This is a genomic window from Actinomadura sp. 9N407 (assembly GCF_044326315.1).
GTDB lineage: Bacteria > Actinomycetota > Actinomycetes > Streptosporangiales > Streptosporangiaceae > Spirillospora.
In genome coordinates, this window is the sequence record NZ_JBIRAW010000001.1 from 398,209 (window position 1) to 508,774 (window position 110,566).

The 110,566-nt window shown below is 71.9% G+C and carries 111 protein-coding genes and 1 pseudogene (2 of these 112 running past the window's edge); 66 read left to right on the forward strand and 46 right to left on the reverse strand.

The window, feature by feature from the left end:
• The 4 genes from ACH34Q_RS01650 to ACH34Q_RS01665 all read left to right on the forward strand — a co-directional run.
• Window positions 1-109: the 3' portion of an SWIM zinc finger family protein gene (locus ACH34Q_RS01650; protein WP_395980869.1), read on the forward strand. The gene continues 1,262 nt to the left of window position 1, outside the view; the window shows 109 of its 1,371 coding nt (coding positions 1,263-1,371); its start codon lies off the left edge, out of view; the stop codon is at window positions 107-109.
• On the forward strand, window positions 106-2,739 hold the full coding sequence (locus ACH34Q_RS01655; RefSeq protein ID WP_395980870.1) for a DUF6493 family protein: 2,634 nt from the start codon (window positions 106-108) through the stop codon (window positions 2,737-2,739). Before ACH34Q_RS01650 ends, ACH34Q_RS01655 begins: the two co-directional genes overlap by 4 nt.
• 84 nt (window positions 2,740-2,823) lie before the next feature.
• Complete coding sequence (locus ACH34Q_RS01660; RefSeq protein WP_395980871.1) at window positions 2,824-4,107, forward strand: MFS transporter; 1,284 nt, start codon at window positions 2,824-2,826, stop codon at window positions 4,105-4,107.
• Complete coding sequence (locus ACH34Q_RS01665) at window positions 4,104-4,646, forward strand: methylated-DNA--[protein]-cysteine S-methyltransferase (RefSeq protein ID WP_395980872.1); 543 nt, start codon at window positions 4,104-4,106, stop codon at window positions 4,644-4,646. The genes ACH34Q_RS01660 and ACH34Q_RS01665 overlap by 4 nt, the downstream gene beginning before the upstream one ends.
• Before the next feature lie 183 nt (window positions 4,647-4,829).
• Here the strand turns inward: ACH34Q_RS01665 and ACH34Q_RS01670 are convergent, their stop codons facing one another.
• The 6 genes from ACH34Q_RS01670 to ACH34Q_RS01695 form a co-directional block, all read right to left on the reverse strand.
• Window positions 4,830-5,741 carry an oxidoreductase gene (locus tag ACH34Q_RS01670; RefSeq protein WP_395980873.1) on the reverse strand — a complete coding sequence of 304 codons (912 nt, stop codon included), beginning with the start codon at window positions 5,739-5,741 and terminating at the stop codon, window positions 4,830-4,832.
• 118 nt (window positions 5,742-5,859) lie between these two features.
• A complete protein-coding gene (locus tag ACH34Q_RS01675; protein WP_395980874.1) occupies window positions 5,860-6,351 on the reverse strand; it encodes a glutathione peroxidase in 492 nt (163 codons plus the stop codon).
• Window positions 6,352-6,422: 71 nt separating this feature from the next.
• On the reverse strand, window positions 6,423-6,581 hold the full coding sequence (locus ACH34Q_RS01680) for a hypothetical protein (RefSeq protein ID WP_375011704.1): 159 nt from the start codon (window positions 6,579-6,581) through the stop codon (window positions 6,423-6,425).
• Between the two features lie 203 nt (window positions 6,582-6,784).
• Window positions 6,785-6,940 (reverse strand): hypothetical protein, encoded by a 156-nt coding sequence (locus ACH34Q_RS01685; protein ID WP_395980875.1) that lies wholly within the window; start codon window positions 6,938-6,940, stop codon window positions 6,785-6,787.
• Between the two features lie 95 nt (window positions 6,941-7,035).
• On the reverse strand, window positions 7,036-7,332 hold the full coding sequence (locus ACH34Q_RS01690; RefSeq protein ID WP_395980876.1) for a hypothetical protein: 297 nt from the start codon (window positions 7,330-7,332) through the stop codon (window positions 7,036-7,038).
• A gap of 82 nt (window positions 7,333-7,414) precedes the next feature.
• Window positions 7,415-8,533: an LCP family protein gene (locus tag ACH34Q_RS01695; protein ID WP_395980877.1), complete on the reverse strand. Its 1,119-nt coding sequence runs from the start codon at window positions 8,531-8,533 to the stop codon at window positions 7,415-7,417.
• A gap of 247 nt (window positions 8,534-8,780) precedes the next feature.
• Here ACH34Q_RS01695 and ACH34Q_RS01700 point away from each other — a divergent pair, with 247 nt between their 5' ends.
• A complete protein-coding gene (locus ACH34Q_RS01700) occupies window positions 8,781-10,646 on the forward strand; it encodes an ABC transporter ATP-binding protein (protein ID WP_395980878.1) in 1,866 nt (621 codons plus the stop codon).
• 66 nt (window positions 10,647-10,712) lie between these two features.
• Here the strand turns inward: ACH34Q_RS01700 and ACH34Q_RS01705 are convergent, their stop codons facing one another.
• The gene (locus ACH34Q_RS01705) at window positions 10,713-14,324 is read right to left on the reverse strand and encodes an AAA family ATPase (RefSeq protein WP_395980879.1); all 3,612 of its coding nucleotides are present in this window, start codon (window positions 14,322-14,324) and stop codon (window positions 10,713-10,715) included.
• A 200-nt stretch (window positions 14,325-14,524) separates the two neighbouring features.
• Here ACH34Q_RS01705 and ACH34Q_RS01710 point away from each other — a divergent pair, with 200 nt between their 5' ends.
• Window positions 14,525-14,890, forward strand: coding sequence for an STAS domain-containing protein (locus ACH34Q_RS01710; protein ID WP_395980880.1), 366 nt, complete (start codon window positions 14,525-14,527; stop codon window positions 14,888-14,890).
• Between the two features lie 219 nt (window positions 14,891-15,109).
• Here ACH34Q_RS01710 and ACH34Q_RS01715 read toward each other — a convergent pair whose 3' ends face one another.
• From ACH34Q_RS01715 to ACH34Q_RS01730, 4 genes are read right to left on the reverse strand one after another with little or no spacing between them, the layout of a single operon-like run.
• The gene (locus ACH34Q_RS01715; protein ID WP_395981070.1) at window positions 15,110-15,745 is read right to left on the reverse strand and encodes a GTP-binding protein; all 636 of its coding nucleotides are present in this window, start codon (window positions 15,743-15,745) and stop codon (window positions 15,110-15,112) included.
• 40 nt (window positions 15,746-15,785) lie between these two features.
• The gene (locus ACH34Q_RS01720; protein WP_395980881.1) at window positions 15,786-16,217 is read right to left on the reverse strand and encodes a DUF742 domain-containing protein; all 432 of its coding nucleotides are present in this window, start codon (window positions 16,215-16,217) and stop codon (window positions 15,786-15,788) included.
• Between the two features lie 30 nt (window positions 16,218-16,247).
• The gene (locus ACH34Q_RS01725; protein WP_395980882.1) at window positions 16,248-16,697 is read right to left on the reverse strand and encodes a roadblock/LC7 domain-containing protein; all 450 of its coding nucleotides are present in this window, start codon (window positions 16,695-16,697) and stop codon (window positions 16,248-16,250) included.
• Window positions 16,694-20,209 carry a nitrate- and nitrite sensing domain-containing protein gene (locus ACH34Q_RS01730; protein ID WP_395981071.1) on the reverse strand — a complete coding sequence of 1,172 codons (3,516 nt, stop codon included), beginning with the start codon at window positions 20,207-20,209 and terminating at the stop codon, window positions 16,694-16,696. Before ACH34Q_RS01730 ends, ACH34Q_RS01725 begins: the two co-directional genes overlap by 4 nt.
• 347 nt (window positions 20,210-20,556) lie before the next feature.
• On the opposite strand from ACH34Q_RS01730, the gene ACH34Q_RS01735 reads away from it, so the two are divergent.
• From ACH34Q_RS01735 to ACH34Q_RS01755, 5 genes are all read left to right on the forward strand, one after another.
• Window positions 20,557-21,534: an ABC transporter substrate-binding protein gene (locus tag ACH34Q_RS01735; RefSeq protein ID WP_395980883.1), complete on the forward strand. Its 978-nt coding sequence runs from the start codon at window positions 20,557-20,559 to the stop codon at window positions 21,532-21,534.
• Complete coding sequence (locus ACH34Q_RS01740; RefSeq protein ID WP_395980884.1) at window positions 21,531-22,307, forward strand: ABC transporter permease; 777 nt, start codon at window positions 21,531-21,533, stop codon at window positions 22,305-22,307. The genes ACH34Q_RS01735 and ACH34Q_RS01740 overlap by 4 nt, the downstream gene beginning before the upstream one ends.
• Window positions 22,304-23,200 (forward strand): ABC transporter permease, encoded by an 897-nt coding sequence (locus ACH34Q_RS01745; protein WP_395980885.1) that lies wholly within the window; start codon window positions 22,304-22,306, stop codon window positions 23,198-23,200. Before ACH34Q_RS01740 ends, ACH34Q_RS01745 begins: the two co-directional genes overlap by 4 nt.
• Before the next feature lie 64 nt (window positions 23,201-23,264).
• Window positions 23,265-24,569, forward strand: a complete 1,305-nt coding sequence (locus ACH34Q_RS01750) for a flavin-dependent oxidoreductase (protein ID WP_395980886.1) — start codon at window positions 23,265-23,267, stop codon at window positions 24,567-24,569.
• 5 nt (window positions 24,570-24,574) lie between these two features.
• On the forward strand, window positions 24,575-25,417 hold the full coding sequence (locus tag ACH34Q_RS01755; protein ID WP_395980887.1) for an ABC transporter ATP-binding protein: 843 nt from the start codon (window positions 24,575-24,577) through the stop codon (window positions 25,415-25,417).
• Between the two features lie 13 nt (window positions 25,418-25,430).
• Here the strand turns inward: ACH34Q_RS01755 and ACH34Q_RS01760 are convergent, their stop codons facing one another.
• The 7 genes from ACH34Q_RS01760 to ACH34Q_RS01790 form a co-directional block, all read right to left on the reverse strand.
• Window positions 25,431-27,305, reverse strand: a complete 1,875-nt coding sequence (locus ACH34Q_RS01760; RefSeq protein WP_395980888.1) for a bifunctional 3'-5' exonuclease/DNA polymerase — start codon at window positions 27,303-27,305, stop codon at window positions 25,431-25,433.
• A 113-nt stretch (window positions 27,306-27,418) separates the two neighbouring features.
• A complete protein-coding gene (locus tag ACH34Q_RS01765; protein ID WP_395980889.1) occupies window positions 27,419-27,928 on the reverse strand; it encodes a DUF4234 domain-containing protein in 510 nt (169 codons plus the stop codon).
• A gap of 164 nt (window positions 27,929-28,092) precedes the next feature.
• On the reverse strand, window positions 28,093-29,700 hold the full coding sequence (locus ACH34Q_RS01770) for a metallophosphoesterase family protein (RefSeq protein WP_395980890.1): 1,608 nt from the start codon (window positions 29,698-29,700) through the stop codon (window positions 28,093-28,095).
• 93 nt (window positions 29,701-29,793) lie between these two features.
• Complete coding sequence (locus ACH34Q_RS01775; protein WP_395981072.1) at window positions 29,794-31,428, reverse strand: cation acetate symporter; 1,635 nt, start codon at window positions 31,426-31,428, stop codon at window positions 29,794-29,796.
• Window positions 31,429-31,469: 41 nt separating this feature from the next.
• Complete coding sequence (locus ACH34Q_RS01780) at window positions 31,470-31,934, reverse strand: DUF485 domain-containing protein (RefSeq protein ID WP_395980891.1); 465 nt, start codon at window positions 31,932-31,934, stop codon at window positions 31,470-31,472.
• Window positions 31,935-32,371: 437 nt separating this feature from the next.
• Window positions 32,372-33,262: a diacylglycerol/lipid kinase family protein gene (locus ACH34Q_RS01785; protein WP_395980892.1), complete on the reverse strand. Its 891-nt coding sequence runs from the start codon at window positions 33,260-33,262 to the stop codon at window positions 32,372-32,374.
• Window positions 33,263-33,264: 2 nt separating this feature from the next.
• Entirely contained in the window at window positions 33,265-34,878 is a 1,614-nt protein-coding gene (locus tag ACH34Q_RS01790) for an FAD-binding oxidoreductase (RefSeq protein WP_395980893.1), read from the reverse strand.
• A gap of 17 nt (window positions 34,879-34,895) precedes the next feature.
• On the opposite strand from ACH34Q_RS01790, the gene ACH34Q_RS01795 reads away from it, so the two are divergent.
• From ACH34Q_RS01795 to ACH34Q_RS01810, 4 genes are all read left to right on the forward strand, one after another.
• On the forward strand, window positions 34,896-35,492 hold the full coding sequence (locus tag ACH34Q_RS01795; RefSeq protein ID WP_395980894.1) for a TetR/AcrR family transcriptional regulator: 597 nt from the start codon (window positions 34,896-34,898) through the stop codon (window positions 35,490-35,492).
• Window positions 35,489-37,045: a glycerol-3-phosphate dehydrogenase/oxidase gene (locus tag ACH34Q_RS01800; protein ID WP_395980895.1), complete on the forward strand. Its 1,557-nt coding sequence runs from the start codon at window positions 35,489-35,491 to the stop codon at window positions 37,043-37,045. Before ACH34Q_RS01795 ends, ACH34Q_RS01800 begins: the two co-directional genes overlap by 4 nt.
• Window positions 37,046-37,183: 138 nt before the next feature.
• Window positions 37,184-38,101 (forward strand): sucrase ferredoxin, encoded by a 918-nt coding sequence (locus tag ACH34Q_RS01805; RefSeq protein ID WP_395980896.1) that lies wholly within the window; start codon window positions 37,184-37,186, stop codon window positions 38,099-38,101.
• Window positions 38,102-38,306: 205 nt separating this feature from the next.
• On the forward strand, window positions 38,307-38,603 hold the full coding sequence (locus tag ACH34Q_RS01810; RefSeq protein WP_081640018.1) for a WhiB family transcriptional regulator: 297 nt from the start codon (window positions 38,307-38,309) through the stop codon (window positions 38,601-38,603).
• Between the two features lie 293 nt (window positions 38,604-38,896).
• Here the strand turns inward: ACH34Q_RS01810 and ACH34Q_RS01815 are convergent, their stop codons facing one another.
• From ACH34Q_RS01815 to ACH34Q_RS01830, 4 genes are all read right to left on the reverse strand, one after another.
• Window positions 38,897-39,574, reverse strand: a complete 678-nt coding sequence (locus ACH34Q_RS01815) for a dienelactone hydrolase family protein (RefSeq protein ID WP_395980897.1) — start codon at window positions 39,572-39,574, stop codon at window positions 38,897-38,899.
• Entirely contained in the window at window positions 39,571-40,287 is a 717-nt protein-coding gene (locus ACH34Q_RS01820) for a phosphoribosyltransferase (RefSeq protein WP_395980898.1), read from the reverse strand. The genes ACH34Q_RS01815 and ACH34Q_RS01820 overlap by 4 nt, the downstream gene beginning before the upstream one ends.
• Window positions 40,288-40,413: 126 nt before the next feature.
• Window positions 40,414-41,373: a phosphotriesterase gene (locus ACH34Q_RS01825; protein ID WP_395980899.1), complete on the reverse strand. Its 960-nt coding sequence runs from the start codon at window positions 41,371-41,373 to the stop codon at window positions 40,414-40,416.
• Window positions 41,374-41,428: 55 nt separating this feature from the next.
• Window positions 41,429-42,472, reverse strand: a complete 1,044-nt coding sequence (locus tag ACH34Q_RS01830) for a YihY/virulence factor BrkB family protein (protein WP_395980900.1) — start codon at window positions 42,470-42,472, stop codon at window positions 41,429-41,431.
• 200 nt (window positions 42,473-42,672) lie between these two features.
• Between ACH34Q_RS01830 and ACH34Q_RS01835 the strand changes: the two genes are divergently transcribed.
• The 6 genes from ACH34Q_RS01835 to ACH34Q_RS01860 all read left to right on the forward strand — a co-directional run bounded on the left by ACH34Q_RS01835 (window position 42,673) and on the right by ACH34Q_RS01860 (window position 46,800).
• On the forward strand, window positions 42,673-42,885 hold the full coding sequence (locus ACH34Q_RS01835) for a hypothetical protein (protein ID WP_395980901.1): 213 nt from the start codon (window positions 42,673-42,675) through the stop codon (window positions 42,883-42,885).
• A gap of 274 nt (window positions 42,886-43,159) precedes the next feature.
• Complete coding sequence (locus ACH34Q_RS01840; RefSeq protein ID WP_395980902.1) at window positions 43,160-44,830, forward strand: nitrite/sulfite reductase; 1,671 nt, start codon at window positions 43,160-43,162, stop codon at window positions 44,828-44,830.
• Window positions 44,831-44,845: 15 nt separating this feature from the next.
• The gene (locus ACH34Q_RS01845; RefSeq protein ID WP_395980903.1) at window positions 44,846-45,040 is read left to right on the forward strand and encodes a hypothetical protein; all 195 of its coding nucleotides are present in this window, start codon (window positions 44,846-44,848) and stop codon (window positions 45,038-45,040) included.
• The gene (locus ACH34Q_RS01850) at window positions 45,037-45,747 is read left to right on the forward strand and encodes a phosphoadenylyl-sulfate reductase (protein ID WP_395980904.1); all 711 of its coding nucleotides are present in this window, start codon (window positions 45,037-45,039) and stop codon (window positions 45,745-45,747) included. Before ACH34Q_RS01845 ends, ACH34Q_RS01850 begins: the two co-directional genes overlap by 4 nt.
• A complete protein-coding gene (locus ACH34Q_RS01855; RefSeq protein WP_395980905.1) occupies window positions 45,729-46,499 on the forward strand; it encodes a sirohydrochlorin chelatase in 771 nt (256 codons plus the stop codon). Before ACH34Q_RS01850 ends, ACH34Q_RS01855 begins: the two co-directional genes overlap by 19 nt.
• A 61-nt stretch (window positions 46,500-46,560) precedes the next feature.
• Window positions 46,561-46,800, forward strand: coding sequence for a hypothetical protein (locus ACH34Q_RS01860; RefSeq protein ID WP_395980906.1), 240 nt, complete (start codon window positions 46,561-46,563; stop codon window positions 46,798-46,800).
• 5 nt (window positions 46,801-46,805) lie between these two features.
• Here ACH34Q_RS01860 and ACH34Q_RS01865 read toward each other — a convergent pair whose 3' ends face one another.
• A complete protein-coding gene (locus ACH34Q_RS01865) occupies window positions 46,806-47,489 on the reverse strand; it encodes a DUF1707 domain-containing protein (RefSeq protein WP_395980907.1) in 684 nt (227 codons plus the stop codon).
• Window positions 47,490-47,640: 151 nt separating this feature from the next.
• Here ACH34Q_RS01865 and ACH34Q_RS01870 point away from each other — a divergent pair, with 151 nt between their 5' ends.
• The 6 genes from ACH34Q_RS01870 (at window position 47,641) to ACH34Q_RS01895 (ending at window position 53,437) form a co-directional block, all read left to right on the forward strand.
• Entirely contained in the window at window positions 47,641-49,269 is a 1,629-nt protein-coding gene (locus tag ACH34Q_RS01870) for an acyl-CoA dehydrogenase family protein (protein ID WP_395980908.1), read from the forward strand.
• 316 nt (window positions 49,270-49,585) lie between these two features.
• On the forward strand, window positions 49,586-50,152 hold the full coding sequence (locus tag ACH34Q_RS01875; RefSeq protein WP_395980909.1) for a DUF2165 family protein: 567 nt from the start codon (window positions 49,586-49,588) through the stop codon (window positions 50,150-50,152).
• Between the two features lie 223 nt (window positions 50,153-50,375).
• Window positions 50,376-50,537 (forward strand): ATP-binding cassette domain-containing protein, encoded by a 162-nt coding sequence (locus ACH34Q_RS01880; RefSeq protein ID WP_395980910.1) that lies wholly within the window; start codon window positions 50,376-50,378, stop codon window positions 50,535-50,537.
• A gap of 500 nt (window positions 50,538-51,037) precedes the next feature.
• Window positions 51,038-51,409: a hypothetical protein gene (locus ACH34Q_RS01885; protein ID WP_395980911.1), complete on the forward strand. Its 372-nt coding sequence runs from the start codon at window positions 51,038-51,040 to the stop codon at window positions 51,407-51,409.
• Between the two features lie 570 nt (window positions 51,410-51,979).
• Window positions 51,980-52,776 (forward strand): IS5 family transposase gene (locus tag ACH34Q_RS01890; RefSeq protein WP_395981073.1). Its coding sequence is split into 2 segments (ribosomal slippage): window positions 51,980-52,322 and window positions 52,322-52,776, totalling 798 coding nucleotides; the frame shifts between segments, so codons are not numbered across the junction.
• A 1-nt stretch (window position 52,777) separates the two neighbouring features.
• Window positions 52,778-53,437, forward strand: coding sequence for an HAD hydrolase-like protein (locus ACH34Q_RS01895; RefSeq protein ID WP_395980912.1), 660 nt, complete (start codon window positions 52,778-52,780; stop codon window positions 53,435-53,437).
• On the opposite strand, the gene ACH34Q_RS01900 is transcribed toward ACH34Q_RS01895, so the two are convergent.
• Window positions 53,406-54,215: an XRE family transcriptional regulator gene (locus ACH34Q_RS01900; protein ID WP_395980913.1), complete on the reverse strand. Its 810-nt coding sequence runs from the start codon at window positions 54,213-54,215 to the stop codon at window positions 53,406-53,408. The two genes, ACH34Q_RS01895 and ACH34Q_RS01900, sit on opposite strands and share 32 nt — an antisense overlap.
• Window positions 54,216-54,411: 196 nt before the next feature.
• Here ACH34Q_RS01900 and ACH34Q_RS01905 point away from each other — a divergent pair, with 196 nt between their 5' ends.
• From ACH34Q_RS01905 to hemC, 4 genes are all read left to right on the forward strand, one after another.
• Entirely contained in the window at window positions 54,412-54,720 is a 309-nt protein-coding gene (locus ACH34Q_RS01905) for a hypothetical protein (protein ID WP_395980914.1), read from the forward strand.
• Window positions 54,720-55,523, forward strand: a complete 804-nt coding sequence (locus tag ACH34Q_RS01910; RefSeq protein WP_395980915.1) for an SAM-dependent methyltransferase — start codon at window positions 54,720-54,722, stop codon at window positions 55,521-55,523. The genes ACH34Q_RS01905 and ACH34Q_RS01910 overlap by 1 nt, the downstream gene beginning before the upstream one ends.
• Window positions 55,524-55,597: 74 nt before the next feature.
• Complete coding sequence (locus tag ACH34Q_RS01915) at window positions 55,598-55,942, forward strand: hypothetical protein (protein WP_395980916.1); 345 nt, start codon at window positions 55,598-55,600, stop codon at window positions 55,940-55,942.
• Window positions 55,935-56,966 carry a hydroxymethylbilane synthase gene (hemC, locus tag ACH34Q_RS01920; RefSeq protein ID WP_395980917.1) on the forward strand — a complete coding sequence of 344 codons (1,032 nt, stop codon included), beginning with the start codon at window positions 55,935-55,937 and terminating at the stop codon, window positions 56,964-56,966. Before ACH34Q_RS01915 ends, hemC begins: the two co-directional genes overlap by 8 nt.
• Window positions 56,967-57,210: 244 nt before the next feature.
• Here hemC and ACH34Q_RS01925 read toward each other — a convergent pair whose 3' ends face one another.
• Window positions 57,211-58,071, reverse strand: a complete 861-nt coding sequence (locus tag ACH34Q_RS01925) for a GntR family transcriptional regulator (protein WP_395980918.1) — start codon at window positions 58,069-58,071, stop codon at window positions 57,211-57,213.
• A gap of 162 nt (window positions 58,072-58,233) precedes the next feature.
• Here ACH34Q_RS01925 and ACH34Q_RS01930 point away from each other — a divergent pair, with 162 nt between their 5' ends.
• The 8 genes from ACH34Q_RS01930 (at window position 58,234) to ACH34Q_RS01965 (ending at window position 64,251) form a co-directional block, all read left to right on the forward strand.
• On the forward strand, window positions 58,234-58,605 hold the full coding sequence (locus tag ACH34Q_RS01930) for a hypothetical protein (protein WP_395980919.1): 372 nt from the start codon (window positions 58,234-58,236) through the stop codon (window positions 58,603-58,605).
• Window positions 58,605-59,342, forward strand: a complete 738-nt coding sequence (locus ACH34Q_RS01935; RefSeq protein ID WP_395980920.1) for a hypothetical protein — start codon at window positions 58,605-58,607, stop codon at window positions 59,340-59,342. Before ACH34Q_RS01930 ends, ACH34Q_RS01935 begins: the two co-directional genes overlap by 1 nt.
• 86 nt (window positions 59,343-59,428) lie before the next feature.
• Complete coding sequence (locus ACH34Q_RS01940) at window positions 59,429-60,766, forward strand: FtsK/SpoIIIE domain-containing protein (protein ID WP_395980921.1); 1,338 nt, start codon at window positions 59,429-59,431, stop codon at window positions 60,764-60,766.
• 107 nt (window positions 60,767-60,873) lie between these two features.
• Window positions 60,874-61,209, forward strand: coding sequence for a hypothetical protein (locus ACH34Q_RS01945; protein WP_395980922.1), 336 nt, complete (start codon window positions 60,874-60,876; stop codon window positions 61,207-61,209).
• A 50-nt stretch (window positions 61,210-61,259) separates the two neighbouring features.
• The gene (locus tag ACH34Q_RS01950) at window positions 61,260-62,759 is read left to right on the forward strand and encodes a replication initiator (RefSeq protein ID WP_395980923.1); all 1,500 of its coding nucleotides are present in this window, start codon (window positions 61,260-61,262) and stop codon (window positions 62,757-62,759) included.
• The gene (locus ACH34Q_RS01955; RefSeq protein ID WP_395980924.1) at window positions 62,752-62,970 is read left to right on the forward strand and encodes a hypothetical protein; all 219 of its coding nucleotides are present in this window, start codon (window positions 62,752-62,754) and stop codon (window positions 62,968-62,970) included. Before ACH34Q_RS01950 ends, ACH34Q_RS01955 begins: the two co-directional genes overlap by 8 nt.
• Window positions 62,967-63,335 (forward strand): DUF4282 domain-containing protein, encoded by a 369-nt coding sequence (locus tag ACH34Q_RS01960; RefSeq protein WP_395980925.1) that lies wholly within the window; start codon window positions 62,967-62,969, stop codon window positions 63,333-63,335. The genes ACH34Q_RS01955 and ACH34Q_RS01960 overlap by 4 nt, the downstream gene beginning before the upstream one ends.
• Entirely contained in the window at window positions 63,328-64,251 is a 924-nt protein-coding gene (locus ACH34Q_RS01965; protein ID WP_395980926.1) for a hypothetical protein, read from the forward strand. Before ACH34Q_RS01960 ends, ACH34Q_RS01965 begins: the two co-directional genes overlap by 8 nt.
• 425 nt (window positions 64,252-64,676) lie before the next feature.
• Here the strand turns inward: ACH34Q_RS01965 and ACH34Q_RS01970 are convergent, their stop codons facing one another.
• Window positions 64,677-66,383: a recombinase family protein gene (locus ACH34Q_RS01970; protein WP_395980927.1), complete on the reverse strand. Its 1,707-nt coding sequence runs from the start codon at window positions 66,381-66,383 to the stop codon at window positions 64,677-64,679.
• Window positions 66,384-66,452: 69 nt separating this feature from the next.
• Between ACH34Q_RS01970 and ACH34Q_RS01975 the strand changes: the two genes are divergently transcribed.
• The 5 genes from ACH34Q_RS01975 to ACH34Q_RS01995 all read left to right on the forward strand — a co-directional run bounded on the left by ACH34Q_RS01975 (window position 66,453) and on the right by ACH34Q_RS01995 (window position 70,463).
• Window positions 66,453-67,238 (forward strand): ATP-binding cassette domain-containing protein, encoded by a 786-nt coding sequence (locus ACH34Q_RS01975; protein WP_395981074.1) that lies wholly within the window; start codon window positions 66,453-66,455, stop codon window positions 67,236-67,238.
• Complete coding sequence (locus tag ACH34Q_RS01980) at window positions 67,235-68,254, forward strand: ABC transporter permease subunit (RefSeq protein ID WP_395980928.1); 1,020 nt, start codon at window positions 67,235-67,237, stop codon at window positions 68,252-68,254. The genes ACH34Q_RS01975 and ACH34Q_RS01980 overlap by 4 nt, the downstream gene beginning before the upstream one ends.
• Before the next feature lie 172 nt (window positions 68,255-68,426).
• Window positions 68,427-68,657 (forward strand): hypothetical protein, encoded by a 231-nt coding sequence (locus ACH34Q_RS01985; protein ID WP_395980929.1) that lies wholly within the window; start codon window positions 68,427-68,429, stop codon window positions 68,655-68,657.
• A 10-nt stretch (window positions 68,658-68,667) separates the two neighbouring features.
• The gene (locus tag ACH34Q_RS01990) at window positions 68,668-69,810 is read left to right on the forward strand and encodes a sensor histidine kinase (RefSeq protein WP_395980930.1); all 1,143 of its coding nucleotides are present in this window, start codon (window positions 68,668-68,670) and stop codon (window positions 69,808-69,810) included.
• Window positions 69,807-70,463, forward strand: coding sequence for a response regulator (locus tag ACH34Q_RS01995; RefSeq protein WP_395980931.1), 657 nt, complete (start codon window positions 69,807-69,809; stop codon window positions 70,461-70,463). The genes ACH34Q_RS01990 and ACH34Q_RS01995 overlap by 4 nt, the downstream gene beginning before the upstream one ends.
• A 6-nt stretch (window positions 70,464-70,469) precedes the next feature.
• On the opposite strand, the gene ACH34Q_RS02000 is transcribed toward ACH34Q_RS01995, so the two are convergent.
• A complete protein-coding gene (locus tag ACH34Q_RS02000; RefSeq protein ID WP_395980932.1) occupies window positions 70,470-70,922 on the reverse strand; it encodes a hypothetical protein in 453 nt (150 codons plus the stop codon).
• A 111-nt stretch (window positions 70,923-71,033) separates the two neighbouring features.
• Between ACH34Q_RS02000 and ACH34Q_RS02005 the strand changes: the two genes are divergently transcribed.
• Window positions 71,034-72,020, forward strand: a complete 987-nt coding sequence (locus tag ACH34Q_RS02005; protein WP_395980933.1) for a GlxA family transcriptional regulator — start codon at window positions 71,034-71,036, stop codon at window positions 72,018-72,020.
• A gap of 30 nt (window positions 72,021-72,050) precedes the next feature.
• On the opposite strand, the gene ACH34Q_RS02010 is transcribed toward ACH34Q_RS02005, so the two are convergent.
• Together ACH34Q_RS02010 and ACH34Q_RS02015 are read right to left on the reverse strand one after the other, a co-directional pair.
• Entirely contained in the window at window positions 72,051-72,545 is a 495-nt protein-coding gene (locus tag ACH34Q_RS02010; RefSeq protein ID WP_395980934.1) for a hypothetical protein, read from the reverse strand.
• Window positions 72,546-72,749: 204 nt separating this feature from the next.
• Window positions 72,750-73,081, reverse strand: a pseudogene (locus ACH34Q_RS02015) (zinc-binding dehydrogenase); the annotation flags it as partial.
• A 47-nt stretch (window positions 73,082-73,128) separates the two neighbouring features.
• On the opposite strand from ACH34Q_RS02015, the gene ACH34Q_RS02020 reads away from it, so the two are divergent.
• Window positions 73,129-73,383 carry a hypothetical protein gene (locus tag ACH34Q_RS02020; RefSeq protein ID WP_395980935.1) on the forward strand — a complete coding sequence of 85 codons (255 nt, stop codon included), beginning with the start codon at window positions 73,129-73,131 and terminating at the stop codon, window positions 73,381-73,383.
• Between the two features lie 48 nt (window positions 73,384-73,431).
• Here ACH34Q_RS02020 and ACH34Q_RS02025 read toward each other — a convergent pair whose 3' ends face one another.
• Both ACH34Q_RS02025 and ACH34Q_RS02030 read right to left on the reverse strand, forming a co-directional pair.
• A complete protein-coding gene (locus tag ACH34Q_RS02025) occupies window positions 73,432-74,229 on the reverse strand; it encodes an ABC transporter permease (protein ID WP_395980936.1) in 798 nt (265 codons plus the stop codon).
• On the reverse strand, window positions 74,222-75,259 hold the full coding sequence (locus tag ACH34Q_RS02030; protein ID WP_395980937.1) for an ABC transporter ATP-binding protein: 1,038 nt from the start codon (window positions 75,257-75,259) through the stop codon (window positions 74,222-74,224). Before ACH34Q_RS02030 ends, ACH34Q_RS02025 begins: the two co-directional genes overlap by 8 nt.
• A gap of 107 nt (window positions 75,260-75,366) precedes the next feature.
• On the opposite strand from ACH34Q_RS02030, the gene ACH34Q_RS02035 reads away from it, so the two are divergent.
• Complete coding sequence (locus ACH34Q_RS02035; RefSeq protein WP_395980938.1) at window positions 75,367-76,086, forward strand: TetR/AcrR family transcriptional regulator; 720 nt, start codon at window positions 75,367-75,369, stop codon at window positions 76,084-76,086.
• A 42-nt stretch (window positions 76,087-76,128) separates the two neighbouring features.
• On the opposite strand, the gene ACH34Q_RS02040 is transcribed toward ACH34Q_RS02035, so the two are convergent.
• From ACH34Q_RS02040 to ACH34Q_RS02050, 3 genes are all read right to left on the reverse strand, one after another.
• A complete protein-coding gene (locus ACH34Q_RS02040) occupies window positions 76,129-76,761 on the reverse strand; it encodes a LysE family translocator (protein ID WP_395980939.1) in 633 nt (210 codons plus the stop codon).
• Window positions 76,762-76,809: 48 nt separating this feature from the next.
• Window positions 76,810-77,151 (reverse strand): DUF6191 domain-containing protein, encoded by a 342-nt coding sequence (locus ACH34Q_RS02045; protein WP_395980940.1) that lies wholly within the window; start codon window positions 77,149-77,151, stop codon window positions 76,810-76,812.
• Between the two features lie 66 nt (window positions 77,152-77,217).
• Window positions 77,218-78,114, reverse strand: coding sequence for an MOSC domain-containing protein (locus tag ACH34Q_RS02050; RefSeq protein ID WP_395980941.1), 897 nt, complete (start codon window positions 78,112-78,114; stop codon window positions 77,218-77,220).
• 273 nt (window positions 78,115-78,387) lie between these two features.
• Between ACH34Q_RS02050 and ACH34Q_RS02055 the strand changes: the two genes are divergently transcribed.
• From ACH34Q_RS02055 to ACH34Q_RS02080, 6 genes are all read left to right on the forward strand, one after another.
• A complete protein-coding gene (locus tag ACH34Q_RS02055; protein ID WP_395980942.1) occupies window positions 78,388-79,545 on the forward strand; it encodes an ROK family transcriptional regulator in 1,158 nt (385 codons plus the stop codon).
• 73 nt (window positions 79,546-79,618) lie between these two features.
• On the forward strand, window positions 79,619-81,088 hold the full coding sequence (locus tag ACH34Q_RS02060) for a sulfatase-like hydrolase/transferase (RefSeq protein ID WP_395980943.1): 1,470 nt from the start codon (window positions 79,619-79,621) through the stop codon (window positions 81,086-81,088).
• Entirely contained in the window at window positions 81,088-81,900 is an 813-nt protein-coding gene (locus tag ACH34Q_RS02065) for an ABC transporter permease (RefSeq protein WP_395980944.1), read from the forward strand. The genes ACH34Q_RS02060 and ACH34Q_RS02065 overlap by 1 nt, the downstream gene beginning before the upstream one ends.
• Window positions 81,897-82,670, forward strand: a complete 774-nt coding sequence (locus tag ACH34Q_RS02070) for an ABC transporter ATP-binding protein (protein WP_395980945.1) — start codon at window positions 81,897-81,899, stop codon at window positions 82,668-82,670. Before ACH34Q_RS02065 ends, ACH34Q_RS02070 begins: the two co-directional genes overlap by 4 nt.
• Window positions 82,670-83,653, forward strand: a complete 984-nt coding sequence (locus ACH34Q_RS02075) for an aliphatic sulfonate ABC transporter substrate-binding protein (RefSeq protein ID WP_395980946.1) — start codon at window positions 82,670-82,672, stop codon at window positions 83,651-83,653. The genes ACH34Q_RS02070 and ACH34Q_RS02075 overlap by 1 nt, the downstream gene beginning before the upstream one ends.
• 62 nt (window positions 83,654-83,715) lie before the next feature.
• On the forward strand, window positions 83,716-86,106 hold the full coding sequence (locus tag ACH34Q_RS02080; RefSeq protein WP_395980947.1) for a family 20 glycosylhydrolase: 2,391 nt from the start codon (window positions 83,716-83,718) through the stop codon (window positions 86,104-86,106).
• A gap of 141 nt (window positions 86,107-86,247) precedes the next feature.
• Here ACH34Q_RS02080 and ACH34Q_RS02085 read toward each other — a convergent pair whose 3' ends face one another.
• Window positions 86,248-87,504 (reverse strand): acyl-CoA thioesterase/BAAT N-terminal domain-containing protein, encoded by a 1,257-nt coding sequence (locus tag ACH34Q_RS02085; RefSeq protein WP_395980948.1) that lies wholly within the window; start codon window positions 87,502-87,504, stop codon window positions 86,248-86,250.
• A gap of 104 nt (window positions 87,505-87,608) precedes the next feature.
• The gene (locus ACH34Q_RS02090; protein WP_395980949.1) at window positions 87,609-88,808 is read right to left on the reverse strand and encodes an erythromycin esterase family protein; all 1,200 of its coding nucleotides are present in this window, start codon (window positions 88,806-88,808) and stop codon (window positions 87,609-87,611) included.
• A 58-nt stretch (window positions 88,809-88,866) separates the two neighbouring features.
• Here ACH34Q_RS02090 and ACH34Q_RS02095 point away from each other — a divergent pair, with 58 nt between their 5' ends.
• Window positions 88,867-89,622 (forward strand): TioE family transcriptional regulator, encoded by a 756-nt coding sequence (locus tag ACH34Q_RS02095; protein WP_395980950.1) that lies wholly within the window; start codon window positions 88,867-88,869, stop codon window positions 89,620-89,622.
• A 99-nt stretch (window positions 89,623-89,721) separates the two neighbouring features.
• Here ACH34Q_RS02095 and ACH34Q_RS02100 read toward each other — a convergent pair whose 3' ends face one another.
• Window positions 89,722-90,606 carry a cytochrome c biogenesis CcdA family protein gene (locus ACH34Q_RS02100; RefSeq protein ID WP_395980951.1) on the reverse strand — a complete coding sequence of 295 codons (885 nt, stop codon included), beginning with the start codon at window positions 90,604-90,606 and terminating at the stop codon, window positions 89,722-89,724.
• A gap of 7 nt (window positions 90,607-90,613) precedes the next feature.
• On the reverse strand, window positions 90,614-91,174 hold the full coding sequence (locus tag ACH34Q_RS02105) for a TlpA family protein disulfide reductase (RefSeq protein ID WP_395980952.1): 561 nt from the start codon (window positions 91,172-91,174) through the stop codon (window positions 90,614-90,616).
• Between the two features lie 148 nt (window positions 91,175-91,322).
• On the opposite strand from ACH34Q_RS02105, the gene ACH34Q_RS02110 reads away from it, so the two are divergent.
• The 7 genes from ACH34Q_RS02110 (at window position 91,323) to glgX (ending at window position 97,736) form a co-directional block, all read left to right on the forward strand.
• Window positions 91,323-92,231 carry an SDR family NAD(P)-dependent oxidoreductase gene (locus ACH34Q_RS02110; RefSeq protein ID WP_395980953.1) on the forward strand — a complete coding sequence of 303 codons (909 nt, stop codon included), beginning with the start codon at window positions 91,323-91,325 and terminating at the stop codon, window positions 92,229-92,231.
• A gap of 1 nt (window position 92,232) precedes the next feature.
• Window positions 92,233-93,138, forward strand: coding sequence for an amidohydrolase family protein (locus ACH34Q_RS02115; RefSeq protein ID WP_395980954.1), 906 nt, complete (start codon window positions 92,233-92,235; stop codon window positions 93,136-93,138).
• Window positions 93,135-93,593 carry a MaoC family dehydratase gene (locus ACH34Q_RS02120; protein ID WP_395980955.1) on the forward strand — a complete coding sequence of 153 codons (459 nt, stop codon included), beginning with the start codon at window positions 93,135-93,137 and terminating at the stop codon, window positions 93,591-93,593. Before ACH34Q_RS02115 ends, ACH34Q_RS02120 begins: the two co-directional genes overlap by 4 nt.
• A gap of 260 nt (window positions 93,594-93,853) precedes the next feature.
• The gene (locus ACH34Q_RS02125) at window positions 93,854-94,417 is read left to right on the forward strand and encodes a DUF4262 domain-containing protein (RefSeq protein WP_395980956.1); all 564 of its coding nucleotides are present in this window, start codon (window positions 93,854-93,856) and stop codon (window positions 94,415-94,417) included.
• 55 nt (window positions 94,418-94,472) lie between these two features.
• The gene (locus ACH34Q_RS02130) at window positions 94,473-95,000 is read left to right on the forward strand and encodes a GNAT family N-acetyltransferase (protein WP_395980957.1); all 528 of its coding nucleotides are present in this window, start codon (window positions 94,473-94,475) and stop codon (window positions 94,998-95,000) included.
• A 118-nt stretch (window positions 95,001-95,118) separates the two neighbouring features.
• Window positions 95,119-95,589 (forward strand): ATP-binding protein, encoded by a 471-nt coding sequence (locus tag ACH34Q_RS02135; RefSeq protein ID WP_395980958.1) that lies wholly within the window; start codon window positions 95,119-95,121, stop codon window positions 95,587-95,589.
• A 44-nt stretch (window positions 95,590-95,633) separates the two neighbouring features.
• Window positions 95,634-97,736: a glycogen debranching protein GlgX gene (gene glgX, locus ACH34Q_RS02140; RefSeq protein WP_395980959.1), complete on the forward strand. Its 2,103-nt coding sequence runs from the start codon at window positions 95,634-95,636 to the stop codon at window positions 97,734-97,736.
• Between the two features lie 36 nt (window positions 97,737-97,772).
• Here the strand turns inward: glgX and ACH34Q_RS02145 are convergent, their stop codons facing one another.
• Window positions 97,773-98,180, reverse strand: a complete 408-nt coding sequence (locus ACH34Q_RS02145) for a hypothetical protein (RefSeq protein ID WP_395980960.1) — start codon at window positions 98,178-98,180, stop codon at window positions 97,773-97,775.
• A gap of 172 nt (window positions 98,181-98,352) precedes the next feature.
• Here ACH34Q_RS02145 and ACH34Q_RS02150 point away from each other — a divergent pair, with 172 nt between their 5' ends.
• On the forward strand, window positions 98,353-99,099 hold the full coding sequence (locus tag ACH34Q_RS02150; RefSeq protein ID WP_395980961.1) for a pyrimidine reductase family protein: 747 nt from the start codon (window positions 98,353-98,355) through the stop codon (window positions 99,097-99,099).
• Here the strand turns inward: ACH34Q_RS02150 and ACH34Q_RS02155 are convergent.
• A complete protein-coding gene (locus ACH34Q_RS02155; protein WP_395980962.1) occupies window positions 99,081-99,788 on the reverse strand; it encodes a dihydrofolate reductase family protein in 708 nt (235 codons plus the stop codon). The two genes, ACH34Q_RS02150 and ACH34Q_RS02155, sit on opposite strands and share 19 nt — an antisense overlap.
• 61 nt (window positions 99,789-99,849) lie before the next feature.
• On the opposite strand from ACH34Q_RS02155, the gene ACH34Q_RS02160 reads away from it, so the two are divergent.
• Window positions 99,850-100,920, forward strand: a complete 1,071-nt coding sequence (locus ACH34Q_RS02160) for an ATP-dependent DNA ligase (protein WP_395980963.1) — start codon at window positions 99,850-99,852, stop codon at window positions 100,918-100,920.
• Window positions 100,921-100,971: 51 nt separating this feature from the next.
• On the opposite strand, the gene ACH34Q_RS02165 is transcribed toward ACH34Q_RS02160, so the two are convergent.
• Window positions 100,972-102,663, reverse strand: a complete 1,692-nt coding sequence (locus ACH34Q_RS02165) for an alkaline phosphatase D family protein (protein WP_395980964.1) — start codon at window positions 102,661-102,663, stop codon at window positions 100,972-100,974.
• A gap of 273 nt (window positions 102,664-102,936) precedes the next feature.
• Between ACH34Q_RS02165 and ACH34Q_RS02170 the strand changes: the two genes are divergently transcribed.
• Window positions 102,937-105,348, forward strand: coding sequence for a HelD family protein (locus ACH34Q_RS02170; protein ID WP_395980965.1), 2,412 nt, complete (start codon window positions 102,937-102,939; stop codon window positions 105,346-105,348).
• Between the two features lie 45 nt (window positions 105,349-105,393).
• Here the strand turns inward: ACH34Q_RS02170 and ACH34Q_RS02175 are convergent, their stop codons facing one another.
• The 4 genes from ACH34Q_RS02175 to ACH34Q_RS02190 form a co-directional block, all read right to left on the reverse strand.
• Window positions 105,394-106,014 (reverse strand): DinB family protein, encoded by a 621-nt coding sequence (locus tag ACH34Q_RS02175; RefSeq protein ID WP_395980966.1) that lies wholly within the window; start codon window positions 106,012-106,014, stop codon window positions 105,394-105,396.
• Window positions 106,015-106,027: 13 nt separating this feature from the next.
• Complete coding sequence (locus ACH34Q_RS02180) at window positions 106,028-106,525, reverse strand: GNAT family N-acetyltransferase (protein WP_395980967.1); 498 nt, start codon at window positions 106,523-106,525, stop codon at window positions 106,028-106,030.
• A gap of 20 nt (window positions 106,526-106,545) precedes the next feature.
• A complete protein-coding gene (locus tag ACH34Q_RS02185; protein WP_395980968.1) occupies window positions 106,546-106,821 on the reverse strand; it encodes a hypothetical protein in 276 nt (91 codons plus the stop codon).
• A 103-nt stretch (window positions 106,822-106,924) separates the two neighbouring features.
• Window positions 106,925-107,116, reverse strand: coding sequence for a DUF4236 domain-containing protein (locus tag ACH34Q_RS02190; RefSeq protein WP_395980969.1), 192 nt, complete (start codon window positions 107,114-107,116; stop codon window positions 106,925-106,927).
• Window positions 107,117-107,321: 205 nt separating this feature from the next.
• On the opposite strand from ACH34Q_RS02190, the gene ACH34Q_RS02195 reads away from it, so the two are divergent.
• Entirely contained in the window at window positions 107,322-109,277 is a 1,956-nt protein-coding gene (locus ACH34Q_RS02195) for a Xaa-Pro dipeptidyl-peptidase (protein WP_395980970.1), read from the forward strand.
• Window positions 109,278-109,396: 119 nt separating this feature from the next.
• Here the strand turns inward: ACH34Q_RS02195 and ACH34Q_RS02200 are convergent, their stop codons facing one another.
• Window positions 109,397-110,452: a DNA polymerase domain-containing protein gene (locus tag ACH34Q_RS02200; RefSeq protein WP_395980971.1), complete on the reverse strand. Its 1,056-nt coding sequence runs from the start codon at window positions 110,450-110,452 to the stop codon at window positions 109,397-109,399.
• Window positions 110,453-110,517: 65 nt separating this feature from the next.
• Here ACH34Q_RS02200 and msrB point away from each other — a divergent pair, with 65 nt between their 5' ends.
• A protein-coding gene (gene msrB, locus ACH34Q_RS02205; protein ID WP_395980972.1) for a peptide-methionine (R)-S-oxide reductase MsrB crosses the window boundary here: on the forward strand, window positions 110,518-110,566 show its 5' end (the start). It continues 353 nt past the right edge of the window; 49 of the gene's 402 nt are visible here — the first part of the coding sequence; it begins with the start codon at window positions 110,518-110,520; its stop codon lies beyond the right edge, outside the window.

A 110,566-nucleotide genomic window follows, 5' to 3' on the forward strand; every position in this document is an offset into this window, starting at 1 on the left:
GTCCTGTACGTGCCCCTGGTGGACGGAGTACCGGGGCGGCCGAGGGCCCTGCAAGCACGTGATCGCGGCCCGGCTCGTCCGCGACGCCGCCGAGGAGACCGCCCGATGAACACGACGCGGACCGCGCTCGTCCGCAAGCAGATCGACGGCGGCAATCCCCGGATGGTGGCCGCCCTGATGCCGCGCCTCACCGACGAGGAGCGCCGCCACATCGCCAAGGAGCTGCCCGCCTGGCTGCAGAACCTGCGGAACGAGTATTCCGACTTCGCCTGGGGAGCGGCGCGGCCCAAGTGGGCTCTGATGGCGGCGGGAGCGGGCTGCATCGGCGGCGCCGCGGCGGCGACCAAGTGGCTGACTCAGCGCGACCTGCGCGTCCCGGCCGCCTCGGACGGGCATCGCAAGCATGCCGAGCTGATCGTCTCCGCCACGGCCGGGCGTCCGCTCGCCTGGCGGGCCGATGTGGCCCGGCGGCTGGCAGAACGGTTGACCGTGACCGACCAAGCAGACTGGGACGGGAACGAGACGGCTTGGTGGATCTGCTCGCTGCTCGGTCGCGACGCGGGTGAGGCACCTCCCGAGGACGACGCGTTCGCCGTCGGCTGGGCACGCTGGACGCACCCGATGACGGATCTGGCCGATGATCCGCTGCTGGACGCGATGCTGCCGCGGATCTTCGAGGTCGAGGCCATCGGCCAGGTGATCCAGGGCATATCGAACGGCGACCTGTGGATCGAGGCGCTGACCACGCTCACCGCCAACGGCCGGATCGAACGCACGACGCTGCTCGACGGCTGCCTGCGCCGTTTCCTGCGCGGCGGCATCCTCACCGAACTGCGCTGGTACGCGCGCTTGCACGAGGCGCTCGCCCCCACGCCCGTCGAGGCGGCGGAACGGGCCCGCGACTACCTCCGATTGCTGCCCGCCGCGCCAGGACGGGTCGCCGAGTTGGCGCTGAACGAGGTACGCCGGGCCGATGAGCAGGGCGGGCTGGACGAGGCCGCGTTCAGCGAGGCCGCCTGGGCGCTGCTGTTCCGTCCCGAGAAGAAGCTCGTCCGTGCGGCGCTGACCTGGCTCGATCGCAGTGCCCGCGAACGTTCACGGGTGGACGCGACGCTCTCCGCGCTGACCGTCGCGTTCGGTGGCGACGCCCATGCCCTCCAAGAGCGCGCCGTCGCGGTGGCCGTCAGGTACGCGGCCGAGGCGGGCGACGAGGTCCGCGCGGCCGTCCGGGAGGCGGCCACCGCACTGCCCCGCGATCTCCGCGACCGGATCGCCGCCGCGTTCGGTGAGGTCGAGGTACCGGTGGCAGAGGCGCCGGTCGCACTCGCACCGCCACCACCACCCGCTGCCTTGCCTGCTCCGATCGCCTCCCCCGCCGAACTGGCCGCAGAGTACGCCGCTCTGCAACGCGCCGATCCCACCTGGCAGGACACCGAGCGCGTCATGGCCGCGATGGTGGAGCTCGCCTACCGGGACGAGGAGGGCGTCAAGAAGGCGCTCAGCCCGTTCTTCGACGATCCGTTGGACGTCTGGAACATCTCGCACGAGACCGACTGGTTCTCGCGGATGCCCCAGGCCTGGCCGACCCTCGCCGCGCGGCGCATCGTGCGTCCGGGCGATCCCCTCCCAGAGTTCGGCCGGATCAAGGGGACGTACTACGAGCCGCTGCACCGCTTCCTCATCCAGCGGATGCGCGAGATCGCCGCGACGGCCGGGAGGACACCCCTCCTGCTGGCGACCCCGACTGCGGCCGACGGGCACCTGGATCCGGACGTGCTGCTGTCCCGGCTGGAACGGGTGGAGGCGACCGGGGCCGAGCCCGGGCCCTTCGACCTCGCCCAGGCCCTGCTCCGCCTCCCCCGCGACGTCGACGCCGGCATCGCCGCCCGCGCGGAACACCTCAGGTCCCCGGCGGGCCGTGCGCTCGCGGCCTGGCTGGCATCGGGTGGTGCGCCCGACCCGGCCGTCGAATGCGTGCTGCTCTGGCTGGCCCGGCCCGACGACGACTCCGGCAGCGGTCTCGTGGCGACCGTGACCCCGCGCGGCGACGTACCGGACGCGATCGCTCCGCTGTTCGCCTTCCCGACGGGGAGCTCGTGGAAGGACCATCCGCAGCGCCGGCTGCGGCCTGTCTCCGGCAGCCCCCTCCCCTGGTGGCCCGCGATGCTGCCCTCTCACACCGAGGTCGCCGCCGCCCATCTGCTGTCTCAGCTGGCACCGCTGGTCGAGCGAAGTGAGGAGCAGGGCGCGGTGCTGGTCGGGCTCGCCGAGGCGGACGGGCCGACCGGAGCGGCGACGGCGACCGCGCTCGCGTACGGGCTCACCACCAAGAGCGTGCGGCAGCGCGCCGGGGCCGTGGACGCGCTCCTGCTGATGGCGGCGCGCGGGCGGCTGCCGGCCGCCGAGCTGGGCACGGCCGTCGGGACGCTGACCGAGCACCGGATCGCCAAGCTCCCCCGGGTGGCCGAGGCGCTCTCCCAGTCCGCCGACGCCGGGGCGCGGGTCCAGGTGTGGACGGCCATCGAGGCCGCGCTGCCGGTGATCTTCGATGCCGTGGCGGCGAAGACGATCAAGCAGCCGGCCGGGCTGCCCGACCTGATCGCGCTCGGGACCCGTACGGCCGAGCTGACCGGGGCCCGTGCGAGCGTGCCCGGACTGGGGGAGGCGGCGGGTCGCGGGGGCGCCGGCCGCGTGGTCAAGGAGGCGGCCCGGCTGCAGGCGTTCCTGACCCGGCCATGAGGTTCCCCGAGATACCCCCGTCCCGTACAGTATTCGAGCAAGTCAGGATCATTCCCTCCATTAGCTACTGACGGGACCACGCCGATGACGCTCGCGGACAAGGCCACGGAACGGGCCGTACCGGCTGGGCGGCATCCGGCCCAGACGCGCATCCTCGCGGTGCTCACCGCCTCCCAGGTGCTCGGCGGGATCGGGGTGGGCACCGGGGTCGCGATCAGCACGCTCGCGGCGGCGACGATGTCGGGCTCGGAGGCGATCGGCGGGCTCGCGCAGACCAGCGCGGTCGCGGGCGCCGGGGTACTGGCCGTCCCGATGGCCCGTGCCGCCGCGCGGCGCGGGCGCCGTACCGGGCTGTCGCTGGCGTACGCGGCCGCCACCGCCGGCATGGTGATCGCGGCACTGTCCGCCGGGCTGCACTCGTGGCCGCTGCTGATGCTCGGCCTGTTCCTGGCGGGCGGCGGCAGCGCGGGCGGGCTGGCGGCCCGCTACTCCGCCACCGACCTGTCCCGTCCCGGGCACACCGCCCGGGACCTGTCGATCGTCGTCTGGGCGACCACCGTCGGCTCGATCGCGGGCCCCAACCTCGCCGATCCCGCGGACAGGATCGGCCGTGAGCTGGGACTGGCCGCCTGGGCCGGGCCGTACGCCATGGCGGCGCTCGCGTTCGGGCTGACCCTGATCGGCATCCTCGCCCTGTTGCGCCCGGACCCGCTGCACGCCGCCATCGAGTTGCGGGGCGACGCGCCGACCGGGCCCCCCACGGCGGGCAAGGCCAAGAAGACGGGCGGCTGGCAGACGCTGCGCGAGGCCCCGCGCGCCCGGCTCGCGGTGGCGGCGATCGTGGTCAGCCACGTGGTGATGGTCTCGGTCATGGTCATGACACCGGTCCATCTCAACCACGGGCACGCGAGCCTGACCGTCGTCGGGGTCGTCATCAGCCTGCACATCGCCGGGATGTACGCGCTGTCGCCGCTGCCCGGCTGGCTGGCCGACCGGTACGGGCACGTCCCCGTACTGCTGACCGGGATGGTGCTGCTGGCGTTCGCGGCGGCGCTGGCGGCGGTCTCCTCGCCGCAGCACGTGACCCGGCTGACCGTCGCGCTGTTCCTGCTCGGGCTGGGCTGGTCGTTCGGCCTGGTCGCGGGGTCGGCGCTGCTGACCGAGTCGGTCCCGGCCGAGCGGCGGCCCGCCGTCCAGGGCCTGTCGGACCTGCTGATGAACGGCGGCGCCGCGCTCGGCGGCCTGGCCGCCGGGGCGATCGTGACCGTGTTCTCGTACGGCGTGCTCGCAACCTGCGCGATGGCTCTGGTGTTGCCTATGACGGCGGCGCTCATCCTGAGCGGTCGAGAGCGGAAGGACCTGACATGAGCGAGACACTGGCGTTCGGCACCGTGGACACCGTGCTCGGCCGGCTGCTGGTCGGCGCCACCGAGTCCGGTGTCGCGTGGCTGGGCTTCAAGGACTCCCCCGGCGCGCGCGCCCGGACCACCACCCGGGTGGGGCTGCCGGTCGTCGAGGACCCGGAACGGCTCGGCCCTGCGGTGAAGGGGCTGGGCGACTACTTCACCGGGGCGGAGCGGACGTTCGACCTGCCGATCGACTGGCGGCTGACCTCACCGCTCCAGCGGCAGGTGCTCGCGGCGCTGTACGCGTCCGTCCCGTACGGGAAGGCCGTGACCTACGGCGAACTGGGCGAGCTCAGCGGCGCGGGCGTCCCGGCCCAGGCGATCGGGCAGGTGATGGGCTCCAACCCGATCCCGCTGATCGTGCCGTGCCACCGGGTCGTGGCGTCCAACGGCCTCGGCGGTTACAGCGGCGGCTCGGGCGTGGAGGTCAAGCGGTGGCTGCTCACGCTGGAGGGCTCCCTCCCGGCCACGCTGGACTGGGATCTCGCCACGGCCCCCTGAGCGGGCGTCTCGCGGCGTCCAGGCGCCTGCCTCAGCCACCGCGCGAGCGCGTTACCTGGCCGGTGAGGCAAAGCCGGAGGCGAGCCTCACCGGGCAGATCGCGAAGCGATGTCGCGCTCGCACAAGGCACGGTCAGGTGCGAGCCGCCAGGCGAGTGCCTGGGCCGGGGCTTTGAAACACTGCCTAGACGGACGTCTCGTACCGGACGTCGGTCAGCGCCTCGGAGGCCTCCCAGAGCCGGGTGCCCGCTTCCGGGCGCTTCGCCTGAGGGTGGGTGACGACCTTGGTGGGGGCGCCCCGGTACTGCGCGAGGCGGGGGCCGTAGCAGGCGCCCTGCTCGACGCCGGGCGCGGTCGCCGCGTACAGCGTCGGGAGCGCGCCGTCGGCGGCGGACTGGGCGACGACCGAGTTGACCACCCCCATCAGGCGTTCCTGGCCCTTGGCGCCCTGCATCCGCGGGCCGGTCTGCTGCAGGTTGGTGGCGGCGAAGCCGGGGTGGGCGGCGACGCTGGTGATCTCCGGGACGCGGCGTCCCAGCTCCTTGCAGAAGACGAGGTTGGCGAGCTTGGACTGCGCGTAGGCGTTCCACTTGCGGTAGCGGCGCGCGCTCTGCAGATCGCCGAAGTTCAGCTTGCCGGCCCAGGCGAACCCGCTGGTCACGGTGACCACGCGCGGGGACGCGGCGGCGCGCAGGGCGGGCAGCAGCAGCCCGGTGAGCGCGAAGTGGCCGAGGTGGTTGGTCCCGAACTGCATCTCGAACCCGTCGGCGGTGGCGCGCTTGGGGAGCGCCATCACGCCGGCGTTGTTGACCAGGATGTCCAGCGGACGGCCCGCCTGGGACGTCGCGAACTCCCGTACGGACGCGAGATCCGCGAGGTCGAGGACGGCCAGCTCGATGTCCGCCTCCGGTACCGCGCCCCTGATCCGGTCGTGCGCCGCCTGGCCGCGCTCGGCACTGCGGCAGGCCAGGACGACCGAAGCGCCGTGCCGTGCCAGCTCGAGGGCGGTGTGGTAGCCGATCCCGCTGTTGGCCCCGGTGACGATCGCTCGCCGCCCGCGCAGTTCTGGGATGTCCGCCGCCGTCCAGCCGCGCATGGTCCACCTCCGGGTCGTCGTGCGGGCCCCACGCTAGACCCACCGTCCAACAGCGACAACCTGGATGTGGCGTACCCCACACGCGAGCGGGACGGGACGGCGTCACCCGGGCACCGGGTCAGGCGGCCGGAAGGTTCTTCTCGATGGCGGCGACGACCTCGTCGGACTCCGGCTCGGCCTGCGGCGCGAACCGGGCCGCCACCGTGCCGTCCGGGGTGACGAGGAACTTCTCGAAGTTCCAGCGGATGTCGCCGGTGTGCCCCTCGGCGTCGGGGGCGGGGGTCAGGGCGTCGTACAAGGGGTGCCGGCCCTCGCCGTTCACCTCGACCTTCTCGGTCATCGGGAACGTGACGCCGTAGGTGGTGGAGCAGAACTGCTCGATCTCCTCGGCGGTGCCCGGCTCCTGCCCCATGAACTGGTTGCACGGGACGCCGAGGACGGTGAAGCCCTGCGCCGCGTAGCGCTCCTGGAGCCGCTCCAGGCCGGTGTACTGGGGCGTCAGGCCGCACTTGGAGGCCACGTTGACGACCAGCACGGCCTTGCCGCGGTACTGCCCGAGGTCCGCGGAACCGCCCCGCAGACCACCGATCTCTACTTCGTAGACAGACATGGGCCCGATCCTAAGAGAGATCGGGCCTGCCCGTTCACCCGCCGTCCCCTGGGAGCCGGGACGGCCCGTCCTCAGGTCCCCAGCGCGTTCACGAACGCGGCGAGCGCGTTGCCCGCGTCACCCAGCTGCGAGATGGCGTTGTTGACCACGTTGGCAGCGTCCCGGGGGGAGGTGAGCAGGTAAAAGATGACGAAGACGATGGCAACACGCTGGAGGTTCTTTTTGTTCATCCGAAACAGCCATCCCTCAGTAGCGCAGCGACACAAACTGACCCGACTCATTTGTGCCCAGCTGCTTACGCACGCTAAGCGATATTTTACTGTGACGGCACGGCCAGCGCTTGATCCCCCCGCCGGGCGATGTGCGGCATAACAGGCAAAAGCCCCGTACCCGGCGGAAAGGTACGGGGCACGGTACGGGCCCGGGCGCGGCGTCAGGGAATGGCGCTCACGAACTGCGACATCGACTCGGCCGCGCCGCCGAGCCCGCCCAGCGTGCTGTTGACCAGCGTCGCCGCGCCCTCCGGCCTGGTGATCACGTACCAGACCGCAAAGGCGATCCCGACGATCTTCATATGCTTCTTGTTCACGTTCCCTACCTTCTGAGGTCGGTCGCTCACGGAGAGTGTTCCCCAGTGAACGCGACCAGAAGTCACGGGAGCGCAAAGAACCGCCGTGCCGAAGATCAGTGCCCGTGCTCGGTCAGGTAGCCGAGGTAGAGCGGGCGCAGCGCGTCGGCCATCTCGCCCTCGCCCGCGTGGGTGAACTCCTCCAGCAGCGACAGGCCGTGCAGCAGGTCGAACTTGGCCCGGTCGACGTTGCCGAGCGAGGCGGCGGCGGCCGGGATGGCGCGCAGCAGCTCCCAGAGGAAGCCGACGTCGCGCCGTTCCCTGGCCAGGGCCATGGCCCGGTCGTGCAGTTCCTTGGACGGCAGGTTCTCCAGCCGCGCGGTGGCGCCGGCGTGGGGATCGGCATCGGACATGAGCCCGACTCTAGCCGCCCCACCCCGGCCGCCCCGAGACGACGCGTCCTGCCGGACCAGGACTACCTGGGACTACGTGGGTCTACTTGGAGATGACGCTGCTGGGGATCTTCTCGTCGTTCTTCAGGGCCTCGAACAGCGCGCTCGCCTTCCGCTTGTCCCAGGAGATGTACGAGCCCACCCCGGCGGCGCTGCCGTTGCCGCCGATCGGGACGGACGTGGTGACGCCGTTACCGCCGCTCACGCCCTTCATCGCCCACATCATCCGGGCCAGGTCGTGCAGGTGGTCGTCCTCGTCCACCAGGAAGTTGCCGGTGCCGTTCAGCGCCAGCGGGATGCTGCGCACCGGGTTGAGCAGGACGCCGGGACTGGCCGCCTTCTTCATCAGCGCGCCGAAGAACTGCCGCTGCCGCTCGACCCGGTCGAGGTCGGCACGGGCCGAGGCGCGGGTCCGCACGTACCCGAGCGCCTGGGCACCGCTGAGCGTCTGGCAGCCCGGCTTCAGGTCCAGCCCGGCCTTGGGGTCGCGCATCGGCTCCTTGATGCACATGTCGACGCCGCCGATGGCGTCCACCACGCCCACGAAGCCGCCCAGGCCGATCTCGGCGTAGTGGTCGACCCGGACCCCGGTCGCCTGCTCCACGGTCTTCACCAGCAGCTTGGGGCCGCCGAAGGCGAACGCCGCGTTGAGCTTGTTCGAGCCCTTGCCCGGGATCGGGACGTAGGAGTCGCGCGGCAGGCTGACGAGGGACGTACCGCCCGAGCCGTAGTGCAGCAGCATCATCGAGTCGGTCCGGCGGCCCGCCGCCTTGCCGGTCGCCAGCCGCTTGCGGTCGGCGCTGTCGAGGCCCTCCCGGCTGTCGGAACCGACGATCAGCCAGTTGGTGCCGGGGGTGTCGGCCAGCCGGCCCGGCTGGTCGAGGACCGCCTCGCGCTTGAGCCGCGAGTCCAGGTAGAAGTAGGCGCCGGCGGTGACGGCGAGCAGGATCACCAGCAGGATCGCCAGTACTCGCGGCCAGCGGCGGCGCCTGCGGCCGTACCCCTGCTCGTACCCGCCGCGCCCGCGAAGCTGATCGCCCGCGTACGGGTCGGCATAGGGGTCACCGTACGGATCGCGCTCGTGCGCGTACTCCGCCGGCGCTGGTGCAGGCTTGTTTCGCGCCATCCGGCGTCCCTCCCGTCCTGGCCAGGCGTCGGTCATGCCGTAGACCTTAGGGGACGCCCGCTACCGTCCGCGTCCATCCACTGCATGATTTATGCACTGTTTCGTATCAGCGCGCTTTGTGATGAATGCAGCGGACCTCCTCATCCCGCGGGGGCACACTTCCCCTGGGGTCGTACGTGCGGGCGAGGGGCGGTAGATGGGTTCTTTACGGCGTGTGGTGCGGGGCCGGCGTGCGAGGGGCCGGGCGAAAGGCAAGGGGACGGACGGGGCCGCGCTGCCCGAGATGTCCGCGCCCCTCTGGTACGCGCGGACCAGCGAGCTGAACGAGACCGGCATGCGGACGATGGCCAGGCGGCTGCCGGCGGTGATCGGGCGCTCGGCCCGGCTGGCCTGGCGGGCGAGCCCGGCCGACACGGCCGTGGCCATCGCGTTCAACCTGGTCGCGGGGGTCTTCACCGCGTTCGGCCTGCTGGCCACGACCGGCGTGCTGACGGCGCTGTTCGCCTCCGGCCCGACCCCGGAGCGCGTCCGTGCGGCGCTGCCGTCGCTCGCCCTGGTGGCCGGGGCGATCGCGCTGCGGGCGGCGCTGCTGGCGGCGGCCGGCTGGGCGCAGGCCCGGCTCCAGCCGCAGGTGGAGCGGCTGGTCGAGCTGCGGCTGTACGAGGCGACCACGGCCGTCGACCTGGCCGCCCTCGACGACTCCTCGTTCCTGGACGACCTCAAGCGCGCGGAGGGGCGCGGCCTGCGGTCGGCTCCCCTGGTCGTCCAGTACGCGGTCGACGTCCTCACCGGCGCGGTCGGGCTGCTCGCCGCCGCCGGGACGCTCGGTGTGCTGCATCCCATCCTGCTGCCGCTGCTGCTGTTCACGGCGCTGCCGGAGGGCTGGGCCTCGGTACGGGCCGCCCGGATGCGCTACCTCACCGAGCTGCGGCTGATCGGTGCCCTGCGCCGGAAGTGGATCCTGTCCGATCTGATGGGCGACCGGCGGCACGCGGCCGAGATCCGCTCGTTCACCATGCGGGGCTTCCTGCTCGGCCAGTACGACCAGGTCGCCGGCTACCAGCGCGGCGTGATGCTGGACCTGGCGCGGCGGCAGACGATGACCCGGGTCTTCGGCGACATGATGCAGGGCGTGGCCACCGGGGGCGTCTACATCGCGCTCGGCCTCATGCTGTGGAAGGGCGCCGTGCCGCTGGCCGTGGCGGGGACGGCCGTCCTCGCGATCCGTACCGGGCAGATGTCGCTGGCCAACCTCGTGTTCGCCGTCAACCGGTGCTACGAGGAGGGCCTCTACTTCGGCGACTACCTCGAATTCTGCGCCGAGGCGGAGAAGCGGATGCCCGAGCGGACCCGTCCCGTCCCCGAGGACGGGGCGCCCGTCCCGCTGCCGGCGGACTTCGGCCGCATCAGCGTCGAGGACGTGACGTTCACCTACCCGGGCGCGGAGTCGCCCTCGCTGAACGGCATCTCGCTGCGCGTGGACCGCGGCGAGGTGGTGGCGCTGGTCGGCGAGAACGGCTCCGGCAAGAGCACGCTGGCCAAGATCCTGGCGGGGCTGTACGACCCGGACGCCGGCGACGTCCGCTGGGACGGCGTCTCGCTGCGCGAGGTGGCGCCGGAACGGCTGTGGGAGCACATCGCGGTGATCGCCCAGGAGTACACGCACTGGCCCATGACGGCGCGGCAGAACATCACGATGGGCCGTACGGCGGACGAGGAGGCGCTGCTGGCCGCCGCCCGCGCGTCCGGGGCCGACGAGGTGGTCGCCGATCTCGCCCGCGGCTACGACACCCTGCTGGACCGGCGGTTCGAGGGCGGCGCCGAGCTGTCGGGCGGCCAGTGGCAGCGGCTGGCGGTGGGCCGCGGCTTCTTCCGGGACGCGCCGCTGCTGATCTGCGACGAGCCCACCGCGGCGCTGGACGCCCGGGCCGAGCACCATCTGTTCGAGCGGATCCGTACCCATGCCGACGGGCGGACCGTGCTGCTGATCACGCACCGGCTGGCCAGCGTCCGCCATGCCGACCGGATCTACGTGCTGGAGCACGGCAAGGTGATCGAGGAAGGAGACCACGGCTTCCTGATGGCGCTCGGCGGCCTGTACGCCGACCTGTACGGCCTGCAGGCCGCCGCCTACAGCGCGGCCGGCTAACCGGTCGACTCGTGGCGTGTTCGCCTTCCACTCGGTGGTGTTGGGCGAACACGCCACGAGTCAACATCAGATGTAGGGGCCGGTCGGCAGGTCGGGTTCGCGGCGGGAGGGGCCGGCGGGGAGGTCCTCGGGGCGCAGCGTCCGCACCTCGGCGGCGTCGACGTCGCCGGGGCGCGCGTCGTCGGCCGCGGTGATCCGCTGCGCCTGCCGGGAGATGGCGTCCTCCAGCACGTTGCGGACCAGCCGGGCGTTGCCGAACGAGGCGCCCCGCGGCTCGCCGGCCAGCCGGCGGCGGAGCGCGGCCAGTACCCCGTCGGCGAGCGCGAAGCCGGCGGCGGCGGCCATCGACTCGAAGATCGTGGCCAGCTCGTCGTCGGTGTAGTCGGGGAACCGCAGCGCCTTGGGGAAGCGGGAGTCGAGCCCGGGGTTGAACTTCAGGAACCGCTCCATCTCCGCGTCGTACCCGGCCACGATCACCACCAGGTCCGAGCGGTGCTCCTCCATCAGCTTCAGCAGCTCGGCCACCGCCTCGTGGCCGAAGTCGCGGCCGTCGCCGCCCGCCGCGCTCAGCGCGTACGCCTCGTCGATGAACAGCACCCCGCCGAGCGCCCGCTCCACCGCGCTGCGCACCCTGTGGGCGGTCTGGCCGACGAACTCGGCCACCAGGTCGGCCCGGGTGACCTCCACCAGATGGCCGGACGACAGCAGGCCCAGCTGCGCGTACACCGCGGCGATCAGCCGGGCGATGGTGGTCTTGGCGGTGCCGGGATTGCCCATGAACACCATGTGCCGGGCCGGGAAGGCCAGCGGTACGCCCGCGTCCCGGCGCATCTGCTCGGCGCGCGCCTCGGCGACCAGCGCGCTGATCTCCCGCTTGATCTCCTCGAGCCCGATCAGCCGGGCCACGTCGGCCAGCGGGTCGCCGGGCACCGCGTCCCGGCCGGGGGCCAGGGTGTCGGGGACGTCGGCGAGCAGGATCTCGTCCAGCGACTCGGTCTCGTCCACCACGCCGTCGGCCAGGACCCGGCGGCCCTGCATGGCCACCGCCCGGTCCAGCAGGCCCTGCATGACCCGGGCGTTGCCGAACCCCCGCCCGCGCGGCGCCGCCCGGACCAGCGCGGCCACCCGGTCCAGCACGCCGGGGGCCAGCGCGAAGCCGGTGTCGGCGGCCTTGATCCGGAACACCTCGACCAGCTCGTCCTCGGCCAGGTCGGGGAACCGCACCGTACGGGGGAAGTAGGCGGCCAGGTCGGGATGGGCCTTCAGCAGGCCGTTCAGGTCGGCCTCGGGGCCGGTCAGCACCACGACCAGGTCGTCGGGATGGGCCTGCACCGCCCCGAGCAGCACGTCCACGATCTCCCGGCCGCGGGACGCATCCGCCGAGGCGAACGCGTGCGCGTCCCGGACGAGCAGCACGCCGCCCATCGCCCGCTCGACCGCGCGCCGTACCTTGACCGCGCTCTCGCTGGAGTAGTCGCCCAGCAGGTCGGCCCGGTCCACCTCGAACAGGTGGCCGGTGGACAGCACACCGAGGTCGGCGTAGACCTTGCCGAGGATCTGCGCGACCTTGCTCTTGCCCGTTCCGGCGTTGCCGGTGAAGACCAGGTGCCGGGGCCGCGCGGCCACCGCCATCCCCGCCTCGCGGCGCAGCCGCGCCGCCTTGGCCTCGGCGACCAGCGCGTCGATCTCCCGCTTGACCGGCTCGATGCCCGCCATCCCGGCCAGCTCGGCCAGCGGGTCGGTCTCGGCCGCCCGGCCGCCGAGCAGCCGGTGCGGCAGGTCGGCGGCGGTGACCTCCAGCCCGGTGGACTCCGCGTCATCTTCCGCCGCCTGGCGGCGGGAGGCCGCGGCGACGCTCTGCCCGGCCAAGTGCTCGACCAGCCGGGCACCCCGCAGGTTGAGCAGCGGCGGCGTCCGGGTGATGAGGACGCCGGCGGTACGGGCGACCTCGCGGGTCACCCGGGCACCGCGCGCGGACACGGCGCGGCGGAACAGCTCGGCGTGGTCGTCCTCGGCGAACTCGCGGGTCCGGGTCACCTCGAAGGAGCGCACCAGCGCGGGGTTGGCGTCGAACAGCCGCCGGTCGCCGCCCGGACGGCACAGCGCGACGACGTCCAGGCCGGGCGAGCGCGCCATGAGCCGGCGCAGCTCCTCCAGCGCCGCCGCCCCGCACCGCTCGTACCCGACCAGCTTCTCCAGGTCGTCCACGACCAGCAGGAGCCGGCCCTCGACGCATTCGCGGACCCGGGCCTGGAGCCACAGCACGGCGTCGCTGACGCCCAGCGACGCGAACACGTGGTCGGATATCCACAGCGCCTCCCGGACCAGGCCCCGCTCGCGGAGGACGTGCTCCAGGATCTCGGCGGTGGTGCCCTTGCCGGTGCCCTCCGAGCCGCACACCAGCAACCGGGCGGGCCGCTCCCCCGCCAGCCGCGCGGTGAGGGCGTCCCGCAGCGCCCGGGCGAGCTCCGGCTGGCCGACGAGCAGGTCGGCGGCCATCTGGGCCGGTTCCGGTACGGGCGGGTCCGTCCGTTCCACCGGCTCGTCCGGCTCGGCTTCGGGCGCGGTGGCCGTGTGCCGCTTGAGGCGGCCGGCCAGCGGGTTCGCGATCGGGCGATGGTCGAACAGCCGCCGCAGATCGTGCTGGAACGCCCGTACCGGCACCCGGCAGCGCGGGCTCGTGGTGGGCTCGGGCAGCCCCTGGACGGCGCCGGTGACGCGGACCGCCATGTCGAGCCAGGCGCGGCACGCGTCCGCCTCGCCCGCGACCAGGCCGCGCGCCAGCCAGGCCCGCGTCTCCTGCTGCCAAGGCTCGGCGGCGAAGCCGCCCCGCAGCCCCTCCAGCCGGTCGGCCAGATTCTCATAGCGCGCGGTACCGAGGGCCACCGCCAGCTCGGCCGGTGCGGCCTGCACCTCGGCGGCCAGCATCAGCTCGGCCAGCGCCGCCTCCAGCGAACGCCCCGGACCGGCGGCGTTCAGCAGTCGCTCGTGCGCGGCCGACAGCCCCTCGCACACCCAGCCCAGATAACCGAGCGGGCCGGCCAGCTCGGGCAGCACCGCCAGCGTCCGGTCCGGCAGCCCGGTGGTCCACACCGCCTCGAGCCGTTCCAGCGGAACGGTCAGCGCCTCCTCGCGCGGCTCCGGGTCGGCGAGCCTGCGGTCGAAGACCTCCATCAGCGCGGCACGGCGGGCCTCCAGCGGCTCCAGCCCGGCGAAGACGTCCAGGCCCGCCCGGGCCAGCTCGTACATCACCACGCGGCGCTCGCGATCGTCCCCGGCCGGCTCGGGCAGCCACAGGCCCGGCGGCCGCCAGCGCCCGCCCTGGGTGAACCAGCCCAGCGGGTCGCGTACGGCGGGCTCGGGAGACGCCAGGAAGTCGCCCAGCAGCTCGTAGTCCACGTCGCCGCGGGACCCGCCGCGCAGGGCCGAGGCCCCGAGCAGGAACGTCAGCAGCGACCACTGCTCGGCCCCCGCCACCGACGTGCCCTCACCGTAGAACTCGCTGAGCTGCCGGGTGAGCACGGCCGCGCGCGGGTCGCGGTTGAACTCCAGCGCGCGCTCGCGCATCTCCTCGTACAGGCCGTCGGGGACCCGCCACGGCCCGTACGCGTAGACGTCGAGGACGGGCTCGTCGGTCAGCAGCAGTTCGAGGTGTTCCGGCAATCGTGGGGGGCTCACTCGGCAGGTCCTTTTCCTCCGGCTCGTCGCGCGTCGTCTTCGTCGGTCGTGTCTGGCAGCACCCTACGGCGCCGGGTGGCCCGGCACACCTTCCGCGCGGGCGGAGCCGGGTTGGCAGATAGGTGATCCTCGTGGATAGTTGTCAGATGGAAAACATTCACGCGGCCCCCGTGAATGCCCCGACCGGAGGTGTCCTCCCCGTGCCACCACTGGACGTGACCGCGCACCGGCACGACGGCTGCGCCGTCGTCCGGCTCAGCGGCGAGCTCGACATCGCCAACGGCGAGGACCTGCGCGAGCGGCTGCGCGCGATCCGCGCCTCGCACGGCGACCATCTGGTGCTGGACCTGTCCGACCTGATGTTCATGGACTCGCACGGGCTCTCGATCATCATCGACTGCTACAAGGCCGTCGGCGAGAACGGCGGCAGCCTGGCCCTGGCCGCACCGCGCCCGATCGTCCGCCGCGCCCTGGAGGTCATGGGCCTGCACCGCAGGATCACCGTCGTGGCAACCGTGGACGAGGCCGTAGCCGTACACACAACGACCGAAAGCCAGGGAACCTAACACCGGAAACTGGGCCACCGGCCGACCGGAACTGGGCGGCCGAGTCAGGCCCGGTCACAAATACCTCAGCCACCACGCGAGCGCGTGACCTGCCCGGGTGAAGCAACGCCGCAGGCGAGCTTCACCCGGGCAGATCGCGAAGCGATGCCGCGCTCACACAAGAACCGGTCAGGTGCGAGCCGCCAGGCGAGCGCCTGGGCCGGGGCTTTTAAAACACAGCTACGTCCAGGTGGGCGAGGTCGTTCCGAGGGCGCCGCCGGGCTGCTGCTGCTGCGGCGGCGGGCCGGCCATCCGGCCGCCGGTGGCGGGGACCCCGCCGGCGTGCATGGTCATCGCGTGCTTCACCAGCATGATGAGGATCTGCTTGGTGGACTCACGGCTGCGCGCGTCGCATTGCATGATCGGCACGTGCGCGCTGATCGACAGGGCGTCCCTGATGTCCTCGGGGCCGTACGGGAACTCGCCGTTGAAGCCGTTCACGCCCACCACGAAGGGCAGGCCCAGTTCCTCGAAGTAGTCGACCGCGGCGAAGCAGTCCTCCAGCCGCCGGGTGTCGACCAGCACCACCGCGCCGATCGCACCCTTGACCAGGTCGTCCCACATGAACCAGAAGCGGTGCTGGCCGGGCGTGCCGAACAGGTACAGGATCAGCTCGCGGTCCAGGGACACCCGGCCGAAGTCCATCGCGACCGTGGTGGTCGTCTTGTCGGGCACCGCCGACAGGTCGTCCACGTCGGCGCTGGCGGCGGTCATCGCCGCCTCGGTGGTGAGCGGCATGATCTCCGAGACCGAGCCGACGAAGGTCGTCTTGCCCACGCCGAAGCCGCCGCCGACGACGATCTTCACCGAGGTCAGCTCGACGTCCCCGCCGGACGCGCCGGGCGGCGGCGCCTGGTCAGAGGTTCCGAAGGCCACTGAGAACCCTTTCTAGAAGACGCAGATCCGGCTGTCCGCCGGCGGTGGTAGTACTCGACTGGTGCAACCGCAGCAGTCCTTCGAGCGCCATGTCGGCGATCAGGACCCGGGCCACCCCGAGCGGCAGCCGCAGCAGCGCCGACACCTCGGCGACCGAGCGCGCGGACCGGCACAGGTCCATGATCGCCCGATACTCCGGGGTCAGCTGCGCCACGTCGCGCGGCGGGTAGGGCGACGCCGTGACCAGCGCCTCGACCGCCAGGTCGTACCGCGGCCTGGTGCGCCCGCCCGTGACGGCGTACGGGCGCACCAGCGAACTGGAGTCGGACTCCTCGGGGAACCTGCCCCGCGGATCACCCGACCAGCGCGGCGGGCCACCCGGACCGGATCCCCAGGGACTGCCTCGATCCATCTCGCCGACCTCCGTCAGAATCCATCAAGGTCAATAACGAGCCGGTCCGGTGCCCATTTCCGGAACGGCCCCTCCCCCGTACGGCGGCTGCTCGGGGAAACCGCGCAGCGCGGGGGTCAGGACCCGGCCCACCCGCTCCACCATGAGGGTCATCTCGTACGCCACCAGGCCGAGGTCGCAGTCGGACGAGGCCAGCACCGCGAACACCGAGCCGTTGGCGATCGACATCACGAACAGCAGGCCGCGCTCCATCTCCACGACCGTCTGGCTCACGCTGCCGGCGTCGAAGATCTTCGCCGCGCCCTGGGTGAGGCTCATCAGGCCCGAGGCGATGGCCGACAGCTGGTCGGCCCGCTCGGGCGGGAACCCCGCCGAGTACGCCATCGGCAGGCCGTCCGAGGAGACCACCACCGCGTGCGCCACCTTGGGGACGCGGTCCGCGAAATTGGTCACCAGCCAGTTGAGATCCTGCCCGCTCACCGGGTGCCTCCGTTCTCTCCGTCGTCCTGCGCGGAGCCCTCACCTGTCGTGCCGGAGCCGGACGGGTCGCCCGGGCCCCCTGAGCCGCGCATATGGTCGCGGCCCCGGTTGACGCCCCGCTGAAGGCTCGCGAACCGGTTCCGCACGGTATCGGCGGACGGAGCGGGCGCCGGCGGCGGTGCCGACCCGCCCGGCGTTCCGGGCGCGGGCCCGGGCACCTGCGGCGGTCCCGACGCCCCCGCGCGCGGTCCCACCGCGCCGGGCACCCGGTTCTTACCGGGGACCCGCTTGGGCAGGCCCGCCGGGGTGCGCTTGCCGGCCACCGGTTCCCGTACCGCCTCGGCGGCCTGGAACCCGGCGTCGGCCGGAGACTCCCATCCCTTCACAGGATCCTCGCTCGGTGTCTGATCGGTTCGGCGCTGGAACCACTCCGATCGCATCGCGTCGAAGATCGGCGAGCGCGCCGGCACCCCGGGCGGGGTGGCTCGCTCGTGATCATGCTCGTGCCCGGCCTGCTCCTGCAAGCCCTGCTCGGGCATGGAACGGCCCATTTCGCCGTCGGCCACACCGTTGAAGGACCCCTGGTGGTCGGGCACCCGCTGGTCGGGAACACGGTGGTCGGGAGCCCTCTGCTCGGGAGCCCTGTGGTCCGGAGCCCTGTGGTCAGGGGCCCTGTGGTCGGGGGCCCTGTGGTCCGGGGCACGGTGGTCGGAGGCACCGTGGTCCGGGAGCGAGACCTCCGGCAGCGGGCCGGTCTCCCATGGAATGCGCGTCCGCGGTCGCGGCTCCGGCGTGATCGGCTGCGCCTCGGGCACCGCCGGCATCGGCGGCAGCGGGCCGGTACGGTTCGGGTCGCCGGGTGGCGGACCGGACTCGTGGGACGCGGGTCCGCCGCGTGCCGGATGGTGGGTGCCCGGCTCCCGGTGCGGGAGCCGGCCGCGGTCGTCGCCGTACGACGACTCGTCCATCGGGGGTCCGGGACGGTCGGCCGGTCCCGGCGGGTCGGCGGGACGCTGCCCGCCGCGCATCCCGTACGGGTCGCGCAGTCCGGGCCGCTCGTTCGGCGGTCCCTGGTCCAGGGGCTGCAGGGGCTGTACCGGCCCGGTCGTTCCGCCGGAGGGGTACTGCCCGTTCTCGCCGAAGACCGGCTGTGCCCCGGTGCCGCCGTAGGGCGGCTGCTGGTGCGGGCCCGTTCCGCCGACGATGGGCTGCGGACCCGTGCGTCCGGGGCCCGGACGCTGCCCGGGCGCCGATCCGTTCCAGCCCTGGTCGCCGATCATCGGCTGCGGCCCGGTCGAGCCGAAGACGCGGTGGCTTCCCGATCCGCCCGCGCGCGGGCGGGGGATCCCGTACTCGCCGGTCTCGCCCGGGCGGAAGTCGCCGCCGGGCGGCCCGGCCGGGAGCCCGCCGGGCGCACCCGCTCCGGGCGGGGGCGCGATCGCGGCGTACTCCGCGGAGCGGGCGCCCTCGTCGATCGCCCCGAACCCGCGCGAGCCCACGCCGCCGCCCTCGGCGGGCGTGATCACCATCTCCGGCAGCACCACGAACGCGGTGAGGCCGCCGCCCTGCGCGGCGCGCAGCTCGACCCGGACGCCATGGCGGACCGCCAGCCGGCCGACCACGAACAGGCCCATCCGGCGGGCCGCCGAGAAGTCGATGACCGGCGGGTTGGCCAGCCGCCAGTTCGCCTGGTCCAGCTCCTCGGTCGACATGCCCACACCGGCGTCGGTGATCTGCAGCATCGCGCCGCCGCCGCTGAGCAGCTGGCCGGAGACCGTCACCCGGGTGTGCTCGGCGGAGAACACCGTGGCGTTCTCCACCAGCTCGGCCAGCAGGTGGACGAGGTCGTTGACGACCGCTCCGGTCACGGTCATGTCGCCCTGGACGCGCAGCGCCACCCGCTCGTACTGCTCGACCTCCGACAGGGAGGCGCGCACCACGTCGATGAGCGGGACCGGGCGGTTCCACCGGCGCACCTGGTCCTGGCCGCCGAGGACCAGCAGGTTCTCGCAGTTGCGGCGCATGCGGGTGGCCAGGTGGTCCAGCCGGAACAGGTTGCCCAGCTGCTCCTCGTCGCGCTCGCTCTGCTCCAGGTCCTCGATCAGCTTCAGCTGGCGCTCGATCAGCGACTGGCTGCGCCGCGACAGGTTGACGAACATCGCGTTGATGTTGCCGCGCAGCACCGCCTCGTCGGCCGCCAGCCGGACCGCCTCCCGGTGGACCTCGTCGAACGCCCGCGCGACCTGGCCGATCTCGTCGGTGGAGTCGACGTCGATCGGTTCGACCTCGATGCCCTCGGCGGCGGCCTCCGGATCGCGCAGCCGGTCGACCAGCCCGGGCAACCGGGTACCGGCCACCTCCAGGGCACCGATCTGCAGCCGGCGCAGCGGCCGGACCAGCGAGCGCGCCACGGCGCCGGTGGCCAGGGCCGCCAGCAGCAGCCCGATGAGCAGCAGGGTGGCGTCGATGACGACACCGAGGTAGGCGCTGTCCTTCAGCTCGCGGCTGTCGCGCACGATGGACGACGCCAGGCTCCGCTCGACCTCGCGCATCTGGCCGAGCCGTACGGTGGAGGCCTTCTCCCAGGCGAGCGCGTCCCGCCCGCGCAGCGGCCGTACCGACAGCGCCGCCGAGGCGTCCGAGCTGACCAGCACCTGCTGGTAGGTGCCCTCGACCTGGCCGATCTCCGGGCCGGTGACCGTGTCCTCGAAGAGCTGCCGCTGCTCGGTGGTGGCCGTCGTACGGAAGAGGGCCATCTGGCTCTCGTGCTGCGAGCGCGTGGCCAGCAGCCGTTCCCGGTCGGCGGGGGTGGCGAACCGCCCCTGCAGGATGACCGCCGCGACGAGCGCGCGCTCCTGCGAGGCGTTGTCCTTCGCACGCGCGAGGGCGGCGAACGCCCTGGTGCTCTCGGCCACCTGGGCGCTCGGGCTGCCCTGCGCGACCAGGTCGTTCAGGTCCAGCAGCGCCACGATGAGCTGGCTGTAGATGTCCAGGGTCGAGGTGGCCGACGCGCTCTTGGCACCGGCGATGTCGCGGACGCCGGGGAGCGACTGGAGCCGGTAGCGGACGTCGCCGATCTTGGCGATCACCAGGGACGAATAGCCTTCGCCGACGCCCTCGAGCGTGCCGCGGACCTGTCCGGCCGCACGGTCGGTAACGGCCTGCTGGTCCTTCAGCGCCTGATCCTGGCCGGCTCTGGGAGCCGTCAGGAATTGCACTGTCAGGTCTCGTTCGTCCTCAAGCTCCTGTACGAGCCCACCCACACGGTCACTCAGCGTAGCCAGTTGTTCGATTCTCGTATAGACGCCCGCCTCGACCACACCGTCGCGCACGCGAAGTCCGGCCAGAATTCCCGCCAGCACGGCGGGAATGAGGATCAGCACCACGAGGCGCGTGGTCACACGGGTGTTGGCAAGCCTGAATCGACGTCGTCCGGGAACCTGACCGGCTTTATCCTCGCCGTCGGGTGTGAGGGAGCGAGCATCCGGACCCCTCTCGCGGTCCTGCTCCATTGCTGGTCGCACGTCCCTCCATCACCTTCTTCACGGGTCCTCGGCCGTCCGCACACTGGATCGCCGCCCCGCCGGCGCGGGGTTCCCGTGGCCTACCGTCACCTCTGGGGCGAGGGTCATTGCAGCACAGAGTAATCCCAAGAACAAACCTCAAGATGGCCCATTTCACACTTCAGCCCGTTTGGTGGTTTTTTGAGGAGTATTGACCTGTTTGACCGTTTTGCGTATCACGTACATAAACATCGGGACAACGTTCAAGGGTTACCGAGGGTAGCTAGGCTAGAGTCCGCACGATCATGCCGACTCACGGCAGAACCCCCATAACAATCCCCCTGAAGGAGCGCTCGATGCGTTTCGCTCAAACCCGGCGTACCTGGCTCGCCGGTGCGCTCGCCGGCTCGCTCGCGCTCACGCTGACCGCCTGCGGCGGCGGTGACGAGGCTTCGGCCAACGGCCTGGAGAAGTCCGAGATCACCGTCGGGGTGATGCCCATCACCGAGGGCGCCGGTGTGCAGATCGCCATCTCCAAGGGCTTCTTCAAGGCCGAGGGCCTGGACGTGAAGATGCAGACCGTCACCGGCGCCGCCGACGCGCTGCCCAAGCTCAAGGGCGGCAGCCTCGACATCGCGCACGGCGGTCACGTGGGCATCATCCAGGCCCACGCCAGCGGCGCCTACAAGCTGCGCATCGTGGCCGAGGCGTCCTCCATGACCAAGAACCTCAACGGCGTGCTGGTCGCCAAGGACTCGACCATCAAGTCCCCCAAGGAGCTGGCCGGCAAGAAGATCGGCACCAACGCGCGCGGGAACCAGAACAGCCTCCTGCTGCGCGCCACCCTGCAGCCCCACGGGGTCGAGGTGGACGAGACCAAGGACGTCGTCGTCGCCCCGTTCCCCCAGCAGGAGTCGCTGCTGAAGAGCGGCAAGGTGGAGGCGGTCATCGTGCCCGAGCCGTTCGTCACGCAGATCCAGCAGAAGCTGGGCGCGCGCATCCTGACCGACTTCTCCAGCGGTCCCACCAAGGACTTCCCGATCACCGGGTTCGCCTCCAGCGAGGACTTCGCCACCAAGAACCCCAAGACGGTGGCCGCGTTCCAGCGCGCCCTGGTGAAGGCCCAGGCCCTCGCGGGTGACCGCGCGGTGCTGCAGGAGGCCATGCCCAAGTTCACCAAGCTGGACGCCAAGATGGTCAGCGTGATCAACCTGAACAACTTCCCGACGTCGACCAGCGCCACCCGGCTGCAGCGGGTCGCCGACGTCATGCGGCAGTTCGGGTACCTCAAGCAGGACCTGGACGTGAAGCCGCTCGTCCTGCAGAACGGATGAGGAAGGCCCAGCCGGCGCGCGTCGCGCGCGGAACGGCCGGTGTGGTCGGGGCGATCGTGATCGCCGAGCTGGTCGTCCGGACCGGGCTCGTCGATCCCGAGGACGTCCCGCCCGCGTCGACCGTTCTGCTGAGCGCGGCGGAACTCGCCGCAGACACCGAGTACCTGACCGCGGTCATGGACACCGTGCGCGCCTGGCTGGGTGGTTTGCTGCTGGCCACGGTGGTGGCGGTGGCCTTGGGCCTGCTGCTCAACGCCACCCCGTGGCTCAACAACGCCGCCCGGCTCGTGGTGGAGCTGATGCGGCCGGTCCCGTCGCTGGCGCTGATCCCGCTGGCGCTGGTCACGTTCAGCTCGCTCACCCAGTCGAAGATGTCGCTGGTGTTCTACGCCTGCGCCTGGCCCATCCTCATCAACACCCTCTACGCGCTGCGCGACGTGGACCCCGTCGCCAAGGAGACGCTCCGCAGCTTCGGCTTCGGCAATCTGGCCGTGCTGCTGCGGGTGAGCCTGCCGAGCGCGGCGCCGTTCGTGGCCACCGGCGTGCGGATCGCGCTGTCGGTCGGCCTGGTCGTCGTCGTCAGCACCGAACTGGTGGCCGGGGCGGGCGAGGGCGTGGGCGGCTTCCTGATGGAGAGCCAGACGGGCGGCGGGCAGACCGACCTGATGCTGGCCGGAGCGGTCTGGGCGGGCATGCTCGGCCTGATCGCCAACGCCCTGATGGTCGCGATGGAACGCCGCGCGTTCCGCTGGCATGGAACGGGGGCGACGTGAGCGAGACCGAGACCGCCGTACGCACGACCACCGCGGGCGGGTCCGCGCGCACCGGCCCCGAGCGTAAGGGCACCGGGCGCAAGGGCGCCGGCCGCGTGCTGCGGGTGCTGCTCGCGGGCGCGGGACGGCTGTGGCTGTTCGCGCTCTTGGTGGCGCTCTGGGAAGGCGCCTCCAGGGCCGCGGGCGCGGCCTTCTTCCCGCCGCCCTCGGAGATCGTCCGGGCGCTGTACGACATCTGGTTCTCCGGCCCGGTCGACCGCTTCTTCCTGACCCAGAAGGCGATCGACGACTTCAGGCCCAGCTTCACGAACCTGTTCGCCGGCTGGCTGATCGCCGCGGTGGGCGGTATCGCGCTCGGGCTGGTCATCGGCCGTTCGCAGAAGCTGGGCGACGTGCTGGAGCCGGTGCTGCAGTTCGGCCGGGCGATCCCACCGCCCACGCTCATCCCGTTCCTGATGGTGATCCTGGACCTGGACGGCCCGCTGCAGATCACCACGATCGCGTTCGGGGTGATCTGGCCCATCCTGCTCAACACCATCGACGGCATGCGCACCGTGGACCGGCTTCAGCTGGACACCGCGCGGGTCTTCGGCATCACCGGCCTGCTCCGGCTGCGCCGGGTGATCCTGCCCTCCGCGGCACCGAAGATCTTCGCCGGCCTGCGGGTCAGCCTCGGCTTCGCGCTGATCCTGATGGTCATCTCCGAGCTGATCGGCCAGGCCGCCGGCATCGGCGCCCACATCATCATCGCCCAGCAGAGCTTCCAGATGGCCGACATGTGGGCGGGCATCGTCCTGCTCGGCGTGCTCGGCTGCCTGTTCAACCTGCTGTTCCTGGTGGTGGAACGGCGCGTTCTCGGCTGGCATGTCGGAGCCAGGCGGCTCGCCGACTGACCGCTCCCCCTCCCGGCCCGAGGTCTTGGACGACACGGACAATAAGAATGGAGACAGGCAAGGCATGCGCGTACTGATCGCGGGCGCCGGCATCGGCGGGCTCAGCACGGCGCTGAGCCTGCACGCCGCCGGCGTCGAGGTGGAGCTGGTGGAGTCCGCGCGGCGGCTGCGGCCGCTGGGCGTGGGCATCAACCTGCTGCCGCACGCCGTACGCGAGCTGACCGAGCTCGGGCTCGGCGACGCGCTGGCCGGGACCGGGCTACCGGCCGAAGAGCTGGTCCACTTCGACCGGCACGGCGACCGGGTGTGGGGCGAGGGCCGCGGAACGGCCCTGGGCTACCGCTGGCCGCAGTACTTCGTGCATCGCGGCCGGTTGCAGATGATGCTGTCGGAAGCGGTGCGGGAACGTCTCGGCGCGGACGCGATCCGTACCGGGACGGCCCTCACCGGTTTCGACGACGACGGCACCGGCGTCACCGTCCGGCTGCGTGACCAGGACACCGGCGCCGGCTCGGAGGTTCGGGCCGACGTCCTCGTGGGCGCCGACGGGCTCCATTCGTCGGTGCGCGAGCGGCTGCACCCGGGCGAGGGCGGCCCGCTGTGGAACGGCGTCCGGCTCTGGCGCGGCACGACCGAGGCCGGCCCGTTCCTCGGCGGGCGCACCATGGCCATCCTCGGCAGCAACCACGCGACCAAGTTCGTCTGCTATCCCGTCTCCCGGGAGGCCGACGACCGCGGCCGCGCGCTGGTGAACTGGGTCGCCGAGATCCGGGAGCGGCCCGCCGGGGCGGCCGGCCTGACCGAGGTCCCTGACTGGAACCGCGAGGGACGGCTGGAGGACGTGCTGCCCCACTTCGAGGGCTGGAACGTCCCCTGGCTGGACGTCCCGGGACTCCTCAGGGGCGCCGCCGAGATCCTCGAGTACCCGATGGTGGACCGCGCGCCACTGCCGTTCTGGAGCCGGGGACGGGTGACGCTGCTCGGTGATGCGGCGCACCCCATGTACCCGCTCGGCTCCAACGGCGGATCGCAGGCCGTCATCGACGCGCGGGTGCTGGCGTACGAGCTGGCCCGGGCCTCCACTCCCGAGGAGGGCCTGGCCGCCTACGACGCCGCGCGGCGCGAGACCGTGAACGCCATCGTGCTCGCCAACCGCGCCAACCCGGGCGACGCCATCCTGCACACCGTGGCCGAGCGCGCCCCGGACGGCTTCGCCCGGATCGAGGACGTCCTGTCCCCGGACGAGCTCGCGCCCCTGGCCGACGGCTACAAGACCATCACCCACACCGACGACCTGAATCACGACTCCCCCTGGGCCGTCACCGCGGCCGCTCCCACCTCCGCGTACGCGCGCCGAGCCAGCAGGTGAAGGACATGCTCGAACTCAACGAACTGACACATCGCTACGGCGACCACACCGTCCTGGCCGACCTCAGTCTCAAGGTCGCCGCCGGGGAACTGGTCAGCATCGTGGGCCCGTCCGGCTGCGGCAAGTCCACGCTGCTGCGCTGCATCGCCGGGCTGGTGCCCCCCACCAGCGGCAAGGTCGTGCTCAACGGCACGCCGATCGACGGCGTACCCGACGACCTCGCCGTGGTCTTCCAGGACTACAGCCGCTCCCTGCTGCCCTGGCTGAGCGTCCGCGACAACGTGGCGCTCCCGCTGCGGCGCCGCGGCAAGGGCAGGAAGGAGCGGCACGCCACCGCGCAGGAGGCGCTGGAGGAGGTCGGCCTGGCCGACGCCGCCCGCAAGTACCCCTGGCAGCTGTCGGGCGGCATGCAGCAGCGGGTCTCCATCGCCCGCGCGCTCGCCTACCGGCCGACGCTGCTGCTGATGGACGAGCCGTTCGGCTCGGTCGACGCCCAGACCCGCGAGGATCTGGAGGACCTGGTGCTGCGGGTGCACCGGGACGCCGGAATGACGATCCTGCTGGTCACCCACGACATCGACGAGAGCGTCTATGTGGGCGACCGGGTCGTGGTGCTGGCCCGCAACCCGGGCCGCGTCCGCGCGGAACTGCCGGTCGGACTCCCCGCCGTGCGCGACCAGATCGAGACCCGGGGGCTGCCGGAGTTCGTCCGGCTGCGCGCCGAGGTGGGCCGCCTGGTACGCGGCAGTGCCCAGGGCACGGACATCGACGCGAAGGCCGTCGCGGACGTGGAACCGGAGGCGAAGGTGCCCGCCGGGCAGGAGAAGCCGTCGCTCGACAAGTCGTGAGCGAGCGCCCGGGTCACTTGGCGTCGGCGTAGCGGTCGACGACCGCGATCTCCATCGGGAACACGACCGGGGTCCGCTCGAACAGCAGGTGGCCGGCCTCGCGCGCCGAGGCGCGGATCGCCTCGGCGACCTGGTCGGCCAGGCCGGCGGGGGTGTGCACGATGACCTCGTCGTGCTGGAAGAAGACCAGGCGGGGCGGCCCGAGCACGGTCAGCCGGCGGCGCAGCGTGGCCAGCAGGGCCAGGGCCCAGTCGGCGGCCGTGGCCTGGACGACGAAGTTGCGGGTGAAGCGTCCTCGCGCGCGCAGCGCCTGCGCGGCGGTGACCTGGCGGGACCGCCCCTCGTCGGGCTCGGCCGCCGGGTCGGCGGGGTCGTCGCCCTCGGAGGTCAGCCGCCGCCAGCCGGCCGAGGGCGGCGGGCAGGTGCGGCCCAGCCTGGACCGGACGAGCTCGCCCCGCTCACCCGCCCGGGCGGCGGCCTCGACGTAGCCGAACGCCTGCGGGAACCGGCTCTTGAGCACCGCCAGCAGCTGGACGGCCTCCCCCGTGCCGCCGCCGTACATCGCCGAGAGCAGGGCGATCTTGGCCTTGTCGCGGGCGCTCGTCCCGCCGCCGGCGGTGCCGTGGAAGGCGTCCGACAGGGCGGCGTAGAGATCGCCCTGGGCGGCGGCCGCCGTGAACGCGCGGTCGCCGGCCAGCGCGGCCAGCACCCGGGGCTCCAGCTGCGCGGCGTCGGCGACGACCAGCGACCAGCCCGGATCGGCGACCACGGCCTGGCGGAGCACCTTCGGGATCTGCAGCGCGCCGCCGCCGTTGGTCGCCCAGCGGCCCGAGACCACCCCGCCGACGACGTACTCGGGACGGAACCGCCCGCCGCTCACCCAGGTGTCGGCCCATGACCAGCCGTGCGCGGTGTGCAGCCGGGACAGCTCCTTGTATTCCAGGAGCAGCGGCACCGCCGGATGGTCGAGCCGCTTCAGCACGTGCGCGCGGGTGGAGGTGATGGGCAGCCCCACCGACGCGAACGCCTTGAGGATCTGTGCCGGAGAGTCGGGGTTGACCGGTGTGCGGAGACCGAACGCGGCGCTGATGCGGTCGGCCAGGGACTGCAGCTTGCGCGGCCGCATGCCACCGGACGGGCGCGGGCCCAGCATCTCGGTGAGCAGGGCGTCCTGCAGCTCGGCCGACCAGGGCAGCCCGTCATGGCTCATCTCGGCGGCCACGAGCGCGCCCGCCGATTCGGCCGCTGCCAGCAGCGCGAAGCCGGGCAGCCCGGCGATCCGCCGCTGCTGCTCGGCGTGCACGGCCACGACGCGCTCCATCTCGCCGGTGCCACCGGGATCAGGGTCGCCAGTGGTGGCGGGGACCATGGTGGCGGGCTCAGTGGTGGCAGGCTCAGTGGTGGCAGGCGCCGTGTTGGGGGGCCCGGTGGTGGCGGGCACGGTGTTGGCGGGCTCGGTGGTCGTGAGCCCGGCCTGGCCGGTGGTCTGGTCCTGGCCTCCGAGCAGGGACGCGGCATCGAACAGCGAGCCCTGCGGGAGGACCTCGGCCGGGGGCGGCGGGTCCGCGGGGACGGGCTCGCCGCGCAGCCGGGCCCACGCGGCCCGTACCGATCGCGGCTCCCCGTAGCGGCCCGCGTGGCCGAGCAGCAGGGTCTCGGCCAGCTCGAGGTCGTGGCACCGGCCGACCCGGACCCCGGCGTCCAGCAGCCGGGGATAGATCCGGGCGGTGGCGGGCCACACCCAGCGCGGGGACTCGGCCCGCTCGCGGGCGGCGATGGCCGCCACCAGGTCGGGAACGGTCTCGCACGGACCGGCGGGCGTGCCGTCCTCGGCAAGGCTCCGCAGCACCCCACCACCGTCCGGCCCGGCCGCCACCGCGATCCTCACCCGCCCATTGTGGACGCGGCCACCGACAAAAAGCGCAGAGCCCCTCCGGCCCGGAGGCCGGAGGGGCTCTGCGTGAAGCACCGGGCGGTCGTGTCCGGTGCGCCGACGGATCGTCAGGCGGCCAGGGAGACCTGCTGGCCGGCGGGGGTGTCCCCGTACCGGTCCACGATCTTGTTGAGCTGGATCTGGTAGTACAGCACCCCGAAGCCGATGATGCCGAGCAGGAAGCCGATGCCGCCGCTGCAGGACGGCTGCAGGCCCGCGGCGCGCTGCGCCTGGGCGATCCGGCCGCCGAGCTTGACGTACATCACCAGCGGCCAGATGCCCAGCGTGACCGCCCCGAAGAGCATGGACAGCAGCGCGTTGGTGGCCGAGTCGCCGACGCGGCGGTCGTAGTTGAACAGCTCGGCGTGCACCTTGAAGAACCAGACCAGGCCGTAGATGCCGAACGTGATGATCGGCAGGCCCAGCCAGGCGGCGGCCGGGTTGCGGCGCTTCATGTTGTAACCGGCCGCGACGGCGGCCGGCGCCTGCTGCTGGGCCGGTACGGGCGCCTGCTGGCCCTGGTACGGCTGCTGCTGGTAGGGCTGCGCCTGGCCCTGGCCCTTGTGGGGGTAGCTCATTCTGGTGTTCTCTCCCGATAGGCGTGGCCCTGCGGCCCGGCGCCCGGATGTCGGCGATCTTGGATGACGTCCGACTGTACGACGGCGAACCGTCCCATACGGCAAGAACGCCCAAATTCTCGGCTAATTAACGCTGATTCTCCCGTTTCGACCGGTCAGGGCCTTTATCGCAGCGCGATCGTCACCTCGTCCTCGCACGGCGGGCGGGCCTCGTGGTCGCCGCACCCGGTCACGGCATAGCACCGGATGCGCAGTTCCGTCTCGGTGACGTCCACGCGCAGGAAGCTCTTGAAGAACGGCGGCCGGTCCCAGTCGGCCATCTCCGACCGGAACCGCTGCGGGACCTTCCGTACCGGCAGCCGCGTGATCCCGCGCCGCCGCCGCCCGTTGCGCGGTACACCCAGCACCCACGCGACGAAGCGCGCGCGCCACGGCGGCGTGCCCGTCGCGGCCGGCAGGGCCGTCCCGCCATCACCTTGCATGCCGGTGCCGTCCAGGCCCTTGGCGGACGACGCCGGCGACCCGGTGCCGTCGTAGCCGCGCCCGGGCGTGATGCCGAGCCGGTGCCGGACGACCTGCGTCGCCTCCTGCGGCGACAGCTCGAACAGCCGCGGCAGGCGCAGCACCCGGCCGTACAATTTGCTGTAGCGCGAGAGCGAGTCGCCGCGCAGCGGGTAGCAGCGGAAGTCGTCCTCGTCGACCAGATGGGTCTTGGGGATCGTGTGCGTGGCGTGCATGAACGCGCCGCCACCGCCCGACACCACGTATTGCAGCGTCCGGTCCCCCACCTGGACGGGATAGCGCTGGTAGTTGTGGATGTCGCCGCCGATGGCCGCCACGTAGTGGTGCGCCGGATCCTTGACGATCGCGTCGACCGTACCGCCGCCCTCGATCGGCCCGGGCTCGGCGCGGTCGTCCACGTACAGCGGCTTGCCGGTGATGAGCAGCTTGGGCTTGGGCCCGGCCGACACCTCGCGCAGCCACGCCCCCTGGGCGCGGTCGATGCCGCCGGTGATGCCGGTGTCGACCGCCACGATGCGCAGCGACGGGGTGTCGATGGCCCAGTACGGGCCCGGCTGCACGGAGCGCTGCTCCGGCGCGCCCCGGTAACGCTCCCAGGCCTGTGCGAGGGCCTGCTCGTCGATGTCGCCGGGCCGGCGCCACAGCAGCCGGGCCACCGGGCCGAACGGGCCGCGCCACGGTTCCGGCGCGCAGTCCATGTCGAGATCGCAGAACACCCGCAGGAAGCCGCGCAGCCCGTCGTACCAGTCGTGGTTGCCCGGCACGGCGTAGATCGGCGCCGGGTAGTCGCGGTACGGGCGGAAGAACTTGTCCGGGTAGTCGGCCGCCTCACCCGTCGGGTAGATGACGTCGCTGGCGACGACCATGAAGTCGGTGCCCGCGCCCGCCTTCAGCATCGGCGGCACCACCGCGTACTGCGACCGGTCCCCCTCGCCCGGGTCGCCCAGCACCAGGAACGAGAACGACTCGTCCGGGCGGTGCATGGTGAAACCGGCGCGGGTACCGCGCTCGGCCAGCGCTGCGATGCAGCGGCGGCGGATGCCGTTGGACGGGTCGCCGAACAGCTCGGCGATGACGTCGTTGCGGGAGCGCCACAGCACCAGGGGGCGGCGCCAGGAGAAACGCGGGACCCGCTCAGGCATCAGGTCGTAGAAGCCGCCCCGGGTCCGGCAGGCCCAGCCGGCCCCCTCCTCGGAGGTACGCGAGTTGTCCGGTGCTCGCTCCGATTCCACCGCGTCCTCGGCGTGCACAAACAACCTCCGTGGGGGGCGATCACGCTGGCAACGGGATCGTACCGCCGCGGCGCCGCCCGCTGAGGGGCGGCGCCGCGACGGAAGGAGACGTCAGTGCGCGCCCGTACCGGTGAGCGCGCGCACCTCCAGTTCGGCGAACTTCTCGTCGGTGCGTTCCTTGGAGAGCACCGTGCCGAGGTACGCGCACAGGAACCCGAGCGGGATCGAGATGAGCCCCGGGTTCTGCATCGGGAACGGCGCCACGATCGTCTCGCTGAACAGCGCGGTCGGATTGCCCTTGGGAAGGGTCTCCGACTTGCCGCCCCAGGCGATCGAGCTGCACATCACCAGCGCGACCGCCGAGATGAGCCCGCCGTAGATGCCGGCCACCGCGCCGACGGTGTTGAACCGCTTCCAGAACAGCGAGAACAGCAGCGTCGGCAGGTTGGCCGAGGCCGCCACCGCGAACGCCAGCGCCACCAGGAACGCCACGTTCAGCCCGCGCGCGAAGATGGACAGCACGATCGCGATCGCGCCGATGACCAGCGCGGCGATCCGCGCCATCCGCACCTCGTCGCGCTCGCTGGCCGTGCCGCGCTTGAACACGTTGGCGAAGATGTCGTGCGCGAACGACGACGAGGACGCCAGCGTGAGCCCCGCGACCACGGCCAGGATCGTCGCGAACGCCACCGCGGCGATGATCGCCAGGAAGATCGCGCCGCCGGTGGAACCGGGACCGCCGCCCAGATGCTCGGCGACCTGGACGGCCGCCGTGTTGCCGCCCGAGTCCTGCGCCGCGATCGCCTTGCCGCCGACCAGGGCCGCCGCGCCGAACCCGATGACCAGCGTCATCAGATAGAACACGCCGATGATGCCCATCGCCCAGTTCACCGAGGCACGGGCGGCCTTGGAGTTGGGCACGGTGTAGAAGCGGATCAGGATGTGCGGCAGCCCGGCGGTGCCCAGCACCAGGGCCAGGCCGAGCGAGAGCAGGTCGAGCTTGGACCACAGGTCGGTGGCCCCGTACTTCAGCCCCGGCTGCAGGAACGCGTCGCCCTTGCCGCTGGCGTCGGCGGCGGCGCCCAGCAGCGTGGACAGGTTGAAGCCGTACTTGGCCAGGATCCACACCGTCATGACGGCCGCGCCGCTCATCAGCATCACGGCCTTGACGATCTGGACCCAGGTGGTCCCCTTCATCCCGCCGACCGTGACGTAGAAGATCATCAGCGCCCCGACCACCACGATCGTCCAGATCTTGGCGGCCTCGCCCTCGGCGCCCAGCAGCAGCGCGACCAGCGCGCCCGCGCCGACCATCTGGGCCAGCAGATAGAAGATCGACACCACGATGGTGGAGATGCCGGCCGCGGCCCGTACCGGCCGCTGCCGCATCCGGAACGCCAGCACGTCGGCCATCGTGAACCGGCCGGAGTTGCGCAGCATCTCGGCGACCAGCAGCAGCGCCACCAGCCAGGCCACCAGGAACCCGATCGAGTACAGGAAGCCGTCGTAGCCCGACAGCGCGAACATCCCGGCGATGCCGAGGAACGAGGCGGCCGACATGTAGTCGCCGCCGATCGCCAGCCCGTTCTGCAGGGCGGAGAACGAGCGGCCGCCGGCGTAGTAGTCGGCGGCGGTGTGGGTCTGCCGGCTGGCCCAGATCGTGATCCAGAGCGTGAGGCCGACGAACAGGCCGAACAGGACCAGCGAGAACACGCGGTGCTCGTTCTCGGCGGGCGCGGCGAGCACTCCGGTCGGGACCGCTTGCAGCGGCCCGGCGAGCAATCCGGTCACTTGCCCTCCTCCTCGGTGTCCGGACGGTCGGCGCTGCCCGGACGGTCGGCGCCGTCCGTGCCGCCATCGGCGCCCGGCGCGCTCTCGGTACCCGGCCGGCCTCCGACGACCGGCTGGACGACCAGCGCGGCGAGCGGCTCCAGCTTGCGGCGCGCGTGCCGCTCGTACGCCCAGGCGATCAGGAGCGTGGACAGGAACTGCAGCAGGCCGAAGATCAGCGCGACGTTGATCTCACCGACGACCTTGGTGCCCATGAAGCCGCGCGCGTACGCCGACAGCACCACGTACAGCAGGTACCAGGAGAGGAACGCCACGGTCATCGGGAACACGAAGCGGCGGAAGCTGCTCTTGAGCCGCTGGAACTCTGGGCTCTGATGCATCTCGATGAAGGCCGCGTGGTCGAGCCTGCCGCTTCCGGCGGCGGGTTCCGGCCCCGCGGGCTCTGGGGAGTCCGATTTCACACACACCTCCGGCAAAGGGTCACCCCGCCATGTCATCGCCCTCGGCGGTGGCATGGCGGCACCGGCAGGGCCGGTGGGGAGCCATTTGACCAAGAACTTGGCCGGGCACAGTAGAGGTGGTGATCCGGTCGATGCGCCCTCGATGCCGGACCGAGACATTGATCTTACAGAGCGTGACGACCCTTGTGGATCATGAGGCCGGAAACGACGGACGCCGGCGCCATCGAGTGGCCACCGGCGTCCTCACGACCCGGGTGCCTGCGGGCATCATGAGTCCCCCCAGAACGGCGAATCCTCGCCTTCTCATGATGCCTCCGCAAGCGACCCGAAGGTCCCTGAAGAGGGACGATGTCCACGCTATCCGGGCGCCCGTAATGCGGGCGTAAACCGACCTATACGCCGTCGCCAAAGATCGTGGAGCCCGGCGGTGGCCGGTCTCAGGGAGCCAGAACCCGCAGCGCGCCGGGCATGATCCGGACGGTCACGGGGAGTGTTCCCGGCAGTTCGCCGTCCGCGCCGTACGGCAGCGTCCGGTCCGGCGTGCGCAGCTCGATCCGCACCTCGCGGGCGCGCAGCACCTCGACCTGCGGCCGGCGGACGTGCGAGCCGTCGGCCAGCTCGCGCAGCACCGCGAAGAACAGCAGCCGCGGGGCGTGCCGGATGATGACGACGTCGAGCAGCCCGTCGTCCACCCGGGCGTCCGGGGCGATATGGCGGCCGAAGCCGTAGAAGCCGGAGTTGGCGGCGACGACCGTGTAGCCGCGCCGTTCCATCACCTCGCCGTCCAGCACGATCCGGTAGTCGGCCGGCCGCCAGGCCAGCACCGCCCGCAGCGCGCCGACGGTGTAGGCGGCCGAGCCGCGCAGCAGCCGGGCCTTGTTGGCGTTGTCGTTGGCCAGCGCGTCCACGCCCGTGTACACGCTGCCCAGCACCGGGACCCCGTTGGCCTCGATCGTGTCCACCGCGCGCGGCTCGCCCTCCAGCAGCAGCGTGGCCAGCCGTTCCGGATCGGACGGGATCGCCAGCTGCCGGGCGAAGTCGTTGCCGCGCCCGGCCGGGACGATGCCGAACACCGCGTCCGTACCGGCCAGCGCGCCGCCGACGCAGCCGACCATGCCGTCGCCGCCCACGCCGAGCACCACATGCCCGGCCTCCGCCGCCCCGCGCGCGAGCGCGGTGGCGTGCTCCAGGCCGCGGCTGTACTCCACCACGACCTCGGCGCCGGCCTCGCGCAGCAGCTTGGCCAGCGGGACGAGCGTCGCCGCCGAGGCCGATCCGCCGGCGGACGGGTTGACCAGCGCGGTGAACCTGCGGGGAGGTGGGGTCACGGCTACTTCTCCGGTACGGGGGCGACCAGGACACCGGGGTTGAGGATGCCCTGCGGATCGACACTGTCCTTGACCGCGCGCAGGATGTCCATGCCGAGCGGGCCGATCTCGCGGGCGTACCAGTCGCGGTGGTCGGTACCGACCCCGTGGTGGTGGCTGATCGTGCCGCCAGCGTCGATGATCGCGTCGTTGGCCGCGCGCTTGGCCTTCTCCCAGTGCCCCAGGGCGTCGGCCCGGTCCTGCGCCGCCACGACGGTGAAGTAGAGCGAGGCCCCGGCCGGATAGACGTGCGAGATATGGCACATCACCAGCGGCGGTGTGCCCCCGCCCGACAGCACGCGGATGAGCGCGGTCCGGACCGCCGCGTACAGCTCGGGGATGCCGGACCAGAACGTCGCGGTCTCCAGCGTCTCGGCGAAGGCCCCGGCGTCCAGCAGCGAGTCGCGCAGGTACGGGGCGTTGAAGCGGCCGTGCCGCCACTTGTCCCCCGGCTCGGCGCCGAGCGGCTCACCGTCCAGTTCGGGCAGGACGACGTGTGCGGCATCGCGACGGATGGCGATCTCCTCGGGCGTCCCCTCGTACCCCAGGACCGCCAGGCAGCCCGCCGTCCCGGAGGACAGGGCGCCGATGGCGGCGGGGTCGGCGAGCCCGATCGCCGTCTCGGTCTCGTCCGACAGGCGCAGGACGACCGGGAGCGGTCCGTCCTGGGCGAGCCGGCGCAGCGCCGCGGTGCCCGCCTCGAACGAGGGGAAGCGCCAGCCTTCGTACGCGACCGCCTCCGGTACGGGCCTGACCCGTACCGTCACCGAGGTGATGACGCCGAACGCGCCCTCCGAGCCGAGCACGAGCTGGCGCAGGTCGGGCCCGGCGGCGGAACGGGGCGCGCGGCCCAGGTCGAGCGTTCCCCGGGGGGTGGCGACGGTGAGCCCGGTGACCATGTCGTCGAAGCGCCCGTACCCGGCCGAGGCCTGCCCGCTCGACCGCGCCGCCGCGAACCCGCCGATGGTCGCCCACTCGTACGACTGCGGGAAGTGCCCCAGGGTGAAGCCGTGCTCGCGCAGCAGTTCCTCGGCGCGCGGGGCGCGCAGTCCGGGCTGGAACACGGCCGTACGGGAGACGGGGTCGACCGAGACGAGCGCGTCCATCCGGCGCAGGTCGAGCGCGATGAACGCGTCCACTCCCTGAGGGGCGAGCCCGCCGACGACCGAGGTGCCGCCGCCGAACGGGACGACCGCGACGCCATGCCCGGCGCACACGTCCAGGACGGCCAGGACCTCGTCATGCGAGCCGGGCAGCACGACGGCGTCGGGTGCGTCCGAGGTCTCGCCCGCCCGGATGCGCATCAGGTCGGGGGTGGATTTGCCCCGGGTGTGCCGGATCCGCGACACCGGGTCGGCGCGGACGTGCTCGGCGCCGCCGGCCGCCGCGGCGAGCGCCGCCAGGACCGCGTCGGGCAGGCGCGTCCCGGGCACGTCGATGTCCTCCAGCGGGACGGGCGCGGCCTCGGCCGGCCGTACGCCGAGCATCTCGCGCAGCAGCCCGGCCACCGACTCCGGCAGGGGTGTGGCCTTCGCCGGATCCCCCCACCCGCTCCACAGCATGTCCCGCGTCTCCATGTCTTACACTGTGACACATGACGTCAGAACGTCACAATAGGACCGACGACGATGCCGTCCTGGACGCCGCCCGCGACTGCGTGCTGGCCGTGGGCGTGCGCCGGACGACCCTGACCGACATCGCCCGCCGCGCCGGGGTCTCCCGCATGACGCTCTACCGGCGCTGGCCGGACGTGCGCACGATCGTGGGCGACCTGATGACGCGCGAATGGCTGGCCGCCGCGCTCGGCGCGCAGCCCCCGGCCGACACCGGGCCGGCCCGGGAACGGCTGGTGCGTGGGCTGGTGGCCGGGGTGGGGGCGGTGCGCTCCCACCCCCTGCTGCAGAAGATCGTCGAGGTCGACCCCGAGCTGCTGCTGCCGTACATGCTCGACCGCTGCGGTGCCAGCCAGCTGGCGTTCCTGGAGATGTTCGAGGAGCTGCTGCGGGAGGGGCACCGGGACGGCTCGATCCGGACCGGCCACACCGCCCGGCAGGCCCGCGCGCTGCTGCTGGTGGTCCAGTCCTTCGGCCTGTCGGGACGCACCATGACCGACGACACCGATCCGGAGCTGGGCGACGACGCGTTCGACGCCGAGCTGGCGCACATCCTGGAGAGGACCCTCGCCCCATGAACCCCTCGCGTTCCTCGCTGAACGCCGGCCGCCGCGCCCGCGAGCTGGCCGCGCTCCCCGACGAGGTGGTCGACGTCCTGGTCATCGGGCTCGGCGCCACCGGTGCCGGGGCCGCGCTCGACGCCGCCTCCCGGGGCCTGAGCGTCGCCGCGATCGACGCGCACGACCTGGCGTTCGGGACGTCCCGGTGGAGCTCCAAGCTGATCCACGGCGGGCTGCGCTACCTGGCGTCCGGGCAGGTGGACGTGGCGTACGAGAGCGCCGTCGAGCGCGGCGTCCTGATGGAGCGCACGGCCCCGCACCTGCTGCGCGCGCTGCCGTTCGTCCTGCCGCTGACGCCGATGGTGTCGCACCGGCAGGCGGCGATCACCCGGACCGGGCTGGCCGCCGGGGACGCGCTCCGGCTGGCGGCCCGCACGCCCCGCGCCCTGCTGCCGCGCCCCCGCTCCCTGTCCGCCGCCGAGACGCTCCGGGTGGCCCCGGCGCTGCGCCCGCACGGGCTGCGCGGCGGCCTGCTGTCCTGGGACGGGCAGCTGTCCGACGACGCCCGGCTCGTCACGGCGCTCGCCCGTACGGCCGCCGCGCACGGCGCCCGGATCCTCACCCGCTGCCGGGCGGTCACGGTGACCGGCGACGGCGCCCTGGTCCGCGACGAGCTGACCGGCCGGACGGTCTCCGTCCGGGCCCGGTCGGTGATCAACGCGGCCGGGGTGTGGGCCGGCGGGCTGGTGGACGGCGTACGGCTGCGCCCCTCGCGCGGGACGCACCTGGTCGTACGGGCCGAGAGCCTGCGCGGGCTGACGGCGGGCATGCACGTGCCGGTGCCGGGTTCGGGCAGCCGCTTCCTGCTGGTGCTCCCCCAAGGCGACGGCCGGGTCTATGTCGGCCTGACCGACGAGCCGGCCCACGGGCCGATCCCCGATGTGCCCGTGCCGACCGAGAGCGAGATCGGCTTCCTGCTGGACATCTTGGGCTCCGCGCTCGACGTGCCGATCCGGCGCGAGGAGGTCGCCGGCGCGTACGCCGGGCTCCGCCCCCTGCTGGACGACGGGGAGGGCCTCACGGCCGACATCTCCCGGCGGCACCAGGTCCTGACCTCGCCGGACGGCGTCGTCACGATTGTCGGCGGCAAGCTCACCACGTACCGGCGGATGGCCGAGGACGCCGTCGACGCCGTGGTGGCGGGCGGCCGCGTCACCTGCGAGCGGCAGAGCCGTACCGCGCGGATCCCCCTGGTGGGCGCCGCGCCGCCGCACCGCCTCACCGGCATCGACGCGCCTCCCTCTCTCCTGCGCCGGTACGGGACGGAGGCACCGCTGCTGGCCGCGCTGGCACGTGAAGAGGGGGCGGAAGCCTTGGAGCCGGTGGTGCCGGGGCTGCCGGTCCTCGGCGTGGAGTTGAGCTGGGCCGTACGGCACGAGGGGGCCCTGGACGTGGGCGACCTGCTGGACCGGCGGACCCGGATCGGGCTCGTCGCCGCCGACCGCGCCGCCGCCGTCCCGGCCGCCGAAGCCGTGCTCCGGCGCAGTGGAATCTCAACATCTTCGCTGTGATTTCGACCATGACTCCGCTATGACGCGTGTCACCTGGCCGATTCGGGGCAACGTGAGTTAGGTTACCCTAACCTAAGGTCCGAACAGGTCCAGGGCGGACCAGCGCCCAGGGCCGGACCAGCGACGAGGAGAGACCGCTTGACGCGCCGGATCAGCTGCGAGCACTGCCCGGGGAGCCACTCGGGCGAACGGCCGTGCCTGGCCAGCGCCACCGCCAAGGCACGGAGCTGGCTGCTGATCGAGCACCCGGGGCCCTGGCCGGAGCGGATCGAGTCGCTCACCTCCCCCGCGCCGATCGCCGAGGCCGTACGGGCGGCCCTCGCCGCCGGTGTCCGGCCCCAGCTCATCCGCAGGCCGGGGCGGCGCCGCCGGATCCCGCCCGTCCAGGTGTACGCGGGGTTCTCCGACGGCGGGCCGGACGGCGGCGAGGTGTGGCTGGAGGGCCGCGAGCTGGCCGATCCCGCCGAGCTCGCCGGCCTCGACCTGCGCGCGCTGGCCGCCGGCGAACGGCCCGGATTCGGCGAGCCGGTGGACGATCCGGTGCTGCTGGTCTGCACGCACGGCCGCCGCAACGCCTGCTGTGCCCGGACGGGAGCGCCGCTGGCGCGGCATCTCTCCGAGCGTTTCGGGTCCTTTATATGGGAAACGTCCCATGTCGGCGGTGACCGCTACGCGGCGAATCTCGTATGCCTTCCCCACGCGCTCTACTACGGCGACCTTGGCCCCGACGAGGCCACGGCGGCCGTCGAGGCGTACCTGAACGGCCAGGTCAGGCTGGCGCACCTGCGCGGCAGGGCCGGCCGTCCCGAGCCCGTCCAGGCCGCCGAGCACTTCGTCCGCGAGCATTCGAAGATCTTCGACATCGACGGCGTGACCGTGGAATCGCTCTCCGGCCGATCGCCGTACGAGGCGCTGGTGCGCGCTCGGGAGAACCGTTACCGAGTGATCATTGAGAGCGTCGAGCAGCCCGATCCGTGCGGCCGGGACTGCCAGGAGAACCTCCGGACCTACATTGTTAGGGACATCACCCTTCTCAACGAAGCGGCCCTCGTGTAATCTCTCCAAGGCCCCATTTAGAGGGTCTCCCTGTCGCACGACCCCTCAGGTACCCGGTGATCCGGGGGAGGGGAACAGAGCGGCAACTCCAGACGTTGGACCATTCGGCGCTTCAGGCACATGTCGCTTCACGCACATGACTCGGAGCATGTCGGGCGTCCACGTCCGCATTTTTTGTTCGTAAACCAACCAAGGTGGGTGTTCCATGGCTCAGGTACGTCGGCAGGCAAACCTCCCTCGTCCCAGCTGGGGCTGGCAGGACGCCGCGGCGTGCCGGGGGGAAGACCTCGTGCTCTTCTTCGGCCCCGACGGCGAACGTCAGCCCGAGCGCGAGATTCGCGAGCGCAAGGCCAAGCAGATCTGCATGGGCTGTCCCGTCCGCTCGGAGTGCCTGGACTACGCGGTGTCCCGGCCCGAGAAGTACGGCACGTGGGGCGGCCTCAACGAAGACGAGCGCGCGTCCGAGCGCCGGCGCAGGATGCGCCGCGCCAACGCCGCCTGACCTGCCGGGACCGTCTCGGCGGTCCCAGCGGTCCGGCTTCCCGGCACCACGCGGCACAGTTCCCCTCGCGCACCCCGGCACGCCACCGGAAACAAACGTACGGCCCCGCCCGGCGGGGCCGTTTGCGTTGCCCGCTCACGCGGGCGGCACAAACGGCCCCACCGGGCGCTTCTACTGCCACTCCGGCCACTACCACTCCGACGACTCCCCCGCATGCCTTTCACCGAATCGTGAATGGCAGCCGAACACGAATGGCAGCCGGACCGCTACCGCACCCGACCCGGCAATGCGGGCTATTTCCCCAAATTCGCGGAGAACCATTCCGCGCTCAGCCGGGACACCTCCTCCAGCGCTCCCGGCTCCTCGAACAGATGCCCGGCGCCCGGAACGACCGTGAGCTCGTGCCCGGCCCCCTGGTCCATCCGGTCCAGGGCCCGCTCGTTCAGCGACAGCACCTCCAGGTCGCGGCCCCCGACCAGCAGCAGCGTCGGCGCCCGCACCTCCTTCAGCGCGTGCGCGGCCAGATCGGGCCGCCCGCCCCGGGACACCACGGCGGCCACGTCGCCGGGAGCGGCCGCCGCGGCCACGAGCGCCGCCGCGGCTCCCGTACTGGCGCCGAAGAGCCCGACGGGCCCTCGCGCGGCTCCCGCTCCGGCCGCCGGGCCGGCCGCTGAGCCGGCCTCGTCACGAACCCACGCCACCACCCGGCCCAGCCGTCCCGCCAGCAGCGGCACGTTGAACCGCAGCCGGGCGCTGCACCGGTCGTCGATCTCCTCCTCGGCCGTCAGCAGGTCGAACAGCAGCGTCCCGAAGCCCCGCGCGTTGAGCGCGGCGGCCACCTGCCGGTTGCGCGGGCTGTGCCGCCCGCTGCCGCTGCCGTGGGCGAAGATCACCACCCCTTGCGAGTTCCCGGGCTCGACCAGGTCGCCCTCCAGCCGGACGTCACCGGCCGGAAGATGCACGCTCGTCATCGGCCCGCCTCCCGCGTACCGGCGGCGCGCTCCAGCCAGGAGGTGACGTCGGCGTCGGTCAGCTGGCCGAACTCCCCGTACCACTGGCCGACCGCCCGGAACGACCAGGGCGCGGCCAGCACGACCACCTCGTCGGCCTCGTCCTCCATGGCCCGTACGGTCTCGGCGGCGCCCACCGGCACCGCGAGCACCAGCCGGGACGGTCCGCGCCCGCGCACGGCTCTCAGCGCCGCGCGGGCGGTGCCTCCGGTCGCGAGCCCGTCGTCCACGACGATCACGGGACGTCCGGCCGGGTCGGGCAGCGGGCGGTCGCCCCGGTAGGCCAGGACCCGGCGCTCCAGCTCGGCGCGCTCGGCCGCCACGGTCGCGGCCAGATCGTCCTCGTCCAGGCCGAGCCGGCCGATCAGGTCATGGTCGAAGACCGGCGCGCCGCCCTCGGCGATCGCCCCCACGCCCAGCTCCGGCTGGCGCGGGTATCCGATCTTGCGGGTCACCAGCACGTCGAGCGGGACCGGCCGGTCCGGCGCCGACAGCCGCCGGGCGACCTCGTACGCGACCGGCACGCCGCCTCTCGGCAGGGCGAGGACCACCGCCCCGTCCAGGTCCAGCGGGACGAGCCGTTCGGCGAGCACCCGGCCCGCCTCGGCCCGGTCGGTGAACGGGAGCCGTACCGGAACGCGATCGGCTTCGCGCGTGGTTCTGTTCCAGCGCATCGGCGTCACCCCCTTCGGGGACGCGGCAGAACACCTCTTACGCCGTCACCAGTGCTCTACCCACTTACGCCGTGCTCGCCCGGTCCCCCGCGGCCCTTGTACGGGCGACCGTGCGGGCAAACGGGTTCAGGATCCCTTGGCGGCGAGCCAGCGGAGGGGGTTGTCGTGCACGATCGTGCGCAGCGTGGCCTCGTCGGCCCCGGCGGCCCGCAGCGCGGGCAGGAAGGTCTCGAACAGGTAGCCGAAGCCGTCGCCGCCGTACCGGGTGATCTGCGTCATCCGCGCGACGCCGGTGCTCAGCAGCAGCCGCTCGGCGTGCCCGCCGTCCAGGAACTCCATGACGTTGCGGACCCGGACGTCCAGCGCCTCGGGGTCGCCGGCGGCCAGCCCCAGGGAGCCGAACGAGACGTACGCCCCGGCCTCGGCGATCTTGCGGTGCGCGGCGGGCTCGTCGATCAGGTCCTGGTGGCCCACCGCGACCCGGTCCGGGGACAGCCCGGCGGCGGTGAGGATCTCCAGCTGGGTCAGCCCGGCGCGGCCGTGCGTGGCGACCGAGAGCCCGGAGTAGCGGGCGGCCTGGGCGGCGGCGCGCAGGCAGCGCTCCTCGGCCGCGGTCGGGGTCTCGCCCCAGGTGCCGATCTCGCCGATCACGCCCGGCAGCGCGTTGGTGCCGTCCAGGCCGAAGCCGATCTCGGCCAGCAGCCGCTCGGCCAGCTGCTCGACATCGGACTCGGCGACGTAGGCAGGGTGGAACGGCTCGGTGAAGAACCCGGTGCCGGCGACCACCGCGACCCTCGCCCCCGCGGCGATCCGGGCCAGCGCGGCGGCGTTGCGGCCCATCCCCGTACAGGACAGGTCCACGACCAGGCCGAGCTCGTGCCCGGTACGCAGGTCCGCCAGCTCGCGGGTGACCGGCTTCTCCTCGTCGAGGAAGCGGCGCGGGTCGTCGCCGAGCAGCGCGGGCCGGGCCGGCCAGCGCAGGTCGAGCTGCAGATGCTCGTGCGGCAACACCGGTCCGGTGACGTCGGACGTCGGGATGGTTCCGGTCACGGTACGAAGCCGCCCGGGCTCCTCGCGGGGGGTCATGGAACGCGAGGTTACGACATATTTGGTCAAACCCGACCGTGATCCGGACCGGATTTTACCTTTCAGGGGTGGCACGTTCCCGGTCGGCCACCGGCTCCACGGCGGCCTCCCGGAGGGCGCGCGCCCGCGCGGTGCCGGGGCTGGGCCAGCGGCGGTCGATCTCGGCGTTCAGCGCGGCGCCGATCAGCACCGCCAGCGCCGCCACGTACAGCCACGCCAGCACGGCGATCGAGGCGGCCAGCGACCCGTACACCGACACCCCGGCCAGCGAGCCGGCCAGGTAGAGCCGCAGCGCGAAGCTGCCCACGATCCAGATCAGCAGCGCCATCATCGCGCCCGGGATCTGCCGCAGCCACGAGCTCCGCACCGGAACGCTCATGTGGTAGAGCAGCGCCAGGAACAGGATGGACAGCACCACCACGACCGGCCAGTAGAACACCGACACCACGACGGCGCTCTCCGGCAGCACCTGCCGTACCAGCGCGGGCCCCGCCACCAGCAGCGGGATCAGCACGATCATGATCAGCAGCCCGATCAGGTAGAGCACGAACGCCCGGATCCGGGTCCGGATCACGCCGCGGATCCCCGACAGCCCGTAGGCGATGGTGATCGTGTCGATGTAGACGTTGGTCGCCCGCGAGCCCGCCCACAGCGAGATCAGGAAGCTCAGCGACACGATGTCGGGGCTGCCGCCGCGGATCACGTCGTCGATCAGCGGGATCACCACCGAGTCCACCGCCGGCCCGGTCAGCACGGTCTGCGCCTGCTGGATCAGCCAGCCGCGCACCTCGGCCACCGTGCCGGGCCCGAGCAGCCCGCGCAGATGCCCCATCGTCCCGATCAGCCCGATGACCAGCGGGGGCATCGACAGCAGCGCGAAGAACGCGGCCTCGGCCGCCAGCCCGGTGACCCGGTAGTTGAACGCGGCCACGGCGGTGTCGCGGACCAGGCCCCAGCCGGTCCGCCGCATGGCGCGCAGCCCTCCGCGCAACCCGCTCCAAGAGAGGATCCGGCGCCCGGACCCCCCGCTCCCCGAATCCGCGTCGCCCTCCTCCGCCGGGGTACCGGCGACGCCCGTGGCGTCCGAAACCGTGGTCACATCAATACACCGTAGAGCGTCGTCCGCCCGTTACCTGGTAGATAGCCCATTCCGGCGCCCCCATCCGCGCGTCGCCCGGTGCACCCCCGTCCGGTTCCTCCCCTGGACGCACGGGACTTGGACGTACGGGACCGCGCCGCGGCCCATGATCGCCGGGGGCGGCGACGCGGGCACCGGCGTCCATCGGTGACAATGGAGGGATGATCTGCCAGGCGTGCCGCGACGACCTCCACGGGGAATGCCGTGGCGGGTCGTGGTGCGACTGCCAGCACCAGCCTCGCGCGCGGGCCGCGTCCGGGTCCGGGATCGCCGACGATTCCGGGTCCCAGGACCCGCCGGGTGCCGAGCCGGGTGAGCGGGACGCCGAGACCGGGCGGTCCGAGCCCCGGGTGAACTGGAAGCGCCAGGGATGACTCTTCTCACCTGTCCGGATGCCGGACGGAACTGGACAGCCCGCGAGACGGCATGTCAGAGTTCGGGTATGACTGCTGCGAGGGATCCGTTGCTGGTGATGCGCCGGCACGTCGACTTCCTGCGCGTCCGCAGCGCGATCTGTCCGTGACGCCCTGACCACGCCCCCCTTGTTTTCACCGGCGCGTGGTGTACCGGCGTCACGTCCGACTTAACTCCTGCTCAATGTCGAGCCGGCTGTCCACGACTGCCGGTGCACTACGCGTCCCCACCACGATGGATGAGGATCGCGCCGTGCCACCTGCCACCAAGCGTAAAAAGGGCGAGGGCCAGTGGGCCCTCGGCTACCGGGAACCGCTGAACAAGAACGAAGAGAACAAGAAGAACGACGACGGGCTCAACGTCCGCGCCCGGATCGTCGACATCTACTCCAAGGCCGGGTTCGACTCGATCGACCCCGCCGACCTGCGCGGGCGGTTCCGCTGGATGGGCCTGTACACCCAGCGCAAGCCCGGCATCGACGGCGGCCGGACCGGCGCGCTCGAGGACGAGGACCTCGAGGACCGCTACTTCATGATGCGGGTGCGCATCGACGGCGGCCAGCTGAGCCTCGCGCAGCTGCGCACCATCGCCGACATCTCCACCCGGTACGCGCGCGGCACCGCCGACATCACCGACCGGCAGAACGTCCAGCTGCACTGGGTGGGGATCGAGGACGTCCCGGCGATCTGGGACGCGCTCGAGGCGGTCGGCCTGCACACGATGGAGGCGTGCGGCGACGTCCCCCGTACGATCATCGGCTGCCCGCTCGCCGGGATCGCGGCCGACGAGATCATCGACCCGACACCGCAGCTGCGCGACATCCACGACCGCTACATCGGCTCGCCGGAGTTCTCCAACCTGCCGCGCAAGTACAAGACGGCGCTGTCGGGCTGTACCGCGCACTGCACCGTCCACGAGATCAACGACATCGCGTACGTCGGCGTCGTGAACGAGGCGGGCGAGACCGGCTACCAGCTGTTCGTCGGCGGCGGGCTGTCCACCAACCCGATGTTCGCCCAGAGCCTCGGGGTGTTCATCAAGCCCGAGCAGGCCACCGAGGTCTGGCACGGCGTCACCTCGATCTTCCGCGACTACGGCTACCGGCGGCTGCGCAGCCGCGCCCGGCTGAAGTTCCTGATGAAGGACTGGGGCGCGGAGAAGTTCCGCGAGGTGCTGGAGAAGGAGTACCTCGGGTACGCGCTGCCCGACGGCCCCGAGCCCGCCGCGCCGGTCCGCCAGCGCGACCACGTGGGCATCCACCCGCAGCAGGACGGCGACTACTACGTGGGCTTCGCGCCGCGCGTGGGCCGGGTGAACGGTCCCCTGCTCGGGAAGATCGCCGACCTCGCCGAGCGGTACGGATCGGGCCGGACCGCCAACACGATCGAGCAGAAGATGGTGATCCTCGACGTCCCCGAGGAGAACACCGAGCCGCTGGCCGCCGCGCTGGCCGAGCTCGACCTGCAGGTCAGGCCGTCCACGTTCCGCCGCCAGACGATGGCCTGCACCGGCATCGAGTTCTGCAAGCTGGCGATCACCGACACCAAGCAGCGCGCGATGGACCTGGTGGACGAGCTGGAGAAGCGGCTGCCCGACTTCGACCAGCCGCTGACCATCAACGTCAACGGCTGCCCGAACGCCTGCGCCCGCATCCAGGTCGCCGACATCGGCCTCAAGGGCCAGCTGATGGTGGACGAGAACGGCGACCAGGTCGAGGGCTTCCAGATCCATCTGGGGGGGCAGCTCGGCGCGACGTTCGGCAAGAAGGTGCGCGGGCTGAAGACCACCTCGGCCGGCCTGACCGACTACGTCGAGCGCGTCGTGCGCACGTTCGACGCGCAGCGCGGCGAGGGCGAGACGTTCGCCGCGTGGGTCAAGCGGGCCGACGAAGCAGATCTCAAGTAAGGGACGGAGTCCGGAATGAGCGAGCGCGCGGCTCCGTTCTACTGCCCGTACTGCGGCGAGGAGCACCTTGAACCCCGCGAGGAGCATGGGGCGTGGTTCTGTGCCGACTGCGTCCGCTCCTTCCAGTTGAAGTTCCTCGGCGTCGGAGCCCCCCGGACCACCGCCTCCCCGCCGAGTGCCTCCCAGCCAAGCAAGGAGAACGACCGGTGACGCTGCTGGAGACCGACAGACCGACCCTCGACCTCGAAGACATCGTCGAATCGGCCGCCGTGGCCCTGGAGGGCGCCTCCACGCTGGAGGTCATCCGCTGGGCCGCGGCGACGTTCGGCGACCGGATCTGCCTGACCTCCTCGATGTCGGACGCCGCACTGATTCATCTGGTGTCGAAGGTGAAGCCGGGGATCGACGTGCTGTTCGTCGACACCGGCTACCACTTCGCCGAGACCATCGGCACCCGGGACGCGGTCGAGGCCGTCTACCCGGTGAACGTGATCAACGTGACCCCGTCCCGTACGGTCGAGGAGCAGGAGGCCGCGCTCGGCCCCCGGCTGAACGGGCGCAACCCGGACCTGTGCTGCCACCTGCGCAAGGTGGAGCCGCTGGGCCGGGCGCTGGAGGGCTACATGGCCTGGTTCAGCGGGATCCGCCGGGACGAGACCGCCAGCCGCCGCGACCGCAGGGTCGTCGAGTGGGACCGCAAGCGCGGCATGGTGAAGGTCAACCCCATCCTGGACTGGTCGCAGGAGGACATGGACAACTACATGGCCGACAACGGCGTCATCGTCAACCCGCTGCACTACGACGGGTACCCCTCGATCGGCTGCGAGCCGTGCACCAGCCCGGTGGCCGACGGCGCGGACCCGCGCAGCGGCCGGTGGGCCGGGATGGGCAAGACCGAATGCGGCATCCACTTGTGAGCGGACACCCCGCGCCGATGGTCGCGGTGGCGCACGGGAGCAGGGACCCACGCGCCGCCGCCACCGTGGAGAACCTGCTGGACGCCGTCCGGGCACGGCGCCCGGACGTCCCCGTCCTGACCTCGTACCTGGACCACGCGCCGCCCGCGCCCGGCCGGCTGCTGGACGGGCTGGCCTCGCGGGGCGCCGGCGGCGCGGTGGTGCTGCCGCTGCTGCTGACCGCCGCGTACCACAGCAAGTCCGACATCCCCGGGGTCCTGGCCCCGGTCCGGCGCCGGCACCCGCTGTTCGGGCTCCGTACGGCCGGGACGCTGGGGCCGCACCCGCTGCTCATGGCCGCACTCGAACGGCGGCTGTCGGAGGCGGGCGTGGAGTCCGGCGATCCCGGCACGGCCGTGGTGCTCGTGTCGGCGGGGTCCAGTGACCCCTCGGCCAACGCCACGATCGGCCGGATGGCCCGGGAATGGCGCGCCCGGGGCTGGTACGACGTCGTACCGGCGTACGCCTCGGCGGGCGGTCCCGATCACGCCGCGGCGGTCAGGGCCCTGTACGAGGCGGGCGCGCCCCGCGTGGTGGTCGCCTCCTACTTCCTGGCCCCGGGCTACTTCGCCGACAAGGTCCGTACGGAATCGCTGGCGGCCGGGGCGACGGCGGTCTCCCCCGTCCTGGGGTCGGCCCCGGAGCTGGCCGAACTGGTCCTGCTGCGCTACGACGAGGCGTTCGCGACCGGCCGGGCGGCGGCCGCGGTCTGATCGGCCGCGGTTCGCCCGCTCACGATCCGCATACCCGCGTCCCAGCGGGTATGCGGATCATATGGCCGATCGCGAGAACCTCGGGCACGAGCCCGAAGAGACACATGACAAGGACTTCGCCCCGGTGAACCGGGGCGCGAACGGGCGCGGCCGTACCGTGCCTCCGGACGAGGGAGTCCCGGACGAGGGCCAGACCGTGCCCGCCGAAGAGGAGGGCATGGCGCGCCAGGAGGACGAGGGCGGCGGCGTCAGCTCGCCCGGGGTCGACGTGGGCCACCCGGACTCGGCCCAGCCCGACTGAGGACCTCAGTCACGCCGCGCCTTGCGCTCTTCCCACCAGGTGGCCAGGGCGCGGCGGACGGGCTCGTGGTGCTCGTCGTCGACGATCTTCACGTCGCCCATGATGGCGTGCGCCTGGATGCGGACGACCGGGACCGACCGGCCGAGCCGCGCCTCCCGTACCAGCACCCTGCGGTCGCCCATCACGGCGTAGCCGCTCATCTCCACCTTCACGCCGTCCGGGACGATCACCTTGATGTCGCCCATCACGGCGGTGGCGGTCACGCGGACCTCGCCGCTGGGCACTTGGGCGCCACGCAGGTCCAGAACGACGTCGCCCATCACCGACAGCACCTCCAGGCTCTGGTCGATGCGCCCGACGATGCGTTCCTTGCAGTCGCCCATCACGGCGGTGAACCGCCGCTGGACCTGCATCGGTGCGGGCTCGGCGCCCGGCGCGCCCATGCCCGGCAGGTCGGTGGTGATGGCGTCCAGCTCACCGCGGGTCACCGCGAGATAGGCCGCCTCGCTCCGCTCGGTCAGCTCCTCGAAGGTCAGCCGGCCCTCCACCGAGGCCACCCGCAACCGCTCCACCACGGTCTCGCGCTCGGCGTCGGAGGCGCGCACGCGGTCGGGCGGCGTCGGATCGGGGGGGACCTGCGGCCGGGACTCCGCCGGCCGCCGATCCTGGTGCGGGGTGGGCTGACTCATGGTTCAGAAGGTATGCCCTCCCGCCTTGCGGGCAATCCGCCGCGCGGACGAGATCGCCCCGAGCCTTCAGGAGGACCGGTGGCGGTCATTCCGAACGATGTTCGGTATCCTGCCAGGTGGCGGCGTGTTTCCAGTGTCTCGGAGCGGTGCGATGGCGACCCATCAGGTGTTCAACCAGGTTCCTCCCCTCGTGGGCCACGATGTGGCCGACGATCCGGCGCTGCTGGACGGGATCGAGCGCGAGGGCGCCGGCTGGGCCCTTCCCGAGGTCCATGAGCTGGGCCGCCTGTCGGGCACCGAGCAGGCCCAGGACTGGGGACGCCTGGCCAACGAGCACCCGCCCGTACTGCGCACCCACGATCGCTACGGTCACCGCGTCGACGAGGTCGAGTTCCACCCCGCCTGGCACGACCTGATGCGCACGGCCGTCGAGCACGGCCTGCACGGCGCACCCTGGGCCGACGAGCGCACCGGCGCCCACGTCGCCCGTGCCGCCAAGTTCTATGCCTGGCGGGTCGACGCCGGGCACGGCTGCCCGATCTCCATGACGTACGCGGCCGTACCCGCCCTGCGCCAGAGCCCCGAACTCGCCGCCCGGTACGAGCCGCTGCTCAGCACCTCCGTCTACGACTTCGGCCTGCGCGAGCCGTCCGGCAAGAGCGGCCTGCTCGCCGGCATGTCGATGACCGAGAAGCAGGGCGGCTCCGACGTCCGCGCCAACACCACCGAGGCCGCGCCCACCCCCGACGGCACGTACCGGCTGCGCGGCCACAAGTGGTTCACCAGCGCCCCGATGTGCGACCTCTTCCTGACCCTCGCCCAGGCCCCCGGCGGCCTCACCTGCTTCCTGGTCCCCCGCGTACTGCCGGACGGGACGCTCAACCCGCTGCGCCTGATGCGGCTCAAGGACAAGCTCGGCAACAAGTCCAACGCCTCCGCCGAGGTGGAGTACGAGGACGCCGTGGCCTGGCGCGTCGGCGACGAGGGCCGGGGCGTCCGCACCATCATCGAGATGGTCAACATGACCCGCCTGGACTGCCTGATCGGCGCCGCGGCCGGGATGCGGCAAGGCGTGCTGACCGCCGCCCACCACGCCGCGCACCGCAAGGCGTTCGGCGCGAACCTGATCGACCAGCCGCTGATGCGCAACGTTCTGGCCGACCTGGCGATCGAGTCCGAGGCCGCCACCACCCTGATGACCCGGCTGGCGGGCGCCACCGACCGTTCCGTACGCGGCGACGAGACGGAGACGGCCTTCAAGCGCCTCGCCCTCGCCATCGGCAAGTACTGGGTCTGCAAGCGCTGGCCCGCCCACGCCGCCGAGTCCCTGGAATGCCTCGGCGGCAACGGCTACGTCGAGGAGTCGGGCATGCCCCGCCTCTTCCGCGAATCCCCGCTGAACTCCATCTGGGAGGGCTCCGGCAACGTCGCCGCGCTGGACGTCCTGCGCGCCATGGCCAAGGAGCCCCAGACCGTCGAGGCCTTCTTCGCGGAGATCGACTCCGCCGCAGGCGCGGACCGCCGCCTCGACGCCGCGATCCTCCAGGTCAAGGACTCCCTCACCGACACCGCCACGATCGAGCAGCGCGCCCGCCGCGTGGTCGAGCGCCTCGCCCTCACATTGCAGGGATCGCTCCTGGTCAGGCACGGCCACCCGGCCGTGGCCGACGCGTTCTGCGCCTCCCGCCTGGCCGGCGACTGGGGCAACGCCTACGGCACCCTGCCCCCCGGCCTGGACCTCGGGACCATCATCGAACGCGCCGTCCCCAAAACCACCTGAACCCGGAACACGCGGCGCCGCCGGACGTGGACGCCCGACGCGCGCTGACAGAACGCCCCGAGACGTTCTGACCTCGCCGAACACTGTGTCCGGTTTCACCGTTCCCATCCCGTATCATTGGCACCGCAGGTCACACCTCAGGCCACCGGGGCCCGCGACGTCGCAGCCGGCGACGGAGCCAGTGGACCACGCCCGCCACGGTCGTCCCGCCGGGGGACCGTACGCAAGGACGGGCGGCACCAGGCCCCGAGGACGTGTTCTTGCACTCGATCGAGGGGCCTATGCACTGTCCCCCGATAGAGCAAGGACGAGTCCGATGGCTTCTCCGGCATCCGCTGTTGAGCGGTTCGACACCACGTGGTTCATCCGTGCGAGCAAGGCGCTGCTCACGTTCACCGTGGGCGGCTTCGCCCTCCTGGTGGTGTTCGGCAACGTGACCGATTACTGGACGAACTTCAACTTCGTCTCGCACGTCTTCTCGATGGACGCGCAGAAACCCGCATTGCAAGAGGTCAGCAACATCAACTACCGCGCGGTCTCGTGGCGCTGGTTCCACCATGCCGGCTACATCGGCGTCATCCTCACCGAAGCACTGATCATGGTGGCCTGCCTGGCCTCCGCGTGGCGGCAGGCCCGCACGCTGCGCGCGGCCGACGCCGCGTATCGCAACGCCAAGCGGTGGGGACTGGCCGGCTGCACGATCGGCCTGTTCCTGTGGTTCTTCGGCTTCCAGGCCGTGGCCGGTGAATGGTTCGGCATGTGGATGAACGACACCTGGAACGGCATCCCCGACGCGGTGCGCCTGTGCACCTACATCGGCATCGTGCTCGTCTTCCTGTCCATGACGAACGACCGGGCACCGCGCGAGACCGACCACGCCTGACGGTCGGTGCCGTGGCAGGCGAAGCCGAGGTGGTCCTTGGCGGCGCCCCAGCCGTTGGATGAAGTCCGGCGAACGAGAAGTGGCCCACCCCGTGGCGGGGTGGGCCACTTGCGGGTCCTGGAGTGTCAGGGCCGGTCGAACCGGCCGAAAGTACCGTCACCGACGGCATGGACGGTGCTTTGGGCCGATGCCCGGAGATGGCGCCGGTTCCCAGGATGGGGGCATGTCGAATGAGGATTCCGCCCCGGTTCTCCAGGCCGAGGCGCTGACGAAGAGGTACGGACGCCGGGTGGCGCTGAGCGAGGTCGACCTCGCCGTTCCCGCCGGCCGCATCGTCGGTCTGGTCGGCCCGAACGGTGCCGGCAAGACCGCAACGCGATTGTGACACTTCTTTCGGGACCCTAACGGCGCTGGTCACGGGACGACGGGGCGTCAGATTGTGGGTGGTCGGGTGCGGGCTTGATCGGGGCGGCGGGCTGCTAGCCTCGCGCGGCTTCGGGCTTGCCTGCGGCTGCCCGCCTTAGGCCCGGGGCGGCCCGCCGGAGGGGTCCCCGGTCAAGGTCGTGCCCGGCCGCCCGTGCGCTCGCTCAACCCTGTGCGGGTCTAGGAGTTGGGCGTGTGCCCGGCGGGTGTGCGGGGCGGCGGCTTAGCGCGCTGGCCGGGTCGCATACGCGCTTTTGGGTACTGCGGCCGACGGAGGCGGCCACCTGGAAGGGGCGGGGGCCGGGGTTGGTTGGGAACCAAATCATCAGCCTGAGGGCCTTCCGTCGTCATTGGTGACCGCGTGCGGTAGGCGGCGAGATGAACGGGGCGCGTGGTGGGCGCATTGCCCGGGTATCACCTGGCTTGGTCGGGGTGGCGATGTGAGCGGGAAACGGGGCGTGCATGGCTCAGGTGCGGGTGACTTTCACGGGTCCTCAGCAGTTCGGTCAGGTGAGGGTGACAGAGCTGACGGTGGAGGCGGATCGGCTGGTGCTGATGAACGGCGGTAGCGCGGTGCTGGATGTTCCGGCGGAGGCGCTGGCGTCGGCCGATCAGGGGAGCGGCGGGCGGCTGGATCGGCTGCGCTCGGTGCATCCCAACCACGGCAAGGCGTGGACGGAGCAGGAAGACACGGAGTTGCGGCGGCTGTTCGGTGCGGGGGTGGGGACGGGCGACCTCGGTAAGCACTTCGGGCGTAGTCGCGGGGCGGTGCGTTCGGCGTTGCTGCGGCTGGGCCTGGTGGAACGGGGCGTGCCTAGCCAGCGTGAGGGCTAACGGGCGCTGAGATGAGCAGCCGGCGGCCGCGCTGGCGTGCCGGGCTGAACGGTGGTCACAGCGAGAGCGCGGCTGCCGGTCGCGGAACGTGCACGGTGAAGCCGCTGGGGGTGGGGCCGGTTCGCGCTGGTGCGCGTGGCCCGGTGGAAGGGACGGCGGGAGGGGGCGTCACGCGCCCGGACGGCGAGCGGCGTGGGGTAGGGGCCCCGCGTCCGTCTCGGCCGGACTGGGCGCTGGTGACGGTCCCGATCCGCCGTTCCCTGACCGCCGGGTTAGCGTCGCCGAGTCGAACCGAACTGCTACCGGCGGCGTGACCGAACGTCACGGCGCGCGCCGAACGGGCGCGCGCCTGCCTTGACCTAGTAGGGAAAACCCTCACACGACGGGAGGCCGCCGGATTGGGGTAGGCGGTGGAGAGCGATGCTCGTAGGGTGATCGGCGTGACTGAGGAGTGGGCGGACCATCCGTTGCTGGTGTTGTGGGACGTCGATCACACGCTGATCGAGAACGGTGGGGTGAGTAAGACGCCATCTCATTTGGTGGTTCGGTTGTAGCCTGCCGTTCGTGGAGATGGTCGAGCGGTTGGTTCCGGAGGAGTTGTGGGAGTTGTTCCAGCGGGTGGTGCCGCCTGCTCCGACGCGGCCGCAGGGTGGTGGCCGGCGTAGGTACGGGGATCGTGAGGTGCTGGCCGCGATTGTGTTCGTGGCCACCACCGGCTGCACCTGGAAGCAGTTGCCGCCGGTGTTCGGTCCGTCCGGTCCCACTGCGCACCGCCGCTTCACCGAGTGGACCGCGGCGCGGGTCTGGGCCAAGCTGCACCGCCTGGTGCTGGACGAGTTGGGAGTGCGCGGGGAGTTGGACTGGTCGCGGTGCGCGATCGACTCGGTCAGCGTCCGGGCGAGCAAAGGGGGGAGCTGACAGGCCCGAATCCTGTCGACCGCGGCAAGCCTGGGTCGAAAATCCATCTGCTGGTCGACCGTGCCGGACTGCCCCTTTCTGTCGGGATCTCGGCGGCCAACACCCACGACAAACTGGCGCTGCAGCCCCTGGTCCAGGGCATCGTGCCGATCCGCTCGCGGCGCGGTCCACGCCGGCGCCGCCCCGGCAAACTGCACGGCGACAAGGGCTACGACTACACCGATCTGCGGCGCTGGCTGCGCCGGCGCGGCATCACCCCACGCATCGCCCGCCGCGGCATCGAGTCCTCCGAACGGCTGGGCCGCCACCGCTGGGTGGTGGAACGCACGGTGTCCTGGCTCAGCGGCTGCCGCCGCCTGCACCGCCGCTACGAACGCAAACCCGAGCACTTCCTGGCCTTCGTCGGCATCGCCGCCACCCTCATTTGCCACCGCCAACTCACCAAATGAGATGCCCTCTAAAGAGACCTACGCAGGCGCGTTTGAGCTGCTGACCGGAAGGTCTGCGGAGCATCGAGCAAGAACCGATGGACGTACTGACCCGATCATCCTGGGTGACCTGGTCGAACGGCATGGGCTTGCAGTCTCTGCGGAGGATGAGGCGAGGTTCGGAGAGGTGCTCGCGGCCGCACTGTCGTCTCGGACGGAACGGTTGAGCCAGGTCGGATACGCCTTGCCCGGTGCCAGGGAGGCGATCGCCGCACTGGCAGCTGTGCCCGGTGTCGTACAAACCGTCCTGACAGGGAACATCAAGGCGAACGCCTACACCAAGGTCGCGACGTTCGATCTTCACCACGGCTTGGATTTCGAGATCGGCGGATACGGATCGGACGACATCGTCCGGGCGAATCTGGTCGGGATCGCGCAAGCGCGGGCCTCAGCGAAGCACGGCGTGAACTTCAGCCCGGGGAACACGGTGGTGATCGGGGACACGCCTCGCGATGTGCAGGCCGGGCGGCTGGGCGGTGCCTACGTGGTGGCGGTGGCGTCGGGCAGTGACAGCGTTGAACGACTGCGCGCAGAGGGGCCGGACGTGGTACTTGCCGATCTCGTCGATACAGACGCCGTTGTGGCTGCCGTCACGGGCGTGCGGAAGGTGAAGGGTTCGTAGGCTCGTGGGCCTGCGTTCGCTGCTGCCAGAAGTTGGATTCCTCGATCGGTGTCGCGGTCTCCCAGACGCGTTCGAAGCTCTTCAGGTAGGTATCGAAGAGGTCGGCGCCCTCGATCCGGCGTAGGTGCAGGATCGGCGCAATGTACCCGTACGTCCCGTACATGTGTTGATTGACGAGCATCTGATCGTCGTAGCGGAAGATCGAGTTATAGAGGGACGTCCGATGAAGCATGAAGTCGATACCGGGCGTGCCGACCAACGGGCTGTAGTAAGTCAGCGCCATACGGATACGCGCGGGGATGGCATCATAGAGCCGTTCCTCGACCCCCCGAAGCACCATCTCGGGACTGTCCGGGTCCCCTAGAACGATCCGGACCTTGACACCCTCCCGGGCCTTGCCGCGAATGATCTCGATCGAGTCGGGATTCTCCTCAGGCAGGAAGAGACTGGCATTCGCCAAAAGCCAGATGTCGGTTCGGGCGTTCGTCAGCAGGTCAGACCACAGTTGCCGAGGTGTGTTGGCTCGGTGCGAGTAGTGGGTGACGATCTCTGATTGAGATGTGGCCTCTCGGTCACCTTCCAAGTCGGGCCATAGCCAGGTGACCGGAACTTCCAGAAGCCTCGCCGTTCGGTAGGCCGCTGGCCTCCTAGGGGTGACCCCTCGCGTGATCCATCGCTGAACGCTCTTGGCGTCAAGGCCGAGTTCGTCGGCCAACTGCTGTTCGGTGTAGCCGCTGTTGATCAGGACGCTGCGAAGCCGCTCGTTCTTCACGATCAAGGTGCCCTATCCCTGGGGGGCGTTAGGGGACGTTTTTAGCACGAGTACAACGTCCCGTAAAGCGCTATGGACGTGGTGTTGCCGGTCCTCGCTGCGGGTGTCGGATCGGATCAAGAACACGACGATCCGACAAGGGAGGCGGAAAGCGATGGGTGCTGGCCATGAACAGGGAACGGGGTCGCGACTGGGAGCGGCCATGGGCGACGGGCGGTTGCATCTGGCGGCGCTGGATGCGGTGATCGCGCACAAGTCGGCGAAGGCGTTCGGGAAGAAGGACCGACCGGTTCCGCTGGCGTGCGGTCTGGTGGCTCGTCGGGCGGCGGCGCCGGTGCTGAACGTGGTGCGGGAGGGGGACCCGTCGCGTTCGGTGGAGGTCGGGTGCGTCCGGCGCGATGGTGAGTGGTGGTACCAGGTGCCGGACTCCGGGGAGTGGCTGTCTCCGGTGGAAGAGGTGGAGCGGGTTCCGGGTGTACTGGTCGCGCTCTTGGAGCGGGGGGCGCGGTGATGGCGCGGCGGGTGGATGAGCCGTTGGAGGCGTGCACCGGGCTGGATGAGTCGATGCGGCGGCCTTCGACGGCGCGGATGTATGACGTGTTCCTGGGTGGCAAGGACAACTACGCGGTGGATCGGAAGGCGGCTCGGGAGGCGGAGGAGGCGGCGCCGTCGATCGTGCGGGCGGCGCGGGACAACCGCAGGTTCATGCATCGGACGGTGGCCTGGTGCGCGGGTGAGGCCGGGATCGATCAGTTCGTGGACATCGGTACCGGGATGCCGACTTCGCCGAACGCGTGGGAGGTGGCTCGCAGGTTCGCGGCGGGTGCGGTGGTGGTCGGGGTGGACAACGATCCGGTGGTGCTGGCCCATGATCGGGCGAGGTTGGGCGGGATGCCGATCGTGGCCGGGGACGTCCGGGACCCTGGGGCGGTGATCGCGGGTCTGGGCGAGGTGATCGACTGGGGGCGGCCGGTGGCGGTGCTGCTGGTGGCGGTGCTGCATTTCGTCACCGATCAGCAGGACCCGGCGGGGATCGTGGCGTCCCTGGTGGAGCGGTTGGCTCCGGGTAGTGCGGTGGTGATCTCGCACGTGTGCTCTAGCGGTGCTGATCCGAGGGTGGTGGCTGAGGTGGAGCGGGTGTATGCCGGGACGCCGACGCCGGGCAAGTTCCGTACCCATGAGCAGATCGCGGGCCTGTTCGGTGGGTTGCGGATGGTGTCGCCGGGGGTGGTGCAGGTGCAGCACTGGCCGATCGACGCGGGTCCGGTGACGGCGCTGCCGGTGCTGGGCGGTGTCGGCCGGGTCGCGCGGTGAGCGGTTCGGGCGGCGAGGCGGCAAGGCGGTGCTGTGATCACCCGGTGGGCGTGGCGGGGCCGGGGTGCCCGCTGGTGTGTCTGGGGCTGCGTCCTCATGTGCTGAACCCGCTCAAGGGCGAAGGTGTCCGCACGGTGGGTGACCTGGTGTCGGCGCTGGACCGGGATGAGGTGGCGGGCTTTCGCAACGTGGGTGCGGTGGCCTTGCGGGAGATCGGGGCGGCGCTGGTGGCCTGCGGCGTCGTCGATGAAGACCACAAGGACCGCGAACCGGCGACGGTGCTGGCCTGGGTGGTTCGTGAGTACTACGGCGGTGACGTCGAAACGACCCTGGATGACCTGGCCCGGCTGGCGGCCGAGAAGGAGCGGTTCGCCGCGTACGCCGCGTGCGTAAGGGAAGGAGTGTCGCAGCATGAATGACGGTGGACGGCCGGGTGATGCGGCTAGGGTCTCGGGCGTGACAGATCTGGTTCCCGCTGCGCATGCCGGTGTCCAACCTGCGTTCTCGTGGTCGGGTGGGGGTGGTGTGCTGCGGCTGGGCACACGTACCTCTCCGCTGGCGATGACGCAGGCTCGCGGCGTGGCCGCGCGGCTGGAGGAGCTGGCGAACGTCCGGGTTGAGATCACCGGTATCCAGACGGCCGGGGACCGGCATCGCGGGCACCTGGGCGAGTTGGGCGGCAAGGGCGCGTTCATGCGGGAGATCGACCGGGCGTTGCTCACGGGGCGGGTGGACATCGCGGTGCACTGCCTCAAGGACGTGCCCGGCGACGTGCCGCGCCCTGAGGGCCTGGTGTTCGCCGCCTACGTCGAACGCGACGACACCTCCGACGTGATGCTGTTCCCGATGGCCAGCAGCGTGCAACGGCTGGCGAACCTGGCGCCGGGCGCGCTGGTGGGCACCTCGGCCGTACGGCGGCGCGCCCAGCTCGGGCGGATCCGGCCTGATCTGCGGGTGGAGTATCTGCGCGGGAACGTGAATTCGCGGCTGGGTCGGTTGGACTCCGGGGAGGAGTTCGACGCGATCGTTTTGGCCAGTGCGAGCCTGAGTCGGCTGGGCATCGAACGGGCGGGCGAGGCGCTCGACATCCTTCCGGCCGTGGGGTCGGGGGTGCTGGCGGTGGACTGCCGGAAAGCTGATCAGGACATCGTGGAACTGGTCCGGCTGCTGGATGATCGGGAGACCCGGCGGTGCGTGAACGCCGAACGCACGATGCTGCATGGGCTGCGCGGGCACTGCAACAGCCCGATAGCCGGTCACGCCCGTTTCGAGCGGGACGGGCAACTCAGCCTGCGCGGGATGGTCTTCACCCGTGACGGGTCCCGCTTCGTTCACTCGCAGGAGTGGTCAGAGCCGGACAAGGGCGCCGACCTCGGCGCGTACGTCGCCGGTGACCTGTTGCGTAAGGGAGCACGCGACCTCATCGACGGCATCCCGCACTGACGGGCCGATGGTGAGGGCAACCCCGGCTGCGGTCGGGGTTGTTCGCGTTTCGGTGTCGTGGTCCTGAGGGGTGAAGGGGCCGCGGCTTCCCTTTCGTGCTGACAGGGAAGGGGCCCGCCGAATGCCGTAGGCACCCGCAGGGCGACCGTTAAGGGAGTTCGGCCGGCGCCGTGGGCACCTTCCGCCCTGGGGTGTGACCGCGTGGAAGCCGCTGCCCCGGCGCGGGCGTGAGCGGGGGCAGGGTTCAGGTGGGGTGGTCGGCGGCGTGGATGGTGGTGGTGTCGGCTGGCCAGACGCTGAGGGTGTGGTCTATCGGCGGGCCTAGCTCGCTATGCAGGGTGGTGGCGCGGACGAGCACGATGCCGTGCGGGGGTAGTCGCAGGGTGGCGGCTTCGTAGGCGGTGGGGTGGCGGGCGGTGACGGTGCTTTGCGCGGTGGTGATGACGTGCGGGGTGTGGATGGCCAGAGCTTGGGGCCATGGTTCGGGGATGGGTGCGGCTTGGGCTATGGCACTGTCTTCGCGAACGGCGATGGTGTAGCTGGTGCGGATCTCCAGTGGCACGGTTCCGGCGGTGTCGGTGATCACGCGGCGGCGGACGTGGATGGGGACGCCGGGGTGATAGAGCCTGAGGGCGTGGGCGACTTCGGCGGGCGCGGGTTCGGTTCCGGCCTGGACTGAGGCGACGGCGGTGAACTGCGCGGGAAGGGGCCCGCTGAGCGGCACTGTGTGCGCGGGGCGCGGCGGGGCGTAGGTGGGAGGGACCAAGTTGGGTACCTGGGTACCGGCGGGCTCGGGGTCGGGGCCGGTGGCCTCGACGTCGTAGCCGGAGGGAACGGGTCCGGCGGTGGCGATGAAGCCGCGCCTGCCCTCGGCGCGTGCCCATCCGAGTTCGGCCAACTCGGTCAGCACGCGGCGGCTCGTCTTGTTGGAGACCTGCCAGCGCCGTTGGATGTCGGTGTTGGAGGGCAGCAGGGAGCCGGGGGCGTAGGTCCCCACCTGGATGGCGCGGATGATCTCGTCACGGATGGTGGCGTAGAGCGCGGGCGTGCTGCCGGTGGTGGCGCTCCCTGCTTCAAACTTGTCCCCGTGTCCCAATGTGGCCACCCCGATCGTTCCGGATCACTTGTGAGCTGCGCCTTTACCGTTCCGCAATCAAGCCTAACGTACACGGCTGTGTCGGCAAGGGTTTACAGCTCTGTACCTCGCGGCAGACTTTGGGTCAAGGTACACAGTCGGGTACCTCTCGGACGGGAAAGGGGCGCACAGGTGGAGTTTCGCGTGCAGATGGATGGGCTCCGGTTCGTGGTGGCGGACATGCCGGAACAGCGTAAGGAGTTCGAGTCCGGCCAGCTTCGGACGGACGCTGAGGGGCGGCCGCTGTTTCAGGCGCGGCTGCTGGCGATGGACGGCGCGGGGTCGGCGCCGATTAAGGTCGGGCTGATCGGTGACCCGGGCTTGGAGCAGGGCGTGTTCGTGCGGCCGGTGGGGCTGGTGCTGAACACCATCGACCGGCGGGGCGACACGGTGACGTGGTGGACGGCCGAGCGGCTGGAGCCGGACGGGCCGGTTCCGGCGGACGGGCCGGGCGGGAAGCCGGGCGGCACGGGCAAGGCGGCGGCCGGTAAGGCGGGCGAGTGATGGCGGGCCGGGTCGGCGGTCGGGGCGGCGTGGTGCCGCCGGATGCGACGGTGGCGGTGGGAGCGGCCGAGCACGGTTGGCCGTACGGGCGGTGCGCGGTGGTGGTGACGGTCTCGGCGGCGGGCCCGGTGCGGGTCAACTACGCGATGACCGAACCGGCGGGGCCGATGTGGCTGCGTCAGGTGCCGGTGCGTGGTCGGCGTCGGCGGCGGGTGCTGGCGGCGGCGCTGGGGTGCGGGGTTCTGGACGGCGCGGGCACGCGGTGGGTGAACGAGGGCACCCAAGACGCGTTGCACGGCTGGTTGCACGTGGCGGCGAGTGGCCGATCGCGGGTGGTGCACTTCCCCCAAAACGGCCGGATCGGCGGCGCGGCGCTGCGGGACCTGATGCTGGACCTGGTGCCGGGCGGGGTGTGGAAGGACCTGCACGCGCGGCGTGATGAGGCATGGGCGGCCTGGGCGCAGCATGCTCGCGGTGACGCGCGGTCGCTGGCGGTCGAGGGGACGCTGACCGACCCGACGGTGCGGGATATGGAGGCGACGTTGCCCGATCCGGCATCGGCGGGCGGGGCTGAGGCGACGCTGCGGGATCCTGGAGCGCGGGGCCCGGTCGGCGGTGACACCGGAGATGTCCACGTGGCGGGGTGGGAAGGTCCCGGCGGGCGGCTGGCTCGGGGCGGCCCGGACGAGGGACGACCGGGCATCTGGCACGGCGGGGGTCGCGGGGGTGTCTGGTGAGCGGCGGCCCGTCCCGGCGTTACAGCGGGGTGGATGCGCCGGGGCGGGTGGGGCTGCCTCCGGTGATCCAGCGGCCGGAGTTGCCGGTGCGGGCTCGGCTGACGGTCGGGTCGGCGGTGATGCTGTGGGTGGTGCGGCCGTCCTGGCTGTGGCGCCGGGAGATCGCGGCCGTGCTGATCCTGGTGGGCCTGGCGGCGGCCGGCTGGTGGCGGCGGGGCTGGCCGGGGTCGGTGGCCGCACCGGTCGGCCTGGTGCTGCTGGTGGCGGCGGTCCCGTGGGCTCGGGCCCGGGTGGCGGGGGCGTGGCGGGCGGGTCGGCTGCGGCGGCGCTGGGATCGGGCGTGCCGGTTCGCCGGGCTGACGACGGTGAACGACCGGATTCCGCGTATCCGCTCGGACCGGCAGGTTCCGGCGGGTGATCGGCTGCTGGTGCGGGTGCCGCGCGGCGCGACGGTCGCTGATCTGGCGGGGCAGTCCGATCGGGTGGCGGCGGTGCTGCGGGTACGTGACGTACGCGTCGGCCCGGACCTGGCGCGGGCGGACCTGGCGCACGTGGACATCGTGCGGCGTGACCCGTTCGCCGGTCCCGGCGGCGCGGGGGCGGCTGCGCCGATCGTGTGGCCGTGGGTGGACTCGGGTCAGGTGTCGCTATGGGATCCGGTGCCGGTGGCGGTGGATGACATGGGCGATCCGGTCACGATGACGCTGCCCGGCAAGAACCTGGTGCTGGGTGGTGAGCCTGAGGCGGGCAAGTCGGCGGCGCTGTCGCTGGTGCTGGCGGCGGCGGCACTGGACCCGTACGTGAGGATCTGCGGGCTGGACGCCAAACGGCTGGAGCTGGCGTTGTGGCGGCCGGTGATGGACCGCTGCGTCTACAACGACATGGACGAGGCGATCACGCTCCTGGAAGACCTGATCGCGATCATGGACGACCGGTATGAGGTGCTGGAGGCGGCGGGGCGGCGCTCGTGGCGGCGCTCGGACGGGGCGCTGTACCTGATCCCCACCGATGAACTGCGGTTCTACACCGCCAATCCGGACGGGGCGGCGGCCAAGCGGTTCACGGCGCTGGCGATCGACCTGGCGGCGCGGGGCCGCGCGGCGGGCATGATCAAAGCCAGTGCGACACAGAAGCCCTCGGGCGACGTGGTCAAGACCTCGTATCGGGATCTGCTGGCCTACCGGTGGGCGATGCGGTGCACCACCCGGGACGCCTCCGACACGATCCTGGGCGCGGGCTGGGCTACGAAAGGGTTCAGCGCGGCCGAGATCGACGTGAACACACGCGGCGTGGGGCTGCTGCTGGCTGAGGGCGGCTTCCCGCGCCTGTGCCGCTCGTACTACCTCGACGACCACGACATCCGGTCGATCGCCGCGCGCGGTGCGGCACTGCGGCGGCTGGTAGTGGGCGAAACCTCCATCTGAGGCGCCCCTCCCTCTCTCTCCTTCTTTCTTCCTGGGCTCCGCGTGGCGGGGTGGCGGCAGCGTGCCCGGCCGCGCGGGGCCCTCTCCTTCCTGATGGGAGTGATGACATGGCGACGATCGATAAGCCGTTGGATCCGACGGTGTGCCCGTGCGCGGCGCGGGTGGCCGGGCGGGTGTTCCCGGTGCAGCGTCCGGCGCGGGCCTTCGATGAACGGTTCTCCGGCGCTCTGGTGCGTGAGGTCGGCGAGGCCCTGGCCGCGCACGGATACCCGGTGATCGAGGACGACTCCCCCGACTTCTACGCGCTGATGTGGTGCCTGTGGCGGTACTGCTACGGCCACGCGGGCGAACCCTCCGACGCGGGTGACGTGAGCAGAGATCACCCGGGTGACGGCGGGGGTGAGGGCCCGGCGGGGTCGGGTGGTTCGGGGCCGCTGGGATGAGCGGCCGTCGAGATGCCCGCAGGGCACCCCGGAGGGGCGACCGTGAGGGAGTGTCGCCGGCGGCACCGGCCGGGGCGAACCGGCCGGACGTGGTGCCCGGGGGTGTGCTGGAGGGGATGCTGGCGCGGGTCGCCTCGGAGGAGGGGTGGCGGGCGTGGTCGGGTCAGGTGGCGCATGCGGGTCACTGCCTGCGGCCGGTGCGGGTGCGTGGCGGCGCTGCGGCGGTGGACTCGGGCACGGGTGAGGTGCTGGCGGAGTACTCCACGGCGGGCAACCCGGATGCGGCGCTGATGCTGGCGTGCGGGGACCGGCGGACGGCGGTATGTCCGGCGTGCGCTGAGGTGTACCGGCGCGACACGTGGCAGATGATCGCGGCCGGGCTGCGCGGGCGGGTGCCGAGCCTGGACGGCGGGGCGGACGCGGTACCGGCCTCGGTGAGTGGGCATCCGGTGGTGCTGGCCACGTTCACCGCGCCCGGGTTCGGGGCGGTGCACCGGACCTGTTCGGACGGGCCGTGCCGGGCTCGGGGCGGGCTCCCGGTCTGCCCGCACGGTGCCCGCCAGACGTGCGAGGCGCGGCACGGTGAGGGTGACCGGCTGGTGGGGGCTCCGCTGTGCTGGGACTGCTACGACTACGACGGGCACGCGCTGTGGCATGGCGCGGTGCCTGAGCTATGGCGCCGGACGGTGATCTACCTGTACCGCGCGCTGGCCCGGCTGGCGTCGGCGGCGACGGGGACGGCGGTCACGGTCCGCGCGATCCGTGATCTGCTGCGTGTCTCCTACGTCAAGGTTGCCGAATACCAGAAGCGGGCGGCGGTGCATCTGCACGCCGTGATCCGCCTGGATGGCGTCCACGCGGGTGACCCGGCGCGGGTGGTGGCTCCTCCGGCGTGGGCCGATGCGGCACTGCTGGCGGCGGCGATCGGTGAGGCCGCTGGGCGGGTGGCGGTGCCGCTGCCTGAGGTCGGCGGACAGCGGGTGGCGCGGTGGGGCGGCCAGCTCGACATCTCGCCCGTGGCCGATCCGGGGCGGGCGGCGGCGTATCTGGCCAAGTACGCGAGCAAGACGGCCGGGGATGTCCTCGGTGGGCTCCCGCCTCGCCGGTTCACGCGCCGGGATGCGGAGCGGGTCAGTCGGCGGGTGGACAACCCTCACGTGATGCTGTTGGTGGTGGCGTGCTGGCGGCTGTCCCGCCTCCCGCAGTGCGCAGGAATGCGGCTCGATGACTACCCGCACACCCTGGGATTCCGGGGCCACTTCGCCACACGGTCGCGGTGGTACTCGGTAACCCGGGGGACGCTGCGGACGGTCCGGCGGTCGTGGCGGACACGGGGGCAGACGGCGGGCACCGGTGACCCGTGGGCGCGGGCCCGTGGCGGCGATGGCGGCGCGGTGCTGGTACGCGATTGGCGATATCTGGGTACCGGCTGGGCCCGTCCGGGTGACGCCGATCTAGCGGCGACGCTGGCGCGCGATCACGCGGCCGTCCGGGCGTGGGCCGACATCGCCACCGTGAGCAGTGCGGGCGGGGGTGACGGTGATGGGTGAGCTGATCGGGATCGCGGTGGCGCTGTACCTGCTGCGGTACCTGCTGCGGCTGCCTGGACGCACCTCGCGCCGGGATCGGATCACCTTCCGGTTCCGGGTGCCGCTGCGCGAGCGGTACCCGCGCGCCTGGTGGTCACTGGTCGCCTTCGGGCTGCTGGTGGTGGCGCCGGTGTTCGGGCTCGGCTCGGCGTGCGGGTGGTGGGGGCCGTGACCGCGCCCCGACCGAGAAAGAGCCTGGCGCGCGGGCTGGTGGACGTGCGGTTCACACAAATGATCACGCCCCGGCTCGTGGGGTGCCTGTATGTGGCGGCGGCCGGGCTGGTGGGGCTGGGCGCGCTGGCCGGGGTGGCGCTGATCGCGGGCCTGTCGGGCTGGCTGGGCGCGGGCTGGCTGATCTTCGCGCCGGTGGTGATCGCGGCCGGGGCCGTGGGCCTGCTGCTGGCCCGGGTGGCGTGCGAATGGCTGCTGATGGCCTTCACACGCGGCCGGGCACTGAGCGACGGCGAGGCAGCAAGCAAGGCCGACCGTGCGGCCGATGGCCGCTGGCGACAGAAAGGGGAAAACGGTGATGAGTGAACGGGTGCGAACGGCGGGGCGGCGCGCGATGGCGGCCTACGTGGCGTTCTGGCGACGAGTGGACCACGCGGCCGGGCGGGGCCTGCGTCTCCGGGTCCGGTGGCTGGGGCGGGCGGTCGTGGTGGCGGTCGCGGTGACGGCGCTGGGCGCGGCGCTGCTACCGGTGGCACTGCCGACACCGGAACGGACGGCGGTCCCGCGCTCGGCCTCGACCGGTCCGGCACCCTCGGCAACCCGTGCGGTGATGCCGGTGGTGGGCCATGCGCAGTTGCGGCGGGCGCTGCTCAAGCCGAACGAGACCGGCATGGCGTTCGGTAGCCGCAAGTTGCGGCGCTACCCGCTGGGCATGATCCACGATCCTCAGGGCGTACCGACGTGCTACTCGCGCGGCGTGCAGATTCCCGGGCGGGTGATCGAGATCCACGGCAGGCGCAAGGCGCGCGGCAATCCGCGCGTCTCGGACGGATACGCGGTGCACGCGGTCGCCTACGCCAACACGGGCCAGGCGCGTCATGCGATGGGGATCCTGCGGGCGCGGGCCAAGCGCTGCCCGGCCAGCAGCCGCTACCCGCGCACACCAATGAGCGGGGGCCGGTACGCGGTCGAACACAAGCTGTCGTGGCGGGTGACCGGCGAACGCTCGGGCGGGGACTGGGCGATGCTGCGCGGGATCGAACGCAAAAGCTACGGGCGCGGGTGGGCCGAACCCAACCAGGTCCAGCGGGTGACCGACTACGCCCAGCGCGGCAACGTGGTGATCATCCAAAGCCTGCACCTGTGGCGCAAAAGCGGCACCTCCGACGCGCCGACACTGCAACAGGCCGCGCGGCTGCTGGACCGCACCGTGACCCGGCTAGGCGGCGCTCCGTGCACCTGGACCGGACGCCACCTGGCATGCGCGGTGACCGGCGCCTGACCAGGCTGCCCGGCCGCACCTGCGACATGGTGCCGGGTGCCGCCGGGCCGGGACGCACCGGGAAAACGCGCCGCTTGCGGCTCCATCCAGAGGGCGGGGGGTGGGGGTTTGTGGGAAGGCGCCGGCAAAAGGGCCAAACCATGATCACTTAGTGGGTGGGGTGATGGCTGGCGACGGGGTGAGGCGACGGGATGGGGATGAGCGGTCCAGCGGTGAGGATGATCAGGCGGCGGCGGACGGTCTGAGTGAGGATGCGCGGGCGTGGGTGCGGCGGACGGTGGCTGAGCTGGGGCCGCTGACCGCTGATGAACGCGAGTATCTGGCCTGGATGTTCCATCGGCGCGTGTGAGGGTGAACGGTGATGCCCCGCCTCCCGGGGGGTGGTTCCGGGGGGGCGGGGCATCGGCTTGTGGGTGGGTGGTGTCCTAGGCTGCCTCGGCGGTCGGCGCGGGCGTGGGGCGCTTGCGGCGGGTGATCTTCACGCGCTCGTGCACCGGGGTGCGCTTGCCCCGTCCGATCGGCTGAACCTGCACCGTGAGCAAGCGGCGGGTGATCTGGCGCTGTTCGCCAAAGCTCAACTCGTCCCAAGCGGCGTCCACGTCGTCGGCTCCCACCAGTTTGGCGGCGGGGTCCTCGTCCTGGGCGATCGCGTCAAGGCGGGCCTGAACGGTCTCAAGCTTGCGGCGGCGCTTGGCGGTGCTCTCGTTGCGCTGCTCGCGCGTGATGCGGTCCTCCTCGTAGTCCTCGGCGATCTCGATCAGGCGGTCCTTGTGCCGCTTGACCTCGGCGCGCAACGCGGCGACGTCTTCGGCTGCGGTCCGGGTTCCGATGATGTCGGCGGGGTCGGACGTGCGGACCCATTCCTTCAACGTCGCGACCACAAGCGCGTCAAGGGGCGCGCGCTCCACCTTCACGTGGCCGGTGCCTCCGTTGACCTGGCACCGGTAGACCTCCCGCTCAACGATGGTGACCTCTCGGGTGCGGCGGTCGGTCTTCTGGCGCTGCTCGGCCTGCACCCGCAAAACCTCACCGCACGGGCACCGGTAGATGCCGGACCCGAACCACTTGGCGGCGTTGCCCGGGGTGGTGCACCGGTCGGGGTCGGTCAGTTTGGCCACCAGGCTCCAATACCGGTCCGGCTCGATGATCGGGTCTCCGGGCAACGTCCCGACCACTTCGTCCCGCCTGTAGGGGCTGCCGTCGTCGTCTTGGACCTTGCGATGCACCAACAGACCAGCATTGCAGGGTCGAAGAAGCATCCCGCGCACGTTGCGGGCCTCCCACGGCTCTCCCTTGCGGTTCCGCCATCCCTCGCCGTTGAGATCGCGGGTGAGTTCCCGCAACGGGACGTCTCCAAGCGCCTTGTCTGCGGCGCCCCGGATCCATCGGGCCTCGTCCTGGCGCACGGTGCCATCAGGGTGGAATCCGTAGCGGACGCTGCCACCGCCGGACCGGCCTTCCTCGGCCAGACCACGGCGCTTGTCGCTCACCCGGCGCGCGGTGTCCCGGCTGGCCTGGTTGGCGATCGCGCACATGATCCGGGCCATGGTGATATCGGCGTCACAAGCCAACCGGAGACTTCCGGTCACCGAATCGACCACGATGCGCGGGCGGCTCTGCTCGACCACGTCAATCAGGTCCTCCAAGTCACGCGGGTCCCGAACGGTCCGGTCCAGATGCACCGACAGGAACATCGGCCACCGACCGGACTCCAACAGACGCAGCGTCTTACGGAACTGCGGCCGGATCGTGCGTAGCTGGCGCTCCCCGCTGGGAAGGGTGATCTTGCGGCGCTTGAACGCGCTGGTGTCGTTCTCCACCAGAATGAGCCCGATTCGCTGGCGCTTGCTGGCCGCGTGATCGATCGCGGCGACCACTTGCCGCGCCACTCCGTCCACGTCTCCGGGCTCGGCGTCGCTGATCCGCACAAGCGCAATCGTGTCGGTCTCCGTCGCCTCGGCCCCGGTCGCGGACCATTCGTGACCGGTCTCGCTCCACCGTCCCGCAAAGCCGTTGATCTCCATCGCGGCGGCGCTGGCCATAGCCTCCCGAACCTGCGCGACCCTGATCCGGTCGGCCTTGTCCACCTCGGTCGCCTCGGCCGTCTTCGTCGCGGTTCCCATCTCGCTCATCCCGTCGCCTCCTGCTCGCCTCCGTGCCCTTCTACCTGCAATTCTTCCCAAAAGAAGTGTTGGAACCACCTGTCCGGGAAGTCGACGCTGCTGAACCTGGCCTGCGGGCTGCTGGAACCGACGTCCGGCTCGCTGCGCGTGCTGGGATCCCGGCCGGCGGAGAGTGCCGCGCACCTGGCCCGGGTCGGGTTCGTCGCGCAGGACACTCCCGTGTACCCGTCGTTCAGCGTGGCCGACCATCTGCGCCTGGGCGCGCGCCTGAACCCGTCCTGGGACCAGGCGCTGGCCGAACGGCGCGTCTCGCAGGCCGGGCTGAATCCGGGCCAGAAGGCGGGACGGCTGTCGGGCGGCCAGCGCGCGCAGCTGGCGATGACGATCGCCGCCGCCAAGCGCCCCGAACTGCTGATCTTCGATGAGCCGGCGGCCGCGCTGGACCCGCTGGCGCGCCGGGGGTTCATGGCGAACCTGGTGGGGTTCGTCGCCGAACTCGGCGCGGGCGCCGTGCTGTCGTCGCACCTGCTCAGCGACATCGAGCAGGTCTGCGACCACCTCATCGTGCTGTGCGGGGCACGGGTCCAGGTCGCCGGCGATGTCCGGGCCCTGCTCGCCGGCCACCACCGGCTGATCGCGCCCCGAGGCGCGCTCGACAGCCTGCCCGGCGGTGTCGAGGTCATCCGGATGGAGCACGACGGCCGGTACAGCCGTGTCCTGGTACGCACCGGGCTGCCGCCGTCGTCGATCCCGTGTCCGGTCGAGCCCGTCACGCTCGAGGAGCTGGTGCTCGGCTACATGTCCCGGGCGAACGCCGCGCCCGCCGTTTCCGTCGGGGCCGCCGCCGGGGAGGGATCGCGATGATCTGGTTGAACTGGCGGCAGTTCCGCCTCCAGGCGCTCGCCGGCGCCGTCGGGCTCGCCCTGATCGCCGCCTACCTGCTGTATCTCGGCGTGGAGATCCGGGACGCGTACGACGGCTACCGGTCCCGGTGTTCCGACCCCGGCGCCTGCGCGCAGGCGAGGAGCCAGTTCCAGAGCGGCTATCACAACACGTTGCTCTTCGTGGCCGGCGGGCTCGGGCTGATCCCCGTCATCATCGGAACGTTCTGGGGGGCGCCGCTGATCGCCCGGGAACTGGAACTCGGCACCCACCGCCTGGTCTGGAACCAGAGCATGACCCGCCGCCGCTGGCTGATCGCCAGGATGGCGTTCGTCGGCTCGGCCGCGATGGTCCTGACGGGCCTGGCCGGGCTGCTGCTCACCTGGGCGGCCTCGCCGTACGATCAGGTCGCCGCCGACCGGTTCGGCGCGGTGGAGTTCGGTGCCCGCAACATCGTCCCGATCGGCTACGCCTTCCTCGCCTTCACCCTCGGCACGATCGTGGGCCTGCTCGTACGCCGGACGCTCCCGGCGATGGCCATCACCGGCGTCGTCTTCCTGGTGGTCCAGTTCTCGGTGCCGAACATGGTGCGGCCGCATTTCCTACCGCCCGAGAGAACGACCCTGCCGATGACCGCGCAGAACATCAACGAGGCCAGGAGCCTGGGCAGCATCACCGGCGCACCCTCCATCGGCGGCCTGCGGGTGCCCGGCGCACCCGACGCCTGGATCAGCGGGATCAGCCCGCTGCGTACCGCGGACGGGCGGACGGTCGCCGACAGCGCGTTCAACGGCTGCCTCGACACCGCACCGAAGACCGGCGCCGGCGGCACCTTCGGCGACACCGCGGTGTGCCTGTCCAAGCTCGGCCTGCACGTTGACATCGAGTACCAGCCGAGCGGCCGTTACTGGGTGTTCCAGCTGATCGAGACCGGGCTCTACCTGGTGGCCGGCGGAATCCTCATCGCCATCGCCCTCCGGCGCGTCAGGCGCGCCTGAACCGACCGTTCTCACCGACCCCCGTCCGGGCTGTGGACACCGAGAAGGATCCCCACGTGCAACCTGCGAATGTTCCTGAACGAGTCGTCCGTCCGACACCATCGAAGGCTGGCGGAATGCCGTCGCCGTCGGGGTTTCCCGGGCCGGCGAACTGCCGCAAGAGCCGTCGCCCATGGCGGCCCTGGCCCTCGCCGTGCTCATCGGCTCCTCGCTCAGAGCGCTGCCCGTGGTACCCGCCGTCGCCATCGCCGCGGGCGGTGTCGCGGTGATCGCGTTCAGCTGGGTGTCCGGGCCCACCGACGTGACGACCATGGCCACCATGCTGCTGGTCGGGAGTCTCGTCATCGGGCCGCTGCCGCGCGCGTTCGCTGCCGTCCGGCACCGCCGGACGGCGGATCGATAGCCTGGTCGCCGTGACGGGTTCGGGGGGATGGGTCCGGTTCGCCTCCGTGACCGGGCTCGGCATTGTGTTCTTCGCGGCGATCGCCGTGCAGGCCGCCGCCATCGCGCAGAGTTGGGGCTCCTGGTACTGGGTGCCGGGCGGCGTCTTCGCGGTGGCGGTGTGCCTGCCGGCGCTGCTGGGGCTGCGCCGGCCGCTCTGGGCGGCGGTCGCGGGGCTCTGCGTCGCGGCGGCGGCGATCGTGGTCACCCGCGTGGCGGGCCCCGATCTTCCCGCCGAACCCAGCCCCGCCATGACCCTGGGTCTGGCGGTGCTGACCTGCTCCGCGCTCCGGGCCCTCCCGCCCGTACCGGCCGGTGCCATCGCGTCCGCCGGGCCAGCAGTGATCATCGCCGGTCAGCTCGCCGCCGGGCCACCGTCCACCCGCATCGCGGCGGTGACGGCGCTGGACGGCATGGTCTGGCTGGGCGGCGTCGGGGCCGGGCTGGCGCTGCGGCTGCTGGACGCGCGGTCGTCCGCCGCCGCAGAGCAGGTACGCCGCGACGAGCGGCTGGAGTTGGCCCGGGAACTGCACGACGTCGTGGCCCACCACATCACGGGCATGGTCGTCCAGGCGCAGGGCGCACAGGTGGTCGCGCGGCGGAACCCGGAGCAGGTGACCGGGTACCTCAGCGAGATGGAGGCCGCCGGCACCGACGCCCTGGCCGCGATGCGGCGGGTCGTCGGGCTGCTGCGCGACGCCGATGACGCGGCGGCGTACCCCAGGCAGGAACGGCTCGACGAGTTGGTGGAGCGTTTCCGAAAGCAGGGCCCAGAGGTGCGGCTGAGCGTGCCGGACGGGGACACCGAGTGGCCGCCGGAAGTGACGACCACCGTGTACCGCGTCGTCCAGGAGGCGTTGACGAACGTCCTGCGGCACGCGCCCAAGGCCGGGTCCGTCACGGTGATCGTCGAGCAGGACGCGCAGGGGGTCACCGTCGAGGTCACCGACGACGCCCCGGCGCCCCCGGCCCGGCACCACCGCGGCGGGTACGGCCTGATCGGCATGCGCGAACGCGTCGAGACGCTCGGCGGCTCGCTGCGCACCGGGCCGCGGCCCGATGCCGGCTGGTCCGTACGAGCGGCCCTGCCCGTCCCCACCACGGAGCCCCGATGACCATCTCGGTCCTGCTCGCCGACGACCAGGCGATGATCCGCCGCGGACTGCGGCTGATCCTGGAGGACCAGCCCGACATCAGCGTCGTCGGGGAGGCGCCCGACGGGGCCGAGGCGGTCGCCATGGCCCGGCGGCTGCGCCCCGACGTGTGCCTGGTGGACATCAGGATGCCCCGGCTCGACGGCATCGAGGTGACCCGCGCGCTGGCCGGCCCCGGTGTACCCGCCCCGATGCGGGTCGTCGTGGTCACCACGTTCGACCTCGACGAGTACGTGTACGGGGCGCTGCGCGGGGGTGCGGTGGGATTCGTCCTCAAGGACGCCGGGCCCGCCCTGCTCGTCGAGGCGGTACGCGCCGCCCACAACGGCGAGGCGCTGGTCTCGCCGTCGGTCACCGTCCGGCTGCTGCGGCACCTGACGGCCATCTCGGCACCGTCCGGCGCCGGGCAGTCCCCGCCGCTGTCGGACCGCGAACTCGAGGTCGTCCGGGTCCTCGCGCGCGGCCGCAGCAATCAGGAGATCGCCGCGGAGCTGTTCATCTCGCTGAGCACTGTCAAGGGCCATGTGTCGGCCGTTCAGACCAAGCTGGGGGTACGCAACCGGGTGGGGATCGCCGCGTGGGCGTGGGAGAACCGGCTCATCGACACCCGATAGCGCGTGTCAGCCGTGATGCCGTCGATGCGGGCGCGCGTACTCGTCGTACCGCCAGAGCATGACGCCGAGCATCGCCGGAACCATCACCGCGTGCTGGACGGTCATTCCCGCCATCACCTCGAAGGCGCCGGCCCAGACCAGGGCGGCGGCCATGAAGGTCGGCACGAGCATGGACGCGGCCATCTCCAGGGAGCGCATCGCGGAATGGCCGCGAAGGCTCATCCAGAGGACCATCGGGACCGTCATGTTGACGCCCATCAGCGTCACGCGGAACGCGCCGGGATGGTCGGCGAGGCTGCTGCCCGCCGCCCCGAACGCGAGCATCGTCAGGCCGCTGAACACGCCCATTCCCACGAGCATCACGAGGACCATCTCGAGGAAATGCCGGGCGAAGGCGCGGCCGCTGCGGGAATCGCCGTGCGGGACGTCTCGCGCCGATGTCGTCTGCTCCGGATTCATGCTGGAAGAATCACAGCCGCCCGCCGCCGTCACCAGCCCTGATCGCGGCTTGGCGCGAATTCTGGGAAACCTGTCCCGCCCGCGTGGGCGGGGTGCTCCTATTCTGGGTTCGTGACGTCCCACCATGTCGTGCTCGTCGGGTACGACGGTGCAGAACTGGTCGACATCGCCTGCGTGACCACCGCGCTCGGGCTCGCGAACCGGCTCGGTGCCGGCCCGGCCTACCAGGTCTTCCTCGCCTCCGCCGAAGGCACCGAGATCCGCTGCGAGAGCGGGCTGACGTTGCGCGCCCAGGGAGAGCTCGAGGCCGTCCAGACCGTCGACACGCTGATCGTCTCCGGCGGCTGGGGGCACACCGCCGCCGCGGCCGACACCGAACTCGTCCGGCAGATCCGGCGGCTGGCCGCGCGGTCGCGCCGCGTCGCCTCCCTCTGCACCGGCGCCACGATCCTGGCCGAGGCGGGGCTGCTGGACGGGCGGCGCGTGACGACCCACTGGCTGTTCGCGAAGGAGCTGGCCCAGCGGTACCCGGCGGTCGCGGTGGACGCGTCACCGATCTTCATCCGCGACGGCCGCGTGGCGACCTCCGGCGGCGTGACCGCCTCGCTGGACCTGACGCTGGCCCTCATCGAGGAGGACCACGGTCCCGAGCTGGCGCAATGGGTCGCCATGGGCATGGTCACCTACATGCAGCGGCCGGGGAACCAGGCCCAGATGAGCGTCTTCACCACCTCTCCCCGGCCCGACCACGCCACCGTACGCGAGGCGCTGGAGCACGTGGCCGCGCAGCCGCATGCCGACCTCAGCGTCGCCGCCCTGGCGTCCCATGCCGGCGTCAGCGCACGCCAGCTGACCCGGCTGTTCCGCGAGCACCTGGGCGAATCGCCGGGCGCCGCCGTACGGCGGGTACGGATCGAGATCGCCGCCCGCATGATCGCGACGACGTGCCTGCCGCTGTCGCACATCGCCCGCAGTTGCGGCTTCGGTTCGGCGGAGAGCCTGCGGCAGGCGTTCGTCGCCAAGTTCGGCGTCAGCCCGCGGCTGTTCCGGCAGACACAGGTCCGGACGCCCCCGGCCGCGGAACCGCTCGCACGCTGATCCGGCGCAGGCCGCCGGCGCGCGGCAGCGTCAGCGGCGCAGACGGTCGCGGACGCCGGCGGCGGAAGGCTCATAGATCCCGGCGAGGACCATCACCAGGGCGGCGATCAGCGCGAGCACCCAGCCGACATCGAGGCTGACGACCTGCCCCACCAGATCACGGACCTCATCGCCCGACTGCCCGGCAAGGTTGTCGTGGAAGGCCTCGTCAAGGCGGAACGCCAGCACGACCTGGGCGATGAGCGCCACCACGCCCGCGATCGCGGCGCCGATCAGCACGGCGGGCCGCCCTTGGACCATCGCGAGGACGGCGAGCGCCGCGCCGATGACGGCCGCGGCGAAGCAGACCGTGCCCTCGGTGGTGTCCAGGCCGCGCACCGACAGCGACACGATGAAGGTGAGCCGCAGCCATGGCAGCAAGGTGGACAGCAGGAGCACGCCGGAGGCGATCAGAGCCACGGCGGACAGCACTCGAAGCCGCTGCCGCCGCCGGCCCGTCGTGGACGCGGTAGCCAGGATTCCCATGGCCGGACCTTCGGTCGGGGGTACCGGAGGTCATGACCGTGCCCGACCATCTCCCGATGAAACTCTCGCCCGGACCAAGGCCCAGGTTGAGCCGAGGCCGGCCGAAAACCGGCCGAGCCCGTAGACGTTGCGGACTGCCGAGGGTGACCGCAGGCCATCGCCCTGGCGACGCCGAAGGCGCCGTGCGACAGCACGGGAAACGGCTCAGAGGATCATGACCCGGCGCCCGCTCGTGTGACCGGCCTGGCTGTCGATGTGCGCCGCCGCGGCCTCGGCGAGCGTGTAAGACTTCTCGACCGGGATGTGGAGTCTCCCTCGCGAGATGAGGCCGGTGGCCTCGGCGAGCGCATCCGGCACGCTCCCGGCCACGCCGGAGAACCGGACACCGAGCTTCGGCGCGTCGTGGCGTGGGCGCCCAGGCTCCGCAGATAGTCCAGGTTCGCCGCCCCGGCGGTGCCGATCACCGTGATGCCGCGGTCGCGGGCGATCTGCAGCACCGCCGATCCGACTCCCCCGGACGCACCACTGACCAGCAGCGCTGGTGCGACATTGCACGGCGGACGGCGCCGCCCCGTTCTGGCGCATGATCGACGAAACACCCGCCCTGCGGAGGTACGAGGAGTCGATGAGGCTGCGCCACGCGGAGACGCTGGCAGCGGCCATCGCCGCCGATCCCGCACTGGCACCGACCGCGACGGCGAGCCGGACGATCGCGAGGTTCGCGATCGACGCCTTCTCGCTGGCCCGCGAGGCTGCCGATCCGGAGGCCGCGGTGGACGAGATCTTCCGGATGATCGAGGCGGCCTGGGAGGTCGCCTGCCCTTCTGGACGTGCGTGACGAACCGTTCCTCCGGTCAGGACAGGGCCGGCCGGGGATCCGGGATGCTCAGGCGCGGCGGACCAGGGCGCGGACGCTGATCGCGAGGCCGAGCGCGCACCAGGCCAGCAGCACGGCGAAATCCCGCCAGCTCGCGCCGTAGCCGTCCGACAGCAGCCCCGCGCGGAGCAGGTCGGCGGCGGGCCGGAACGGGAGTACGTCGTGGACCGCCCGGAACCACTCGGGAAGCTGGCTCGCCGGGAACGTGATCGGCGAGAACAGCATCACGAAGAACACCAGGACCTGGGTGGTGAGCTGGGCCAGCAGCGGCGGCAGGAGCACGGCGATCGCATAGCCGACCGAGGCGGCCATGACCGCGGTCAGGACGGACGCGGCCACCAGCAAAGGCCAGTCGAAGGTGTAGCCGAAGCCGTACCGCAGCTGTGCCACGACCACCGCGACGGGGATGGCCGGCAGGGCGACGGCCAGCCACACCGTCAGGTCGGCCAGCAGCAGCAGCGGGCGCGGCACCGGCAGCGCGCGCAGATAGGTGAACGTACCGCTGGCACGTGCCTGCGCCACCCCCTGGGGGACCATGACCAGGCCGACGACCATCAGCAGCACGGTGGGTGCGCCCGTGGACAGGAACTGGGCTGCGGAGGTGTCGATATCGGGGATGAGGAACCCGAATCCGACGATGATGCCGGCGGCGAGCAGTGCCTGGACGATGATGACCAGCGGCAGCATCGCGCCGGTCTGGGCCGTCGTCCAGCGCAGCAGGGTCGCGTAGGTCGTCCAGAGGCCGGGACGCGGCGGAACGCCGGCGGGCACTCGCACCGGCGGTGCGGAGATGGTCGACTCAGACATCGGTGACCTGCTTCGTGGTGGTGGCCGCGCCTGCGACGGCGGCGTCGGCGGTGGCGGTGGCGGTGGCGGCGGTGGCGGTGGCGGTGGCGGTGGCGGCGAGGTAGACGTCCTCGAGGGTGGTGGGGGCGAGCGAGTAGCCCTCGATGCGCTCGTCCGAGCGAAGCGCCGTGGCCCAGGCGACGGCGGCCTCGGCGTCGGCCGCGCCGAGGGTCAGCAGCACCCGCCGGCCGGCGCGGACGCGGCGGGCGATCGGGATCGGGATCGGCGCATCGGCGGGGGCCTCGGACGGGTCGTCGCCGTCCGGATGCAGCGAGAGTTCGAGTCTCAGGTCGTGGTCGCCGGTCCCGCGCAGCCGGCTCGGCGACCCGGCGGCGACGACCTTGCCGCGGTCGAGCACCACGAGCTCGTCCACCACGCGTTCGGCCTCCACGACGTTGTGGGTGACGAGCAGGACGCCCGCGCCGTCGTCGCCGAGCCTGCGGACGGCCTCCCACAGGCGCCGCCGCCGGGCCGCGTCGACATCGTTGGTCGGTTCGTCCAGGATGACCAGCGGCACCGGCGCGACCGCGGCCATGGCGAACGCGGTCAGGCGGCGCACGCCGCCGGACAGTCCGCCGCCGTCCGGTGTGGCCCGCCGGTCGAACCATTCGCCGATGTCCAGCGCGGCGGCCATGGCCTGCGCGGCGGCCCTCGCGTCCGCTCGGGACATGCCGCGCAGCCGGCCGGCGATCTCGATGGCGGCTCTGGGCGTCAGCCCGTCCATCGGCGCCTGGGTCTGGGCCTGCAGCGCGACGCAGCGGCGCGCCGTCGCCGGGTCCGCGACCGCGTCCACACCGGCCACCCGGATCGATCCGCCGTCGGGACGGAGCAGCCCCACGACCTGCGAGACCAGCGTGGTCTTGCCGGCGCCGTTGTGTCCCAGCAGCCCGACGACCTCCCCCGCCCTGACCCGCAGGCTGACCCGCTCGTTCGCGTGGACGGAACCGAACCGTCTCGTGAGGCCTTCGATCTCCAGCACCGCACCACTCATGGTGGTCCTTTCCTGTCCGGTTGAGATACCGACCGTATTAAAATACCAACGGTATCAATATACCGTTGGTATCGCGATGCCGGTGGTACGTCAACTAGGGTGTGGGCATGGACCGTCCCCACTCGACCTCCGCGCCCCGGGTGCGGCGCAGCCGTGCCGAGCAGAAGCGGGAGACCCGGGACGCGCTCACCGTGGCGGCGCTGGTGGCGTTCACCCGCGACGGCTACCACGGAGCGAGCCTGGAGGGGATCGCCAACGAGGCCGGGTTCTCCAAGGGGGCCGTCTACTCCAACTTCGGTGGCAAGGCGGAGCTGTTCCTGGCGGTGATGGACTACAACCTGGGCGCGCTGCGCGGCGCGGACTGGGACCCGCTCGCGATGCCGGAGGCGAGTGGCTCCGGCGCGCCGGAGCCGAGCGCCGGCCACGACGAGGACCCGGCGCGGATGGTGCGCGGATTCGGGCTCGCGATGCTGGAGTTCATCGCGACCGCGGCCCGCGATGACACGCTCATCCACTCGCTTCGCGCACGGGTCCAGGTGCTGATCGACGCCTACGGGCGTGTCGCCGCGGCGGGCCGGCCGGACGACGAGGAACTGCCGGTCGATGAGGTCGCGCAGTTGATGGCCGCGCTCGAACAGGGGGCGACGATGCTCGCGCTCAGTGGCGCCGCGAGCATCGACAGCGCCCTGCTGCGCACCGGCCTGCGCCGGCTCGTGACCCCGGCGGCCGCCGCGAACGAACCGTCACCGGTACGGGACGCCCACGCCTCGCCGCTGCCGGACGTCGAACGGGTGCGGCGGCTGATCCGCGACACGATCGACTCCTGAGTCCGCGGCGGCTCGTCCTCGTGCTCGTGCTCGCCGGGCGCTTCAGCGGGACTCGGCGGCCAGGCGCACCCCGAGGGCCACCAGCACCCCGCCCGACACCTGTTCCAGGCGGCGCCGGACTTCCGGGCGGTCGAACACCCGGCGCGCGGCGTGCACCGCCCACACGATGACCGAGTACCAGATCAGGTCGATCAGGGCCCACAACGCCGCGAACCCCAGCAGCACCGCCGTGACCGGCCATCCCTCCGGCACGAACTGCGGCAGGAACGACACCGCGAACACTCCGGCCTTCGGATTGGCGGCATTGGTCACCAGCCCCAGCCGGTAACACCGCCACGACCCCGAGGCCTCCGCACCGGCGCTCTCGCCGTCACTCGCCGCAGGCGCGCCCCGGCGCGCCTGCCACAGCGCCCTGGCTCCCAAATACACCAGCACCACCGCACCGGCGATCCGCAACACGTCATAGGCCAGCCGTGACGCCGCCAGCAGAGCCGCCAGCCCGAGCGCCGCCGCCACTCCCCACAGCAGCACGCCGGTCTCGTTGCCCAGCACCGCCGCCAGCCCGGCCCGGCGCCCCGACCGTACCGAGGACCGCATGATGACCACCGTGCTCGGCCCCGGCACCATCGCGATCAGCATCGCGGCCCCGATGAAGGCGATCAGGCTCTCCAGCATCCCCCCATGCTAGAGCGGCGGTTCGCGCGGGACCGCCGCCGGCCGCCGTCACCCGCGCGTGCCACCGACGTCGCCGGAACGGCCGGCCCGGCCCGGTTTGGTGATGAACGCGATGCCCTGGTCGAGGTCGACCCGGTTGGGCGGGGCGCCGTCGCCGCCGTCCTCGGCGAGCATCAGCCGCTCCTGGCGGTGGTCCAGCTCGCCGCGCTTGCTGCCCTGGAAGATCGCGGTGAACTCATCGAACCCGGTCGCGGACACGGGCGTACCTGATCGCTGGCGCAGCCAGGGCAGGACGCCGCGGCCGGTGATCCGGACCCAGGTGCGTTCGAGCACGGCCAGGAGGAGAAGCAGGAAGGCCAGCACCGGAATGACTGCTGCGTAGGCGGCCATGGTCAGGGCTCCTCGAGAGTGTCGGCGGGACTGGCCGGATCCGGCGGATCATCTCATCCGGTGTGGTCAGGGGGCGAGTGTGACGGTGTCTCCTGGCCGGAGGATGCCGGGCCGGACGATACGAGCGTAGACGCCGGCGTTGTGGGCGGCCTGGGTGTGGACGGTACGCAGCAGGTGCCGGTCGCGGGGCTGATCGGCGACGGGGTGGCTGATCATGACGCAGCGGGGTGTGGGCACGGTGATCTCCAGCAGCGCGGTACCGGCCTGGACGCGCCGTCCGATCCAGTCGTGTTCGGGGAACGGCGCGGGATCCGTGCCGGGGACGGTGACGAGCAGGTTGGGGCGGAAGCGGCGGGCGTCGGCCGGCTCGCCGGTCCCGGCGAGTTCTCCCAGGGTGCGCAGGGTGCGGTCGGTAATGAGGTGGAGGGGGAAGGCGTCGTAGTAGGTGCCGGGCATCGTGGTGTATTCGACGAGCTCGGGCGGCAGCGCGGACAGGTCGGGGATGTCGGCCGCCGTCTCGACGTCGAAGAACTCGCGCAGGTAGCGGTCCCAGTCGCCGTCGGGCGGCGGGCGGCGCCGGTAGTGCGCGGCCTGCTCGGGGGTGTCGGCGGGCAGCCGTGGCCACAGCGTCACGGGGCGGCCGACCAGTTCGGACAGGGCGTGGTGGACGTCCGGATCGGTGGAGGTGATCGGTTCCGTGCCGGGCGCGGTGATCTGGACCGGCGGGCTCGGCTCGTCCGGTGCGGGCGGGGCCAGGTAACGGGCGGTCATCTGCAGCATTCCGGGGAGCTTGCGGGCTTCGGCGATGACGTCCCGGGACTGGTCACGCAGGGCCCAGCCGCGGTCGCCGCGGATGCCGCCGTCGTCCAGATGGGCCGTGGTGAGGGGTTCGGCGGCCATGCTCTTGACGGGGTAGCGCCACAGGCCCGCGATCACCATCGCGGTCGCCGTCGTCGTGGTCATCGTCGTCTCCCGGGGGTCAGGCGCCCACTGAGCGCCATGATGTGCTTGAACGGGCCGATGCGCGGTTCCTCGGGCAGGGTCGGGAACGCCTCCGCTCGTACGCTCCGGCATCCACCCTCCCATCGTCGACCGAGATCCCACGATTGTTACACAAGCGCTTGCTTGTTACACCTCCGTCACGGCGGTGTCCGGGCCGACGGGTACGCCCGGTGCTTCTGCGGTGAATTCTTCCGAAGCATTGACATTAATTTGGGCGTCGTTCATGCTTCCGCCATGGAGAAACGGTCGGACGCCCTGCAGCGGCTGCGGCGGACGCATGAGGAGGTCGTGCTCGCCGCGCTGCGGGCGGACGGGCCGATGAGCCGGGCGCGGCTGACCGAGGACACCGGGCTGTCCCGGACCACGCTGTTCGCGATCATCGCCGAGCTGATGGAGCGCGGGGTCGTCATCGAGACCGGGGCCGAGGACGGCCGGCCGCGGCAGCGCGGGAGGCCGGCGACCCGCGTCTCGCTCAATCCGGACGCCGGGCTGCTGATCGGGATCGATCTGGGCCGCCGGCGGATCCGGGTGGCGATCGCCAACGTGGCGCGGCAGATCGTCGCCACCGCGGTGGACGACTCGGCGGCCGACGTCGACGAGCGGGAGCAGGCCGAGCTCGCCATCGGGCTCATCCACAAGATGTGCCAGGACGAGGGCATCGGGCTGCGCGCGCTGGAGGCGATCGGTGTCGGGCTGGTGGGCGTCATGGACGCCCCCGACCGGCGGTGGCGGGCCGTCGAACGGCTGGCGGCCGCGTTCGACGTCCGGGTCGAGGCCGACAACAACGCCCGGCTCGCCGCGCTGGGCGAGCAGACGTGGGGCGCGGCGCACACGACGGAGGACGTCGTGTACGTGCGGTGGTCGGTCGGCGTCGGGGGCGGTTTCATCTCCGGCGGGCGCCTGCTGCGCGGAGCGCACGGCGCGTCCGGCGAACTCGGCCATGTGTCGGTCGATCCGGCGGGCCCCCGCTGCCACTGCGGCGGACGCGGCTGCCTTGAGGAGCGGATCGGCATCCCGGCCCTCCTGGAGGCGATCGCGGCGAGGGGCGTCCGGCTGACCGGGACCGACGACCTGCTGGAGGCCGCGCAGGCCCGTACGCCCGCGGTGACCAAGGTGGTCGTCGAGGCGGCCCGCACGCTGGGGCACGTCCTGGCCGGCACGGTCGCCCAACTCGATCCCGAACGTGTCGTCGTGGGCGGTGACCTGGCCACTCTCGGCGGCCTGGTCCTCGATCCGATCCGGTCGGCGATCGGCGGGCTGGCGCTGCCCGGCACGCGGCGCACCCTCGATGTCGTCCCGGCCGACCTGGGGCCGGCCGCGTCGGCGATGGGCGCGATCGCCCTGGTCCTCAAGGAGCACGATCCCCTCCCGCCGCGGACCGCCGGTTCCTAGCCGGACGCCGGTAGGGCTCCGACAGAAACATACGAATTTCTGTAAACCCTTGGGAATTAATGAACGGAGCGTCGTGTCCCCTCCCAACGTCCTGATCCTCATGACCGACCAGCATCGGGTCGACACGCTGGGCTGCTACGGCAATCCGGTGGCCCGCACACCGGCGCTGGACGGGCTCGCGGCGGAAGGCACCAGGTTCGACCGCTTCTACACGCCGACCGCGATCTGTACGCCGGCCCGCGCGTCACTGTTCACCGGTACGCATCCGTTCCGGCACGGCCTGCTCGTCAACCCGGAGCGCAACGGGGGCGGCAAGGACGAGGTGGACGACGGCTTCCCCAACTTCGTCGAGCCGCTGCTCGGCGCGGGCTACAACGTTGGCCACGTCGGCAAGTGGCACATCGGGCGCGAGCGGGGGCCCGAGTACTACGGCATGGACGGCGAGCACCTGGCCGGTGCCCTCAACCCGTTCCACCACCCGTCGTACCAGGCCTGGCTCAAGGAGAACGGGCACCCGCCGTTCAAGGTCAGGGACGCGGTCTTCGGCAAGGCCCCCAACGACTCCGGGCGCGGCCACCTGATCGCCGGGCGGCTGGAGCAGCCCGCCGAGGCGACCATCGAGGTGTTCCTGGCCGACCGGACGATCGAGCTGATCGACCGCTACGCCGCCGACGGCGGGCCGTTCGCGCTGACGTGCAGCTGGTACGGGCCGCACCTGCCCTACCTGCTGCCGGACGCCTACTACGACATGTACGACCCGGCCGACGTGCCGCTGCCGGCCTCGATGGCCGAGACCTTCGACGGCAAGCCCGACGTGCAGCGCCGCTATGCCGAGTACTGGTCGGCCGACCACTTCGACGCCGACGCCTGGCGCAAGCTGATCGCGGTCTACTGGGGCTACGTCACGATGATCGACGAGCAGGCCGGGCGGATCCTGGACCGGCTGCGCGAGCACGGCCTCTGGGACGACACCGCGGTCGTGTTCACCGCCGACCACGGCGAGTTCACCGGCGCCCACCGGCTCAACGACAAGGGCCCGGCGATGTACGAGGACATCTACCGGATCCCCGGCATCATCCGCGTGCCCGACACTCCGGTCCGGGTGGTCGACGAGTTCGCGACGCTGATCGATCTGCACGCGACGATCCTGGACATCGCCGGGCTCCCGGTCGGCGACCCGTGCGACGGCCGGAGCCTGCTGCCGCTCATCAACGGCGCGGACGATCCCCGGCCGGAGGTGGTGGCCGAGTTCCACGGCCACCACTTCCCGTACTCGCAGCGGATGATCCGCGACCGCCGCCACAAGCTCGTGTTCAACCCCGAGAGCGTCCACGAGCTGTACGACCTGGAGACCGACCCGCACGAGCTCCGGAACGTCTACGCCGTCCCGGCCTACGCGTCCGTCCGGCGGGACATGACCGTCCGCCTGTACCGGGAACTGGTCCGCAGGGGCGACCCTGCCTATACCTGGATGAGCTACATGTCCGATATCGGCTCCGACCGCGCCGCCGACGTCGACGGCGTCGCGGACGAGGTCGGCTGATGACCGCCGGGAAGCCCGCGCGACCACCCGCAGGGAAGACCGCGGGGAAGACCGCGAGGAAATCGTCCAGGACGCGTACCGCCTCGCTGTCGGCCGCCTCGGCCGTCCTCGGCATGGCGATCTGGGTCGGGCTCTCCAAGAGCGGGATCGAGGGGTTCCCCGGCCCGCTGCCGGTGGCCGGCCGCGCCCGGGAGCTGATCGCGGACGGCACGCTGTTCAGCGACCTCGTCGCCAGCCTGCGCCGGGTCCTGCTCGGGTTCGTGCTGGGCGTCGCGCTCGCGGTCCCGGTCGGGTTCGCGATGGGCTGGTACCCGCTGCTGCGCGGCCTGTTCGAGCCGTGGCTCCAGTTCTTCCGGATGATCCCGCCACTGGCGATCATCCCGCTGGCCGTCGTGCTGATGGGCATCGACGAGACCCCGAAGGTCTTCGTGATCTTCCTGGCCGCGTTCCTGTCCTCGGTGGTCTCCACCTACCAGGGCGTGATCTCGGTCGACGGGACCCTGATCAACGCCGCGCGGGTGCTGGGCGCCCGCGACCGGACCCTGTTCACCGACGTGGTGGTGCCGGCCTCGACCCCGTTCATTCTGGTCGGCATGCGGATCGGGCTCGGCGCGTCCTGGGCCACGGTCGTGGCGGCCGAGCTGATCGCCGCGCAGGGCGGGCTCGGCTACCGCATGCAGCAGGCCCAGCTCTACTACGAGCTGCCGACCATCTTCGTGCAGCTGATCGTGATCGGGCTCGTCGGGCTCGCGATGGACCGCCTGCTGCTGCTCGCCGAGCGGCGGCTGACCGGATGGCAGGAGCGCCGATGACCAAGATCTCCTTCCGGGACGTGACGCAGCGGTTCGACGCGTTCACCGCGCTCGACCATGTCTCGCTCGACATCGCCGACGGCGAGTTCGTCACGCTGATCGGGCCGTCCGGCTGCGGCAAGAGCACCCTGCTCAACCTCGCGGCCGGGCTGCTCGAACCCGGCGGCGGCACCATCGAGGTGGACGGCGAGAAGGTCAGAGGCCCCGGGCCCGAACGCGGCGTCATCTTCCAGCAGTACGCGCTGTTCCCCTGGATGAGCACCCGCGAGAACGTCGAGTTCGGGCTGAAGATCGCCGGGGTGGGGCGGAAGGAGCGCCGCGCGACCGCCGAGCACTACCTCGGCCTCGTCGGCCTGGCCGACTTCGCCGACGCGCTCCCCAAGACCCTGTCCGGCGGGATGAAGCAGCGGTGCGCGATCGCCCGCGCCTACGCGGTGAACCCCTCGGTCCTGCTCATGGACGAGCCGTTCGGGGCACTGGACGCGCTGACCCGCGTCCAGCTCCAGGACGGGCTCCTCGACACCTGGAGCAGGGAACGCCGGACGATCATGTTCATCACGCACGACGTGGACGAGGCCGTGTACCTGGCCGGCCGCGTGGTCGTGATGGCCGCCCGCCCCGGCCGCATCCACAAGGTCATCGACGTCGATCTGCCGTACCCCCGCACCGAGGAGATCCGCCTGTCGCCGGAGTTCGACGAGCTCCGCCGCGAGGCCTGGATGGCCGTCTACCACCAGCCCCCCGCCTCGACCCCGGAAGGAACCACCTGATGAGATCTCTGCGCATGCTGGCCGCGGCACTGCTGCTGGTCCCACTCGCCGCCGGCTGCGGTGGCGAGGACGAGGGCGGGGCCGCGAAGGTGAAGTTCGGCTACACGGCCGACTTCGCCGGCGCCGCCGCCCTCGCCGCCGCCGACAAGCTCGGCCTGTGGAAGAAGGCGGGTCTGGAGCCCGAGCTGAAGGTCTTCACCAACGGCCCCCTGCAGATCCAGGCGCTCGGCGCGGGCGACCTCGACTTCGGCTACATCGGCCCGGGCGCGACCTGGCTCCCGGCATCCGGCAAGGCCAAGATCATCGCGGTCAACATGCTCGGCCAGGCGGACCGGATCATCGCCTCCCCGAAGTCGGGGATCAAGGACGTTCCCGGCCTCCGGGGCAAGAAGATCGCCGTGCCCGAGGGCACCTCCGGCGACATGCTGCTCCAGCTCGCGCTGCAGAAGGCGGGGATGACCGCCGAGGACGTGACGAAGGTCCCGATGGACCCGAGCACCGTCGTCACGGCCTTCTCCTCGGGCAAGGTCGATGCCGCCGCGATCTGGTACCCGCTGATCGACACCATCAGGAAGCGCACCCCCGATCTCGTCGAGCTGTCCAAGAACGCCGACTTCTACCCGGCGATGTCGTTCCCGAGCTCGTTCGTCGCCCGCAACGAGGCCGTCAAGGACGACGCCGCGACCACCACCAAGGTCATCAAGGTCCTGCAGCAGGCCGGCGACTGGGTGAACGGGCACACCGCCGAGGCCGAGGCCACGACCGCCGGGTTCCTGAAGGTGCCGCCCGCCCAGCTCGAGGGCGCCGCCGCCGTCACCAAGACCTTCAGCACCGCGGAACTGACCAAGCTCAGCGCCGACGGCACCGTGAACGGCTGGTTCAAGGGCCTGTCGGACATCTTCGTCGGCATGGGCAAGCTGCCCTCGTCCCCCGACCCGGCCGGCTACTACACCTCCGACCTCTTCCAGTCCGCCGCCAAGTGACCTCGGGGTCCGGCCGGCCCCCGGCCGGCCGGACCGTGGACAGCCCGCGAAGGGAACCCCCCATGCCCCGTCGCCCCACCACGGCCGTGCCGGCCGCGCTCACCGCCATCGCCCTGACCGCCGCCCTCCTGTCCCCTGCCGGCACGGCGCCGGCCCACTCCGACGCCGGACCCGCCGACACCGCACCCGTCAACCTCGCCCTGGCCGGCACCGCTTCGGCGTCGAGTGTCGAGCTGGACCGCGACTCATTCGCGGCCGCGCAGGTCAAGGACGGCTCTACCGCGACCCGCTGGTCGTCGAAGTACGCCGACGACAACTGGGTACAGATCGAGCTCGCCGCGAGCACGAGGGTCGACCACGTCACCCTCGTCTGGCCGAACGCCTGCGCCCGTGACTTCGCCGTCCAGACGTCCCCGGACGGCGTCACCTGGACGACCGTGACGCGGCTGCAGCGGTCCACCTGCCCGCGTACCGACGAGATCGCGGTCAACGCCACCGCCCGGTACGTACGGATGCAGGGCCACCAGCGCTGGGCCGGCTACGGATACTCGATCTCGGAGTTCCAGGTCTGGGACGGACCCGCCCGCTCGCTCGGCGTCGTGCCCGAGCCGGTCTCCGTCACCGAGACCGGCGGGCCCGCCTACCGGCTCTCCTCGGCGACCTCCATCGCCGCGCTCGGACCGGGGGCCCAGGCCCCCGCCGCCTACCTGGCTAAAGTGCTGCGCCCGTCCACCGGCTACCGGCTTCCCGTCGTGTCGGCGAGGACCGGGCCGCAGCCGGTCGTCGTCCAGGTCGGGAACGGGCTCGGGCCGCCCGGGCGGCCGGAGGGGTACGACCTGACCACCACGCCCACGCAGACCACGATCAAGGCCGCGACCCCCAACGGCGCGCTCAACGGCGTGCAGACGCTGCGCCAGCTCTTCCCGCAGTGGGTGGAGTCGGCGGCGAGGGCGACCGCCGACTGGACGGCCCCGGCCGTCCGGATCGTGGACCACCCCCGGTTCGCGCACCGCGGCATGATGCTGGACGTCGCCCGCAGCTTCTACCCCGTCGGCGAGGTCAAGGAGTACATCGACACCGCCGCCCAGTTCAAGATCAACCGGCTGCACCTGCACCTGAGCGACGACCAGGGCTGGCGGATCGCCGTCGGCGCCCCGCCGAGCAACACCTCGGGCATCGACTACCCCCGGCTGACCTCGGTGTCCGGCGCCACCGCGATGACCTACAACTCCGCCGGGAAGCTGATGGGCACCGAACTGGGGATCCCCGGCCACTACACCAAGGCCGACTACACCGAGATCGTCCGGTACGCCGGGGCCGCCGGCATGACGGTGATCCCCGAGATCGACGTGCCGGGCCACACCAACGCCGCACTGCACGCGATCCCGCAGCTCAACAGCGCGGGTTCCAAGCCCCGTCCGGAACCGGGACAGCCGACGGTCCCCGCCAACGGCACCCCCGACGTCGGGTACTCCTCCCTCGACGCCGCCAATCCGGTGACGTACGAGTTCACCAGGCAGGTCCTCACCCAGATCGCGGCCATGACGCCCGGCCCGTACCTGCACATCGGCGCCGACGAGTCGCACAACACCAGCGCCGCCGACTACACCACGATGGTCAACGCCTTCTCCGGCCAGGTGAACGCGCTCGGCAAGACGGTCATCGGCTGGAACGAGCTCGCCGGGACCGCACTGCCCCCGAACAACTCCGTCGTCCAGTACTGGAACGGCGGCAAGGCCGCCGTCGCCGACGCGGTCAGGTCAAAGGGCGCCAAGGTGCTCCTCTCCCCCGCCGCGCACACCTACGTCCCGCAGAAGCAGGACGCCCGCCAGCCCCAGGGAGGCACCTGGGCCTGCGGCGGGCCGTGCGACCTCGGCAGGCACTACGGCTGGGACCCGGGGACCTTCATCCCCGGCGTCTCCGAGGAGAGCGTCCTCGGAGTGGAGTCGGCGCTGTGGGGCGAGTTCATCCGGCGGCTCCCCCAGGCGCAGTACTACAGCTATCCCCGGCTCATCGCCACGGCCGAGGTCGGCTGGACGCCGCAGTCCCGGCGCGACTACCCCGGCTTCACGCGCCGCCTCGCCGAGGCGGGCGGGCGGCTGACGGTCCAGGGCGTCAATTTCTTCCCCGCCGCCGACGTGCCCTGGCGGACCGCCGCCACCGGCACCGACAGGACCGTCCCGGCGGGTTCGCCCTCGGACGCGACGTGGACGGTCACGGCCCCTGCCGCCGAGACCCTCACCGGTACGATCACCTGGGATGACGGCGTGCGGGAGGACGTCACGCTCACCACCGCCCGGCGCGCCAGCATTCCCGACATGCGGGCGAACGGCACGTTCACCGCCGTCTCGAAGCGGGCATTCGGCGCGGCCGGGACGCGCACGGCGACCCTCACCGTCCGCCCGGCAGGCGGGGAGCCCGTCGAGGCGACCCTGACCGTCACCGTCTCCTGAACCCGCGTGCGGGGCGGTCGCCGGGCCGCCCCGCACGCACCGACCGACCATCTGGAACCGACCCGTGACCACGCCCCGGTCTGCTGCGCGGCCTCACGTGGCGGCCGAGCGCCGGCCCGTTCACCTCCGTGATGGCTCCGGTCAACGCTGGAGGCCGGTCAGGAAGGCCAGCGTCTTGGGCCAGCCTTGCGCTCGGGCCGCGGCGTCCGCGGGCCGGGTGCCCCCAAGGGCCAGGACGGCGCCGGTGGCCGGATTGCGGAGCCGGGTGCCTTGGGCGAGGTACGGGATGGTGCCGACGCCGTGGCCTGCGCCCGGGTAGACCAGAGCCTGGTGCGGGAACCGGTCGCGGCTCTGATCGAGCGCGATCATGATCTGCCGGGCGGAGAACTCCGAGTCCCAGAGCCGGTCGTCGGTACCGGCGATCGCCAGGACCGGTCCGTCGACACGGTCGAGAGGGATGCTCCTCTGGGGGACGGGCCGCGTCTTGTGGGTCCAGGCGTTTCCGCGATCGGGAAAACCCGGGAAGACGTCGGAGGAGGGCGCGTACACGATGACGCCTTTGACGAGGCGCGGGTAGTGCTGGCCCAGCAGCAGGGCGGCTTCACTCCCCCGTGAGTAGCCTCTCACCACCATGCGTTCGGGGTCGGCGCCGGGTTGGTCGGCCAGGAGGCGTAGCGCACGCTCGAAGTACTCCAGTGGGATGTCCCGCAGGGCGGCCGGCAGCCCCGGCGCCCCGAAGTAGGCCAGGGCGAGTGCCGGGTAGCCGTGTGAGGCCAGCAGCGCTGCGTCGTACTGGCCGAGATTGCCGCCTTCGGAGCCGCCGATGAGGAGCACCGCGGGACGGCGGCGCGTTCCCGGAGGCGGCAGGAACAGCTCGCCGGAGACCTCGTCCTCGCTCATGCTGAGGACCCGCCGCGTGACGCCGGGCGACAGCCATTGGCGGGTCAGCGTCCGCTGGGCCAGCTCGCGCCCGTGCGCGGTGACGGTGATCTGCACGGAGTAGGACGGCCGCTTGCTGGGGAACGGGGGCTCGAACGCGACCTCCTCGGGATCCCCGGCAGGCGGCCTCATCGACCAGAACAGCCCCATGCCGTCGATCGCGGAGTAGGTACCCGAGGCCGGCCGGGCCCGGTTCAGATCCACCCGGCCACGGTCATCGGCCCGAAACGTCGCCTGGCCACGCCACCGCGACCGCCGGTGGTCCGCCGCGGTGGCGGCCACGGTGATCTCGTCCCCGGCCGCCAGGCCGGAGACCGTCAGGTGAACGGGCCGGTCCGCGAGTGCGGCCGGCGCGTCCACCTCGATCACGGCGCGCGTGCTCTTCTCCTGGCCGCAAGCCGAGGTCAGGCCCGAGACGCCGATCAGGAGAGCCGCGACGATCCCGGCCGATCCGCGCATCCCGCCTCCTCGGCAAGCCTGACGTCGATGTTACGAGCCGCCGTCTTCGATGGCCATGCCGTCCGTCCGATCTTCGGGTGGACGGGCCGTACCGCGGGTGAGGCCTAGCGCTGCGGGACGTCCTTGATGAACACGATGCCGTCGATCGCGGCCAGGTGCGCCGGGTCCAGTCCGAAGTAGCCGAACCAGGGCGACTCGCGGGGCGCGGGCGGCTTGTCGCCGAGGGCGATGGCCAGCAGGGGGGCGTCGACGAGGCAGCGGTCTTCCGGGAGCGCGTACAGGAGTCCTTCGATGGACTCCGGGGGCGGGGCGTCCACTCCCTGGTGCCGGATCGTGCCGAGGGCCGTGGCCACGAAGGCATAGTCCTCGCCCAGGTGGGCGGCGGCGATCGCGCCGCCGCTCCACCACTCCAGCGACTCGCCGCCCATCCGCATGGTGCTCTTCTCGCGCTGGAGATGGCTGTTCTGCGCGTGGACGAGCGCCGGGCCCCGTTCGGCGAGGGCGAGGAGGTTGCCGGCCATCATCGAATCCCGCACGCTCACCAGCCGCGTCATGCGGCCGGGTGAGGTGTCGGCCAGCCAGAAGTGGTAGCGCAGCAGGCCGATGGCGGTACGCCCGTACAGGCGGGCCCGGTCCCACTCGTCCGGCGAGGACTCCGCCATCAGATGGGGCGTCTGCTCGTCGAGGAGCGCCACCAGTTCGTCGGCGAGCAGCCGCAGCTCCCTGGCCTCGGCCGACCGCCCCACGGACTGGGACGGGTCCATCATCGTGGCGGGGTCGTCCCACCGGTCGTCGGCACCGAGCAGGCGGTCGAGCGTTTCCGCGGTGCAGGGAAGCAGATCCGCGTCCACTCGGGCAGCGAGGTAGCCGCGGAGTGCGGTGATGGCCTGCCGGGGGCTCGCGGCGCCGGTCATCTCCAGCGGGCCGTCGACACCGGCGAAGCGGACCTGCTCGGACGCGGGCCGGCCGTCGTTGTACGCGCGCATCCAGCGTACGAGTTCGCGGTTGGACGCGGACGCGCCCCACCCGTGGCTGATCCCGCGCTCCATGACCTCGCCGAGGTCGCCCGTGCCCGAGGTGACGAAGTCGTCCACGATCAGGCCCATCATGCAGTCGCTCTCGATGGCGATCGTCCGGTAGCCCTCCTCGACGAGGTGCCGGAAGAGCTCGTTCCGGACGTCGAGCAGCATGTCCTCGCCGTGGGTGGGCTCGCCCAGCCCGAGCAGCCGCGGCCGGGCCGGGAGCAGCCCCAGGACGGCGGAGGCGTCGACGGCCTGGACCGTGTCCTTGATGTGAATAGCCATGCATTCAACGGTATCGTTGAACTCTCGGTTGAAACTTCTCTCCGATTTGGACGAGCCCGTGGCAGCAAACCTTACAAGCGGCGGTCGGCTCAGGCCGGTCGACCTGGCGCGCGTGCACGGTCTGTCCACCCAGGCGATCAGGAACTACGAGGAGGCCGGCATCCTTCCGGCCGCCGGTCGTACCGCCCACGGCTACCGCACCTACACTCCGCTGCACGCGCGGGCCCTGAGCGCGTTCCTCGCCCTGGTGCCCGGCCACGGCCACCAGACGGCGACCGCGATCATGCGGGCGGTGAACGAGGGTGAGGCCGAGGAGGCGTTCCGCCTCATCGACGAGAGCCACGCCCAACTCCTCGACGACCGCCGGACCCTGCAGGCCGTGGAGGGCGCCCTCCGCGATCTGGAGCACGCCCCGGCGCCCCCGGCCTCCCAGTCCGGCGCCATGTCCGGGCCCGGCGGCACGTTCATCGGGCCGCTGGCGAGGAAGCTCGGGATCCGGCCCGCGACGCTGCGCAAATGGGAGCACGCCGGGCTGGTGAGCCCGCGACGCGACGCCCAGACCGGGTACCGGGTCTACGACGAGGCCGACGTACGTGACGTGCGGCTGGCCCACCAGCTCAGGCGGGGCGGCTACCTGCTGGAGCAGATCGCTCCGCTCATCGCCCAGGTACGGTCGGCCGGCGGGCTGGAACCGCTGGAGGCCGCCCTGCGCGACTGGCACGGCCGGCTGTCCACTCGGGGACGCGCCATGCTGGCCGGAGCCTCCGAGCTGGAGTCGTATCTCCGCGACCGCGAACGAGTCCACGGGCGATGATCCCGTCCTCCGGTTGAGGGAGTGCAGGTTCACGCAAGCGAACGAGCCCTCCGAGCGCGGCGCATCCGCGATACCCGCCGCATCCCGGCTGTGACGTCGTCATAGGCGGGACGGAGGTTCCGTAGCCGACCGTTCCGGCTGATCCGGCCTATCCTCCTGATCCGGCCGGTCCGGGGATCGGCGGAACCGGCGTGCGGCCAGGGCGAGGAGGGTGACGGCGGCGAAGGCGGCGGCGACCGGCCACACCCCGATGCCGTCCAGCCGGCCGGTGATCGCTCCCTGGATCCCGGTGGCCGCGCCGACGACCGGGTCCTGCGCCGCCGCCCCGGCGAGGACGCGGACCTCGTACCAGCCGTAGTAGGCGATGTAGATCCCGGCGAGGACCAGCAGCGCGCCGCTGGTCCGGGAGACGTACGGCAGGACGCGGCGCATCCGCAGGACGGCGCTCTCCCTCGCCAGGACGACGAGCATCGAGAGCAGGCCGACGACCAGGCCCATGCCCAGCGCGTACGCCACGAAGGCGGCGAGCCCGTTCAGCACTCCCCCGCCGCCGGAGACGAGCCCGGTGACGGCCAGGAACGGGGCGACCGTGCAGGACAGGGAGGCCACGGCGTAGGAGGCCCCGTAGCCGTACAGCGCGGTGAACGAGCCGACGGGGCCGCCCGCCCGGAGCCGCGGGACACGGACGAGCAGTTCCCGGCCACTCAGGAGCCGGCCGCCGAGGGCCACGAGGGCGATCCCGATGACGATGGTCGCCCACGGCAGGTGCCGCTGGATCGGTGCGGTGGCGATGGAGATCACGATGCCGAACGCGCCGAAGACGGTGACGAAGCCCGCCGTCATGGCGGCCGACAGGCGCAGCGCGCGCCAGATCCCGCCGGGGCCGGCGATCAGCAGCGCCAGGTAGGACGGGAGCAGCGCGAACCCGCAGGGGTTGAACGCGGCGACCAGTCCCGCGGCCAGCGCGAGCGTGATGTCGTCCACGAGGCCGCTACATCGCGTGCGCGTCGACGAGCTCGGACAGCTCCGACTCGCTGAGCGGGCCGGTGGCCTTGTGGCCGCCCCCGGCGGGGTTCACGAAGAGGTAGGAGGACTGCGAGGTGACCTTGAAATGCCGGTAGAGGTCGCCGCCGCGGTCGTCGAGGTGAACGAGTCCGCCCGTGCCCGTCCGGGCGACGAACGCGTCCATCTGCCCCTTGTTCTTGTCGAGCCCGGCGACACCGACGAAGGCGACCTTGTCCCCGTACTTGCGCGCGGCCTTGGCCACGGCCGGGCCCTCGCCCTGGCACTTGGGGCACCACGGCGCCCAGAACCAGAGCACCACGGGCTTGGCCGCCAGCGAGGAGCCGTCGAACGGCTTGCCGTCCAGGGTCCTGCCCTGGAACTTCAGCAGGGCGGGCACGTTCGCCGGGGGCGTGGTCTCCGTACCGGAGGACGGCTTGGCGGCAGGGACGGTGGGGGCGGCGGAGGTCGGTGAAGCGGCCGGGGCGCCGCCACCGCACGCCGCGGCGGCCAGCGCGGCCGCCGCGAGGGTCACGATGAGCCTTCTCATGGCGCTGACAGTAATCCCGATGGGAGCCGGAAGACCTTACGAGGCGATGACGCCCGCCCGGGCCCATGTTGGGCACAATTTTGACCCTGATCGTAAAACTGCCCTACATTGCCGGGAGTCAGATCGGCTGTATCGAGAGGTGGGATCCATGGACCTGTCCGGGAAGGTCGCCGTGGTCACCGGCAGCGGCCGCGGCCTGGGCCGCGCGTACGCCGAGGCCCTGGCGGCGGCGGGCGCGGCGGTCGTCGTCAACGACGTGGACGCCGACGCGGCGGCGAGCACCGTCGAGGCCATCACCGGCGGCGGCGGCAAGGCGGCCGGCGTGGTCGGCGCCGTGGGCGGCTCGGAGCTCGCCGACCGGCTGGTCGCGACCGCCGTCCAGGAGTTCGGGCGGCTGGACGTGATGGTCACCAACGCGGGCATCCTGCGCGACCGGGTGCTGTGGAAGATGACCGACGAGGACTTCGACGCGGTCGTCGAGGTGCACCTGCGCGGGACGTTCACCTGCGCCCGCGCCGCGGCCGTGCACATGCGCGGGCAGGGCGGCGGGCGGCTGATCCTGATCGGCTCGCCGGCCGGCCAGCGCGGCAACTTCGGCCAGACCAACTACGCGGCGGCCAAGGCGGGCATCGCGGCGATGGCGCGGACCTGGGCGATGGAGCTGGCCAGGGCCGATATCACGGTGAACGCCGTGGTGCCGGTCGCGGCCACCGAGATGACCAAGTCGATCCCCGCGTTCGCGCCGTTCATCACCGAGGCCGAGGAGACCGGCGGCCCGCTGCCGGAGTGGATGCGCAAGGACGAGGGCCTGGGCACCGTCCAGGACGCCGCCGGACTGGTGGTGTACCTGGCCTCGGACGCCTCGGCCGGTGTCACCGGGCAGGCCATCGGGATCGGCGGTGACCGGCTGGCGCTGTGGTCCCACCCGCAGGAGAAGGCCGTCGTGTTCGCCGAGGGCGGCTGGAGCGCCGACGCGATCGCCGAGCAGTGGCACGCGGTCGTGGGCGCCGAGCCCGAGACCTACGGCATCCCCGCCCCCAAGATCCCGGAGGCGTGAGATGACCGTCCCCGCGATGAACCCCGACGACCTGGTCGCCATCGACGTGCACACCCATGCCGAGGTCTCCAAGGACGGGCACCTGTCGCTGAGCCCGGAGCTGTTCGGCGCCTCCGAGGAGTACTTCAAGGCCCAGGGGCACCGGCAGCCGCCCATCTCCGAGATGGCCGCGTACTACCGCGAGCGGAAGATGGCGGCGGTGGTGTTCACCGTGGACGCCGAGCACGCCACCGGGCACCCCCGGATCTCCAACGAGGAGGTCGCCGAGAGCTGCGCCGAGTACCCCGACGTCCTGATCCCGTTCGCCAGCATCGACCCGTACAAGGGCAAGGCCGGCGTGCGCGAGGCCCGCCGCCTGGTCGAGGAGTACGGGGTGCGCGGGTTCAAGTTCCACCCGAGCATCCAGGGCTTCGCGCCCAACGACCCGATGGCCTATCCCCTGTACGAGGCCATCGAGGAACTCGGCGCGATCGCGCTGTTCCACACCGGCCAGACCGGCATCGGCGCCGGCGTGCCCGGCGGCGGCGGGATCCGGCTGAAGTACTCCAACCCGATGCTCGTCGACGACGTGGCCGTGGACTTCCCCGAGCTGCGGATCATCCTGGCGCACCCGTCGTTCCCCTGGCAGGACGAGGCGCTCGCGGTCGCCACGCACAAGCCGTACGTCCACATCGACCTGTCCGGCTGGTCGCCCAAGTACTTCCCGCCGCAGCTGGTGCGGTACGCCAACAGCCTGCTCAAGGACAAGGTGCTGTTCGGCTCCGACTACCCGGTCATCACCCCCGACCGCTGGCTGGCCGACTTCGACAAGCTCGAGATCAAGCCCGAAGTACGCCCCAAGATCCTCAAGGACAACGCGGCGCGCCTGCTCGGGCTCGCGACCGGAACCAAGGAGACCGCCCGATGACGACCACCGTGACCGGACTCGACGAGATCAAGGCGCTGGCCGGCCGCGACCTCGGCAGCAGCGGCTGGCTGGAGATCACCCAGGAGCGGGTGGACACCTTCGCCGACGCCACCGGCGACCACCAGTGGATCCACGTCGACCCGGAGCGGGCCGCGAAGGGACCGTTCGGCGGCACCATCGCCCACGGCTACCTCACCCTGTCGCTGCTCATCCCGCTCTTCAACGAGGTCCTCGACATCCAGGGCGTCACGATGAGCGTCAACTACGGCCTGGAGAAGGTCCGCTTCCCCGCGCCGGTGCCGGTGGGCGGGAAGATCCGCCTGGCCGTCCGCATCGCCTCCGTCGCGGACGTCGGCGGCGACGGCGTGCAGATGGTGGTGGACTTCACGGTCGAGCTCGACGGCTCCGCCAAGCCCGCCTGCGTCGCCCAGGCGGTCTACCGCCACTACGCCTGACCGCACCGCGCCACTCGCCCCCGGCGGCGTTCGGGGGCGGGCGGCGGGCGCGCGGCGGTCATGCGTGCTGGGACCGGTGCGACCATGCCGGAACGCAGAAGGAGCCGGTCAGTCCCGCCGTCCGCCGGGTGCGCGCGTAGCGCACCACCAGTGCGACCGGCCGCCGCATCCCGCCCGCCTTCCTGCACAAGGCGAACGCACGTGCAGGCGCACGGATATCGACTCTCGAAAATCGATCAACTGGCCGTAAGCTGAAGGCCATGTCCGACGGCCGCCCCGCATGCGAGTGCATCCTCTGCCGTGACTACGGCGATCGCGACCGCATGGACAACTTCCGGCTCCGCACCATCGTGCACATCAGCCAGTACGGCTGGAGCGTCGTGCTCGTCCCGGCCGACGACCAGGGGCCCGGCTGGGCGTACACCGTCGGCCTCTGGCACAGCCTGCGCTCCCCCGAGCTGGCGATGTTCGGCGGCGACGTGTACGAGATGGAGGAGATCCTCAACCGGCTCGGCCGCGAAGCCGGGGAGGGCCGGCCGCCCGCCGAGGGCGAGCGGCGCGACGACGCCGTACGAGGGCGGCCGGCGGCGTTCCGGGAGGTGGACACCGGCTGGTACGGCGGCGCGTTCCCCGGCGCGCTCGCGTTCTACCGCCGCCAGCCGCTGCCGTTCCTGCAGGTCGTGTGGTCCGACCAGGCCGGGCTCTACCCGTGGCAGCCCGGCACCGAACTGCCCTTCCGCCGCGCCCAGCCCTGGCTGTGGCTCGACCCGCGGCAGCACCCCGAAGGCGTGTGGTCCCGGCGGCTGGCGCCCGCCCCCGCGTAACCGGCGGCGGCGGCACTGGCGTGGACCGGAGCGCCACGGGGCATAAGGTCGCCCGATGCCCGGACCGTTCACCGACACCATCGAGACACCGCGCCTGGTGCTCGAGCCTCTCGGCGTCCACCACGCCGACGAGATGGCGGACGTCCTCGGCGATCCCCGGCTGCACCGCTACACCGGCGGCGAACCTCTGACACCGGCCGAACTGCGTGCCCGGTACGAGCGGCTGGTCACCGGGCCGTCGCCGTACCACCAGGAGCAGTGGCTCAACTGGATCGCCCGGCGGCGCCGGGACGGTCGCGCGGTCGGCACCGTCCAGGCCACGGTCACGCCCGCGGACGGCGGGCCGCGCGCCTCGGTCGCCTGGGTGGTCGGGATGCCGTACCAGGGCTTCGGGTTCGCCTCCGAGGCCGCCGTCGCCCTGGTGGACTGGCTGACCGCGCACGGCGTCCGCGAGATCGTCGCCAGCGTGCACCCGGACAACCTCGCCTCGGCCACCGTCGCCCGCCGCGCGGGGCTGCGCCGCACCACCCGGTACGCCGGGGACGAGGCGGTCTGGAGCAACATCCGGGACGGCGGATACTGAAAAAACCTCGCATCCGGGCGATTTCTTCGGTCCAGGGACGGCGCGGACCGCCCTCGCTCCCGTACCTCCAGGTGGGCCGGTCCAATGTGGGACCCCGTTCATGGAGAGGAGCCGGCGCATGGCGGCCACCTTCACGATCATCGGCGCCGTCGTCCTTCCCGGCACCGAACCCGCCGTCGCGCTCGTCCGCCGGTACGCGCGGGCGCTGCTCCCCGGCTTCCCGGAACTGTACGAACTCACCGTCGTGGCGAGTGAACTGTTCACCAACGCCGTGCGACACTCCCGGTCGGGGCATCTCGCGGACGACCGCGCGGGCGGCCATGTGACGGTGTCCTTCCTGGTCGGAACGGAGGTGCTCCGGCTCGAGATCGCCGATCAAGGGGGAGCCGGTGCACCAGGGCTGCGCGCTCCCGACGACAATGGAGAGAGCGGGCGCGGGTTGCACGTGGTCGAGGCGCTGAGCCTGGGCTGGGGATCGGAACGGCGCGGACCCCACACGGTGGTGTGGGCCGACTTCGCCCGGGCGGGCGACGTGGACCCGCAGCACGGGCCGATCCCGGCGTGCGGGTCCCGGCGGCCCGGCGGGTAAGGGAAGATCGGAGGCTCGTGCGCGACGAGCCGAGGGGTGGAGAGATGCGGGAGGTCTGGCCCGGCGAGGCCTACCCCCTGGGGGCCACATGGAACGGCACCGGGACCAACTTCGCCCTGTTCTCCGAGGTGGCACACCGGGTGGAGCTGTGCCTGTTCGACTCCCGGGGGCGCGAGGAGCGGATCGACCTGCCCGAGGTCGACGGGTTCGTGTGGCACGGCTACCTGCCCGGCATCGGGCCCGGCCAGCGCTACGGCTACCGCGTGCACGGCCCGTACGAGCCGCGCGAGGGCCACCGCTGCAACCCCGCCAAACTGCTGCTCGACCCGTACACCAAGGCCGTCGAGGGCGAGATCCGCTGGCACGAGTCGCTGTTCTCGTACCGGTTCTCCGACCCCGACACGCTCAACACCGACGACAGCGCCCCGTACATGCCGAAGAACGTGGTGGTCAACCCGTTCTTCGACTGGGGCGACGACCGCCCGCCGCGCGTGCCGTACCACGAGAGCCTCATCTACGAGGCGCACGTGAAGGGCCTGACCAAGCTGCATCCGGCGATCCCCGAGGAGCGGCGCGGCACCTATGCCGCGCTGGCCCATCCGGCGATGATCGACCACCTCACCGAGCTCGGCGTGACGGCCGTGGAGCTCATGCCGGTGCACCAGCACGTCCCCGAGCACGCGCTGGTCGCGCGCGGCCTGACCAACTACTGGGGCTACAACACCCTCGGCTACCTGGCCCCGCACAACACCTACAGCTCGTCCGGGCAGCGCGGCGAGCAGGTGCTGGAGTTCAAGGCGATGGTACGGGCGCTGCACGCGGCCGGCATCGAGGTCATCCTGGACGTGGTCTACAACCACACGGCCGAGGGCGACCATCTGGGGCCGACGCTGTCGTTCCGCGGCATCGACAACGCCTCGTACTACCGGCTGCGCGACGACGACAAGCGCTACCACCTTGACTACACCGGCTGCGGCAACTCGCTGAACGTGCGCAGCCCGCACGCGCTCCAGCTGATCATGGACTCGCTGCGCTACTGGGTCCTGGAGATGCACGTCGACGGGTTCCGGTTCGACCTGGCCTCGGCGCTGGCCCGCGAGCTGCACGACGTCGACCGGCTCGCCGCGTTCTTCGACCTCGTCCAGCAGGACCCGGTGGTCTCGCAGGTCAAGCTGATCGCGGAGCCCTGGGACGTGGGCGAGGGCGGCTACCAGGTCGGCAACTTCCCGCCGCTGTGGACCGAGTGGAACGGCAAGTACCGCGACACCGTCCGCGACTTCTGGCGCGGGCGCCCGGCGACGATGCCGGAGTTCGCCTCCCGGCTGACCGGGTCCAGCGACCTGTACGAGAACAGCGCCCGCCGGCCGTTCGCGTCCATCAACTTCGTGACCTGCCATGACGGGTTCACGCTGGCCGACCTCGTCGCGTACAACGGCAAGCACAACGACGCCAACGGCGAGGGCAACCGCGACGGCACCGACGACAACCGGTCGTGGAACTGCGGCCACGAGGGCCCGACCCGTACCACCGACATCCTCACCCTGCGGGCCCGCCAGCGCCGCAACTTCCTGGCCACGCTGTTCCTGTCGCAGGGCGTGCCGATGCTGTCGCACGGCGACGAGTTCGGCCGCACGCAGGGCGGCAACAACAACGCCTACTGCCAGGACAACGAGATCGCCTGGGTCGACTGGGAGAAGGCCACCGGGACCGACCTTGAGTTCGTCCGGATCCTGTCGCGGCTGCGGCGCGACCACCCGATCTTCCGGCGCCGCCGCTTCTTCACCGGCGGCGACGCGGCCGCCGCGCCCGCCGACATCGCCTGGCTGACCCCCGGCGGCGAGCGGATGACCGACCACGACTGGAACGCCGGCTTCGCCAAGTCGCTGGGCGTCTTCCTGAACGGCGACGCGATCAGCGAGCCCGATCCGCGCGGCCGGCCGGTGCGCGACGACTCGTTCCTGCTGCTGATCAACGCGCACTCCGAGCCGGTCGAGTTCACGCTGCCCGGCCCCGAGTACGGCGAGCGCTGGGAGTTCTCCCTCGACACCGCCGATCCCCGCGCGGTGGGCGAGCGCCAGCGGGTCAAGGCCAGCGACCAGGTCACCGTGGTCAGCCGCTCGCTGACCGTGCTGCGCCGCATCACCTGACCGCGGCCGGGCCGGCGGCCGTGCGCCGCGGCCCGGCTAGCGGCTGACGTCGAGTGCGGCCAGCAGCACCAGCACGAACGTGGCCACCGCGACCACCCCGTGCACGATGATCGCCCTGGCCGGGAACGGCTGCCCGGCGTCGCGGGCATGCCGCCCGCCCCGTCCCACCAGCCAGCGCGTGAACAGTACGAAGCCCAGCAGCATGACCACCAGCAGCGCCGTGAAGGCCCCCCACGCGAAGCCGGCCCGGTCGGTCATCAGGTACGCCACCCAGACCGCGAGCCCGACCACCGCCGCCAGCGGATGACCGACCACGACCAGGACCGGATAGCGCGTCACCTTCGTCGCCTGCTGGAGCAGCCCGCCACCGATGATCCAGACGGCCATCAGGTACGTACCCGCGGCCGCCGCGAGGACCCATGCGCCAAGCGCGGCGAACCTCACCCCCCGCTCCTTTCGGTGCAGTTGCTTCCCTCCCGGGCGTAGTGTCTCCCGAGCCGGTTCCGGACGTGAGGAAAACGGCGGGATTGCGGTACGGAAAGTGATCGAACGTGGTCGAAGCGTGTCGGGTGACCGGTGCGCCGGCGCCCGTCACGGGTGCAGTAGCTTGACGCTCATGCTGATGCGGCGCCTGTCCCCCGACTCCGATCCGGTCGATCTGGCCGAGGCGTACGCCTATCCGGACACCGCGGGTTCGCCCTGGGTGCGCGCGAACATGGTCGCCAGCGCGGACGGCGCGGCCACGTGGGAGGGCCGCAGCGGCGGGCTCGGCGGCGAGGCCGACCGCCGGCTGTTCTCCCTCCTGCGCGGGCTCGCCGACGCAGTGGTCGTCGGCGCCGGGACGGTACGCGCCGAGAGCTACGGCCCGGCCCGTCCCGATCCCGGCTGGGAGGGACTGCGCGCGGGCCGTCCCGCGACGCCCGCGCTGGCGATCGTGTCCAGGACGCTCGACCTCGACTTCGGCGCCCCCGTCTTCACCGAGGCGGGGCCGGGCGCCGCGACCCTCGTGCTGACCACCGAGACCGCCGACCCCGGCCGGCTCCGCGCCGCCCGCGAGCACGCCGAGGTCATCACGGCCGGCCGCGACGGCCTGGACTTCCGCGCCGCGTTCGCCCGTCTCGCCGAACTCGGCCGCCCGCGCCTGCTCTGCGAGGGCGGCCCCCTCGTCCTCGCCCAGGTCGCGGCGGCGGGGATACTGGACGAGCTGTGCCTGACCGTGAGCCCCGTCCTGGCCTCGGGAAGCGCGCCGCGCGTCCTGGACGGGCCGTCCCTGCCGCCTCCCTCGCGGCTGCGGCTGGCCCACGTCCTCGAGGACGCCGACGGCGAGGGCTTCCTGTTCCTGCGCTACGTACGCAAGCGATAGCGCAGGAACAGCACGCCCTCGTCCAGATGGACGGCCGCGGGCTCCAGCGGGACCTCGGACGCGAGCTCTCCGAGCAGCCGCGTGTGGTGGGGGCCGCCGCCGAGCAGCGCCGGGGCGATGTTGAGGCACAGCTCGTCGGCCAGCCCGTCCCGGATCAGCGCGGTGGCCAGCGCCGGCCCGCCCTCGCACAGCAGGTGCGGATACCCGGCCTGGAGCTCCCGTACGGCGGCGGGAAGGTCCACGTCCTCCTCCCCCGCCACCAGGACCTCGACGTCCTTGATTCGGGCGGCGTGCCGGTCGCGGGCGGCCCGCGAGGTGACCACGATCGTGGGCGTCTCGGCCTCGGTGAACAGCGGCAGCGACCAGTCCAGGTCCAGCGAGCGGCTCACCACGACGATGGGCGCGGGCGGCCCCCCGCGCCGTTCCCGGAGGTCGGCGCGCAGGCGGGCGGGACCGACCCTGCCGGTACGGATCGTTCCGGCGCCGACCAGGATCGCGCCGGCCAGCGCCCGCAGCGTGCGGAAGACCCGGAAGTCGGCCTCGCCGCCCAGCCCGTCCGTCCAGCCCTCGGCGTCGGTGACCGAGCCGTCGGCGCTCATCACCATGCCGATCCGCAGCACCGGTCCCTCCGCCTCGTACGCCTCGTACGGGTCGGTATCGGCGGCGGGTTCGGGCAGGAGTCGGCGCATCACCGCAGGTTACCGAGGGCCGGTCGGCGACATTGTCGGTGCCGGGGACCAAAATGGGGGGATGGACCTGCCGATCAGCCTGCCGCTGTCGCCGATGCTGGCCAAAGCGGTCAAGACCATGCCCAAGGGCGATGTGCTGTACGAGCCGAAGTGGGACGGCTTCCGCTGCATCGTCTTCCGCGACGGCGACGAGGTGGAGCTGTCCAGCCGCGGCGAGCGCCCGCTGACCCGCTACTTCCCCGACCTGGTCGAGGCGGTCAAGCGCGAGCTGCCCGAGCGCTGCGTCGTGGACGGCGAGATCGTCCTGCGGCACGGCTCACGGCTCGACTTCGAGCGCCTCCAGCAGCGCATCCACCCCGCCGCGTCCCGGGTCGCGATGCTGGCGGAGCAGACGCCCGCCTCGTTCATCGCCTTCGACCTGCTGGCCCTGGGCGACGAGTCACTGATGGAGGTACCGCTGGGCGAGCGGCGGCGACGACTCGTCGACACCCTCGGAAAGGTGTCCGCGCCGATCCACGTCACGCCGGCCTCCGACTCCTACGACACGGCCCTGCGCTGGTTCGAGGAGTTCGAGGGCGCCGGGCTCGACGGCGTCATCGCCAAGCCGCTCGACATCGGCTACGAGCCCGACAAGCGGGTGCTGTTCAAGGTCAAGCACGAGCGCACCGCCGACTGCGTGGTGGCGGGCTTCCGCTGGCACAAGTCCGGCCCGATCATCGGCTCGCTGCTGCTCGGCCTCTACAACTCCGAGGGCCATCTCCAGCATGTGGGCGTGGCGGCCTCGTTCACCATGAAGCGCCGCGCCGAGCTGGTCGAGGAGCTCCAGCCGTACCGGATGGAGGACTACACCGGCCATCCGTGGGAGGGCTGGGCCCGGCAGTCCGAGGCCACCTCCGACCGGATGCCGGGCGCGGTCTCCCGCTGGAGCGGCAAGAAGGACCTGTCCTGGGTCGCCCTGCGGCCCGAGCTGGTGGTCGAGGTCGCCTACGAGGGGATGGAGGGCGACCGCATCAGGCACACCGCCCGCTTCCGCCGCTGGCGCACCGACCGCACCCCCGAATCCTGCAACTACGAACAGCTGGAGGTCCCGGTCGCCTACGACCTGGACAACATCTTCGCCGGCCCCCGCTGACTCCTCCGTGAGCTGCGCTCCTCGCGGGCCGAGGAGCGCAGCTCGCAGTCGCTAGGGGCGGTCGGTCTCGTTCTGGATGGTCTCGCGGATGCGGTCGCGGTCGGCCCTGGACTCGGACTTGGCCGAGACGTACGGGCGCAGGTAGGTCTGCTTGACGCCCGGGACGCGGTCCTCCACGACGTAGGTGGCCTTGGTGGACGCCTCGGCCCCGGCGGTACGGACGGTCGGCAGCGTCTTGAAGTCCGAGCGCATCTCGTCCTTGCCGATCCGGCTGATCACGTAGCCGCGCTGGTTGTTGTAGAAGCGCAGATGCGGGTTGATCTTCAGGAACGGGTGGGTGGCCGGGTCGGAGTCGGTGCCGTCGCCGCCGCTGGTGATCGAGCTGCAGACCAGCTCGGCGCCGATGGTCCTGGACGAGGGATCGTCGAAGTCGGCCTTGAGGTCGCTGGCCCAGTGGGCGTGCACGTCGCCGGTGAGGACGACGGGGTTGCGCACCTTGGCGTCCAGCCAGCCCTTGGTGATGCGGTCGCGGGACGCCACGTACCCGTCCCAGCCGTCCATGCTGGTCACCTTGGCGGGGCCGGAGTTGTTGTCGCGCTGGGCGAAGAAGACCTGCTGGCCCAGGACGTCCCAGCGGGCGGCCGAGCGGCGGAAGCCGTCGATCAGCCACTTCTCCTGGGCGTCGCCGGTGATGGAGCGCTTGGGGTCGGACGCGGCGGCGCAGTCCTTGTAGCCGTCACCGCAGGCCTGGTCGTCGCGGTACTGGCGGGTGTCGAGCATGTGGAAGTTGGCCAGCCGGCCCCAGCGGACGCGCCGGTAGAGCTGCATGTCGGGGCCGTCGGGCACCGAGGAGCGGCGCAGCGGCATGTTCTCGTAGAACGCCCGGGCCGCGGCGGCGCGGCGCTCGCGGAAGGCGGCGGGGTCGGGGGTGTCGGAGCCGGCCTCGGGAACGCCGGCGGCCCAGTTGTTCTCGGTCTCGTGGTCGTCCCAGACCACCAGCCAGGGCGCGGCCTCGTGCGCGGCCTGCAGGTCGAGGTCGGACTTGTACTGGGCGTGCCGCTGCCGGTAGCCGGCGAGCGTGACGGTCTCGGGGCCCTCGTGGTCGCGGACGTTGCCGCCCGGGATGTTGTAGGAGCCCTTCTTGTACTCGTACTGGTAGTCGCCCAGGTGCAGGATCAGGTCCGGGTTCTCCTCGGCCAGCCGCCGGTACGCGGTGAACAGCCCGTGCTCGAACTGGGAGCAGGACACGAACGCCATCGCCAGCGGGGAGCCGAAGGAGCTGGGCTGCGGGGCGGTGAGGGCGCGGCCGGCCGGTGAGACGTGGCTTCCCACCCGGAAGCGGTACCAGTACTCGCGGCCGGGGCGCAGGCCCTTGAGCTCGACGTGCACGCTGTGCGCGGACTCGGGGCGGGCGGCGGCGGTGCCGCGCCGTTCGATCCGGCGGAAGCGCTCGTCGGCGGCGACCTCCCAGCGCACCGGAACGGTCTTGTCGGGCATGCCGCCCAGGCCGTCCTCGGCCAGCGGCTTGAGGGCGAGCCGCGTCCACAGGACGAAGCCCTGGTGGTCGGGGTCTCCGGAGGCGACGCCGAGGGTGAACGGGTCGCCGGCGAGCGTTTCGGGGGCGCGGCGGGCGGCGTGCGCGGTGGCCGCGCCCGGCAGCACGGCGACGGCGGTGCCGGCGGTCACGAGGCCGGTGGTCACGAGGAGCGTTCTGCGGTCGAGCGGATGGGGAGCGTCGGCCATGGCGTGGTGACCCTTCGAACGGTCGGTGGTGATCGCCGGAAAGCCTCACGGAGCCCGGTGACCACGACGTTCCGCGCGGATGACGCGCGTTCCAACAGAAACGATCATTTACGCCGGCGGCCGGGGGCGGCCCGCGACACGCGAACGGCCAGGGCCAAGAACGAGAAAAGGCCCCGGGCAGCGTGCACCGGAGCCTCGAAAACGGTGGTAGGCTTCCGCCTGCAAAATAGGCGTAGACATCCTCCACCGTATGAACAGGAGCGTACCTGAGGCATGCGAGCCCGTCAAGTCAAGTCCGTACCGGAACGAATTTCTTCATCGGACGCCGACGGCGCGCGGGAGGCCGCGACGCGCACGGAGCAGGAGTACGTCACACGCGTCTACGACCGGCTCGACACCGAGCGCGACCGGGCGGCCGACGAGCTGCGGACCGGCCCGGCCACGGTCGGCGGCGGCAGTACGTTCCAGGCCCTGGCCGAGCGCCAGTCGGCCACCGAGGAGGCGGCCCGCCGGCTGGCCCGGCTGTCGGCCGTGGAGCGGGCCCTGTGCTTCGGCCGGATCGACCACCGCGCCGAGGATGACGTTCCGGGCGACACCTTCTACATCGGGCGGATCGGGCTGCGCGACGAGGACCGCGAGCCGCTGCTGATCGACTGGCGCGCCACGGCGGCGCGCCCGTTCTACACCGCCACGTCCGGCTCCCCCGGAACCCTCGCCCGGCGCCGCCACCTGCACCTGCGCGACCGCGCCGTGGTCCGGATCGACGACGAGGTCTTCGACCTCGAAGGGCTCGCCGAGGAGGACCGGAGCACGATCGTCGGCGAGGCGGCCCTGCTGGCGACGCTGCGGCGCGGCCGTACCGGCCGGATGGGCGACGTGGTCGCCACCATCCAGGAGGAGCAGGACCAGGTCATCCGCTCCGGGCTGCAAGGCGTCCTGGTCGTGCAGGGCGGGCCCGGCACCGGCAAGACCGTCGCCGCCCTGCACCGCGCCGCGTACCTGCTCTACACCCATCGCGACGTGCTGGAACGCCGGGGTGTCCTGGTCGTGGGGCCGAACGCGACGTTCATGCGCTACATCGAGCAGGTGCTCCCCGGGCTCGGCGAGACCGACGTCGCCCTGTCCACCGTCGGCGGGCTCTACCCGGGCGTGCGGGCGACCGACGCGGAGCCGCCTTCGGTGGCCGTTCTCAAGGGCGATCTGCGGATGGCCGAACTCATCGAGGCCGCCGTACGGGACCGGCAGCGCATCCCCGAGGACGCCCTGGAGGTCGAGTCCGACGGCATGACACTGCGGGTGGACCACGAGACCTGCCTGCGGGCCCGCGACCGCGCCCGTGCCCTGCGCGCCCCGCACAACATCCAGCGCCGCCTGTACGTCCACGAGCTGCTGGACGCGCTCGCGCTGAACCGTGCCCAGCAGTACGACCGGATGACCGACGAGCCGCTGGAGGACATCGCGGCCTCCGGCGGCCTGCCCGCGTGGCTGAAGGAGCTGATCGACGAGGCCGAGGAGGAGCCGCTGCTGGACGAGGCGGACCTGAAGCTGTCCAAGGAGAACCTCTGGCTGGACCCGTCGGTACGCAAGGCGATCGACGCGCTGTGGCCCGAGCTGTCGCCGCAGGGCCTGCTCACCAGCCTGTACACCGATCCCGACGCGCTCGAACGCGCCGGCGCCCACCTGTCCCCCACCGAGCGGCACCTGCTGCACCGCCCCGCCGGGAGCCCCTGGACGGTGTCGGACGTACCGCTGCTGGACGAGGCCGCCGAGTGGCTGGGCCAGGACGACACCGCGGACCGCGCCCGCCGGCGGGCCGCCGAGGCCGACCGCGCGGCCGAGGAGCTGTACGCCAGGGAGGTCATCGAGTCGACCGGCCTGGCCGAGCTGGAGATGGTCGACGCCGCCACCCTGGCCGACCGCCACCACGACGACGGGCCGCCGCTCACCACGGCCGAGCGGGCCGCCGCCGACCGCGAGTGGGCGTACGGCCATGTGATCGTGGACGAGGCCCAGGAGCTGTCGGAGATGGCCTGGCGGACGGTGATGCGCCGCGTTCCGACCCGTTCCCTCACCGTGGTCGGCGACATCGCGCAGACCGGCAGCGCGGCGGGGGCCCGCTCGTGGGGGCAGATGCTCGACCGGTACGTGCCGGGCCGCTGGCGCGAGCAGCGGCTGATGGTCAACTACCGCACCCCGGCGGCGATCATGAGGGTGGCGGCGGACCTGCTGGCCGCGGTCGCCCCCGACCAGATCCCGCCCGAGCCGGTCCGCGACGACGGCCCGCCGCCGCGCGCCGTCCGGATCGCGCCCGAGGAGCTGCCGGACCTGCCGGACCTGGTCCGTTCCGAGCTGGCCGAGATCGACACCGGTGAGCGCGGCGAGGGGCGGCTGGCGCTGATCTCCTCCGGGCGCCGCTACCCCGCCGTCCGCTCCGCCCTGCCGGACGCCGAGGCCGGCGCCACCCCCGAGGCCCTGGACGCCACGGTCGTGGTGCTCACCACCGAGGAGGCCAAGGGCCTGGAGTTCGACTCGGTCATCGTCGTCGACCCGGCCGGGATCATGACGGAGTCACCGCGCGGCGGCCAGGACCTCTACGTCGCCATCACCCGCGCCACCCGGCGCCTCACCGTCGTCCACGACAACGATCTGCCGCCCACCCTCGCCGCCCTCACCCCGGCCGACTGACCCTGCCGGTAGGGGACGGCCACAACGACCGTCCCCTACCGGCCGTCACGGGCGGGGTTCGCCGTACCAGCGCCATTCGGTGAGGCGGGGACGGCCGGGGAGTTCGCCGCGGCCGGTCGCCCACAGGAGGGTGAGCCAGGGGTCGGTGTCCTGCGGGGCGTCCGGGAACAGCCGGGTCAGCGCCCTGGAGCACAGACCGGCGGGCGGAGTCCACGGCAGGCTCAGGCCTTCGGCCAGGTCATGGGTGTGAACGAGGGTTTCGACGACGCCCATCGCCGCGAAGCCGGCGGCGTCCGAGGCGCCGAACACGTGATGCGAGCGGATCTCGGGCGAGGCGGTACGGACCATGGCGATCAGGAACGCGCCGCTGGCTTCCAGGACCTGAAGGAGCCCGGCAGGGCCTGCGGCGCGGTCGGCGTGGACGGTGTTCCGAGGACCGCCGGGCCTGCGGCTCTCCCAGACGAACGGGACCGGGACGTCCAGGGACGGCGACTTCGGGCCCAACTGGGCGGCATAGGCGAAGAGATCGTCGCTCAGGTGCTCGACGGTCTCCCAGCAGGTCCATTCGAGGGAACCCGCCTTGGCGTCCCAGGAGTCCGGGGGCGCGGTACGGAGCGTGGCGAGCGATAGTTGAACGGCCTGATCGACATCGTCGGCAGGGGACATGGGGGCCTGACTCTCAATCGATCGCGGGACTGCGGCGTTCGAGGAAGACGACGTCGCGCCAGCGGCTCTCGCCGTTGAAGTCGTGCCGTCCCATCCGCTCGCGGACGCCGAGCGTACGGAAACCCAGGGCCTCGTGCAGCCGGATGCTGGCGACGTTCTCCGGGAAGATCCCGGCCTGGAGCGTCCAGAGGCCGCCGCGCTCGCTGGAGTCGATCACGGCGCCCAGCAGCGCGCGGCCGACGCCGCGGCCCTGCGCCTCGGGGTCGATGTAGATCGAGACCTCGGCGACACCGGCGAAGACGGCACGGTCGGAGATCGGGGAGAGCGCCGCCCAGCCCAGCACGCGCTCGGCATCGCGGGCGACGAAGCGGTGCCCGGCGAGCTTGCCGGCGTCGAACCTCGGCCAGTCAGGGGCGGCCTTCTCGAACGTGGCGTTCCCGCCGTCGATGCCGGACTGGAAGATGGCGAGCACCTCGGCGGCGTGCTCGGGCAGCATAGGGACGATCTCCACCCCGACACTCTACGAAAAGGTCAGGGATGCTGGAGAAGGGCGAGCGTCTGCCTCAACTCGGCGCCGATGGCACCGCTCGCGGCCACGGGATCGCGGTCGCGGACGGCCTCCACGAGAGCGGCGTGGGCGTCGCGGCCATGGCGGCCGTCGTGCTCGTGCACATCGATCAGCCGGGCGGCCCAGTCCCCGGCGGGTTCGGTGGCGATGACGAAGACCCCGGAGCCCTGCCGGGTCTGCAGCAGGCCCGCTCCGGCCAGATCGCGAAGCGATGCCGCGCTCGCACCAGGCACGGTCACGTCGGCGAGCCGCTAGGCGAGTCGACGTGGGCCGGGACTGAATGAACGCGCGCGACGGGCCGCCGGTGCCACAGCCCCTGTCGTCCGGCGGCCCGCCGCCGCTTTACCGGCGCCTGCGGAGCGGCCGGCGCCAGGACAGGCCGGTCCCGGGGATGCGGAACGTCATCTCCCGGCGGCCTCGGGCGGTCCGGGTGTAGCGGGCGCCGCGCCCGCCGACGCTGTGCCCGACACCTGATTTCGACAGGTTGAGTCGGAACGGCCCCATCTTCATGGATTTCCGGTAGTTCCAGCCCATCTCTCCTCCAGACGGTCGCCGCGGACCCTGCCCCCGCGGCGGCCGTCCATCCCCCGGATCCCGGGGCAGCGGACCGGAACCCGCGTTACGGGCATGATGCGACCAAATTCGGCCAGAGTTCTCCACGACACCGACCTTTACCTGCCCCGCCCCGGCGAGGAACCTGTGCCTCTGACAGTGATCAACTCACTTCGGGAGGTGCGGGTTGCCCAGGAGATCCCTGCGACGGACCGCCACGCTCGCCACACTCACCGCCGCCGCCCTGATCGGTGCGGGCGGCATCGCGAACGCCCAGGTCGCCGCCCCCAGAATCGTGGTGAAGGACGGGCTCACCCAGCCGGTCTTCTCGTACAAGGACGCCATCCGCGAGCACGTCTACGTGGAGTCGCCGATCGACAGCGACCACGACGGCAAGCGCGACCGGGTCAGCGTCGACATCGTCCGGCCCAAGGAGTCCGACCGTGGCCTCAAGGTCCCGGTGGTCATGGACGCCAGCCCGTACTACGACAATGCCGGGCGCGGCAACGAGTCCGAACGCAAGACCTATGACGCCGCCGGGAACCCGGTGAAGTTCCCGCTCTATTACGACAACTACTTCGTACCGCGCGGCTACGCGTTCCTGGCCGTGGACATGATCGGTACGACGCGTTCCGACGGCTGCCCCACGTCCGGCGGCGCACCCGACGTCCTGGGCGCCAAGGCCGTGGTCGACTGGCTGAACGGCCGCGCCAAGGCGTACCGGCCCGACGGCAGCACGGTCAGGGCGGGCTGGAGCACCGGCCGTACCGGCATGATCGGCAAGTCGTACGACGGCACGCTGGCCAACGGCGTCGCCGCCACCGGGGTCAGGGGACTGGAGACCATCGTCCCGATCTCGGCGATCAGCAGCTGGTACGACTACAGCCGGATGAACGGCGTGAAGTACTGGACCGACGAGCAGCCCTGGCTCGCCGACTACGTGGACACCGACCCGGCCGCCAAGTGCGCCGCCGTACGCGCCGAACTCGACCAGGGCGAGGACGACGCGACCGGCAACTACAACGCCTACTGGTCCGAGTCCAACTACCGGCACGGAACGGTCGGCAACGTGGGCGACGTGAGGGCCAGCGTCTTCGCGTTCCACGGCGTCAACGACCTCAACGTCAAGACCGACCACTTCTCCCGCTGGTGGCAGGGCCTGGCCGAACGCGGCGTCACCCGGAAGGTCTGGCTGTCGCAGCGCGGCCATGTCGACCCGTTCGACACCCGCCGCGAGGAGTGGGTCGCCACCCTGCACCAGTGGTTCGACCACGAGCTCCACAAGATCAGGAACGACGCGCTGCGGGAGCCCCGCGCCGACATCGAGACCGGTCCCGACCAGTGGATCACCCAGCGCGACTGGCCCTCCCCCGGCACCCGGACCCTGACCCTGCGTCCCGACCAGGACGGCTCGCTCGGTACCGAGCGCGGCCGCGGCACCGCCACGTACACCGACGCCCCCGGTCCTCGGGGCCAGGGCCACAGCGAGGGCGACCTCGTCGCCGACCCGACCACGGCCAAGCCGTACCGCCTGGCCTACGTCTCGGGCCCCGTCCCGGCCACCGCCCGCATCTCCGGTACGCCGTCCGCCCAGCTCAAGGTCAAGCTCGACAAGCCGACCGCCAACCTCACCGCGCTCCTGGTCGACTACGGCGAGGACACCCGGGTGGACTACCTCGGCAGCGGCGGCGGTATCGAGACCCTGGCCACCGAGAGCTGCCACGGCGAGAGCACCCCGGCCGACGACGCCTGCTACAAGCAGACCCGCACCAAGACCGTCACCTCCCCGGTCAACGTCATCGGCCGGGGCTGGCTCGACGCCCAGAACCACCGTTCGCTGAGCGACCCGCGCCCCCTCACGCCGGGCAAGTACTACGGCGTGCGCTGGCAGACGCTCAGCCAGGACTACGTGGTCAAGAAGGGCCACCGGCTGGCCCTGGTCGTGGCCGGCACCGACGCCGACTACACCACCGAGACCCCCACCGGCGCCCAGGTGACGGTCGACCTCGCGGGCAGCTCGGTCCGCATCCCGGTCATCGCCGACGCCCCGGACGTCTCCGCCCTCATCGCCCCCGAGACCCGCGAATCCTGGCGCGGCCCCGTCAACGTCGTCCTGCCCAGGCAGCCCCGTACCTTCTACTGACCAGCCCTTCTACTGATCACCGAGTTCCGCTGATCAGCGAGAGCACCTGACCAGAGAGCGAGCCGCCGGTCCCCCGACCGGCGGCTCGCCGCGTCCTGAGGGCGGCCCGGGATCCGGTCTCAGTGGCCGTCGCGGTCCTTGCTGGGCTGGACGCGCTTGGGCTCGCCCGGCATCTTGGGGTAGTTGGGCGGGTACGGCATGTCGCCGAGGCCGTGGTCGGTCTCGTCGCGTTCGGCCATCTCCAGCAGGGGCTCCAGCGAGAACGCCTGGTCGTCGATGGTGGCGTGCAGGTCGCCGAGCTTGGCGAAGCGCTCGGGCATGGTGGCGATCGTGAAGTCCTCGGGCCGGACGTCGGCCAACTCGTCCCAGGTCACGGGGGCCGAGACGGGGGCGTGCGGGGCGGGCCGGACGCTGTAGGCCGAGGCGATGGTCCGATCCCTGGCGTTCTGATTGAAGTCGACGAAGATCTGCTCGCCGCGCTCCTCCTTCCACCACTTGGTGGTGACCTGGTCGGGGACGCGGCGCTCGATCGCGCGGCCGAAGGCCAGGGCGGACTTGCGGACCTCGGTGAACGTCCAGCGGGGCTCGACGCGCACGTAGATGTGCACACCGCCCTTGCCGGAGGTCTTCACGTATCCGGTGTAGCCGAGCTCGTCCAGCAGCTCGCGTGCCGGACCGAGAGCGACCCGCACGGCGTCGTCGAAATTCGTGCCGGGCTGGGGGTCGAGGTCTATGCGCAGCTCGTCGGGGTGGTCGACGTCGCCGGCGCGGACCGGCCAGGGATGGAAGGTGAGGGTGCCGAGGTTGGCGGCCCAGGCCACCGCGGCGACCTCGGTCGGGCACACCTCGTCGGCGGACCGGCCGCTGGGGAAGTCGATCCGGGCGGACTTGACCCAGTCGGGCGCGTTCTTGGGGATGCGCTTCTGGTAGAACGCGTCGGCGCCGTGCGGGTTGTCGCGGGTGGCGAGCTTGGCGCCCTCGAAGACCCCGGAGGGCCACCGCTCCAGCGTGGTGGGGCGGTCGCGGGTGGCGCGCAGGATCCCGTCCCCGACCGCGATGTAGTACTCCACGACCTGGCGCTTGGTGTAGCCATGCTCGGGGAAGTACACCTTGTCGGGGTTGGTCACCTTGACGAGCCGATCCCCTACCGGGATCTCGATGAACGGCGATGCCATGAACGCACGTTAACCCACGGGTCGGACAGACTCCGGCAAGCCCCTCACGAGGTAACGTCAAGAGCATGGGGAAGATCGAGAAGACCGAGGAAGAATGGCGGGCCCAGCTGAGCC

What these genes read in the sequence shown, in the direction of transcription:
- ACH34Q_RS01970 (WP_395980927.1), bottom strand. Translation starts at nt 66,383, where the DNA reads ATGAGCGAGATGGGAACCGCGACGAAGACGGCCGAGGCGACCGAGGTG.
- ACH34Q_RS01740 (WP_395980884.1), top strand. Translation starts at nt 21,531, where the DNA reads ATGAGGAAGGCCCAGCCGGCGCGCGTCGCGCGCGGAACGGCCGGTGTG.
- ACH34Q_RS02090 (WP_395980949.1), bottom strand. Translation starts at nt 88,808, where the DNA reads ATGGCTATTCACATCAAGGACACGGTCCAGGCCGTCGACGCCTCCGCC.
- ACH34Q_RS01985 (WP_395980929.1), top strand. Translation starts at nt 68,427, where the DNA reads ATGGCGGCCCTGGCCCTCGCCGTGCTCATCGGCTCCTCGCTCAGAGCG.
- ACH34Q_RS02115 (WP_395980954.1), top strand. Translation starts at nt 92,233, where the DNA reads ATGACCGTCCCCGCGATGAACCCCGACGACCTGGTCGCCATCGACGTG.
- ACH34Q_RS01875 (WP_395980909.1), top strand. Translation starts at nt 49,586, where the DNA reads ATGGCTTCTCCGGCATCCGCTGTTGAGCGGTTCGACACCACGTGGTTC.
- ACH34Q_RS01825 (WP_395980899.1), bottom strand. Translation starts at nt 41,373, where the DNA reads ATGACCCCCCGCGAGGAGCCCGGGCGGCTTCGTACCGTGACCGGAACC.
- ACH34Q_RS01695 (WP_395980877.1), bottom strand. Translation starts at nt 8,533, where the DNA reads ATGACCGACGCCTGGCCAGGACGGGAGGGACGCCGGATGGCGCGAAAC.
- ACH34Q_RS02130 (WP_395980957.1), top strand. Translation starts at nt 94,473, where the DNA reads ATGCCCGGACCGTTCACCGACACCATCGAGACACCGCGCCTGGTGCTC.
- ACH34Q_RS02035 (WP_395980938.1), top strand. Translation starts at nt 75,367, where the DNA reads ATGGACCGTCCCCACTCGACCTCCGCGCCCCGGGTGCGGCGCAGCCGT.
- ACH34Q_RS01965 (WP_395980926.1), top strand. Translation starts at nt 63,328, where the DNA reads ATGAGTGAACGGGTGCGAACGGCGGGGCGGCGCGCGATGGCGGCCTAC.
- ACH34Q_RS02085 (WP_395980948.1), bottom strand. Translation starts at nt 87,504, where the DNA reads ATGCGCGGATCGGCCGGGATCGTCGCGGCTCTCCTGATCGGCGTCTCG.
- ACH34Q_RS01835 (WP_395980901.1), top strand. Translation starts at nt 42,673, where the DNA reads ATGATCTGCCAGGCGTGCCGCGACGACCTCCACGGGGAATGCCGTGGC.
- ACH34Q_RS01665 (WP_395980872.1), top strand. Translation starts at nt 4,104, where the DNA reads ATGAGCGAGACACTGGCGTTCGGCACCGTGGACACCGTGCTCGGCCGG.
- ACH34Q_RS01730 (WP_395981071.1), bottom strand. Translation starts at nt 20,209, where the DNA reads ATGGAGCAGGACCGCGAGAGGGGTCCGGATGCTCGCTCCCTCACACCC.
- ACH34Q_RS02065 (WP_395980944.1), top strand. Translation starts at nt 81,088, where the DNA reads ATGACCGCCGGGAAGCCCGCGCGACCACCCGCAGGGAAGACCGCGGGG.
- ACH34Q_RS02190 (WP_395980969.1), bottom strand. Translation starts at nt 107,116, where the DNA reads ATGGGCTGGAACTACCGGAAATCCATGAAGATGGGGCCGTTCCGACTC.
- ACH34Q_RS01995 (WP_395980931.1), top strand. Translation starts at nt 69,807, where the DNA reads ATGACCATCTCGGTCCTGCTCGCCGACGACCAGGCGATGATCCGCCGC.
- ACH34Q_RS02010 (WP_395980934.1), bottom strand. Translation starts at nt 72,545, where the DNA reads ATGGGAATCCTGGCTACCGCGTCCACGACGGGCCGGCGGCGGCAGCGG.
- ACH34Q_RS01860 (WP_395980906.1), top strand. Translation starts at nt 46,561, where the DNA reads ATGGCCGATCGCGAGAACCTCGGGCACGAGCCCGAAGAGACACATGAC.
- ACH34Q_RS02020 (WP_395980935.1), top strand. Translation starts at nt 73,129, where the DNA reads ATGATCGACGAAACACCCGCCCTGCGGAGGTACGAGGAGTCGATGAGG.
- ACH34Q_RS01905 (WP_395980914.1), top strand. Translation starts at nt 54,412, where the DNA reads ATGGGCGACGGGCGGTTGCATCTGGCGGCGCTGGATGCGGTGATCGCG.
- ACH34Q_RS02165 (WP_395980964.1), bottom strand. Translation starts at nt 102,663, where the DNA reads ATGGCCGACGCTCCCCATCCGCTCGACCGCAGAACGCTCCTCGTGACC.
- ACH34Q_RS02030 (WP_395980937.1), bottom strand. Translation starts at nt 75,259, where the DNA reads ATGAGTGGTGCGGTGCTGGAGATCGAAGGCCTCACGAGACGGTTCGGT.
- ACH34Q_RS02025 (WP_395980936.1), bottom strand. Translation starts at nt 74,229, where the DNA reads ATGTCTGAGTCGACCATCTCCGCACCGCCGGTGCGAGTGCCCGCCGGC.
- ACH34Q_RS01755 (WP_395980887.1), top strand. Translation starts at nt 24,575, where the DNA reads ATGCTCGAACTCAACGAACTGACACATCGCTACGGCGACCACACCGTC.
- ACH34Q_RS01790 (WP_395980893.1), bottom strand. Translation starts at nt 34,878, where the DNA reads ATGGAGACGCGGGACATGCTGTGGAGCGGGTGGGGGGATCCGGCGAAG.
- ACH34Q_RS01820 (WP_395980898.1), bottom strand. Translation starts at nt 40,287, where the DNA reads ATGCGCTGGAACAGAACCACGCGCGAAGCCGATCGCGTTCCGGTACGG.
- ACH34Q_RS02200 (WP_395980971.1), bottom strand. Translation starts at nt 110,452, where the DNA reads ATGGCATCGCCGTTCATCGAGATCCCGGTAGGGGATCGGCTCGTCAAG.
- ACH34Q_RS02175 (WP_395980966.1), bottom strand. Translation starts at nt 106,014, where the DNA reads ATGTCCCCTGCCGACGATGTCGATCAGGCCGTTCAACTATCGCTCGCC.
- ACH34Q_RS01910 (WP_395980915.1), top strand. Translation starts at nt 54,720, where the DNA reads ATGGCGCGGCGGGTGGATGAGCCGTTGGAGGCGTGCACCGGGCTGGAT.
- ACH34Q_RS02125 (WP_395980956.1), top strand. Translation starts at nt 93,854, where the DNA reads ATGTCCGACGGCCGCCCCGCATGCGAGTGCATCCTCTGCCGTGACTAC.
- ACH34Q_RS01670 (WP_395980873.1), bottom strand. Translation starts at nt 5,741, where the DNA reads ATGCGCGGCTGGACGGCGGCGGACATCCCAGAACTGCGCGGGCGGCGA.
- ACH34Q_RS02080 (WP_395980947.1), top strand. Translation starts at nt 83,716, where the DNA reads ATGCCCCGTCGCCCCACCACGGCCGTGCCGGCCGCGCTCACCGCCATC.
- ACH34Q_RS01750 (WP_395980886.1), top strand. Translation starts at nt 23,265, where the DNA reads ATGCGCGTACTGATCGCGGGCGCCGGCATCGGCGGGCTCAGCACGGCG.
- ACH34Q_RS01895 (WP_395980912.1), top strand. Translation starts at nt 52,778, where the DNA reads ATGCCCTCTAAAGAGACCTACGCAGGCGCGTTTGAGCTGCTGACCGGA.
- ACH34Q_RS01945 (WP_395980922.1), top strand. Translation starts at nt 60,874, where the DNA reads ATGGCGACGATCGATAAGCCGTTGGATCCGACGGTGTGCCCGTGCGCG.
- ACH34Q_RS01840 (WP_395980902.1), top strand. Translation starts at nt 43,160, where the DNA reads ATGGATGAGGATCGCGCCGTGCCACCTGCCACCAAGCGTAAAAAGGGC.
- ACH34Q_RS01675 (WP_395980874.1), bottom strand. Translation starts at nt 6,351, where the DNA reads ATGTCTGTCTACGAAGTAGAGATCGGTGGTCTGCGGGGCGGTTCCGCG.
- ACH34Q_RS02110 (WP_395980953.1), top strand. Translation starts at nt 91,323, where the DNA reads ATGGACCTGTCCGGGAAGGTCGCCGTGGTCACCGGCAGCGGCCGCGGC.
- glgX (WP_395980959.1), top strand. Translation starts at nt 95,634, where the DNA reads ATGCGGGAGGTCTGGCCCGGCGAGGCCTACCCCCTGGGGGCCACATGG.
- ACH34Q_RS01810 (WP_081640018.1), top strand. Translation starts at nt 38,307, where the DNA reads ATGGCTCAGGTACGTCGGCAGGCAAACCTCCCTCGTCCCAGCTGGGGC.
- ACH34Q_RS02075 (WP_395980946.1), top strand. Translation starts at nt 82,670, where the DNA reads ATGAGATCTCTGCGCATGCTGGCCGCGGCACTGCTGCTGGTCCCACTC.
- ACH34Q_RS02105 (WP_395980952.1), bottom strand. Translation starts at nt 91,174, where the DNA reads ATGAGAAGGCTCATCGTGACCCTCGCGGCGGCCGCGCTGGCCGCCGCG.
- ACH34Q_RS01935 (WP_395980920.1), top strand. Translation starts at nt 58,605, where the DNA reads ATGGCGGGCCGGGTCGGCGGTCGGGGCGGCGTGGTGCCGCCGGATGCG.
- ACH34Q_RS02170 (WP_395980965.1), top strand. Translation starts at nt 102,937, where the DNA reads ATGCGAGCCCGTCAAGTCAAGTCCGTACCGGAACGAATTTCTTCATCG.
- ACH34Q_RS01885 (WP_395980911.1), top strand. Translation starts at nt 51,038, where the DNA reads ATGGCTCAGGTGCGGGTGACTTTCACGGGTCCTCAGCAGTTCGGTCAG.
- ACH34Q_RS02000 (WP_395980932.1), bottom strand. Translation starts at nt 70,922, where the DNA reads ATGAATCCGGAGCAGACGACATCGGCGCGAGACGTCCCGCACGGCGAT.
- ACH34Q_RS01815 (WP_395980897.1), bottom strand. Translation starts at nt 39,574, where the DNA reads ATGACGAGCGTGCATCTTCCGGCCGGTGACGTCCGGCTGGAGGGCGAC.
- ACH34Q_RS01870 (WP_395980908.1), top strand. Translation starts at nt 47,641, where the DNA reads ATGGCGACCCATCAGGTGTTCAACCAGGTTCCTCCCCTCGTGGGCCAC.
- ACH34Q_RS01800 (WP_395980895.1), top strand. Translation starts at nt 35,489, where the DNA reads ATGAACCCCTCGCGTTCCTCGCTGAACGCCGGCCGCCGCGCCCGCGAG.
- ACH34Q_RS01700 (WP_395980878.1), top strand. Translation starts at nt 8,781, where the DNA reads ATGTCCGCGCCCCTCTGGTACGCGCGGACCAGCGAGCTGAACGAGACC.
- hemC (WP_395980917.1), top strand. Translation starts at nt 55,935, where the DNA reads ATGAATGACGGTGGACGGCCGGGTGATGCGGCTAGGGTCTCGGGCGTG.
- ACH34Q_RS01980 (WP_395980928.1), top strand. Translation starts at nt 67,235, where the DNA reads ATGATCTGGTTGAACTGGCGGCAGTTCCGCCTCCAGGCGCTCGCCGGC.
- ACH34Q_RS01865 (WP_395980907.1), bottom strand. Translation starts at nt 47,489, where the DNA reads ATGAGTCAGCCCACCCCGCACCAGGATCGGCGGCCGGCGGAGTCCCGG.
- ACH34Q_RS02120 (WP_395980955.1), top strand. Translation starts at nt 93,135, where the DNA reads ATGACGACCACCGTGACCGGACTCGACGAGATCAAGGCGCTGGCCGGC.
- ACH34Q_RS02155 (WP_395980962.1), bottom strand. Translation starts at nt 99,788, where the DNA reads ATGCGCCGACTCCTGCCCGAACCCGCCGCCGATACCGACCCGTACGAG.
- ACH34Q_RS02070 (WP_395980945.1), top strand. Translation starts at nt 81,897, where the DNA reads ATGACCAAGATCTCCTTCCGGGACGTGACGCAGCGGTTCGACGCGTTC.
- ACH34Q_RS02040 (WP_395980939.1), bottom strand. Translation starts at nt 76,761, where the DNA reads ATGCTGGAGAGCCTGATCGCCTTCATCGGGGCCGCGATGCTGATCGCG.
- ACH34Q_RS01765 (WP_395980889.1), bottom strand. Translation starts at nt 27,928, where the DNA reads ATGAGCTACCCCCACAAGGGCCAGGGCCAGGCGCAGCCCTACCAGCAG.
- ACH34Q_RS01660 (WP_395980871.1), top strand. Translation starts at nt 2,824, where the DNA reads ATGACGCTCGCGGACAAGGCCACGGAACGGGCCGTACCGGCTGGGCGG.
- ACH34Q_RS01955 (WP_395980924.1), top strand. Translation starts at nt 62,752, where the DNA reads ATGGGTGAGCTGATCGGGATCGCGGTGGCGCTGTACCTGCTGCGGTAC.
- ACH34Q_RS01845 (WP_395980903.1), top strand. Translation starts at nt 44,846, where the DNA reads ATGAGCGAGCGCGCGGCTCCGTTCTACTGCCCGTACTGCGGCGAGGAG.
- ACH34Q_RS02150 (WP_395980961.1), top strand. Translation starts at nt 98,353, where the DNA reads ATGCTGATGCGGCGCCTGTCCCCCGACTCCGATCCGGTCGATCTGGCC.
- ACH34Q_RS02045 (WP_395980940.1), bottom strand. Translation starts at nt 77,151, where the DNA reads ATGGCCGCCTACGCAGCAGTCATTCCGGTGCTGGCCTTCCTGCTTCTC.
- ACH34Q_RS01655 (WP_395980870.1), top strand. Translation starts at nt 106, where the DNA reads ATGAACACGACGCGGACCGCGCTCGTCCGCAAGCAGATCGACGGCGGC.
- ACH34Q_RS02160 (WP_395980963.1), top strand. Translation starts at nt 99,850, where the DNA reads ATGGACCTGCCGATCAGCCTGCCGCTGTCGCCGATGCTGGCCAAAGCG.
- ACH34Q_RS01735 (WP_395980883.1), top strand. Translation starts at nt 20,557, where the DNA reads ATGCGTTTCGCTCAAACCCGGCGTACCTGGCTCGCCGGTGCGCTCGCC.
- ACH34Q_RS01855 (WP_395980905.1), top strand. Translation starts at nt 45,729, where the DNA reads ATGCGGCATCCACTTGTGAGCGGACACCCCGCGCCGATGGTCGCGGTG.
- ACH34Q_RS02050 (WP_395980941.1), bottom strand. Translation starts at nt 78,114, where the DNA reads ATGACCACGACGACGGCGACCGCGATGGTGATCGCGGGCCTGTGGCGC.
- ACH34Q_RS01680 (WP_375011704.1), bottom strand. Translation starts at nt 6,581, where the DNA reads ATGAACAAAAAGAACCTCCAGCGTGTTGCCATCGTCTTCGTCATCTTT.
- ACH34Q_RS01795 (WP_395980894.1), top strand. Translation starts at nt 34,896, where the DNA reads ATGACGTCAGAACGTCACAATAGGACCGACGACGATGCCGTCCTGGAC.
- ACH34Q_RS01720 (WP_395980881.1), bottom strand. Translation starts at nt 16,217, where the DNA reads ATGGATCGAGGCAGTCCCTGGGGATCCGGTCCGGGTGGCCCGCCGCGC.
- ACH34Q_RS02055 (WP_395980942.1), top strand. Translation starts at nt 78,388, where the DNA reads ATGGAGAAACGGTCGGACGCCCTGCAGCGGCTGCGGCGGACGCATGAG.
- ACH34Q_RS02135 (WP_395980958.1), top strand. Translation starts at nt 95,119, where the DNA reads ATGGCGGCCACCTTCACGATCATCGGCGCCGTCGTCCTTCCCGGCACC.
- ACH34Q_RS01880 (WP_395980910.1), top strand. Translation starts at nt 50,376, where the DNA reads ATGTCGAATGAGGATTCCGCCCCGGTTCTCCAGGCCGAGGCGCTGACG.
- ACH34Q_RS01690 (WP_395980876.1), bottom strand. Translation starts at nt 7,332, where the DNA reads ATGTCCGATGCCGATCCCCACGCCGGCGCCACCGCGCGGCTGGAGAAC.